The organism is Paenibacillus sp. CAU 1782, assembly GCF_054551715.1.
On sequence record NZ_JBTOLL010000018.1, the window covers coordinates 1 to 102,947 of the forward strand.

A 102,947-nucleotide genomic window follows, 5' to 3' on the forward strand; every position below is an offset into this window, starting at 1 on the left:
GAAGCATAGATTTTTTGGCAATGAGGTCTCCCATACCGCTGTAAAATATTGATTGATGTTGGAATTCATGTATATGAATTCTTTCCAATACAATGCATGTCAGGTTCTATGCAAGGCTAGTGCTGTAATGGACATTATTGTCCGTTACAGAATGTGGGAGTATGAACTGAAGCACGAGTGCAAGTGTCAGTAAGTCGAGTGCAAGTGTTAATGAGTCGAGTGCAAGTGTCAGTAAGTCGAGTGCAAGTGTTAATGAGTCGAGTGCAAGTGTCAGTGAGTCGAGTGCAAGTGTCAGTGTATCTAGCGTGGGTGTTAATGAGTCGATTGCCTTGGTGCGTGACCTTCGGCGCCTTATACGCTCTAGAATTGTGTTCGAGAAGCTAGATTAGTTATTAATGCAGTACTTATACAGCGGTAGTAAAAACGCCGTTTTCCTGCACCGGAATGGACCCCGGGCAAGGAGAACGGCGTTTTTTTGTTGTGCAAGCCGCTCAAAAGAGGGGCTTAAATTGAGTTGTCTTGCACAATGACAAGGAAATCTCCAGCGATTAAGATGGAGCATATATAAGCTGGAATAAGCCGGAGAGGTGGGATTTCCGTGACAATTGATCCGTTCGATGTCCTTATCCGCGGCGGCAATGTGGTGCTGAAGGACGGTACGGCCGTAATGGATATCGGCATAACCGGCGGCGTCATCGCCGCATTGGGCGAAATCGGAGCGCAGCCGGCACGGGAGGTTGTGGACGCAAAGGGTCTGGTCGTAATGCCGGGCATGATTGATGCGCATGTTCACCTCAACGAACCGGGATTTGGTCATTGGGAAGGATTTCAGACAGGTTCTGCTGCGCTTGCTGCCGGGGGAGTCACCACCTATCTGGATATGCCGCTCAACGGAGTTCCTCCAACGGTTACCGTAGAGGCACTTCAGTTGAAGCTGGCAGCAGCGGAGGGGAGCTCCAGTGTTGATTACGGTTTATGGGGAGGTCTCGTGCCGGGCGGGCTGGAGGCTATAGCTCCGATGCATCATGCCGGCGTTATCGGATATAAGGCTTTTATGTCGGCCGCGGGAAGTCCGGGTGAAGATGCTTTTTGCGAGGTGGATGATTTTACGCTGCTTGAAGGCATGCGGAGAATCGCCGCTACGGGAAAGGTGCTGGCTCTGCATGCGGAGAGCGAACCGATTGTGGCGATGCTGGCCGAAGAAATGAAACGAAGCGGGCGGACATCGGGAGCCGATTATGCGGCGTCGCGGCCGATTCAAGCGGAGCTGGAGGCTGTTAATCGGGCTTTGTTTTATGCCGAATTGACGGGATGCCGGTTGCATTTTGTCCACATTAGCAGCGCGGACGGCGTAGATATGATTGTAAAGGCGCGTCTTCGCGGGCTGGACGTCACCGTGGAAACCTGTCCCCACTATTTGATGTTGACCGCGGAATCTCTGGCGACAAAAGGAGCCTTGGCCAAATGCTCGCCTCCGCTGCGCAGCGAAAAGGAACGGGAGAAATTATGGGCAGCGGTGGGTAGCGGACGGGTGGACTTTATCGCCTCCGATCATTCGCCATGTCCTGCCGATATGAAGGAAAACGATAATTTTTTTGAGGCTTGGGGAGGCATTGCAGGGGCACAGAGCTCTCTGGAGCTGATGGTCGGAGAGGGACATCTCAAGCGGGGGCTGCCGCTAAACGTCATTAGCAATATGCTGTCTCTGGCTCCGGCTTCCCGCTTCGGTTTGAGTCAAAAAGGCGCTATTGTCCTCGGTTTTGATGCGGATCTTGCAATTGTGGATGTGGGAGCGCCTTATGTGCTGAGGAAAGAAGACTTGCTGCAGAGGCACAAGCATAGTCCGTATATCGGTGAAGAAATGAAATGCCGGGTTGCCGCAGTCTATGTACGGGGAAGCCGGGTATACGACAGGACAAACGGAATCGCCAAGGACCGAGTCGGGCAGTGGGTTAAACCTGGCGGCGCCGGAGCGCAAGGAGGCGGATAGAAATGATGCTTGGCGCTTTGAAGGATACGGGAACGGAAGTGCTTCTAGCTGATTTCGAGCGCCGGCTGGAGGCCATTCTGGAGACGCTTGCGTCTTGTTCTGACGGCGGGGAAGGCGTAACCCGGTTGCTGTACACTCCGGAGTGGCTTTCCGGGCAAGAGGCAGTAAAAGAACTGATGGAGCGATCCGGTCTGGATGCAAGCTTCGACGAAGTGGGCAATCTGTTCGGCAGGCTGAAGGGCTCGCAGGGGAGCGGCTCCATTGTAACGGGCTCCCATATCGATACCGTAGTTAATGGCGGCAAATACGATGGCGCATATGGCATTGCGGCTGGCATTGTTGCTCTGGCCTATTTGAAGCAGCGGTATGGCTTGCCCAAAAAGACGCTGGAGGTTGTGTCGTTATGCGAGGAAGAAGGAAGCCGGTTTCCAATGGCCTATTGGGGGTCCGGCAGCATTGTTGGTGAACGGTTCTTCAGCCAGGCAGCCGAGCTTATCGACAGCGAAGGAGTACCATTTCCTGAAGCAATGGCAGGTTGCGGATTCGGTGAAGGAAACGGAATACCCGCAAAGCGGGGGGATATTGAGGCTTTTATCGAGCTTCATATCGAGCAAGGTATCGTGTTGGAGAGCGAACAGTTGCAGCTTGGCATTGTGGATGCCATTGTTGGACAGCGCCGCCTTCATGTGGAAGTGGCGGGCGAGGCTAATCATGCCGGCACAACGCCGATGAACATGCGGCGGGATGCGCTGGAGGGGGCTGCGGCCATGATCAGCATGGTGCGGCGCGAGGCGCTGGCTTGGGGTTCCCCCCTTGTGGCGACGGCGGGACGAATAGTAGTGTCTCCCAATGTGCCTAACGTCGTGCCGGGCCATGCAGCTTTCACCGTTGATATCCGCCATGCCGATGGGATTGCCCTGGAGCGCTTCTGTGCCTGGTTCGATGAAGCTGCGCGAAAACTTGCAGGAGAGCGGGGATTGGACTATCGCAGCCGGGAATGGTTTTGCGAGGACCCCGTGCCGATGGACAAGGAGCTTGGCGCCAGGCTTTGGAAAATTTGCGGCGATTTGCATATATCGGCAAAGGGAATGACCAGCGGCGCGGGCCATGACGCCCAAATGATGGGCAGGCTTTGTCCTTCTGCGATGCTTTTTGTTCCCAGCCGGGCCGGCATCTCCCACTCTCCGCAGGAATATACCGCTCCCAGGGAGCTTGCCGTCGGAGCATTGGCATTGGCTGTATTGCTATATCAACTAGGGTACGAGGAGGAAAGGTGATGAAACCATATCGCGATTTGGCGCCGTCGCCGCGCATCATTATGACGCCGGGCCCGGTGGAGGTCGATCCAAGGGTTCTGCGGGCGATGTCCTATCCCATTTTGGGTCAATTCGACCCTGAATTTACCGGGCTTATGAATGAAACGATGGAGATGCTGCGCGGGGTGTTTCAGACCGGCAATGAGTGGGCTTATCCTGTAGACGGAACTTCCCGCTCCGGAATTGAAGCGGTGCTGGTCAGCCTTATTGAGCCGGGCGACGCCGTGCTTGTGCCGATCTATGGGCGCTTTGGGCATTTGCTGGCTGAAATCGCCAGACGCTGCGGAGCTGAAGTGACGGTAATGGAGCAGGAATGGGGAGGAGTGTTTTCGCAGGAGGAAATTATTGAGGGAATAATTCGCCACCGGCCCAAGCTGGTGGCGCTGGTGCATGGCGAGACGTCGACAGGCAGGCTGCAGCCCCTTGAAGGCATCGGCCGGGCATGCCGGGAGCATGATGCCTTGTTTGTGGTGGATGCGGTCGCAACGATTGGCGGGGTGGAGGTTGCAGTGGACAAGTGGGAGCTTGACGCTGTCATCGGAGGCACGCAGAAATGTTTGTCCATCCCTGCGGGACTGGCCCCTGTTACGTATAATGGCCGGGCGGAAGCCAAGCTTCTGAAGCGCAAGCGAATTGAACGAGGTCTGCTTATGGAGGATGTCGGGGATGCAGAAGGTTTTGTGCCGATTCGAAGTAATTATCTCGATCTTAGCCAGCTCCAGGATTATTGGAGCCCGGCCCGGCTTAATCACCATACCGAAGCAACCTCCATGTTGTATGCCCTTCGGGAAGGACTTAGGCTGACGCTGGAGGAGGGACTGGGTCCCCGTTTCGCCAGGCATGCGCTGCATGAATCCGCTCTGTCAGCGGGATTGGACGCGATGGGGCTGAAGCTGTTTGGAGATCCTTCCTGCAAAATGCCGATGGTCACTTGCGTCATCATTCCGCCGGAAGTGGACGGCGAATCGGTGCGGACTATGCTGCTGGACCATTTTGGCCTGGAAATTGCCAGCTCCTTTGGACCTCTGAAGGGGAGGATTTGGCGGATTGGCACAATGGGGTACAGCTGCAGCAAACGCAATGTGCTGCTTACGCTGGGAGCTCTGGAGGCGGCGCTGCTTCGACATGGTGTTTCGCTTCCCCCGGGAGAGGCGCTCCAAGCCGCCATGGATGTTTATGCCATAAAGGGCGGCTAGGGAGTAATTGCCGCAACCCCGTTGTTCCAGCGGTCTCACGATCTGGCTGACATGGGCGGACAAAGCGGATAGTTCGCTTGACTGGGGACAAAAAATGACGGCAGCCCTTGCTGTATTTGGAGAGGGCCTCTTTTAAGATATTGGACTATTTGCTTCAACGTTTCCTCTTGTTTTCGTCCGGTATAGGCGAAAGCAGGAGATTTTTTTGTTTTCCGTTGTTTTTACGCCGTATTGGAGGAGGGACAACTCCCCTGTCCCGCAATCTCCACTTTTATACATATCGGGCCCCTTTTTTACAACATATACATAATAGGACTACTGCAATACGGAAATGGAGGTTGGCTTGTTGGAGCCGTATATAATCAAACCATGGGACGACATGCTGGAAGAAGAAAACTCGGGCCTGAATCTGGAGCAATATGTGCCGCCCGAATTGGAAAAGCTTGCCCATGAGGTATGCAGAGCCTATGACATGAGCGTATCGTCAATGACCCTGATTACGTCAAAGCCGGATAAAGGCGGCGCGATTTGGCGCATTGACACCAACCGGGGGCCGCGAAGCCTGAAGGTGCTTCACCGGACGCCGCAACGAAGTTTGTTCAGCGTTCACGCTCAACAATATGTCTTGAGTAACGGAGGAAGGGTTCCCGGCATTATATTAACTAAGGACGGAGCGAACTCGGTCGTTGCAGGGGGCAAGTTATGGATTGTGACGGACTGGATCGAAGAGCTGACTCCGGTGGCGAAAATCGATCTGGAGGGCGCCATGACGCTTTGTCACGGACTGGGGGAGTTTCATCACTGGTCCAAGGGGTATGAGCCCCCGCCTGAGGCAGGGAATTCATCCCGCATTTTCAAATGGGAAAGCCAATACGAAAAGATTTTGACCAAAATCGGATGGTTTCGCCACATCGCCCAACTTTACCGGGACACGGCAGCGAGCGACAAGCTGCTGAACGTACTGGATATGTTCGAGGGCCAGGCCAAGGAAATGCTGGAACGGTTCAGGGCATCGGCTTACAGGAGAATGGTGGCAAAGGGAGAGGCCCACTGGGGTCTTGCCCATCAGGATTACGGCTGGTCGAACGGGCAGATGGGACCCGGCGGCATTTGGGTTATCGACTTGGATGGCGTCGCTTATGATCTCGCCATTCGCGATTTGCGTAAAATTATCACCAGTACCATGGACGATATGGGCAGCTGGGACCTGAACTGGATCAGAGGCGTAATCGGGGCCTACCACAAGGCCAATCCGTTGGATCAGGAAACCTTCGAGCTGCTGTGGATTGATATGGCATTCCCTAATGAATTTTACAAGCACGTCAAGGAAGTGGTGTTTCGTCCGGTCGAGTTTATGGATACAGAGCTTGGCGCTATTCTTGACCGTGTATTGGCGACGGAAGCCAACAAGTGGGAAGTGCTGAAGGAGCTGGAGAAGGACAAAAGCCAATATGCTGCCGGAGATTACAGCGCCGAGCAGGATGTCGCCCGCGGGCCTTACGCCTACCGGAATTATGCCAAAGGCGGCAAGGCAGTTCTTCCTCAGGAGAAGCCGGCAAAGGAAAAAGAGACGGAGAAGGTACGCAATGTCATCCGGCTGGTCGTCAATCCGGACGGTCGCGCCGTGCTTCTTCCGGGTCCAGGAGAAAACGACAGTGTACAAAAAGGCAAGCGCAAAAAACGGAAAGAGCGCAAAGAGGACAAATCGAGCAAAAAGAACAGCCGCCGCGGCGTAAGCAAACCTACGCAAGCTGAACAGAGAACAAACGAAGCGGAACGCAAGGCAAAAGACAACAAAACCCGCAAGGAAAAAAGAAACCGAGTTGAGGATAAAAAGGCAACAGGCAAAAAGGCGAAAAAAGGCGTGAATCCCGGAAAGCGTTCAAAAGAAACCGCCGCAACAATTAGCCCGGCGGCAAAGGCGGCCCCGTCCAAGCGGCAACAAGCCAAACGGGCAGCCGAGCGGAGCAAGAAAAAACGCGGCGTCTCCCGCAAAGGCCCGCTTTTGAATCAGAAAAAGGGACTTTATACGAAAGCTTTTATTCGATCCACCCTTTCGGCGGAAGTAACGGAAGCCGGGAGTCATCTGTTAGCGGAGGAGGGCGTGTTTTGAGGATTTTGATGATATGCACGGAAAAGCTCCCGGTGCCCAATATACGGGGCGGAGCCATCCAGACGTATATTGGCGGGGTTGTGGAGCTGCTTAGCGGCCAGCATAGCATAACCGTCATCGGACGGAGCGATCCCGAGCTGCCCCAGGAGGAGACAAAAGGAAACGTCAAGTATTTGCGTTTTCCTTCCGATGGCCTTCTGGACGTTTATATGGATCATATTATTCCCTATCTGGCCCAAAGCGGGGAAGCGTATGATGTCATTCATATTTTTAACCGGCCAAGGCTGGTTATGCCCGTATCATCCGTACGCCCGGACACCCGCATCGTGCTGAGCATGCATAACGACATGTTTAACCCCATGAAGCTGAGCAAGGAAGAAGGGGATGCTGTTGTTGAGCGGGTGGACACAATCATTACGATCAGCAATTATATCGGCGCTGTCATCTGCCGCGATTACCCTCAGGCGGAGTCCAAAATCAGAACGGTCTACTCCGGAGTGGACTTGGGCAAATTTGCGCCCTGGAAGCAATCGCCCTCCGCTCTCAGAGATCGGGAAGCCATCCGGTCCAAGCATCAGCTCGGCAGCAAAAAGGTTATCCTTTTTGTAGGGCGTCTGTCCCGCAACAAGGGGCCGCATGTGCTGATACGCGCCATGTCCAGTCTTCGGCATTCCGATGCCGTGTTGGTTATTGTAGGCGCTGCTTGGTACAGCGATAACCGGATTAGCGATTATATCGCTTATCTGAAGGCTCTTGCCGAAAAATCGCCTATTCCCGTTCTGACAACGGGATATGTGCAGGCAAATGAGGTTCATCAGTGGTTCTGCGCCGCCGATGTGTTCGCGTGTACGTCCATTTGGGAGGAGCCGCTTGCTCGCGTGCACTACGAGGCCATGGCTGCAGGTTTGCCTTTGGTGACTACGGCCAGGGGAGGCAATCCTGAAATCATTCGCAATAATAACGGAGTGATCATTAGCGATCCCGAGAACCCCGAGGAATATGCAGAAGCTCTGAACAGGCTGCTAAGCGATACAGGGAATTCCCGCCAGATGGGGCTTCACGGACGCAGGCTCGTGGAGGATCATTTTACCTGGAGCCATGTTGCGGGCAACATCCAGGAGGTCTGGAACGAAGCCTCCAGCAGACCGGTCTCTGCAGTCGGCAGCTCTGGCAGCAGCGATTCCGTCGTTTCGGAGAGCAGCGAGGGAGACCCACCCGAGGGAACTGACGCGACGGACTGACGTAGGGCATTTCCAATGCAGGTCTGGGACGTTGTGTATGTGAAGCGGAGCGTATACTCTACGTGGACACTTGCAATGTAGCGCGCAGTTTAATGGAGGAACCTTGCAAGGAAGGGGCCCCAACCAATGAGTTACCCTTGCATTGAAGGGAGATTGCAATAAAATAAACCTGGCCCATTCTGGTCAGGTTTTTTGCGATTTTTTTGCCGTTGGCTGGTGACGCCCATTAGGGAATGTTCGGCATACTCTCCCGCATCATGGAGCTTCTTGGGCGCTAAAAGCTGAACTTATAAAATGTAATGATATCAATCATAACAATATCACTTACAAAAATGGTAAAATCATGGTGAATATTTGGATCAAAACCGTAATAGGCGGCTTTAGTTCCCGATGTTGGCGCTCATTTTGATGTTGAGCCAGATTTTATATGATAAATAAATAGAAAAGATTTGGAGAGGCGGGAATATAGCAATTGAAAACAAAAAAGATGGGGTTGATTACGTTGCTTATGCTCGCCCTGTGCGTGGGCGCAATTGCCGGCTGCAAGCCGGAAGGGCAGCATGGGCCGATAACGGGAACCGACTATAAGGCTAACATTGATGATCTGACCGCGCCTGCGATGGGCGGGAGATTGACGGGCACTGCCGGGAATGAAGCTGCCGCCGCTGTAATAGAGCATCATTTTCAATTAATGGGATTAGAGCATTTCACGAATGGCTCCTATGCTATTCCTTATCAACATCAATACGCCGTGCCTGAAGAAGGAACGCTGGAGCTTGCAGTAAACTACCGTGACGGCAGCCGGGAGGTCCTGCTTCATGGCCAGGATTATCTGGAGCAGCGTCTGCCCTTCGACTATGAGGGGGCGGCGGCTATTACCTTCGATGAGAAGGATGCCGTGCTTGCCGAGCGGGTGCTTGTACTGGATGACGGAAGCGCCTTTACGCAAATGGACAAAACCGTTGCCAGAATGGTTCTGATCCGCGAGGACAAGCTTCGGAGGTATATTCCGGGCCAATCGGCAAAAACGCCTGTTCTGCACATATCTAATGAAATCTATCAAAAGCTGAGGGACAAGGAAGCCGATATCAGCGAAATTAGCCTGTCAGTCAAGGTTTTGCCCCGACATATAACAGCTGACAACTTGGTCGGCGTGATTAAGGGAAAAGGGGAGGGCGACCAGAGGGACGCGATCGTTTTGTCCGCTCATTTCGATTCCGTAGGTCAAATGGATTCACTTCCGTTTGCAGGGGCTGTCGACAATGCAACAGGCGTGACTGCTCTGCTTCAGTTGGCTAACCATTTAAAGGGTTACGCCCAAAAATCACCGTTAGGTCCGGATATCATCATTGCGGCGTTTAACGGGCAGGTATCGGGACGGCAGGGCAGCAAAGCTTTTGTTAATCAACTGCTGGAAAGCAAGCTCTACGACCGCATGTACACGATCAATCTGGATAGTGTGGGAGGAAAAGGCGGGGGTCCTTATTACATCATCGGAGATGACAATAGCGTGGAGTTAGCCGCCGAGCTTGAGACTTACATGAATAATCACCGTTTTCCGATCCAGCGCACGGAGCGGGGATATGACAGCGACCATCTTTCCTTTCAGGAGCGGGAATTGATCGCCGTTACGATTGGACAAGCAGATGTACCCTATTCACGCACGGTTCAGGATACGAAGGATAAGGTCAATTTCACGACGCTCAAAAAACTGGTGTCTGTATTATTCAATTTTATTATCTCGAGCGACTATATCGAACAGGCCGGCATCATGGAGGAGAAACCAGAACCTCTAAGCGATGAGGACAGATTCAAGGAGTTTGAGGCGCTTCAGAGAGCTTATAGAGATGCCATGAACAAGATGAAATTTGGTCAATACCAGGTTTTCAATGACGGTGATACAGATTTATGGCTGGTAAAAGGATACGAAAATTTTGAAAGCATCGAAGAGGCGGCGGCAGCCGTCAAGGGATTAACCATTCCGCCGCAGCTAGGGGGATCTGCTTTTACAGCGTTATCCTTATGGATAGATTTGCCTGTTCAAGATTTGATGGTGCAAGTGGAGCGCAATAAAGTGTTCAGCTATGAAGGGGAAATCACGACTGAATTATTGGGAGATTTAACTCTTTATTATGGGGGCCAAGAAAACAACGGTATAAGAATAAGGATTATCAATAACGAAATCATCAAGATCGACGAAGGTTTTGTGGATTCGTCCACTATGATTGAACAAACCGAACTAGAAAACAAAGTATACACCGTGCGGGAGTTCGCTGAATCGCTTTTCGTTGTGACCGAGGTTGCGATCGGGGACAGCACTTATTCGGTTGAGGTAACAAAAGGAAGTGTACAGGTGTCCAGGGATGAAACCGGCTTGTGGCCAACGCTGATTTATGGCTGGAATCGGGAAGATCGTGATTCCGCTCCCCAATTTGTTCATGATTTGAAGCTGGATGAGCTTTTGCCTGCGCTTGGACTGAAATAAGGGGGAATGGGTTAACGAAATCAGGAGCTGTCCGCAAAAAGAACGGGCGCCCGTAATGTCATGCTGCTCCGCCGGAGCGAAGCAGCATGTTTGCTGTGGGACCATGATTGCCGCAGACGGCGGGTGATGGAGATCGTGGCTTGGATGATTGCGAAGGCAAACTTCTAGTCTTCGTCCTCGTCATCATAATCTTCATCTTCATCATCGTAATCCTCATCGTCTTCGTCCTCATCGTCGTCGTCTTCATCATCGTCTTCGTCGTCTTCGTCGTCCTCCTCTTCCTCCTCATCCACAACAAATTGCACTTCGGCTACTTCTTCCCAATCGATGGAGCGCAGAAAGCTTTTGAGCTCCGATTTGCCGCCTTCCTCCAGGGAATGCTCCTGAGTGCTGCCGTCCTCAAATTCAATGACCAGTTCCGATACGTTCTTTGTTTTGAGCACACCTTTAACCTGCTTCAGCAATGACAATGGTCGTCCCTCCAACGTATTCATTTTTTCTTTCTTTGCTGTCGAGCTACTATATTGTATAGAAGGGGTATGATATTGGCGTGGGTGGATGAAGCGGGTTAAACGCAGATTTTCTGCTTATTTCATGTATTGACTCTCACGCAACGTGATACTTTATAGTAAAAACCAAGGGAGGCGGTAATGCGATGAAAGTGAAGGAGGTTGCGGATCTGGTCGGGATCAGCGTGCGCACGCTGCATCATTACGACGAAATCGGGCTGCTTGTGCCCGAGGGTGCGACAGAAGCCGGCTATCGCATCTATTCCGGCAAAAACTTGGACTTGCTGCAGCAGATCCTGTTTTTCCGAGAGCTTGGTTTTCCCTTGCAGACCATTAAAAACATTATTCATAGTCCCGGCTTTGATCGGCTGGCGGCGCTCCAGCAGCACCGTCTGATGCTGAGGGATAAGCGGAACCGTTTGAACCGGCTCCTTGAAACCGTGGACAAAAGCATTCAGTTTGCTAAAGGAGAGAGCGATATGACGAATAAAGAGCAGTTTTCCGGCTTTGATTTTAGTCAAAACCCTTATGAAAAAGAGGCTCGCGAGCGTTGGGGCAACGCAGCGGTAGACAGCTCGGCCGCTAAGGTGAAGGGAATGCAGCAAAGCGGCGAGATGGCGGGATTTCAGGAGGAAATGAACGAGCTTTATCGCGAATTGACACATATGAGGCATAATGACCCGGCATCTCCGGAAGCCCAGGAGGGGATCGGCAAATGGTACGCCATGCTGAACCGGGTGGGCAGCTACACGCCGGAGATGTTTAAAGGATTGGGAGAGATGTATGTAGCCGACGAACGGTTTACCAAAAACATCGACGGATTCGGCGAAGGGTTGGCCGCTTTCATGCGCGATGCCATGGCGGAGTTTGCGGACCGGCAGCTCAAATAAGCATTAAAATACCCAAACCAAAAACAGCAAGCGCCGGGAATCGGTTGTTCCCGAACTTGCTGTTTTTCTAGTTGTATATGATTTGCAGGATGGATACGTTTGTTTAAAACACCAGCAAACCCATCGCGTCTTTGGCTGCCCGCAGTGTTTTGTCGGCAGTTTCCGCAGCGCGGCGCGCGCCATCCTTGAGGATGTTGTCGAGTTCCTCCGAATGGATAATTTCGTTGTAGCGCTGCTGAATCGGCTCCAGCTTGGCGACAACGACTTCCGCCAGTTCTTTTTTGAAGGCGCCATAGCCTTGCCCCTCAAATCGTTTCTCTACCTCGGAAATGCTGAAATCGCCGAATACAGAGAAGATTTCGATCAAGTTGCTGACGGCAGGTTTGGCGTCCCAATCGTACCGTACGCTCATGTCGGAATCCGTCACCGCACGGGAGAACTTTTTGCGAATAACGCCGGGTTCATCCAGCAGCAGAACATAGCTGCTTTTGTTGGGGTTGCTTTTGCTCATTTTGCTGGAGGGATCGTCGAGCCCCATGACGCGCGCGCCTACCTCTTGAATGATTGGCTCCGGCACCGTAAAGACTTCACCGAAGCGGTTGTTGAAGCGTGTTGCAAGATCGCGGGTCAGCTCCAGATGCTGCTTCTGATCGTCTCCAACCGGAACGTGAGTCGTTTGGTAAAGCAGGATGTCGGAAGCCATCAGCGCGGGATATGTGAACAAAGCGGAGCTAACCGTGTCTTTGCCGTCGGATTTGTCCTTGAACTGAGTCATGCGGCTCAGTTCGCCGAAATGGGCCTGGGTTTCCATCATCCATCCCAGCTCGGCGTGAGCGGAGACGTGGGATTGCATAAAAATCGCATTTTTGACGGGATCGACGCCGGCCGCGATATAGAAAGCGGCAATCTGGCGGGAGCGCTCGCGCAGCTCTTTGGGATCTTGAGGTACTGTAATGGCATGCAGGTCCGGCACAAAAAAGTAGCACTCGCCTTCATTCTGCATCTGTACATACTGGCGCAGCGCCCCGATGTAACCGCCGATGTTCAAATCGCCGCTTGGTTTGATGCCTGACAACAATCGTTTAGTCATGTTTTTTTCCTCATTTCTATTGAATTGGGCAAGGAATGGCAAAGGTCAATTTCCTTATGCAACAAAAAAACGCTCCATCCCTCATTACAGGGACGAAGCGTTAACTCCGCGGTACCACCACTATTCGGCCATCCGGCCGCACTTATCCATGACGCAAACTAAGGCGTTAAGCCGTTCGCTAAACGAGGCTGCTCATCCTGAACAGGCATCGATAGAGGTTTGTTATCATGTCTCCCTAAAGATAACGGGGGGAGAATCCGTCAACGCCTACTGCCTCTAAGATTGTTCAAAAATCCACTTTCAATTACGCAACATGTCTGGCGACATGATCGGCATCGAATATGGCATTTTTTGAACACTAATTTTAATTAGAGGGTTCGGATTGAAGCTAAGAAATCCATTCACCAGGGACGCATGCGCCGGACCTTTCACCATTCGCCGGCTCGCTGGGTCACTACGTTTTCCCGGGCTACTTCTTTTCCTCATGGCCTTTGCTCTATAAAAAGCTGTAATTGAAAATTAGCATAGCGATAATCGGAGTGGAAGTCAAGTGAAGAAGATCCCTGTTATCATCTATTGACGATTCCAACTCTCTAATGGGGTGCCTTGGTACATGCAGAAGTTCGGACATGCCTAAATTGTCTTAGATTGAAGAATGAGGTGATTGAGGTGAAATGCTCATGTGGGCGGTTCATTGCGCCGCAGGTAAAAGCATTGGCGGTTATGTATGAATCGAAGGAGGAGCTGTGCGTTCATTGTCTGGCGGCGTTTCTAAACATTCCTTACCAAGAACTGGTCGACCGGTATGCCGGGATATACGAGTGCAGGCCTTGCCTTCGTGACCAAAAGCGGTCGGATATCCGGAGGAAGCTGTTGGGGGGAAGCGGGTAATTAAACCCTGGGAGCAGGAGGTGCGTGATGTGGATTTTATGTACAAATGTATCAAGTGTGAGTTCAGGTACGTGACAGAAAAGGCAAAAATCAACTTTAAAGCAGAAGGCTTGAAGGGAGAAGCCTTGCTATGTCTGCATTGTATTGGCGAACTGACGGGCAAAGTGATGAATCAACATGGTTTATTGGTCAGGGTGGAAGAACTTGGTAGCCCTAGCGAGCGATTGCAGACTTTACCCCGAACCTTAACGAATTGCAGGCCTTGCATGAAGAAAAGGAACTCGCGCTCGTGAATGAACAGCCGAACGGAGCTTTGAACAAAAATGGTGTCGCTGCACGAAAATGAGCAATGAACTTTATCGAGAGGTGACTAGGGTGAAAACAAATATGGGCCGATTGGTTGTATATGTGGGAGCGGCAGGAAGCCGGGAAAACAAGAAACTGACAGACCTTTACGAAAGGCTAATTTCGGTTGGCAATCAGCTGGCGGTATTTCAGCCGTTTGAAGAGGGGAAGAGCCTTGAGTTTGTCGAAGCCGAAGACGGCAGGAGAGTGCCGGCCATTGCCATCGATTATCTCGATGAAATTCTATTCATGGAGGAAGCACAATGCCTGCAAGCGATTCTGGTAAAGGATATCCACTTTTTTGATAAAGAGAGTAATGGTTTTAAAGTCCTTGAGGAACTTATGGGGAGAGGAACGGAGGTTTATGTGTTCGGCTTAAATAGAGAACCGGAAACCAACATGTACGGCCTTATGGGAGACATTATTGTCAATGCCGATGAAATCCATCAACTGCACACATTTTCTGTAGCTAACAGCAGAGAGGCGCGTAGTATCAAACCTTTGGCGAAGTCCTCTACTGGTGGCGGCAACCGACCCGGGAAGCTGGGTGCGTACACTTCATACTGCCGCTCTTACTTTAATATCTGGAGAAAAAGGCTGAAGCAGCTTCAGAACACGGTACAGATCACCGTAGTTAAGAGAGGGAGTGACCGCTGATGGCGGCAATCAAGGCGGCATTGTACAACAAACGGCCGCTTGCTGAAAACAAAGTTTTGGAAGTTAGGGTGGAAGATGTGGAAGCCTCCGAAGTAGTTGCAGAATTTGTCCAGCGGATATTCAGCTATAGTCAGCATATTTACAATGCCAAAGCTGACGACTCCATTCTAATCGTTGAGAACTTGGGTTACGGCGACATCTATGCAAGCGCGGAGGGCAATGCGGTAATCGGGGAAGAATCGCAGCGCATTTTATTTGGGGAGCAAAAGGCATTCAAAGGCGGAAGGTTGTTTCTGGCGTCGGCGAGCCAGCCGGTGGCAGCGATTATAGAGGTAAGATAACGGGGTAACGGATTCATTCACAATTATTCGCAAGCCCGTTAGAAGCGTTCCTCAACAACTTATATTGATAAAGAACCGATAAGCAAACGGTTAACCCGATGCCATCTGTCATTGGGAAAGACGAGAATGAAGAAGGAGGCTTTTTGGAATGGCAGCTAACAAAAATAAAAAGATGATTATTAAGGGTGCAGGCAAGTTTATGGCCAAAATCCCAAACTGCGACGAGCTTATTACCATTGGCACATTGAACAACATGCGGCTGGATATTCAATTGGATGTTCAGGATATTGAAGGCGGCGATAGCAGTGTCCCTCTGGACACACTGCTTCGCAAAAAAACGATCGACATTACGGCGGAAGCCGCAAAATTCGATCTGAATATGGTTCGCCTCGTGTTGGGCTCCAAGCTGCGCGAAGGCGTATCCGGCTCGACGTACAGTATGGTTACTGAAACAATCACCGTTCCTTCCACATCCCCGTACCAAGCCACTTTGAATCAAAAGCCAGTTATTGCCCCGGCGCCAAAAGTATATGAAGGGACAATCGGAGGCGCTGATTTGTCGGCTGATGTAACGTTTACCAACGATGTTGCCGTGTTTGATATGGCACTTGCCGGCAAAACGGTTGCCATTGTATATGGCGTATCGCTTGATGGCGTTGCGCATGATCCCGATGGTTTTGTGTGGGTTCTGGAGGAACGGCATACCGTTAAACAAAGCGGTGCGGTATTCACGGCAGATCTGGCCTACGGAGCATCTCTGAACAGTGATCCTCAAATCTCCGTCCGCACCCTCAAAGGCAACAAGCTGTTAAAGAAAACGGCAAATCCAGTTCCAACGGAAGATCAATACACCGTAAGCGGCGGAACGCTGAAATTCAACTCCGCCCTGAAGGACGTGGACGTTGTTGTCAACTACAAGCGTAACGAGGTTGTTGATATTTTGGATATTACGAACAAAGACGTGCCGCTGACCGTGCATGTTGTTCATGATGGGCAATTTGAGCAAAAAGACGGCACCATCCAAGGCTATCAGACGGAATTGTATCAATGCCGCGTCAAATCGAACTTCACGCTGGACGCGCAGCGTCAACAAGCATCTACGCATAGCGTCACATTGTCCGTCATTGATCCGGAACGCGCTGACGGCAAGCTCGGCTCGATCAAACGTTATGAAGCGGGTGTAAGCAACACCCTGGTTTGCTGATCTACACCATTACCGAGACTCCCCGATCAGGGGAGTCTTTTACATGGCGGTTGTTAAACTGTTCAGCCTGATACTTAGAATGTTCTATGAGTCGTCCACAGGGAAACCCTCGCCTTGAGGCACGGTTATTCGGAGATGACGGGGGAAAATCAAAGGGGGTATCGCGGTGAGTGATAGAGTAACATCGATTCCAAAAACGGATGGTCTTACAGAAGCGGCAGCTTATAAGTCTGCGGAACAGGTGACTGAAGGGGCGACTGAGGAAAAACCAAACCTGTTGACACAGGAGGATGCGGAAATGCGGGAAAAAGTCTTTTTTGAAGATGACGAGAAGGTGCGGCTGCGGGACGGGAAAACCTACTGTATTCCGCCGCTGGGACTTTTGGATGCCCGTAAGCTTATGAAGCAATTAAATTCGATTGACTCGGGAGTAATCATTGCCAACCTTATCCCCGATGATGAGGATGAAAATGACAGATTCGATGCATTAATGGACGTTTTGCTTATGGCGTTCAAACCCTACTACAAGCATATGACTGCCGATTATCTTGGGGAGTATATCGACCTTGAGACTGCAAAAGTAATCATCGACAGCATGATCGGGCTAAACGGGTTAAAAAAGTCCATGTAACGACTGAGCAAGAGGAAGAAGAATATGACAATAAGCCGCCAGTGGATTGGGCGAATATCTTCTTTAAGCTTTCACACTATTGCCATCTGGACAAATATGACGTGTGGAAGCTGACCCTCCCTCAGCTGGGTTACTATCTGGAGCAATGCAACGAACATATCCAATTTACGATTAAGGTTTCAACCCTGTCACTTGGCGGCCTTTTTGGAGAAAACGTGATCTCCGATGGAGTTGCTGGCAAAGAAGTTGAATCCTCTGATTCGCATGTGGATGGATACAAGGTAGCCGATGCAGACGATATGAATTTCCTGGCTCAACTATTATAACGACTCCTGTCTGCTCCGCTCGGAGGGGCGGGAGTTTATTTTATAAGGTGGTGAACATCGTGGATAACATCCGCGCTGATATCATTTCAGAGTTTAAAAGATCAGTAGAGAATATGGTGCGCCTCGGACGGGAGACGGGATCTCTTGTCAATCGCGTCAACTCCGTTCCGGGCAATGGAGAAGCCGATCCTAAGCTGAAACAGCATCTCATCAACCAAATAGACAGGATTAATTATGCACTAATTAACAAGCTTCGTGATGGGGTCGATAGTCAAATTCAATCCATCCTTCGAGACATCGAAGGTGACCGCCTTCAATCCCTTGATCGTAAATCTGACCGTCAAGGGAGGGGCAACAGTTACGCTGTACCCGAAGGAGGCAGCAATGACGTTCAATCGTCTTCTTCGGCCCAGAGGGGCGGAGTGGATCTGTCGGGTGCAATGACCAATACCTTCAGGCGCGTATTGACCGGAAGTCTGATTGATATACCCATGATGATGCAAGAAGCGATAGAAACCTTTAAGAATGTTCAAGCCGAGCAATTAAAAATGACCCAAAATCTGATAAAGAAGGATTCCTACAATAAGGATTCTGACGGCAATCCGCTAGCGGCTCCTGATATGGAGAAAGTGTCGAGTGCGATATCGGAAATCCAGTCGTTTATCGGACAGCAGGCATTATTCTACGGAACAGATTACAACGAGCTTTATCAGGTAGGCGGTATCGGCTCCGGCTTTCTGAGTGATGCGGCTGAAATAAAGAAGTTTCTCCAACTGACGGCTCAACTGCAAGCAATTGATCCCGGAAGCAGCTTACTTCCGATTGCCAAAGGCCTTGAAAGTATGCAGGGGCTGTTTGATCTGGGATTGGCAGACATCGATGAAAAGATTGTCAGACCGCTTGCAGCCGTATCGAAGCTGACCAATATCAGCATAGAGCAGTTGATCAATGCTATAAGTCAGTCAGACGTTTCAGTGACGGATTTTAAAGGTGCTCCTGAAAAAGCTATTGTGATGGCTGGAATGTCCATCCAAACAGGTAGCTCAGCAAGCGCCGCCGCTATGCACGAAGCTATAAACGCATTCGTTAAAGGTGGCGAAGCAAACGCCAATTCTGGAAAATCACAATATGATCAAATGATTCAAACATCTCTTCAAGGTCCTCTGGTAAGTTCCAATCGTGCAAAACAAAGCGTGACAATTTCTTTTGATTCGCTTCTGCAAGAATTAACTCCTTCCATTAATAAAGTGACCTACGCGCTTATGAACATGGCTGATAATGTTTCCGAAAATGCCCGTTTATTTGTATTACTGGGCGATATCTTATCTAACGCTATGATTGGCATGATGATGATGGAGGGGATCAAGTGGGGGGGCGGAAAAGCCGGGAATGATATCCGGTCAAATAGGGGCACGGTTAATCAACAGGTATCTGATAATCATAGAGTTTCTGGATATGCTGCATTGTCGGACAAGCTTGATGGGATAACTGAAAGGGAATTTAGAGGGGGTCAAAATCATCTGATGAGACGCCTGCTTAGCGGCGTACCTCTTGGCAACTATGCCCAGTCACTTTACGGCCCAATGAATGAACCCCAGAATGGCCAAGGTCAAGCCACAGAGTCGTCGCAACAGGACTCTTCTGTATTCAAAGAGTTGTCCAAAACGGTGAGTAGCATGAAAGCCGAAGTATCCCAAAAAGAAGGCACTCAAAGTGGAGCAGGCGACATTTTTAAAAGTATTGCAGAGTTAGGCAAAGGGACAAAGGGGTCTATTCAGGGAATGGCTATAGGACTGGCTATAGAGCTTGGGTTAAAGGCCCTGGAGGCTATAACGGCTCCACTGATTGCCGAAGCACAAAAAACAATAGCCTGGGAGACCAAATCCACCGAGTCTCAACGCCAATGGGCAGTAGCGGACAAGCTTGATAAGGATAACTTATCCATTGCCAATTCACTGAGAACGAATACGGAAAAAGGAGGGTTAGCTGCCGGTATAGATTACTTAAGATTGGCAACCGGATTTGTTTTGAACGGGATTAATAAAGGTCTTGACAGTGATCCGACGCATACGGATTTAATCGATCAATATGCAGCTGAAATAGGGATTTCGCAAATGTACAGGGCGAGGGGCGCGAATATACCTTCGATTAAACATCTTGGCGAGTATCTTAAAAACAACAACATCCCTTACGAGCAAGCTGTTCAGGAATGGTCAAGAGAATCGGGCCGCCATCAAGGAATTCAAGATATGCGGCAAGAGGCTTTGAGCAGGCAATACGAAGAGTCTCGGCTTGCATATGCCGATGAAGAAAGGCTGGAAAAAACAGCCCAGGAAAATTACGAGAAAAAGTATCAGGAAGGAGAAATCAAATATCCTTCGTTTAGTTCCGAGGCTGTCACGGCTCGAGTTGCGGACAAAGTGAAAGAGGTCAAGGACAACAATCAGCTTGCAACGCTTCGCGCCCTTTTGGGGGGGATGAGGACGGATTCCAGCGAGTATATTGAAATGCGTAAAAAACAAACAACATCCATTCGTCAGGTAATGGATGATGAGTTAGCCATTATCGACAGATATATTGCTAATGCAAAAGACATTATGTTGCGAGCCACACCCGGTTCACAAGAATATATTAATGCACAAAACACCGTAAAAAATCTGACTTCCAATCGAGAAGCTGTCGTAACGCAAGGAGAGGCCAGCATTCTCCGGGACGAGTTGAGCAGCCGTCAGGAAACGTACCAGAATCAGATGAAAAGAGTAAACCAGAGTTTGTCCAAAGTGGACCTCATGGCTCAAGCGAAGGAACTGGCGGCGGCCTACCGAATGGACACAGAGTCCAGAGGCTTCCTCGAAACCATGAAAAAAATTGCTCTTGGCAAAGTTGCTTCTATGAAGGCTGAACTAAACAATTTAAAGGCCATTGAAGCGATCGGAGATCTCTCCGAGGATCAGGCCCTGCAAGTTTTGCAGTTGCAGAACAGTATTGCCAGCGAGCAGGCCAAAGTGAAGGAGTACAATCTGGCAGCCATCGGAATGGGGTCCACAAGGATTCAAGAGAATAGCTCTGACAGAGAGAATGATCTCCTGGCCCTTAGACTTCGATCCGGAAATCCAGATGATTCATCGCCTATTATGCGCAATAGGAGGATTGCAAACGCCAAAGCTGAAGTATCCGAAATTGCCCAAGTAATCAAGGAGCTGCAGGCAACACTGCCTACGGCCGGGGCAGAAGAAACCACCAGAATTAATTCGGAAATTCGCAATTTGCAAAAGCAATCGCTGCAAGCCCAGTTAGGAATTTTGGATGAAATGAAAAATTCGGCCGGGACGTTCAATTTGCCTGAAGGGGTTAAAGCGATGAGCCGATACGAGTACCTGACGCAAGGAAACACGCATAATACAACCACAATAGGGACGGGCGATGTTACGGTGAATATCACGCTGCCTAATGTCACCAACGGCATGACAGCCAGTCAGCTACAGCAGGTCGGACAATCCATTGGACAGGGTTTATCGGTGGGCCGTGTAGGAGGGCTTCGCAGCCAACAAGCCATGAACCCTCACAACTACCGGAGTTAGGGATTCGGCTCCCCGCCTTATAATGAGACGGGGAGTATTTTTATAGGGAGGCAGGACGATGACACAACAAAATCCGCTTTTGTCGGAGGACTCGGTATATAAGAAAAAATTATTCTACGATAACGGTATCCGGTTCACAGAAGTTAAGGCAAGGCTGATCCGGGAGTACAAGCCGCCTACGCCTGTTCTCAAAACGCAGGTTAACCAGACATTGGCTGCATCTGCAGGGCTTGTTCAGAATGGCACTTCTCATTATATGGCTACGCTCACCCTCTTGTTTTACTCCAAAAAAGAGTATGCCGAATGGCTGCAATACATTGGCTCCCAGCACAAATATTACGATGAAAAAGGCACAATTTATACGGGTATTGTATCCGGCGAACCCGACGTCCAGACGGCGGAGATGGAAACGAAATATCTTGTCACTATTGGCATGAACCTCGTCCGAAAACAAGAATTTGAGTACCGGTATACGACGGAGTTTATTGACACGGACGCTCATTGGGCAAAAGCGCATATTGAAGATATGCAGAAAAGAGGCCTTGTCGCCACAAATTGGGAGGGCGACGGGGAGAGTGTGGCTTATTTTAGACCGGATGAGGCTGCAACCCGTGCGGAGACGATTACTTTTTTAATGAGAACCTACAGGTATGCAAACAAACTGCTGAGGGGGTACTGATTGTGAAACGATGGATTGATGTCGATCCTCTGGATTGGTATTACCGGGATACGCTTGAAGCGACGCGCCTGAAAACCGATGGGAGCGCAGACTTCGATGTCATTAACGGGATGACCTACAATGTGTTCAAGCCGGGATATGGCAGAGTGATTAAGAGATTCGTCACCGTGAGCGGGCAAAAGGAGTTTTTGGTCCCCGATTATACTTATCATAGCAGCAATCCGATGTTTGTTATGGTGAACGGGATAGAGATTTTGCCTGAAAAAGTTGAAGATGGCAAAGTGACAATGACTAACCCGTTGTCGGAAGGCATAGAGGTTGTATGCGTTTCCTATGGCATTCCAGACCGAAAGGATATCGGATGCGTGAATGCGCCCTATAACGGAACAGGAAACTACAGGCTGCCGCATGCCACTCTGAAGCACAAAACGGCCTATAAATTTAGTCTGGGCAACCCTCCGGAGACCTGCACGGTTCTTGGCGTAAAGTTAAAGCGCATGATCGTCGACGTCAAGGCGGGAGCCGATGCGGCGATTGTCATCAGGGATGCTGTTGGTTTTAAAAGAGACAAATTTGTCATTCATAACGGAGAGGTTTATCTTCCCTATCTATATAACGGATTTCCCGCTGTAATCAGTTATAACGCTATTATCGGAGGAAGAAATCGGCACACAACCGAAACCGTCATCGTTGAGTCCGGCAGCGTAACTTATAACGACCGTTTTTTTGGGGATGTTCGAATTCGCCGCGGCGATTTCTTTGGCCTGCTTAGCCGAATATGGATGAATCTTCATAACCGTTATACGGATAAACCCTTTGCCTATAAGACAACCGCAAGCCGCTATATTAAGGATAAGGCGGCGATAGAAGCGCAATGGTACAAGAATGATGTTCTTACGCTGCTCGAGGAGAAATATGGCGACGGTAACTATGTGTTTCCCCTTTACGCGGATGATTCGTTCGAGCCGGAGTCCTGTATCACGCGGGCGGAGTGCGTTGTATTCCTGAACAGATTCATTGAGTGGATTACGGAGAAATACAGATAAGGCAGGTGATCTGATATGGCTTATGTATCAAACGCAAACGATCCCTCGGGTCGGCTCCTTCAAGGAATAATGGAACGTGTGAATGCGTTGGGCAATGAGCCCAAAGTGATAGTTGAACTAGATAAAATGTCGTACGTAAGGGGCTTCCGTAAAAAATACGACGCTGTTCAGTACGTCTACGATAGTGTAGTGAGCGACCTCTTGTCTATCGATGATGTCGAGAAGCTGACGGATTATGTGGATGGAACGTATATTGCTGCGCCTACCGGTCTTCGCAATGCGGAGATGTCGATGCCGATCAGATCCAGTTCTACAATGAACGGTAAAAAGAATGATCAGCTTCATATCGAAGGCATGAGAATTACGGATTGGCATGATTCGGATCCCAGATGCTCCCGCAAGAAGCATGCCGGCATTGATCTGGACCTTGCCATGAACGACCCGGTATACGCGGTATGGGCCGGGACGGTAACCTATGCTCAGTCCAACGGAAGTTACGGGAAGGTGGTATATGTAGATCACGGAAACGGCTGGCAGACTCGTTATGCGCATCTTAACCGGATTGCAGTCAGTAAAGGAGAGCGGATCGTTGCGGGGGGGCTGCTTGGTGCCGGAGGCAATAGCGGGAGGTCGATTTCCCGAGGCGGCGGGGATGGCACGCATCTCCACTTTGAGGTCAGGTTGAATGGCAGTGATCTGAACCCGGAGCCGTTTTTGCGAGGCCGAAAAAGCATTCAGGTACCGAGTAAAACAGCTGGCGGGAGTATAGTCAGTGATGGCGGCGGGATAGCGCTTGAAGCTGCAGGCGGTTATGTTTCCTATAACATGGAAGCTACGGCTTACATCGCTGGATGCCCGGGATGCAGCGGTATTACGGCCGGAGGAACAAATGTGAAGACATGGAACGACTGGAGGATCATTGCGGTAGACCCTTCCATTATCCCCCTCAAAAGCAAGGTTGAGCTCATTGTGGACGGTGTTAGCTGGGGAGAATATTTGGCCGATGATAAGGGCGGGGACATTAAGGGCAGACGAATTGATATTCTAATGGAAAATAATAAAAAAGCGCTTGAGTTTGGCAGACGTCAGGTTGAGATACGGGTTAAGTCTTGGGGCGACGGTAAGACGCGTACAGCGGACTCTTCAGGAGACACCGCAATTGATAAGGAAATCATAACATACAAGTACAACAAAACGACGGCCAAGCAAACTTACTTTAAGGATTTTTCCTCGAAAAAAACAACGATTGACACTACGAAGTTTACGGCTCAGACGGGTGTCGAGCAATACCTTGTTATCGATGACAAGAAGCAGGTCAACGTTTTTGGATTTAACGGGACAGCAGGAGCGGGCCAAGTCAAGTCCTTGGTATTTGAGCATGACTGGTTTAAGCCGGGAAATCTGGGCTGGGCCTATTATGCCGATCTTGGGATGGACGATGTTGTTATTGTGAAGGTCAATGATTATGAACTGGCCAGAATCAGCGGCCTCGACGCAAAACATGGTATGGCGTATCCCCCCTCACTCCCTATGCCGAAAGGCCGCAACAAAGTGGAAATTACCTTTGCCAACTCCTCCAATTCTTCCGTCGGCAAGTTTGGCCTTCTATGGCTGAAGGCAAAGGAATTTGATGTTGAGACCGTTGAAACCAGGCAGCTATGGGACTTTGAAGACAATATGAGCAGCGCAAACAGATGGACTCCCTATGGGACCGTGGTTCAAAAGGATAAGGGGGACTACCAAGAAATTTCTACTGTTGGCGGAGAAGCGGGCATAGAGCGTCTGGGCAAAATTAAAAAGTTCCCTTTTACAATCAACTTCAGTTTAAAGGTCTCTGAGGGAACAAACGGCAAACTGGTCATTGGCGACGGCAAGAGGGGATTTCTGCTCAATATCAAGGATGATGAGGTCTACACATCCGGCGGCGGCAGCTATCTGATCCGCAACGTTGATGATTTTGTGGAATACACAGTTGTTTGCCATGATGAAACCGACATTGATGTATATGCAAAGGTTGGCGGGGCTTGGGTAAATACGGGTATTCGCGGAGCGAGTTTTCACTACCCTTATACAAGCCGTATTTTGTTCGCGGTGACAGCAGGGACGATTTTCTTGGATAGCGTTAACTATGCAAGCAGGGATTACGCCGTGGAGCAATTCGCCACTCATATCGCTGACAATTACAAAGAAAAGTGGTATGAGGTCGGGGAGTTTGTGTATGAGGATATGTATACCATTGATAGGGATGTGCTGAACTGGGAGGTCAGCAACCATCTAGACTCGTCATCCGCAACGGCGCGTATTACCATTGATAATTCGTCCGGCATCTATTCTCCGACTTGGGAGCGAAAGCCGGAGTTTCCCGACTCTTTCGGGGTCAATCGGTCTCCGCTGTCCTACTACGAGGAGGGCGAACTGCGCCACGTGATTAGCGAATATACGCCAATCCGGATTTATGCAGGGTACGGGGAGGAGGTTGTCCGTATTTTCACCGGAATGATAAAAGGGGAAATCACGGAAAACTCCAGCGAGGGAACGATCTCCTTCAGCTGCGTGGACAGGTTCGACATGCTCGAGGAATTTGTTTTTTACAAGCCTATGCATTATCCTCCCGCTGATTCGTATGCCGGTGACGCCGGTGCATTTTCGTGGATTAAATCCAGTATTGTGGAGGATATTGTGGTGGCTTCGGGCCTGTCAACATGGAAGGTGCATGCGGAGGATCTTGCCAATCCCGACTATGTGATCGAGGATGCCGTGTATACGGATGTTAATAAGGGGCAAAACACGTTTATGAAGTTCAACGAAGAGACTGGTGAGCTGGAAGCCGTCAGCCAAGCGAGCATTATGGAGGTAGGCGGCTGGCAGAATCCGTTTGTTGCCAATGTAACTTTCCCGCTGGGAACGCGCGCATCGGACGCCATCCAGTCTTTGATTAACGATATTCCATACAGAGTGTATTGTGACAGGTACGGCACTTTCCGAATGGAAAAAATGAATTTTTTGGATGCTCCCGACTGGTCCATGGTGGCAGGCATGAAATGGGAATTCATGGACAGCGAAAATGTGTTGGAGGTAACTTCTTCAACCGATTATTCAAGGGTCAGAAATCATTTGGTTATATCAGGGACTTCGGGTTTGGCAGAGCACTTTTTTGACAGATCGCTGATTATGGCCACGAAAGGGAATATACGGACGGCTGGCGCCCAGCTAAACTGGATTGAAGAAAAGGACGGTTCTTCGATGCGCGGCCTGAAGCAGGATATTGCCAACAAAATTTTCTTCGATTACAAGCGCCAGGCTAGAACCAAAAATGTTGTGGTAAAGGGCAATCCTTTAATTGAGCTGTTGGATTCGGTCTATGTGTTTGACGCAAAAACCTTTACGGCCAATTATTATCTTGTCAAAGGGAACAGAATCGTCGGTAACCATCAAGGTATCCTTAATTATCTGGAATTAACTTGGCAAACCCTATCGACTGCAGGGTAGGGCGTGCTGGGGAACGGAAATGGCAGGAACAGTTACGTCAATGACGCTAATTGTTTCCTGCCTTTTCTTATAATGCTGGAGAAGGCGAGGTGAATTGCATGGACAACCGAAATTTTGTCAACTCCAATGAAATATACCCCATTCTGGATTTGGTACGCAGAGAAATGCAAAAAGCGGGTTTGTACACCGGCAGCCAGGATACAGTTAGTCTGGCCAATACACCAGCAGAGGCAAATGTGATCAATGTCGAGGTCCGTAGAGAACTGGCCGGCCATGAAACGCTGGTCACCTCTTTCATCTATACCTACGACAATGGAATGTTGGAGGTTTTGACGTTAAACCGGGACGAGCAGAACCTCGTCGACGGTTTCCTGATTGAATTGACCCCTCCGCCGCGGATTAATACCGAGCTGGAGGAGGAGACGGATATCGCATCTTTTAGATCGGTAAGAGGGACTATTATCAGAGAGAATGGATTATTCAAAAATTTGGTGCTCGACTACGTTAGGACGGTGTAATGATGTCGAATGCGGCTAACTTTGCAAGCTACTTGGTGGGGGGCAGGCTGGACCCGCCCTTTATGCCCACCAAAACCGCGCCTTTTATTGAAGGGATAATGATTGAATCCTTAACGGCCGGTAAAGCTGAACACAGGTTAAACATTGAAGAAGATTGCGAGCTTTTATCTGTGGCAGTCGGGGTTTCCTTCTATGAGGCGCGCGACTATTGGAATTTGTATGTAGGTGACAAGCTTGTATGCAAAAACATCTACACGAAGGATTTGCCGGAAGGAATGTACCTGACGGCCATTATCCCGTGCAAAAAAGGGACGCAGCTTCATTTTGAGTTTTTCAACGAAGGCGGAAAACCGAAGTATGTATGGGCCAACTATCAGACTCTTAAATAGAAGGGGGTGAAACTATGGAGGATAACTCCTATCAGCCGACGCCTTGGCTGGAAACCATGCTTAACGAGGAGCATTTGCTGGAGGGGCTGGCCGGATTTTTTATCCATAATGGTTGGACGAAAGTCGCCGAGTTTACCAAGGTGGCTTATCATAACAAGCTGACAAAACCGGCCGTCAGGAGGTTCTATCTGCCGCTGGCCAATCCGGAGATCGACATACCAAAAGCGTTGAACGATGATTTCTACATCTATTTGGACGGTGAAATTGCGCCAACTTCGTATTACACGCAAGTCAGGAATGCGGATGGCACGACCACAATCACTTTTGAATCCGGCGTGTCCGGCCAAGTTGCTATCTATTATAGCGCGATTCAGGCTGACGAAACATTTGATTTTCATGTGGCCAAGCACATCATTGTAAAAAATATTTCAGGTCATATCTTCGGTATGGCGATGGCGGCCAAAGTATCGGAGAGAGTAGGGGCTACGGGATGCAAAGTCCCTTTTGCAATCTATCGGGAAGATTCCCGATACGGGACCAATATGGCCCCACAGGATAGCGGAATGTTCTCATGGGCGATTCAGAAAGCAGCGGCTGACAACTTGTACGAGCGTCATACCATTTATTTTTATCAGCTTGAGAAATGGATAGGAAATGGCATTCAACTCGTAGGTTGGGATAATACAGCCGAGTTAAAACGTCTATCGCTGGATGTGGAAGTACAGACAAGTATGTGGGAGCTGGACGAATACACCAGTGCCCTGCAATCCAGACTGACAGAAAAGTTCCCGCAAATCTTTCAATCTCCCATCGTTTCTGCGTGTACGCGCATTCCGCAGCTGGAGCATATTGAGAAGTTTGCCGGAATCGACGTGAAGTATAGCAACTGGTGGAATGACAGTAAGGTGCAGGTCAAAGGGTTTATCGACGGCAAATCGGCGATGTTGATTATCTGCGCTGATACTGCTCCCATATGGGACTCCAATGCCGTTCCTGCTATTCCTCTGTACATGGGAGACTTTGATGCCGTCTCTGCACCGGATGAAACCGTCAGAAGGGATGTCACTTTTGACTTTACGGGAAGGACTACAAAAGCTTCTACGATCATTTCAAATAAGCCAATGATTAATGAGGGATCTTTTCTTAACGTATGGCTGATGGGCGACACGGCAGGCAGCTCGCCGGAGAATCAAATTGTATTAAAAATCGCAGGCCAGGAGATTGGCAGATTCAGCACTGCATCATCCGCGAAGCCAACAGGCAGCAGAGATGACGCGCAATATATTGGTCAATTTCCCTTGACGGATATACAAGGCAAAAACTCGGTTACTATCGAAGCTGTCAGCGGCGATTCTGTTAACGGGTACGCGCCGGTTGCCGCGCGAATGTGGGTGGAAGTCCACATTCAGACGAACAAGGATACCGCTGGCGAACCCGCAGCTTTATTCGCTGGCACTGCATTCAATAGAAATGGAGCGGATCTTGTTCAAGCCTTAAAAAGATCGGCAGAGTTTGACTATGACGATGTGTCTATTCGGCAGGAGACGCTGTTCCCGATTATGAAGGATTACCCGCATTATCCGAGCAATGGAGTAGACTCTGTTATGGTTAAGCGGAATAAATACGGCTCGAGGTATCAGGCGCATTATTTGTCCTGGAATACCCCGCCCAATGCCATGCCGCCGGACAGGGAGGATTCTGGAGGGCGCAAGCATCCCCGGGCTTGGAAAAATTTCTTGAACAAGCAGCATAACTATCAATTTAATCCATCGCGATACAGCGGCAAGGCTCATTCCTCCCGAGCACTGGTGATCCATCCTGAAGACGGCACCTTCGGTACGCTCCGCAACGTTATTTTGACCTCCCCTTTAACTATAATGAATGGCGACGAGCTAAAAGCAGTCAAAAACTACTGCGATGCTGAAAACAAGTATGAAGTTTATTCCTACTATTTGGTGGAAGGGATATCTCCGCTTACGAAGAGGCCGTCTACGGCATATCGTCCGGCAGCAATCGCCATTCTAAAAGCTGGTTACACGCTCCCGGCAATTCCGCCGGCTCCTCCCGAGCCGCCGCCGCTGGTTGTGTACATTAATCCGGCAGGTTCTGTAATCGAGGAGGATAACACCATCTTATTCACCTCAACGTACAGCCGGCATTCACCCATCACTAATTACAAGTGGGAGGTTGAAAACAGTGTCAATAAGGGCAGCTACGATGTAGACAAAGCCGCTTATACGTTCAAAAACACGGGGACGTATAGGGTGAAGTTTACGGTTTGGAATGAGTTGGGACAGACAGGAACCTCCACTGCCATCGTCACGGTTACAGCCAAGCCCGTACCTCCGCCGCCGCCTCCACCGCCACCGCCACCCAATACGCTGCAATGCGGCTTGGCCAATAATTCAGGGGGCGGCGCCCGTACCGAAAAAGATCATGAAATGGGGAATAAGGCGGGGAATGTTGTGATTACCTACGATATGTACGGCGTTGCTGATCAGATGGATGTTTATTATCAGGGACAGCTTCTGGCGAGTACAAACGGAGAGGTTCAGAACAAGGGCTCTCTAAGGTTTCATTATAGCCCCGTCGGCGGCGTGACCCAGATTAAAGTAATTATGTCTTCCAGCGCGGGAGCCGGAACGTCGTGGCAATACTTGGTTAACTGTCCCGTCTAGGGCGGGGAAGCCCGAAAATAATCCTAAAAGGGGTGCACGAAAAAATGGCATTTATCGATACGACACCCGCTTCATTCAGCCCGAAGGTGAATGAAGCGGATCTGCAAGGAAGATTAGGTCAATTGCTGGCAACGCAGAATTGGACTGTAGCCGCCAATGTCAAAAAAGTTGTTTATGACGCCAGGTGGACTAAGCCAAGCGCGGTAAACGTAAATACATCGGTTGTCCGCAACACAGTGGCAGAGCACTTTATTTACAAAAATGCAGAAGGCAAAATGTTCGGCGTTGCCATCGTGGGCACATGGGAAATGACAATTGGCGCGATGCGGGCTATCAATAAAGATCCTAAAGTCATTACTGCCCAGGAATTTGCGGATTGGGCGACCAACGAGTTCAGAAGCTATCGCGCGCCGCACACTCTCTATATGTACATGATTGAGCAGACCTCCGGCTTGGTGGAAAATAACCCCGATATCGTGCTCATGTGGGAAGGCAGCGAAGCGGATGCTCAGCTTAGGGCGGCTTTGGATATTGAGGTTGAAAAGGCCGAGTGGAAAACCGACGCGCAACCTACTGGCGTATATACCGTTACACTAGCCCATCTAGATCGCATGCAGTCTCCAATCATGACGGCAGGACTGCGGACAAGGCTGCTGGATAACTACTATTCGTCAGGTTTGTCCGCTCCGGCTCAGTTTACCAACTGGTGGTATGACTCGGAGTTGTCTATCAAAGGGCATATGACTCCAACTAACCTGTTCCTCATCATTCAGGCAGATAATGTGCCGGCGCCCGAAGGCAATCTGGTTCCCTCGATTCCTCTTTATTTTGGTAAAATTGATCCCATTGAGGAAGGCGATGAAGCCTATGCGATGTTTGTTGGCTCTGTTCCGCCGGGGACATCTCTTTCATCTATCGAAAACTACGATTTCGATAATACAACCAGGCTTCCAAGCATCCTTCCATTATTGAAGAGTTATCCTAAATATCCCGCAAATGGATTAGATAGCGTCATGATGAGCCGTTCCAAGCTCGGCTCCCGTTACCAGGCGTATTACTTGTCGTGGAATGCCCCTGCCAATGCCATTCCGCCAGAGCGCAGCAAAAACGGAAAGGACTATCCGAGAGCTTGGAACGGGGCTGAAAATCCCTTGTACAAATATTCCTTCAACCCTTCCCGATACAGCCAAAAGGTGCACACCTCCAAGGTTTATTTAATCCATCCGGAGGAGGGCGTGCGTGGATCGCTTAAGGATACCATTGCGCTTTCCGCGTTGTCGTTCAACGCCAATAAACTGCGGGTTCGCAAGGAGCTATGTCCGAATGAATATGATGTATTTCGTTATTTCTTGGTTGAGGGTATTTCGCCATTCACCAAAAAGCCAGGCACTCAATACCGGCCGGCGGGAATCGGATTGTACGTAAATACTGTGGATGAGGAAGGTATTGAAATTACGCCGTAAAACCGTGCCGCCTGCGGGGTGGCGGTTAATCTAAACATGAGGTGATTTGTAAATGTGGTTTGATAAAGACTCCAATATTCAAGAGCTGCCGCTGGAACTTGAAAAATTGTTCAACCAGAATGGCTGGAATACATTCATTAAATACCGTTCCGTATTCAAAAACACAAAATTTGCGGATGTCCGTCTTTTCCGTTCAACGGGTAGCGACGGACAGGTTAGAAACTTTGGCATGGTTTATGGATACGGCACCAAAGCCAGCGCAAATCTGGGCGAAGCCGATTTCATTTCCCAGAACTCCGTCCTTGGCCAGCTTGTAGCGGTCGAAGGGTCCAATACGCGCTTGCAGTTCAAGGTGTTTCCTGTCAAAGCGGACAGCGTTATTTTGTATAAAAACGGCACAATCGTGCCTGAATCGGACTATACAATCGATGAGTATAAAGGCCAAATTCTCATGGGGGCGCCGATTGGGCCTGCCGATAAATGCACGGCATCTTATGAGCCTTCCCAAATCGCCCCGCGCCCTCCCAAAAGAATGTATTTCTTTACGTTTGATGATGTAAGGGGCGAGAAAATTGTACAGGGTATGAGCGGTGCGGTATACATTGGAGATCCGGACTCCATTATGCCGGATGGCGACGGAACGAGGAAAACGTTCCCGATTCCAACCACTGCTACCATTAAGGAAGGCACATTAAGCTTGTATATCAACAAGGTGCAGGCAGCGGAAGGCACCTACACGGTGGACTATTCGACGAATACCGTAACAGTTACTGGGAACGCTCCACTGGCCGGCTCGGAATTAAACGTTTCGTATATTAAAGTGCTGAACGCGACAGGCGCGGGGACGCTGGATTATGGCGATATTTCTGTGAAATCCTTTGATCCCGATGATGGCACGGCGTTGTTGAATGCAGCATATACATCGCTTTATTATCTGTATCCTTCCCTGCCAACGGCCATTTCCTTTACTCCGCTTGATGATTTTTCCCGCGGTTGGCAGCGAGATTCCACCATGTATTTTTGGGGGAACATTACAAAAGATCGGATTGTGCTTTTCCTGCGTCCGGACCCAACGCCGGGCCCGGAGAATACCTACTACGCGCCGCTCTATATCGGTCGACTGACGACGCTGGGCAAAGAGCCGCGTAAAAACAATCTCATCATGTCGGGTTGCCGGGTAAAGGATGAGATTAAGTGGAAAGCCGATATGAAGCTTGGGGCTACCTATGTCGATTACGGCAACAATACCTCAAACGGCAATAGCTCGGTGCAGCTTCAGCAATCCATTGGCGGCACCTATTACCAAAGCCATTACCTTGCGTTTATTTCGCATGACAAGCAGGTTGACGCTGGCGAAGCCAGATTTAACCCTTCCGTATACAGTGGCAAGTACCATATTTCACCGATGTACATTGTGCATCCCAATGACGGCTTTGTAGGGAAGCTGGATGAGTGTTATGCCGTACATCCCAAAAATATTTCCCAGCTCGACGAGCTGGAGGTGGTCGAGACCTCCGAGTACGAGGATCTGGGCAAAGGCGACGGAGTAAAAGACATTTTCCATCTATCCCACCGGCCTTCCATCATGGATGACGGTACCCCATTTAGTCTGAGGGTAATGGTAAGCTGCATTCAGATGGAGTATGGCGCTGACTATACCATCGACCTTGAAACAAAAGCCATAACGTTTGCAGCTGGAAAAATTCCAGCGGAGGGCGATGAAGTTATCGCCACCTATGACTACAAACAGCTCTATCGTTATACGCTGGCCGACACGCCTGTCAGCCCGCTGACATTAGCTAATATGTCACCTTTTGCGCCAATCGGACTGGGCATCCTCAAAGAAACGTTGCTCAAAAATCAGTAAAAACGGGGCGAATTTAATACGATAGGGGGGAGGCGGTGACATGCTGAACGGTAATAAATCTTACCTGCTCAGTATCACCGCCCTTTTTTCTAAAAAGGGTTATGGACTGATGCTTGATTTGAACCATTTGGTTGACATAAATAATCAGTATCTGCTGACTGCTCCGGTTAACGGAACGTACAAGGCGTTTATCGAAAAAAACTCCAAAAGCGCAAGGAAAACCCCCGGTAGTGCGACTGGAGCTTTCGGCAAAAGCATTGCCGCCAGCTTTGCGCTGGAGCCTGAGGGCATCGGCCTAGAAACCGTTAAGGCGACCGTTGTTAGCTACCTTAACGATGTTCATGGTTTTTTGTCCGCAGACTACAGCACGCAGCGTTCCCCGATCGCGGATCAAGGCGTTCCTGTAACCATGCATTTAAAGGATCATTTGGTGGCCGAAAGGGATGCAAAAACCGATGGCTGGCTGAGGAAGAGGCTTGATGCTGAAGCCGAAAGCTATGTGAATGCCCGCGATAGGCATCTCCATGCTGCTTCGGGCGGTTTTGAACGGGCGAGAGCCAAAATCAAAGAAATAGATGAAGAAGCCTTTTCCGCCGGGAGATTAGTCACCGATGTTTTGGATATGCCGCGGGTTGATCGTTATGCCGATGCCGATAAGGTCATTGCCGAGTCATGGGAGCCTGCTGGCGAGATATTGGCAGATGATCGTCAGAAACTAGCGTATGGTCCAGGGGCCGTGAGGAGTGCGGTCAATAAAAGCAAGGATTACGAAGACGGGGCCAGGATTGATAAATGGATTGATGGAAAAAGGGATGATTTTTTTCAAGGCGGGGTAGAAATCATTAAGCACTGTCATTCCAAACGGCTAAATGAAATAGCAGACGGGGCCGCAGCTGATTTCATGAGCAAAGGCAGCAAGAGGGAACAGGCAATGGGTGCAAAGGCGCAAGGCCTTGCTGGAGGCGAGTTTACTGCTCCACCGAGCGAGGCTATTTTTGAATGGCTGCATCCCGCCGGTGAAAAAGAGATTGAAGCCAGCCCGGCACAACAGTTTTCAGACACCCATCCTAATACCGCCGGACTTGCTGGAATATCCCGATACACGAGTTCGGAAACCGGAAGCGGAGATAAATCCCAATATTCGTACCTTACGGGAGCAGACAGCCGTTCCGGCGCGGACGGGCGCATGAACGGGGATGAGTTTGCCCAGAACATCAAGCATTTGGTAGCTGGAGATTCGGAAGTGACCAAGGTGGCAAGGTTATTGGAAATTATGTATGGCTCCGAGGTATTTCAGCATATCGAGGCAGGTATTGAAGATATTGTTCACAGCGCGACTCAAGGAGGCTTGTCCCAGGCGGCGGTCACTATGATACGTGATTCTGTGCTGGATCAAATAGGAGAGTCTGCAGGCGGAAACAAAACAGAGGCAGATAGGTTCAATACGGAAACGGCGGAATCGGGGGGCGGCGTTCAATCGGTACGGCACACCCTTCAGCAAAGTCAGTTTGGTGCTAGAAACGAAGCGATTGGGCATGTGGCGGAGCATGGCTATTCGCAATCCCCTTTTGCCGGAATTATGGAAACTCCTGCATTCGGAAACATGTCGGGATCGGGAAAAGAACTGTTTGTTCATGATATGGGCAAGGCAATTGCTGATGCAAATAGCAAATTGGCGAAACGCCATAGGCCTGAGCTTGCAGAAAGCAAGGCGGACTGGATTGGAACGATGGAGAACCCCGGATTTGGCGATTATCAGGACAGATTTGGGAATTATGTTGTACAGCAGACAGAAGTAGCGCAGTATAGGGACTATTTTACGTATCAAAATGAAAATGACATGGCCAAGGCGGGATATATGATGGAGTTTGATGCAGCTAGGCAGGAATTCGAAATGGCATTGGATAGAGACCGGGAGCTAGAGTCAGCAGTCTCCGGAGATACACGGGCTTCCAAGTCATCAAGCTACGAAGCAAGCAGAGAGTTTATTCCATCGGCTAATGGTTCGACGTTCTCCTGGGACGCCATCCTTCATGAAACGGAAAGAAGCGAAGGAGCCTTCCCTGAAGACGAAAGCTTCCTGCACAGACATCATACTGCTAATTGGGCTGAATCGGGCGAAGCTGTTCTCCACCATATGGATAAAAGTCAAGGCGATAGCGTACTCAACGCAGTTAAACACGGGGAAGGCAGCACCCATTTTGGCGATGCAATAATGCCTGCAGCCCTGGAGGAATTGGACAATGGACAGAGTGAAACGCTTCATGACGCGGTTACCCAACATGTCGAAAATTCGGAGAGTGTGGTATCGACGGGCGGAGGAGAGGCGGCATCAACCATTGCAGCTGAAAGCCTGATGCTGACTAGCGGCGCGGATGACGATGGCCTATCATCTGCTGCCCGCCAGAGAAAGAAACTGGAGACGGACATTCAAGAGGTTACCTCCTCCGGCAGGAACCATGCTGTGATGGAGACAGATATACAAGACACCGGTCATACTGCTTATCGTAGACGAAGTGTGCATGAGACGGTGATGTCTCATTCAAGTCAATCTAAACGTATCAAAGAAACGATTGAAACCACAATCGGGGAGGGGCAAGGAGGCAGTCGCCACAAAGTCATCGAGACCGATATTGCGGGTGCGGAAGAAGGCGTGCTGAAGTCGCATCCCGAGAGTAAAAAGTCTCGTCTCTGGCTGATTATGGGCAAGATCGCTTCGTGGAACATCTGGAACTGGAAGAAGACGAGGTAGGTGAGCTAATTGGGTTTATACAAAAATTCAAGCGGGCTTTTGTTTGAAGACGGGTTTGATAGCGGGAGTATTCATGCGCGTTATGTTCTCTCTCCGGCGAATACGGGAGATTTGGATGCGGGCAAGGGGCAATTTGTCCTTCAGCATACCGAAGATGACAATCTGATGTTGTTCGATATACCGGATAACGAATTCAGTCTGCTCTTTGAAGTAACAGCAGATTATGTACCGACCGAATATGGGGATGAAGGCGGGATCGTTGTTTGGAAGGATGGAGAATCGCGTATTGAGTTTCTGGAAAGCATGGACACCGCAACCCGGGAGTACAGCAAATGGCGGGCGCTCCGCAAAGGCAACCGATGGACATTTTTTGCCGATCGCGGCAACGGATGGGAGCTGTTCGATACAGCTTCCATGGTGGCCAGCAAGCTGGGGGTAGCCTTGAAGGGCAAAGCAATAAATGGCTATGATCCAATGCGCATCGATAAAATGGTCCTGTGCAGAAGCGACAAACTTTCTGTTGGCAACCTGCCGGAAGGATACACGGTTTATTTGTGCGATCCTGGCGGACATGCAATTGCTTCCTCGACCGTAGAAAAAAACTGGACTGGAGTAGAACTGAATGTCCCCGAAATGCCTTATCACGGCATTTTAAGAGTTTATGACGGTGATGGAAACTTGGTTTCCAGCTTGGGTGCCTTTGATTTATATGGCGGGGACTCCTATCTGTACGGTACGGAATTGAAAGTTCAATGGAAGGGCAAGGAGCTTAATGTTACAGGAGATACCCACCTCGGAACAATGTACGATAACCAAATCATGATTCAAATGGAATTAATAAATCCCTCCGCAGATAAACCGGCTCGTCAAATCAGGATGGGGATCCTTCAACATCTTGACGAGTTTGGATATGAATGGGTTGATTTATGTCATGATGACGGACTTGATGCTCCTTTGGATCATGTTTCTCCTCTACTTGAATTTCAGGAAGTGCCTCCGCTGGGCAGTGTGAAGTTTTGGATGAAGGTAGAACGGAAGTTTGATCATTTTGGCATTAAACCAATCAGCTTCATATTGGACATCAATCATGTGTAGGGAGGCGGGATCGTGGCAGGAACAAAAATGACGCTAAGGACATACGGGGCAAATCATAAGGCAATTTATTGGGACGATGTTGAAATCATAGTCGACCGGCAATACCTGGACAGTGGCAATGGTTTGCTTATTGACCTTGATCCGTACACTTATGTCCCGGATATCGGCCAACTAGAGGTTCATTTCAATGGACAGCATTTGCTGTCGGGCGGCGGCTACGAAGAAATTGACGAGCGGTCGATTTTACTTGATCTGGGCAGATATCCCGGCAACTACAGCGACCCGGCGCTGGCCGGGCAGGAGGTTCGGCTGAATGCGGGCGATGAAATTCACATTCGGATTTGGAGACTCCAATACATTGAACAGCAGCCCCCTGGCGGATCAAACGGGCTGGATCTTGAATTGTTGAAGCGGCTTGAAGTGGAAATAATCAAGGCTCGAAAATATGGGGATAGTGACGCGCCGCATATTGACCTTGATGCCAGACTTGACTATATCGAACAGCGTGCAGAAAGCAAAACAATGGTGTTTGTTCTGGGCAAGGTCAAGCAAGGCAAGGTGAAAATGGGTTTGCGCTTTCCCTATCAAGGGATCGTGACAGCCGTTCATGCCGACTGCGAGACGCCAGGCGCAACGGAAACGGTAATAGCGATTGAAAAATGCTCCCATCAGGATTTTACATCCGTTCCGGTCTGGACAAACATGTTGGCTGACAGCCTCGTTATTGAAGGAGGGCAGAGGTCCAGCGATACAAGCCAGGCTCCATCTGTTATTTCTGTCGCGAACGTCCAAAAAAATGATCACTACCGATTGAGTATTGAGTCGGCGGGTGATGGAATCGAAGGACTCACCGTTCAATTAGTAGTGAAAGTACTATAATTACGCGTCTTTGTGAGCGGAAACAACCACATTCCTATAATGAGACAGATACCAGAATTGAAAGGAGAAGTGACAGCAATGGCAGGAACAAGAGGCATAGCGAGATTTCGTGGAGAGCAGTTTAACAGCAAAATCATGCGAAACCAACATTTTGACGAAGCCAACAAAATTAGCGAAAACTACATCGATATCGACTTTGCAGCTCACCGTGAAATCCTGGAGAATACAAAAATCGACGTATTTGTTCAGGTAAATGATAAAGAGGTGTCGGGGCTCGACCAGTTGGATGTTACGGCTGATGTTGGAGCCAGACCAGTAGCTGCGGCGATTGATACAGAAGGGGTTGTACTGACCGAGAAGGTTCAAATCCGCCTGACGGGGACGGATTCGCCAATTGGCGATAGCGATTCTGATGTGGTCTATGGACGATTGGAAGAGAACGCGGGAGCTTACTTGCTGAAATTTTACAGCCTGGAGGGCGGAGGGGAGCAGCCGTATACATTCCCGGCAGACGCAAAAGGCATTGATTACCGTTTTGTCGTTCGTACAAGCCTCTCCGTTATTCCGGTTGATGCAATCATTAATGGCGGCGCGGGATTCGTGGAGGGTGCAACGGATGCCAAGGCCTACATGAATCTTATTCAGCTAATGAAAGATTTGTATGGGGCGGCAGGAAAGCTGGACAATGACGGCAACGCAAATCTGGGCGTTTCCGTTCTGCAGCAAATCGCCAACGAAGCACAAAATCGCGCTGAAGCGGACACAGCTATTCGTAATGATTTCGCCAGTACAGCTATAGGCAAAGGGGCAGAACTTGTCGGCGTTATCACCGATCCGGCTTATGCTGGCCTTACCGTACAGGCAGTTCTGTTAGAGCTTGCCGCACGGCTGGAATCTGCTGAAAGCTCGCTGACTATTCTGGAGAAAGAATCAACCCGCGAGGTTTATGAAGCTATCGGCGGTGAAACGGGATATACATTAACCAAAGGAGCGGCACGCCAAAACACGATGTATGTTTACATCAACGGACAGCTCCAGACCCCGGCGATCCATTATGAAAATATTCAGGATAGCGGCGGAAACTATACGGGCATTAATTTTGCGCCGGATACGTTGCAGGTGGCACAAGGAATTCCCGACGTGTTGGATATCAGCTACAAAAAAGTGTTGTAAAGCAGTTCATGGACAGACCTCGATAGGGGTCTGTCTTATTTTTACGCCTGTTCGTTAAGGTATGTGCAGCACTGCTTATATTGGAAGCAACATTGGATATAGGAGGGGATTATATGGCATCGCCATTAGTGCAATGGTACGACATAACAAATGCTACTCAAAAAACGGATTGGCAAATTGGCGTGGTTGACGCCGGCAGCGTCTCCAAGGAACACACGTTTCTTATCTGGAACAACAGGGGGATTAATAGTGATGTTTCTGATATGACTAACTGCACGATTACGACGAAAGACGTTCTTGGCAGCAATACGGGCGAGGTTGTGGTCAATAAGTGGATTGAAGCCCGCGTGGACTCTCTGAATGAAACCGTTTATACGCCAATTGGCGGAACAACGACCAAGCTGGTTCAAGCAGGCGGAGCGGCTGGCGCAGCCCGTATTAAAGGAACGGCGAATAATGGCTCTTTAACAGCTGTTGTGAACTATGCAAAAATATCGCTTCAGGCCAACGTGCCGGCAACCGCAACGGCAGGCAACTTTACATTTCTTACTCGTATTGCCTATCAATTTACGTAACCAGCCATGCCCCACTGTATAGTGGGGCATTTTCACCAATACAATGGGGGGATGTTAGTTGTTTGGAAATCAGGATGTTGTTTCTCCGGTTAGCCAGCCATTCATTTGGGCGGCCGAATATTTAAACGGCAGCTGCTTGCCGGAATTCGATTACAAGACATTAGAGGAAAACGATTACTACAGGATCGATCGCAAAAACCTGCTTAGGTTTGGGCTGGTGGGTAATGGCTCATCGATGTACTTCGAGGTTTACGGCGGCATTTTCAAAATTCTTGGACAGATGCTTGAAGTGTCTTACGTGACAAATGAAAAGTCATACCAGCTTACCGGAAGGGCGATGTTGTACAACGATATTATCACCTACAAGGATGCTGAGTTTCTTTTTAATCCAAGAGTTCAAGGTTCGGGGCAATCGGCGGTCACTCAATTCAATTTTGGCTATAAAACACAGTTTGCGATCGACGGGGTGGATTTCCGCTTTAAAGCCATTTGCCAAATTCCCCTGAATCGTATGGCACGGCTCGATCTGACGGTTACAGCCAGTAGGGATTTGAACGGTCGTCTGGAGATTAAACGTAACGGAAGAAGCGTGGATACCATTGAAGCGCCTCTTAAGAAAAATACAAGCGGGAATATTGCCTGGGAGCTGAGATAAGGAGGTGCAGACATGCGGGAAGCTATTCACCAGCGTACGGCGGCTTCCAAAACCTTCAGTCTGGGCGGCGGACAGTTTCGGACCGAATATTTTTCGTATCCTGTCCATTATTTATGTCCAGACGGGAAGCGCTGGGAGGAGATAGATACAAACATCGTACAGAGCAACGATTGGGAGTTTACTAATGGCGTAACAGCGAATCCGTTCAATACGTACTTTGGTGATAGAACCTCGGAAAACACCCATCTATACGGCGTAGCATTCAAAAATGGGGGAGAGGAGCGATGGATCAACTTCAAGCTGAAGGGGGCGCAGCCGGCATATTCAGAGACATCCGGCAGCTCCTGCCGGTTTGTGGAGTGTTTTGACGGTGTAGACGTTGCTTATGACGTTTTCTCCGATTCCGTAAAAGAGACAATCTGGCTTAAAAAAGAGACACAGCTAAAGGAGTTTGTTTTTACGGTCAAAGTAGGAGGGATGCGGCTTGCCGTAGATTCGGGCGGCTTTTCCATTCAATCGGCAGACGGATGTTATCTATGGAGAATTGATAAGCCGTATATGGAAGATTCGGCAGGTTCCGTAAGCCATGGAGTAGAGTACAGGATTGGGCATGACGGGAGCTATCCTACGTTAGCCGTTGTAGTGACGGATGAAGCCTTTTTGCGGAATGCCGTGTATCCGGTAGGCATAGATCCTTCCATAACTATCGAGGATGGTGAGGGGTTCCGGTATTACCAGAATAGCTCTACACAAGGAGCGGGAATGATGGGGGCGAGCGCAGAGGCGTATCGGCTTAGCTCGTCCATCTATTATTCGGCTTTTGATCAGCTTAAGGCGGATCTGGCAAAGGGCGTTACTTTAGTGAATGCTTATCTCGATTTGTATTGTACCAGTACGACTCCTCCTAACGACGTCCGCTTCGGGAATGGGGGAGCCGTTTTTTATACAATTGCGCAACCTTGGGCGAACGGAACTGCTCCATCCGAATCAAATGGAAGATGGGTGACACAAATTACTACTCCGGGCGCAACGGGGAAATGGCATAGAATTAACCTTTTGAAATTTATCGACACCGGCTTTCATGGTCTGAGGATGGTGGCAGGCGATAACTATACCCGAGCCATATTTGCTTCCCCTGCCCATGCCAATGCAGCTCTAAGACCCAAACTAGTTCTGCAATATTTGTTGAGTCCCGTGTTAGGGTTTCACGACGGTACCGGAATCGGGACCCACTACTACTCGGACGGATATGATAATATCTTCAAGCTCCTGGACTTCGGGACGCTGGTAGCCGGCCAGATATCGCCGCCTGTAAAGGTACACATTAAAAATTTAGCTGGGTTTGAAGTCACCAATCTTAGGATTCTTGTTTCACCGGCGGATTTTCCTGAAAAAACGGCCATCGAGATCAGCCAATTCAATAGTCCATTTATTCCGGAAGATACGATAAGATTTAACGGCGTTTTTGCGGACGGAGATGAAGCGCCATTTTATGTCCGGATTGTCACAAAGGAAGATACCATGCTTGGCGGCGATTTTTATATTTACGCTAAAGCCGATCCGTACTGAGAAGGAGGTGCAGCATGGCTAATATCGGAGATATTTTGACAGAACCGGAGAGGGGATGGACAAGGTTTGATGCAGACGATAACACGTCCAGAAGAGGAGCGGGGTGGCAAACCACCAGCTCCCGCTTGTTCACTGGCGGTTCCGTATACTTTACAACAGTCATTGGAAGCTATTTGGTTTTTCAATTTCGAGGCAGCCGCTTCAGGCTGATCTCCGAATTCCATTCGCAGTATGACTCAAATGTGGAGCTTATGGTCAATGGCGGGCCAGCCGAATACTTCTCGATTAATGATAATAAAACCTATCAGCCCTTTAGTCTGGCTTATGAAAAAACGGAGCTTGAGGATACCGTGCATACTGTAACGATTAAGATGACGAGCGGAACGTTTATGCACGTCGATGCCATTGACCTTGGAGTCGAAGGCGAGATGCTTCCCGTTCCGGTGCTTATCGGAGATATTCTCAGCGAGCCGCAGCGCGGATGGCTACGGGTGGACAGCGAAAATCCCTACTATGCCTATCTTGGCACGGGTTGGACGGTTGGCACTAATGCCGCGTACTACGGAGGTTCCCGTTATCAATCTGCCAACAATACGCTTGATTGCGCTTTAAGGTTTGTATTCAAGGGCAGCAAGCTGAGGCTTATTTCATCTTATTCTCCCGGCTTTTCCAGCCAGCTTGAAATGTCCATTGATGGTCATACGGAGCCATTTAGTCTTTCCTATGCTAACGCCAATAGGGTCATGGCTTACGAAAAAACAGGATTGGCAGATACGGAGCACACGGTAGAGATAAGAAAACTGGCCAATGGAGGATCCAATCCGGACTTTACGTTTGATGCCGTCGATATCGATGAAGACGGCTATATCAAGTGTATTCAGGGCTCCCAGCTCATTGTTCCGGAGAATGGATGGCGCAGGTTTGACGATATGGATCCAGGACTGACCTATTCCGGACCGTGGACAACTTCGGCTGTTGATGCCTCCAACAGGTATGGGGGTGCCTTTAGATACAGCACAAATCCTGACGCCGCGCTTAACTTTACATTTTATGGATCACAACTTCGCGTTATAGCCTACAGGGAACTTGCCGCATCAAACGATGTCGTCATCACGATTGATGATCAAGAATACCGGTACAGCAACTGGGGGAGCGTCTCCGCATTCAACAACGCCTTTGAAATCATGGGACTTGAACTGGGCGAACATGTTGTAACCATAAGCACCGCTATTTCGGGAAAGCAGATTAACGTAGATGCCATCGATATCGATGAACCAGGTTATCTGGTTTCGCCGGTCAACTATCCTGCGACTGGCGGCGAATTGCGCTACTCGATTGCCGAAATGAAGATAGGCGACTTTATTCCTTGCGGCTATCGGACTGCCACTCCCAATACAGCCGGTATGTTTTATCGGCTAGGATCGCAGGACAAGGAAGCAGAACTGCCTCTCGAGCCAGCAACGGTCCCTTACGGTTTTTTCTACTTTATTAAGGTGGATGAGGGAGTTTTGATTGCTGACCGTCCTATTCAGCATGGAGTGTCATGGCTGGTGCTTAACAACTCCCTCTATACTCATGGAACCAAGCTGACGGCGGCGGATAATCCAATTATGACTTCCAATATCCATCCATATGGAGTGGCTTCAGCAAGCTCGACATATAGCAAGGACTATGAACCGTATATGGCATTTGACGGTAAGGATGCTGCTTACGGCTGGCTGACAAAAACAGGCGAAAAATCAGGTTGGCTGGAATATGAATTTCCGCTTCCTGTCATCATTCAGAAGTATTCGCTTAAAGCGCCAACTACAACTACGACCATCATGCCGAGTCAGTGGACGTTAGAGGCGTGGGATGGAGCCAAGTGGATTGTGCTGGATGCCAGGGCCAAGCAAGGCTGGCTTTCCTATGAAGAGTGCGACTATGTGTTTGGCAACATCACTCCGTACAAAAGATACCGCCTTTATATAGAAGCGAATGACGGCCATGCAAACTTTTCAGGCATTGGAGAACTGCGACTGTATAAAGAGCCAGCCAGAACAAGGATCAGAATGTTGAGTGGAGGCATTGCATTTGCGGACAGCCAAGGAAATTCATCAAGCTCTAACAGGGGAGTTGGCATTTATCCTGTTCATAATGAGTGGGACCTGTACCTTGGCAAAGGAGCCTTTTCCAAGCCAGAGTATTCTGACGGGGAGACAGTATGGCGATTTTCCGGCGTAGATGCAGAGTGGACGCAAGACACGGTTCGTTCAGGGGTTAGCTCTCTTGGCACCGGTTTTGATACTTCCGGAAACGGTCGCACAATTAGGGGGAAGGGCGCGTACGACAATGTTTACTGGAGTGTAGCGGGGACCTACACGACACAAGGAAAAATCGGGTTTAGACCCATCGTGGAATATGACTTTGATTAGGCTCAATACAATGAGAGCAGGTGTCTGAATGCTTTACGAACTGACATTAAGGGACGGTACGGGAGGCACAACGGGCCAAACCGTATACACCGCAAGAAACGGAATCGTTGTCACAAGCAGTGCTGGAGTCTACGCAAACGCAAACTACTACTATATGGGCTACCTGTTTGATGGAGTGGACGATAACTCGTGGGCAACTAATTACTGGCTGACGGCAGGCGGGAGCAGCGTAACGCTTGACTTCGATTTTAACAGCATTCTGCCGAAATTAAATCATATTCATAAAATGATCCTTTACCCGCGTACAAGGGATGACACCATATCCGATTACCGTATTATGGGCTCTGACAACAAAGCGCTTTGGACTGAATTAGTACCGCGGGTAATCAATACCTACGCAGATACCCCGTATGGTACCGCAAGGGAACATGAGTTAAACCGGAAATTCCGCTATATCCGAGTGGAACTCTATCAAAAAGGCAACTGGGGCGTAACGATGAATGGTATCCGGATCATTGCGGATGTGACGGATGATTATACCGACACTTCTCTTGGTCAAGCCTATTCCAAGCCCGATAATGGCTGGAGACGCATTGAAGATACGTCACCTGCCATTAACTACAAGGTCAAAAACCAGGAGGGAAGCATTCACTACAATGCGGAAGAAATCAGCTTCTCTTTTGTAGGAGAAAGGCTCAGGCTGGTGTATCAGTACAATTGGGGAAATAACGGCGATATTGTTTATATTGACGGTACACCTTACCAGACGACAAAAATAAATGCCGGATCGCCATCCCTCGCGTTTAATATCACAGGCCTAGCCTACGGGGAGCATGACGTTGTTATCAAAACGTATGCAGGCAATGAAAAGTATTCAAGGTTCGATGCGCTCGAACTGGATGCCCGGGGATTTCTGCCTGCTGCGCTAGGCGTGCAAATGCTGGCGCCTGAACCGGGATGGCAAAGGGTGAACGATGACAGGCTCTCTTTTCCAAATGGATATATTGTATACAATACGACTTCGATTGTATCAAACATGTATGGCGGTCAATCCAGCGTATTGACTCCCGCTCATGGACATAACAAAATAGTGGTTAAGTTTTTCGGTACCAGATTGCGTATTCTTGCTTGCACGTATCCCGGTCGTAATGATCGTATAAGAATTAGAATCGACAATGGCAAAGAAGATTTTTTTAGAAGCGACTACTCAACGGCCAACATCGGTCAGGTGGTCGTGTATGAGAAATGGTCATTGGAAAAAGGGGTTCACCAAGCGGTTATTGATTTTGGAGATCCGGCCCCCGCAAGCGGAGGGCAGTTTTTTATAGATGCCATCGACATTGATGACGATGGATACATCTTGAACGAGGTTGGGCAATCCGTGCCTGTACCAGAGCCGGGATGGAAGCGTTACAGGAATGATCATCCGTCTTTTTCCTACCTTCATTTCTCCAATGGATGGGGGGTTAATGCCAATGCATACGGGGGTGTCATCTCCTATGATACGGCAACGCCAAACGCCAAAATTTCCTTTAAATTCAAAGGAACGAAGCTTCGAATCCTATCCGCTTGCAACACGTCTGCCACCAGGGGCAATAACATTATCACTGTGGACGGAGTCCCCCATACCTACACCGAGATTGGACAATTACGTTATACCGTCCTCCAGTTTGAGATTACAGGCCTGGAGGATAAGGAGCACACTGTTGAAATAACCAAGGCAGAGAATAAATATTTGAGCCTGGAAGCCGTTGATATCGACGAGAACGGCCGGCTGATGCACGTTAGGGAGGTTTTGAGTCAATCCGGGATGAGGGTAGGCGACAGAATCCGTTGCCACTACGAATGTACGTATCCGAATACGGTGGGTACGTTCTCTGATATGGGCGAAGAGACAAGCGAGTTTCTTCCCAAGGCCGGAACAGCTCTATTGCCCAATGGGGATTTTTATTTAATCGCCGTTGAAGAGGACCGTTTGGGGCGAGTCAAGTTAATCGCCGACCGTAATATTCAAGGGGGCATTACATGGAGAGCGCTGAATGATGCCGGCTTGGTAACAGGAAAAATGCTGGAAGGTGTGCCGGGAAAAACATTAGTACCGACGGTTACGCCTATGACGTCCAGTGAAGGCAGCGGGGTTACGCTTACTCGCAGCGGGGTCCTTCAGAGTCAGTACGAAGCATGGAAGATGTTTAATGGCGATGATTCCACCAGTGAGAGCAATAGGTGGATAGCTCCCCACCCGGCGCCCTGCTGGATGATTCTTTCCTATAACCGACCCAGGATTATTAAAGCCTATTCGGTATTATCGCGCATATACAACGAAGCGGCGCCTACAGCATGGGAAATACAAGGAAGCCACAACGGCACCGAATGGCAAGTGCTTGACTCCCAAACCAATGTAACCGGACTGACGGAGATGAGGATGTTCGAACTATCCAATCATACGCCGTTTTTATTTTACCGGTGGCTTATTACGGCTAACAATGGTTATACGGGGTGGTATTTTTCCAGTGTTGATGCAATGCAGCTATATGAGGAAGCAACTTCAAACGTAACAGCTTTTGTTCGTCTGCCCACAGGCGGAGTAGGGGTTGCTGATAAGGACAACGACTGGGAGAATTACGTCGTCAGGTCAGACTTGGATGGCACTTCCAATCCCGGCGACAACAAAGTGTGGAATTGGAGCAATTGGTGGTCGCAAACTCTTAATACGCATAGTGCGATAGGAAACCGGACTGTGCGAGGTTACACGGGGGCAACAGGTTTAGGTGCTATATCAACAACAGATTTAGCTGCCGTAAATACAGGTTTCCGCCCTGTTTTTCTAGTGGCAGCCAGTGAAAAGGGAAATAACGCCCTCCTATGTGAGCTATTCGTAAGACCGCGGAGAGATCTTGCATCCAGACTGCACGTTTACCGCAATGATACGTTAGACACGTATTATAAATCTAACTATACAGACGTTACATTACCAGTGACTGCATCCAATTGGATGGGTTATGCATTAGAGGTTTCAAGTATTTATGCGGCTGACCACCCTCCATGGCATATGTTGAATAACGCCACTACCGGTGCCGGGTGGGCGCTCAAATCAGGAGATAGGACAGGCTGGTTTATCTTTGACTATGGCCAACCGCTTTGTGTTGCAGGCTACGGGATCGGCGCAAGAGTGACTTACCAGGCGCAAACCCCGCGCGACTGGACATTTTATGGAAGCAATGACAAGCGGAATTGGACATTGCTGGATACGGCCTCAAACCTGGCAGTATGGGGAAGCGGCGAATTACGGAAGTTTGAATTGCACGGCGACGCCAACGGACAGACCTTCAGATTTTTCAAGATGGACTTTGGGAATTCATTGACGGGGACCCAACTTGCCATTCAGGAATTCGAGTTATATGAAGGGTACAGGGATTCCGTGGAGCAGCGGAAAAGCTTTATTGACGTTCCATTTATAGATGATGTATTCTCCGCTATTACCGTAAAACCTCACGGCAGAATGAAAGCGCGAGTGGCAGTCGCGCCGGTTTATGTCGAACATCTTCCATCGGGTATCCAGGTGAAGTGGACATCGGATTTGGCGAGTCATATGGCCGTACCTGTCTATGGCAGAATGCTGGGCACGTTTTCGGTTATGCCGCCGCCTATTGTTGAAGTAAACCTGACTCCCGTCAAGGATGCTTTTGTCCGATCTAACGTTCCGCGTTTAAACTACGGAGAAGAGCAAGAGATAATCGTTGGCCGTATGATGGACGGCGAGGACTTTAATGCTCTAATCCAGTTTGATATCGCTACAATTCCTGCGGGACAGCGATTGAAAAGCGCAAAGCTTCAATTGTATGCCGAACAGACAAGCATGGCAGGAACGCCGATAGGACTCTATGAAGTGGAGACAGACTGGGCGGAAGTAGGCGTTACTTGGGCAAGTATGCCTGCTTATGGTGTAAAGTTTGCCGAACTTGGCGTCGACAAAGCCAAGGCGTACGTAGAGGTTGACGTGTTAGATAAGGTTCAGGGGTGGTACAACGGTGCGTCAGTCAACAACGGCATCTTGTTAAAGCCGGAGCAGCAAACCTCCGATGTTTATGCCCGTTTTGGCACTCGCGAACGAGGTGCTGGCTTCAGGCCAAAGCTGATTGTGCAATACGATGATCCCAAGGTAGCCAGTGCGGGTTACTCCGACTTAATGGGAGCCATGGTCTCCCGGCAAAACAAGTCGAGGGATATTAGAACAGCCATTACAATCAAAAGCACATGGGACAAAAAAGATCTTCAGGGCAACCTTCGCGTGTTGAACCCAATGATGCTGGAGTCGTATGTGACTGTACGTCGTGAAAATATGCATTCCTATATGACGATTAAACGCAGGGATGAGCACAGACTTCCCTCGGACATAACTATAAGGTCAAGGCGTGAGAATGTTTTGACTTCCGCAATCTCCGTATCCAGGGATTTTATGGGCGGCGGCCTTACGATACGGCGGAATGGGGATTATATACTAACTTCTGCCATAACAATACGTCGTTCGGAAGTATCGGACGTGCATTCAGACATCGGCGTCAGCAGATTGAATTGCGTGGGGACTATCATTATCGTATCCAGCTCTGTTATTCCGTCATTCATCACTGTTGTTGGGGAAGAGCGGAGTGATATGCCGAGCACCATTGTCGCAAGGCAAACAGACAGCAAAGATGTAACCGGAATGATAGATGTATGGGCTGGCAGTCTGCTAGAGAGCAGCATTACGATCAAATCCGGCTATATTGCTTCAAGCCTCGTTGTGCCATTTAAAGGCGACAGAGATTTGCGGACTTCGATAAGGGTCAGCGAGAGGTTTGCCGGAGACTTGACTTCGATGCTGGAGGTCATTCAAGGCTCAGGCCTCCCTTGTTTCATTACTGTGGAAATCTATGAGGATGGAACGTATGCGTTTATTATGTGACGGCGGCCCCTGCTATTCGGCAGGGGTTATTTTTTAGCCCAACATGCTTATATTGTTGTTGTATAGGGTGCAGCAAATAGTCATAGGAAGTGATAAAAATGGACACGGGAGCAATCACGGCGATTATTGGCGGAGTTGTTTCTGTTATCACGGGCGTAATCGGATACGCAAGCGGTAAGAGCAACAACAAAATGACAGATAGGGAACTTCTGTCCAAGGACGAGCAGACATTCAGGGCCGGTTTGTTGGAACGGCTTGCTGCCTATGAAGATAAGATTGATAAGCTTAGCAACGAGGTTGTCACTCTGCGTAACGAGAACCTGGAGCTGATTAACGAAAATCGGTTATTAAATGATAAGGTGGAGCAGCTGGTATCTCAATTAACAACGGCTTAATAGGTAACGTACTGCTAAAAAGCCGGGCATGGCCGAGCCGGAATAACAAAAAGGGGCGTCCGTAATTGGAGGCTCCTTTTTGCATGTTGGGTATTCCCTTATGATTACACCAAATAGCCGCTGATGTATTCATTTAATTGGTGCAGCCAATTGTCAATGTCCTTCTTGGCCAACGCGCTGCTGAAACGCCCCAGCTCCTTGTTGCCAAAGAGCACGACTACAGTCGGGATAAACTTGATATCGGGATGCTGGGATGGATTGTAGGCAATCTTGGACACAATGATGTTGGCTCTTTCTTGTTCGATCTTTTCAAGGGTTTTCGCGAACCGCCGGCAATGACCGCAAGAGTCGCCGAAGTAGAATTTAAGAGATAAGGGATGCATAGATTTATGCCCCTTTTTGAGTCGCTTTTTGGCGAATGTAGTACAAAATCCTGGTTGTATAATTCTTAGGATCATAACCGCATATTTCAAGAAGCTCTGTAATATCGTCGATACAAAGGAGTTTGTTCCGCTCTCTGGTTTCCTGGGCGATAATAGATATCTCCTGTTCGTATTTGGAAGCTGTCGCGTCTCTCTCGCCCCGCAAGCTGGCTTGCTGATTTTCGATTTTTGCCCGAATTTTATGGAATGTCCTGTTTATTGTCATTGGGTAAACATTAAGGCGTTCAGCAATTTGTGAGTTAGTGTAGTTGTCATCTTCCAGGACCAGGCGCATGACCATTTTTTCAAAGTCAGTAAAAATCGGGTCGTTCAGCAATTGCTGGACGTAAATGCGATTGGTGACCTCCTCCTCAATATTGCGCCGTTCCTTATCAGCTATCTCGAAGCTTTCCAATGCATCATAATGTTCAAGTTCGTCGCTGAACATAGCGATCTCCCGATAACGTTCAACGGATACATTGAGCAGCCCGGCCATCTCCCGCTCCGCCGGCCGATACCCCAGCGTATCTTCAATCTCGGCCATTCTCTTGATCAATTCGACGGCGCCGCGGCTAAGACGCACGGACTGGGAGTCGCTATAGAGCAGATGGTTGATCTCCCATAGAATGGGGCGGACGACATACGTAGTGAATTTTATGCCTCTATCAAAATTGAAGTCTTTTATTGCGGTCAAGATTCCGATGCATGCATGTTGGTAGAGCTCTTCCTCGGAAACGCGAAACTTTGCGGTAAGCTCCTCAATGCCCCCTTTAAAGTGCATAATAATGGAGAAAATAAAGTCGCGGTTTGCTTTTAGGAAGTCGCCCATAAGCTGGTTATCCATCTTGCAGGCTTTTAGGAGTTCAATGTTGTGCATGTCCCTTGTTCCGTTTTGTCGCAGCTTTAAATAATTTGCGCTTAACATTGCTTACTCCACCTCAAACTTTCCGCGATTTCGGATCAAATTCAGAAAGTCTGCCGTTTCATCCGTAGAGATAGCAAAATGAAATTCTTCCGTGCCTTTCTCGCTTGGATTTTTGAGGCCTTCAGCGGTAAGCATCAGCAACAGCTTTTCGCAAAGAGCAATCTTGCTCTGAAGCGGTTCGACAGCAGAATCGCGCCATGCGTTAACCGCATCAATCCGGGCTTGCAATCGGCTAACCTCTGCATCCGCGGCATGGTGAATTTCTGAAATGTTCTTTCGAGTTTCGATCAAATCGCAAATATAGCGGGTGGTATTGTCCTTGTTTGACATCATGCCAGCCCATTCCGTAGTATTAAAAATATTCATATAACCCAACTCCTCTTGGCTCTTGCTGAAATTTGGTTGCCCATACTCTAGTGGTCGCTCCATCCCCGTTAGCAGGTGCAAACAAAAAAAAGGCCTTGTTTCCAAGGCCACAGCTTTTTGTGTGGAGTCAGGCATTTTTATTGATGGTCTTAAGAACAGTGCTGACTTTTTGAAAATAGGTGGAACGATACGTACCTCGCGAAACGTTTCCTTCACCCTGATTGTAAGCAATGATTCCTAGTTCCTCGCCAAAGCGGTCTTGATTGTAGGCCAAATAGCTGACGCCTATTTCGATATTGACAGACGGCTCCCTTCGATCGCCTTTAATGCCTGTGGCTTTCTGTGCGGAAGGGCGAATCTGCATTAGCCCAACATCATTGTTTTTGCCAACGGAATCAGGGGAGAAGTAACTCTCAACCTGAATCATTGCGAGGACTGTATAAGGGTCGACGTCATAGGTCTCGCAATGCTTGACGATAAGAGAGGCGTACAGTGCGGCGTTTTTTTCGGCAACTCCCTTGCTTAACATGTGGTCAATAAGGTCCTGCTCGACCTTGCCAATCTTGTTTTGGTCCGATTGGTTATCGTCAGCAGGTACTGAGCTTTCTATAGGGGCTGGCGTTTCGGCAACGAATGCTGCCTTAGGGGAGGGCAAGGTGGGGTGTATTGCCTTGACGTTTGTGCTCTCGATAACCGCAAGCGGCTTCTGCTGTTGGGTTATGTCTTGAAATACAATAGATAGGGCTGCTGCTGCCGCTATCATTATTAATTTCTTCATGTGAGCACGCATCAGAGTTCATTCCCTTCACAGTCGAGAAGCTCAATCAGCTTTTCGTAGGCCGGGAGATTAATAATGGATATCTCGAGCCAATGCTGGAGATTGTCAAATTGCTTGTCAGCTAGCCGTTTTTTGCTTATAGAGCTTAGGAAAAGGGATTTATTGGAGGAAATAAATCGCAATTCCTTAGTGTTCAGCCGGGGGTTGTCCACGAGGGTAAGGGCCGAGGCGGTTCGGGGGTCTACATGAATGTTCTCAGCAAGCATCTCTATCACTCTCCTTCGTTATCAGTAGTGGGAGTGACAAGGCAAAAAGTTGCAAAAAAAGAGGCCCGAAGGCCTTGTGTGAGAAGTGGAATACTATTAAATGAATGGTCAGAGCCTTTTTTACTCACTGCCAGGGGTCGGCTTTTGCGTAAATGTTAAAATCCCCGCCTGCCATTGTATCTTCCCGGGTTACAATTCTTACATAGAATAATGCCGATTCTCCATCTGGAAATGTGCCATTAAAGGTGAGAGAGGACTCGGGAATAAATGGGCTGTTGAAATGGCTGAGCTCGATAGATATTTTGTCGGGAAATTGCAAAGGATCTACGTACACTCTAAGGTTGCTGACCTCATAACCCGCCAAATTCTGGACGTACACTTGCCGGGGAGACGAAAGCTGACCAGCAGTAAGAGTGCCGAAGTCGAGCAGCTTAAATACATCGTTGTATCCATCAGAGTAGTAAGTACCGCCTTGCCCGGTTCCGTTATGGAACCCTATAACTGGTTTCTTGAGGTATTTGAGCGTTAATTTTGGTCTAATGCTAGTATTGGCATGCCTTGTGCTTGCAAATGTGGCGGTGGCATACCAGCTGTTATTCGTACCTGCGAACGAAAGGGCCAATCCATTATTTTTTGGTTTAACATCTGCATGAAAGAAGTAATTGGTAATGTCATACTTCCACCAGCTATTGACGGTTGCGCCCGAAGGATTGCCCTTCAACAGGTTAACCCCGAAATTAGGCGCGTTTGAAGTGGTTATCGTAGATCTATTCCAGGGTGAAAGGATGTGAAATGCCCTATGGGAATCAGCAAGAATCGAAGTGTTGTTTAGAGACATTCCGGTGCAATAAAGCTCCAGGGCCGCTTCATTTACCACAGTATGTTCAAAATTCGTTTTGAACTGGATAAGGGTCTTGTCCAGGTTGTTTCTGCTCATCCCTCTGATGACCAAATTGGGTGAGTTCCCGTAGTTGGTGCTGGAGTTTCCGCCTGAGCCGGATGTGATGTAGGAATCTTGTATAATTGCAGAGTCGCCCTGCAGTTCCACTGTAGGGTCAATCATTACGGGATATGCGGCTTTCCGCAGAAAATCCTCGTCGGTCACAAACAACGTCAGCTCATCAAATGGCGCCCCGTAAACCAAATCATAATGCACGCCGTAGCTGACTACACCGTCTGAATCGATTAGGTACGGCTTTCCCATGTCCCAAATCACATGACCGTCAAGATCGTAAATTACGATAGAGTCGCCTTCTTTTTGTAATGAAACATTTCCGGTTTTTATGGTGAAACGGAACTTTCTTTTATCATTTTTTTGGTGGAGGATTATGTTCTCCTTCAGCATTCCTTCCAAAACAATATATTCAACGTCCACGTCCGTGTAACAATTCTTGAACGTGCATGAGGAGCCTTCACATTTCATATCGGAGGGAGTGGAGTCTTTCAGTTTAAAGGTGATCCACTGCTCCTTCTCTCCATCTGTTCTTTCTATGCTGACCAGGTGCTTGTTATCTGAAGTGTTGTCGCCAAAATACACCTTGAATGTATTGGATAGAACTCCTTTGGAAAATTCCCACCGGTTAAAGTCTTCAACATCTGTTTTTATTTCTTCCCATCTTCCCGGTTTCGCAAGATAATGCAATGGATAGGAGGATATTTCGGCGAAAAAAGCTCCTTGTCCGGTATAATAATGCTTTTCGAACATTTTCCTCAGGTTTTTAACCTCCCTCAAGCACATCCCCCTCCTGGTAAACGGGATCGGTTGTTTCATTGGTCCCAATCTCTGTGTAAACATAGTCGCCAAAATCCTTAATATGAATTTCTATTTTGGGAAAGGAGCTGTTGGCCTGTTCTTTGTTAAGGAGCTCTTCAATGGCTTCCAACTGGAAACACTGATTTTTGCTTATTGGCGGCTTAATGCTCTCATTTCCCTCGTCTACTCTTAGCCACCAGCGGCGGATTGTTTCGATTGTAAGGGTTTGGTTGATAAAGTTCCCGCAGTGGTTGCACCAAAGAACCAAAGCTTTGTCGCATTCCATTTCTTCAGGCACGAATGATGACTTTTGCCCGCAATGCGGACACTTATTCATAAATCCAATCATTCATTTTCTCCTTTCTCCTTCAAAATAGTTGAAGTAATCCTGCTTCTCGCTTAAGGGCTCGTATTGAATGCCATTGTCGGCAGGGTAAGGCTCGGTATGAATCACGTTTAGCTCTTGAATTTCCTTAGGTATACCTCCGGGAAATGCCATACAGGTCATTCTTCCGCGTTCGTTTCGATTGAAATGTTTACAAAATACGCATGGTACGGTAATGTCCATTTTTCCTACCCCTCACATTCGAAACCTCCGTATTGCTGATACCATTCCCATATCTTGGCGTCGATAGGAATACCCGTGATTTTTGCCGTAAAGGCTTCTGGCATCAACTCAATGGGAAACCACTTTGTTGCATAGTTGCTCAAGTTATTGGCGATATATGCCGCTTCGGCATTTGATAGAATCGTTTTTGCTCCATAGTTGTCGGGGTCGAGGCTTGAATACTGGTAAAATGTCTTTGCCCCTACATTATGGTAGTGCAGCCAGTGACCCAGTTCATGGATGATGGTCCTCAGCTTATGCGGAGACGATTTCTGGCCTGCATCATATTCGGCTTGCGTGATCAGCTCAGCGTTACTAAAATCGTATCGGTTGCTAATCACGACCTCGCCTGTGCCTGGGTTAAAGTACCCGTTAGCTCCTTTGGCGTTCTGGATAGAGATAGTTAGCTTATGTTTCTGGATCATTTCTGCGAACTCTCCGCATGTATTCAGGAGCAAGGCCAAAGCCTCCGTAACATAATTGGCCGCTGAAATCTTCCCGGCAAAGTTTGCGCGAATACCCAATGCTGATGCCCATTTTACGGCTTCGGCAACAGAAGAGAACGGTTCCCATGCAACAGGCAGCTGTAATGCTCCGCCTGGGGGCAAACCTGGCGGCTGCTCGGTTTCTGGAAGTTCAGGCGGCGGATCCGGATAGACGCCCAGGTTAGTCTCTCCCGTCAGAATCAAGTCGAGGCCGGGGTCAGTCAGGAAGTGAAACAACAGCTCAACCGTTTTTCCAGTACCATTAGATGTGTGATATTCAAACAGGAATTCGTGACCTGGCTTTACGGGGTGAGCAACTTGGAAGTATAGGCCCTCCTCGTAACTTTTACAGAAAATCATTTTGGCAATTGTTCTCCCGCCAACAGACAGATTCCAATAATCTGTAGCGTCTTGACTGCTGCTCCGAATGGAGATCGCATAAAATTCCAAGTCGTCGGACATTGTAAAGGTGTCGGTAATGATGCGATTTCCGTTAGCTTTGGCAGGTATGTCAATCGCCCTGCCGACAAAGTGCGGTTCCGTCTTCGTCGGAAAGTAAGGAGGATCAATCCGCCCGCCTACAGCGTACCTTCCCATCATTTAGACCACCGCCCGAAGCCGCTTTTGGGCGTAAAAAATCAGATTTATCTTATGGGGATCAATCATAGTGTCCTCCTAATATGAGATCATCTTGTTCGTGTTTTAGAGCTCTAACCTTGGCATATTTGTTTCAGCTTGCTCATGGCTCGAGATGCATGTGATTTATCCAATCCGAGATGATTTGAAATTTCGGTCGGCTTCATAGCGATTCCCTCTTCAGTAAAGAGCATAAAATTTAGAATTTTACGTTGCTGCGGAGTAAATTCGTCAATATGGTTGAGATAGTCGATCCGTACATCGGATAGGCCGTAACCTGCTTCCTCGGTTGCGTAAGAGAAGTAATCGATAGTTGAGCCCCGATCTTCATCAGCTCCATCGCAATAATTGACCAGAGTGCTTCGCTTTGTAATCATGCGATTGTTTTTACGATAGTAGTCGTAGACGGTTCGCTGGACTACGGTATGAGAAAATGAAAATACATCTTTTTTGACCTTGTTTTGATTGATAGCCGTGAGGATGCGCAAAACGGCCTCGGATTTGACTTCTTCACGGTCTTCATAGCGAACGCCTCTTAGAACATAGTTGAAGATAGGCGCAAGAGTTTCGATAGAGAAGTTGGATACAGCTGCTACGTTATTATTCATTATCAGTTCCTCCAGTGGGATTATTTGTGAAATAAAAACAGGGGTGGCTTGTGCTATCAGTGGTCGTTTTAGAGTTTTGAAAAGGTGTGGAAGACTTTTGGGAAACTTGAGAGGCTGCTTGCCTCTTCTGTGGCGAGAGGGCGGCGTGGAAACAAAAAAAGAGACCTGCTAGGCTCGCCTAACAGGTCTCTTGGGTTTGCTAGACCCCGGTATTACAGGGGGCTAGCGCTATTTTGTTGGAGGCTGTTACTAATGTCGGCTTAATATTCTGAAAATTCTGTCAATAATAGTGCGGATAAAAAAAACCTGCTAGATTACACTTGAAACATGTAATCTGGCAGGTTCTCAAGAAAATAGTATATTGATAAAAAGCCTCCGTGCGAATTAAGCTCAGTAAACGTCATTGGGCCTGGGTGTAGCGTCCGATCCAGCCAACCGTGATGCCAGTTGACGGAGAAACAAATGCCGCAGCAATAAGCGTTCCGAAAAGTAGCCACCCTAACGTTCATTTCCCCAATGGATTGAACAGATAGTTTAAAAAATGGCTAAAACAAACGCTTACTCATAAAAATCAAGACATGTATTCCACCCCTTTTTCTCAAATTCTAGCCCAGGTTTAACCTGTGTTCGTAATAAAGTGAATAAAAAAAAGAACATATGTTCTTATTGATTATTGCTATCTTAGCATTTGAAATCCCAGATTGCAAGGGAAATAAGAAAAAGCTGTAAATAGTCTGGGGTTAATGGAAGCTGGTTCTAAGCCCAGCTCAATTGCGCAATACTTCATACTTAGCAAACAATTGTGATTTATACTGATTTTGCAATGCGGCCAACCAAGGGACGGGGGAGTTGAATCCGGAAAAACCCCAACAGTTTTTACTGAAATTGACTGGTGTAAAAGCCTCCATTATATGCTACGATACGTGTTGCGCAGATAGAGAAAGCAAGATTTTGACACAGGATGAAGGTGACAGGAGTGCAAGAGCAAACGGCCCCTGGAAAGGGCCAAAGTAAGGACCTAAAGCTGTTTTATTTGACATGGCCGATTTTTCTTGAAATATCGCTGTTCATGATGATGGGCATAGCGGATACGTTTATGTTAAGCGCGATTTCCGACAATGCCGTGTCGGGGGTTGGCGCCTCCAATCAGTATCTGCACATCGTGCTGCTGCTGCTTGAGGTGATCGGCAACGGGGCATCCATCGTGGTGGCCCAATACATCGGCTCGCGGAAGTTTTTTGAAGCGGCCAAAATATCCGCGCTGGCGGTGACGCTGAACCTGCTGGTTGGTATCGTGCTGAGCATCGGGTTTGTAATGTTTAACGGATACCTGCTGCAATCGCTGAACCTGCAGGGTGAAGTGCTGGAGTTTGCGAAGAGTTACCTTCGGATCGTAGGCGGCGCGATTTTCCTTCAGGCGATTATCAATTCGCTTGCGGCGATTATCCGCGTGCACGGATTTACTAAAGAAGCGATGTATGTATCGCTTGGCATGAACGTTGTTCATATTATAGGTAACTACGCTCTGATTTTCGGCAACTTTGGCATGCCGGTCTTGGGCGTGGAGGGGGCTGCGATTTCAACCGTGGTCAGCCGACTGCTCGCCGTTTTTGTCTTCTTCTGGATGCTGTATCGGATTATGGAGGTTAAAATTGCCGTACGCTATTATTTCACCTTGTCCAAGGAGTATATCGGCAAAATTCTGAAAATCGGCATTCCCTCTGCTCTCGAGCAGGTGATGTACCAATGCTGCCAGCTGGTGTTCGTGTTCTATACGACCTATTTGGGCGAAGCGGCGCTGGCGGCTAAGCAATACGCGTCCAATATTTCCATGTTCATTTATTTGTTTGCATTTGCCGTTGGCATGGGTACCGCGATTATGGTTGGCCGTCTCGTAGGGGCGGGACGGGCGAATGATGCCTATACGAGAGTGTGGATGAGCGTTCGTTCCGCAAGCATTGCCACATTGGTTGTTGTGGTGGCGGTTATGCTGTTCCGTCATCAGCTGGTCGGCTTCTTCACGGACGATGCCGAAGTGCTGAGGCTGGGCGCGCAAGTGCTGCTGTACAGTTTGATCCTGGAGACGGGACGTACCATCAATATTGTTATCGTTAATTCGCTGCGAGCTTCCGGCGATGCCAAATATCCGCTGTTCGTCGGCATGTTTACGATGGTGGGCATGAGCTTGCCTCTGGGTTACCTGTTTGTGTTCCATATGGGCATGGGCTTGCCGGGCATTTGGCTTGCCATTGCCGCGGATGAATGGATCCGCGCCATTATCTTTTATTTCCGCTGGCGCAGTCGGGCTTGGGAGCGGCATTCCTTGGTCCGCCCAACGGATGCTCCATCCGCATCTGGACATGCGTAGCAAATACAATTGTCTATAATATAGAGGAAAGATGCCTCCAACGCCGCGAGCAGGGCGGAATTGGGGGCTCTTTTTTTGCACAGAAAACAGTTTGCCGCTCAGGGGTTGACAGGTGGATTGAATTCTGATATCTTTAATTTAAGATATTTGATTTTAAAAAAAGGAGGCGATGGGATGAAAAGCAATGAGTTACCGGTTCAAGAACAGAGCAGCCGCGTTGCAGCATCCGATCCGGCGCTTGGCCTGTACATCGCTTTATCCAGAGCGAGCCAATGGGTGAATGCTCATGCAGACCGCGATATTCGGACGCATGGACTCAATCGCACCGAGTTTGGGGTGCTGGAGCTCCTGCACCACAGGGGGCCGCAGCCTCTGCAGCAAATTGGCGAAAAGGTGCTCATGAGCAGCGGGAACATCACGTATGTGGTGGATAAGCTGGAGAAGAAGGGCTTATGCCGCAGGCGGGCCTCGGAACGCGATCGCCGGTTGATCTACGCGGAAGTGACGGAGAAGGGCAGCGCATTTATAGAGCAAGTCTTTCCCGAGCATACTAAAATCATTCAAGCGGCTGTAGCGGGCCTTAGCGAGGAAGAAAAAGCGATCGCAAGCCAGTTGCTCAAGAAATTGGGGAAGACAGCCCAGCAGTCCTTCAAGTAGCCGGAAGACGGCCTTGACGACTGCTTTTACAGACCATATATCTTAAATTAAAGATACTTTAAAAACAAAGAGGAGAGATAATAATGAAAACTATTCAAACAGCAGGTATCCACCACATTACGGCATTTGTTAGAGATCCACAGGTGACAAGCGATTTTTATGCAGGTATTCTGGGACTTCGAATGGTGAAAAAAACGGTCAACTTTGATGCGCCGGAGGTTTACCATCTGTATTTTGGGGATGAAGCGGGAAGCCCGGGAACAATCATCACTTTCTTCCCTTGGAAAGATTCGCGGAAGGGCCGGGTCGGAGGCGGCCAAGTGGGTATCACCACTTACGTGGTGCCGCAAGGGTCGTACGAGTTCTGGCGGAACCGGTTGTCCGCTTATGGCGTGGAGGTACAGGAAACCGAACGTTTCGGTGAGCAGTATCTGCAATTTGCGGACCCTGACGGTTTAAGAGGGGAAATTGTTGCCCGGGAAGAGGGCGCGGCAAGCACCTGGTCTTTCGGAGGCGTGCCTGCCGATAAAGCCATCAAAGGCTTTGGAGGCGCGGTATTGTTCAGCACGGCGCCATCCCATACAGCAAAGCTGCTGGAAAACGTGATGGGCATGGAGCGGATCGGCGAAGATGTTGGTTTTGTCCGGTTCAAAGCATTCGGCGATATCGGCAACGTAATTGATGTGAACGCAGAAGCGATGCCGCATGGCTCCGGCGGGCACGGAACGGTGCACCATATCGCATGGCGGGCCAAAGACGATGTCGAGCACGCAGCTTGGCGACAATGGGTGGAGGAAAACGGCCAAAGCCCAACTCCGATCGTAGACAGACAATATTTCAATGCGCTGTACTTCCGCGAGCAAGGCGGCATCCTGTTCGAAATCGCAACGGATCCTCCAGGCTTTGCAAGAGACGAAGAGCCGGAGCATCTGGGGGAAAAACTGATGCTGCCGGAATGGTACGAAGGACACCGGACAGCTATTGAGTCCATGCTGACTCCTTTTGAAGTCCGTGAAATTGAGGAGGTTAACTAATGAAGCATCTATTTGAACAAGGCTCTGATCCCAATGCTCCCGTTCTGCTGCTCCTGCACGGAACAGGGGGGACCGAAAGAGATTTGCTGCCGCTGGGGAGACTTCTGTCTCCCGGCTCTTCCTTGCTAAGCCCAAGGGGAAGCGTGCTGGAGAACGGAATGCCCCGGTTTTTCCGCAGGCTGGCGGAAGGAGTATTCGATATTCCGGACTTGCTGGAAAGAACGGAAGAGCTTCATGCCTTTCTGGATCAGGCGGCCGCCCAATACGGCTTTGCGAGAGACAATATCGTTGCGGTGGGTTACTCCAACGGAGCAAATATAGCGGGAAGCCTGTTGTTTCAATACCAGGGAAGCCTGAAGGGGGCTGTCCTCCATCACCCTATGGTGCCGCTTCGGGGGACGAAGCTGCCTGATTTGAGCGGTGTTCCGGTGTTTATTGGAGCTGGCGAAAATGATCCGATCTGCTCCCTGGCAGAGAGCAACGAGCTAAACGAACTCCTGTCCGGGGCCGGTGCGGAAGTGGAGCTCCATTGGGAGCGGTTTGGTCACAGCTTGACGGAAAGCGAAGCAAAAGCAGCAGCTAACTGGTTCAAAAACCACTTTGGGGAGGCAAACGCATGATCCATATCGATCCCGCGGCAGGTTCGGTTCAGGATAACTACAAGCTGCTGATTGGCAGCATTCTTCCCCGGCCGATCGCGCTTGTCACAACTTTATCGGAGGATGGGGTGCTGAATGCGGCGCCCTTCAGCTTTTTCAACATCGTATCGGCAAATCCGCCCATGATCGCGGTGTCCGTGCAGCGCAAGGACGGCGGGCCGAAGGATACGGCGAGACATGCCATGCATCGCGGGCAATTCGTGGTCCACATAGCGGATGAAAGCTATATTGAAGCCGTCAATAAAACGGCGGCGCCCGTTCCTCCAGAGGTAAGCGAGGTGGAATTGGCGGGTTTAATGCCCGTTGCCAGCTCAACCATTGAAGTGCCTGGCGTGCAGGAGGCCCGTATCCGTATGGAATGCGTGCTGGAGAGGTCGCTTCCGCTTGGAGGGCAAGGCGGCGAGCCGGCATGCGATCTGCTGATTGGCCGCGTCACGGCCTTTCATGTCGCCGAAGAGCTTTACCACGAGGGACGCATAGACGCGGCCAAGCTGCAGCCCGTCGGACGTATGGCAGGCAATGATTACGCCCGGTTAGGCGACACTTTTACGCTGATTCGTCCCGGAACCTAACGCCATTCATAGACCGCCTCCGAATGCCATATGCTGTGTGGAAGAGTCATTATAACCCGGAGGGCGGGGTACGGCTATGGAATTGGATTGTGCAATCGTGGGAGGCGGACCGGCTGGTTTGAGCGCGGCGCTGGTTCTTGGCAGAGCGGGCAGGCGGGTCGCGGTGCTGGATGAAGGCAAGCCGCGCAATGCGGTCGTGCGGCAGACCCATGGCTTTCTTACAAGAGACGGAGCGTCTCCGCGGGAGATGAGACAGCTGGCGTGGAATGAGCTGGCCCGTTACGATAGCGTCATTTTGTCGGGTGAAAAGGTGTCCCGGATCAGGCGGCTGGGGCGAGGGTTTGAGCTGGTTTCGGGAGACGGCTCTACCCGTTATGCGCGCAAGCTGCTGCTTGCGACCGGACTGTCGGAAACGCTGCCGTCCATTCCTGGCATAAAAAGCTTCTATGGCAGCAGCTTGTTTAGCTGCCCTTATTGCGATGGCTGGGAGCTGCGGGGGCAACCTCTTGTCGTTATTGCTGAAGGACGAGGCGGCTTTGGCCTGGCCAGGCTGGTTCTGCAGTGGAGCCGTAATGTGACTCTGTGCACCAACGGCATGTCGAATGCAGTAACGAGCGATGAAGCTAATTTGCTCCGGCGTCACGGGGTGGAAGTGATACAAGAACCCATAGTTGAATTGATCGGCGAGGAAGAACGATTATCCGCCCTTCGTTTTGCGAATGGCAGAAGACTTCACTGCACGGGCGGGTTTGTGTCTCCATATTGGCGGCAGAGCTCGCCTTTTGGCGTTGCGCTGGGCTGTGCGATGAACGAGCGCGGCGGATTGGAGTCGGATGGGCAGGGCCGATGCAGTGTTTTCGGGATTTACGCCGCCGGAGATTTGACGGTCATGTCGCCGGCGCAAGCCATTATTGCCGCTGGAGAGGGCAGCAAAGCCGCGATAGCTATTAATTCGGACTTGATCAACGAGGATATTCTGTAAGTGAAAACAGTGGTGTGAATCCGGGGGAGCGGCATGGCTAAAATGCCGGCTGTAAAGATAGCTAGGACGCCAGGTTAATCTGGCTGCCCGCCATCGCTAAAGTCATAAGGAGAACGCCCGCCACGATCGGCAAAAGCAGAATGCCCGTCAGCCACTTTTTGCGGTGCTTGGTCCATTCAGCTTGTTTTAAGAGCAGATCGGTTCCCCAATAGAGCAGGGCCGTTAATGAACCCGCTATGGCAAGCGGCACAAGCTGAAAGAACAAGCCGAAGACAGCGCCCATCAGCATATGCAAGGCAGCGGACAACAACAGTTGAACCCATCGGCTCAAAGTCAGCCTTGCAAGCACAAAGTCCAGTGTCAACGAAACCAATGTCCCGTACACGAACACTACGGGAATGGCATAAAGGCTAATGAGAGGCAGCCATGACAGCAGTTCCTGAACAACGTAAACCGAACTTCCCGGCGAAATGGCGAACAGATACCAAAAATACAGAATGACGGCACCACAAGCTAGGTAGGAACTTAATACCTTCCTGAGAACCATTGCACCACTCCTCATGGATTGGGGTTTGGAAAAAAGCCGCCTGTTATCCGCTAATTGACGGAAACAGGGCGGCTTGCGGCCAAGAGCCGTAACAGTCCGCTACTCCTCGCGATAATCCTGGACAATAACTTCCAGATACCCCGTTTCAGGATGCATGATAAAGCCATGAACGGGTATCGCTTTTGGAAACAGCGGATGTTTCCGAATCATTTTGACGCTGTGCATAACGCCTTCCTCAGGCGCGCTGAAACCGCGCAAAAACTTCTCCATACGGATGCCCGAGTTTTCCAGCGTTTCGATAGCCAGCGGATCAATGCCGTGTTCGCTGAACTTGCTGATCATGCCTTTGGCGTCAAGATTGGTCATCCCGCAGCCGTGGTGGCCGATTACAAGCACTTCTTTGGCGCCCAGTTCGTAGACGGCAACCAGAATACTGCGCATGGCGCTCCCGAACGGCTGGGTCAGAATGGCGCCGGCATTTTTAATAAATTTGGCATCACCATTGCGAAGGTTCAGCGCTTTTGGCAGCAGTTCCATCAGCCGCGTATCCATGCAAGTTAAAATTGCAATTTTTTTCTCCGGGAATTTGTTGGTGATATACGCTTCGTATTGCTTTTCTTCAACAAATTGTTTGTTGAAATCCAGAATTTGGGGTACGATTGACAAAAGACTTCCTCCTTCATACAAATGCTTAAGCCGGGTGTCTGCAATGGCTTGCTTTTTATTATTCATACAATTCTCCGATTCGTCAAATGAAAATGGTGGTGAAAACCCGTCCGCCTATGAAAAATGTCATTACAAGCAACCATTTTTCTTTAATTAAATGCCCAATGGGTATATTGAGAATGGTGCACCTTCTTGGAATAATGTACTTCTGAGTAGTTTCCCCAAAAAAAGACATCCCACCGGATTGTTCCCGAAGGATGTCTTTTTTAATACGCTTTTTTCGGATCAGCGCAAAGTTAGTTGCGCAGCAATGAAAGATCAAATGCCGGGACGAGCTTATGCTCTGCCGCGCGGCCCAATAAGGACTCGATTGCGCCAAAGCCTTCATCGCCCAGATTTCGGCTAAAGGCATTGACGTAGAGATCGATGTGCGATTTGGCGACCTGCGGAGATAGCTCTTGGGCATGCTCCATAACATAGTCGCGGGAGGCCTCAGGATGGCTCCAGGCGTAATCGAGCGACTCTCCGATCCATTTGCTAAGTGACGCTGCATCGACATCTCGGCGTGCAATAATAGCCCCAAGCGGAATCGGCAAGCCTGTATCCACTTCCCACCAGCTACCCATGTCGGCCAGCAGATGAAGGCCATATTCCTGATACGTAAAGCGGGCTTCGTGGATGACCAGCCCCGCATCAACAATGCCGTCGCGCACGGCGGGCATAATTTCGTGGAAAGGCATCACGACTATGTTGCCGACACCACCCGGCACCTGCTGCTCCGCCCAGAGGCGGAAAAGCAGATAGGCAGTGGAGCGTTCGCTTGGCACGGCAACCGTTTTGCCTGCAAGTCTGGCTCCGCCGCGTCCTCCCGCCATTTCTTCGCGCGCCAGAACTAGCGGCCCGCAGCCACGTCCAAGCGCTCCTCCGCAAGGAATGAGACGATAATTGTCCAATACCCACGGCAGGGCAGCGTAAGATATCTTCATCACTTCCGGTCCTTGCAGCTCTGCAGCCCAGTTATTGGTGATGTCGATATCCGCATAGGTAACCTCAAGCTTAGGAGCATCTGCGATCAAGCCATGCGCCCAAGCGTGGAAAATAAACGTGTCGTTGGGACACGGCGAATAAGCGATGTGAATCATGAAGCAACTCTCCTTTCAGATCAACAATTAAAGCGGCCTGTCTAAGTCCGGCCAGCCCGGAGCGCCGGAGCAATAGCGGCAGCGGCGTTCTCCAGCGCTTGCAGCGCCTCTCCAATACGCCAAGCGCCGCGGTCGCGCGGTCCAATGGCATTGGAGATCGCGCGAAGCTCAAGCGCGGGCGTACCTCGACGCTGTGCCGCCAGGGCAGCGCCAAACCCCTCCATAGCTTCCGCGGCGGCCGCCGGAAACCGATGCAGAAGCCGGCCTGCCGTCTCCGCCGTTCCCGTGGCGGTAGTGACGGTCAGGATAGGAGCGGGCCGTACCGGCAGCCCTGCCTCCTTCAGCGCAGACAAAAGCCGGGTATGCCACTCTGCATCGACGGGAACCATGGAGGAACCAAAGCCCAACTCGTCGATGCTCAGGAATCCTTCCGGCGACTCGGCGCCCAGATCGGCGGCAATGATGGCGTCTGCCAGCACAAGGGAGCCGATAGGCGCAACCTGCGGAAATCCGCCGGCAATCCCTGCGCTGATGACAAGCTCGTAACGTCCGCCTGCCAATGCCTCCGCTGTTGCGGCTGCTGCCGAGGCGGGACCTGCTCCGGCTGCGATCACAACCGCCGCTTCTTCCGAGCCAGCTCGCGACAAACCGCGAAGCACGGCGCTTTTCTCGGCTTCCACTGCCGTAACGATCAGCACGGGGGCATTTCCTTCTACCGACTGCTCAACAAAAGTCATTGGACTAGCTCCTTTTAGAGGTGGGTGCATGGTTGGTGCATTTGGATCAAGATTCATTTTGAACGGGAAGGATGATCTCCACGCAGGTGCCTTCTCCTGGCCCGCTGCTAAAACGCATGATGCCCCGGTGATTAGCGATAATTTGCTGGCTCACCATGATGCCGAGGCCGTTGCCGCCTTCTTTGGTGGAGAAAAAAGGCTCTCCCAGCCGCGCCAGGTTTTCCTCCGCAATGCCGGAGCCTTGATCCATAAAGGTGATGGCGGCTTCGTCGTTGCCAAGCGGCTTGATTTCGATGCGCAGTTCGCCTCCGCCTTGCATGGCTTCAATTCCGTTTTTGATCACATTGACGAATACCTGCTTCAATTGGTTGCCGACCCCAAAGAGCCCAATTGGCTCCTCGGGAAGCTTCAGCGACATGCATACATTGTTTTTGCGGGCTTCGGAATCAAGTAGCAGCATAATATCCTTGATCAAATCCCCAGGCAGCACATATTCGTACCGATTGGCCTGGGGTTTGGCCAGAACGAGGAATTCGCTGACGATCATATTGATCCGGTCCAGCTCCTCCAGCATCAGATTCAAATTTTCATCCGACAAATGCCCTGTCGTTTTTTGGAGCTGCACAAACCCGACCAGCGTCGTAAGCGGATTTCGGATTTCATGAGCGACTCCTGCAGCCAGTTGACCAACAACGGACAGTTTTTCCGAGCGGCGAAGCATCTCCTCCGCCTGCTTGCGGGAGGTGATATTCCGGGATATGGTGGCGACAGCGACGATTTGCTCCTGCTCGTCCCGTATCGCGGACACGGTCATGCTGACATCAATCAGTCGTCCGTCCTTGGTGAAGCGGACCGTTTCGCAATCGCTTGCGGAGCCGCCTTGAAGCACTTCATCCATTAATTTCTGATAATCCTGCAGCTTGTCGCCGGGTATATTGGGCAGCGGCTTGTCCAGCACTTCTTCTTCAGACCATCCAAACATCGTCACAAAAGCTTTGTTTACCTGCATGATATGACCATCCCGATCAACAACATGGATGGCATCCGAGGTATGGCCGACAAAAGACTCCAGGTATTGCTTGGTATTGCGAAGCTCCGCAGCCGCATCCTTCAAACGAGTCGTATATTGATGCAGGTTGCTCCCCATCACGTTCACTCTTTCCGCGAGGGTGCCTAACTCGTCTTTGTTGCGAATGATGATGGTTTCGCGGAAGCTGCCGTTGGCGATTGCCGTAACCTTGTCCATGATTTGTCTGAGCGACCGCAGCATGTAGCCCGCGATAAAATAACTTGCCGCCATCGTCAAAAGCACCAACGCTATGGAAATCAGACCATAGGTGAGCAGCTCCCGCTTAAGCGGCTGTCCCACTATTTCCTCGCTGAAAGCGACGCCGATGACGTAAGGTTTGTCGGACGGTATTGGAATAAAGCTGCGCCGCACGTCGCTGCCTTCGTACTGGAACTTGGCGGTTTGAACCGCCCCGCTTTCCAGCACATTTTGTATATAGACGGAATCCTCCGCTGTATTGCTGTAGGTATAGGTGCCAAAAGGAACGTCCCTGACATCCAGATTGTAGACGGGAATGCCTTTTTTCATTTTAATAATACGCTTTTTCCCGAAAAACTCGGGACTGAATCCCGAAATTTCCAATATGCCGGGATGCAGCGATAATATTTTTTCGATAACGGCATTGGTGCCGTTGACGAGATCGTATTGCAGATTGTTGGTATCCATGATGGTATTGATCATGTAATTGGTGGTACCGTCGTAATAATAACCCCACTTATTGATCTGATCCGGGTTGGATGCGGCAAAATTGATCGGGCCGGACCAGTAATGCTTCATGCTGACTCCGTAATCCACCCGTACCTGCTGCAGATTAAACAGCTGATGGAAGGCCAAATCCCAATAATCCCAGGATTCCGACTTCAAGCCGCGTTCGTCGGGATTGGTGGACATAACGGCTATGTTTTTGCCATCGATTCTCTGCCAGAGCGTAATATCGTTTAACTCCAGATCATTCTTCAAAGCAACCAACTGTTCGTCCGTCACATCGGCGATATCCGGACTCAGGCGATTTTTGGCGACAATAGCGGCCAGCCTCAATTCTCTGGCGAGCGCGTTTTCCATCGTTTCCCGGCTATTCTCGAAATTTTCGATGGTAACCGCCAATTGCTTGGCGATTGTATGCAGTTGCTGCTCCATCCCCTCCGCTTGCGTGTGCTTGGCGCTTATATAAATAAACATCATATTCAGCATCAAAATAAAGGCAACGATCAAGGAGATGGAAGCGGACAGCTTTGCCTTAATCGACATGCAGATTCCTCCCAATGTCTTGTTGTCGTGTATTACAATTAGACAAGAGGGGACCAAAATCCTGTTTATTTCCGTTGAAACTCTTCTTCTTCCATATATTGCACAACCTCATTGTAGCTTTCGAAGGCCATATCCAAATTTAATCCGGCGTAAATACACCATAAATCCTCTTCCTTGCGGACCGTCAACACGGCTCCGGCGGAACTAATCCAATCTTCCTCCCGTGAAGGGGCTTTGCGCTCCTTGACGGCAAAAGGCGCTGCCGGAGGTTCGGACATCGCTTCAATCGCGCGGGCAACCAGCTCCCGCAGTTCTTCCTCCGAATAATCCCGAATGTTTACAAGCCCTTTCGAATCGACCTTCACATCATCCAGAAGCCCGGCATACACAAAGCCGTTCCCGCCGGGATGCAGATGGTAAACCACCGTTTTTTTGTCGTGGGCGCTGCCCTCGTAATGAAAATTTACCCTGCCAAGCGAAACATCCTTCCGCTCAAGCTCGGGGAAGGATGAAATCACATTGATCTTTTGTTCAAAAGTTAACATGTGGTGAGCAGGCCTCCAATAATGGGGTTAGTCCGTCTTTTTTCGGAGAAACAGCACGGCGGCCCCCGCCAAAATAAACAGGATGGCGATATAGGGCTGACTGGCAAGCATGTCTCCGACTAATCTGCCCAGCGAAAAGACGGCGAAAAACAACAGGGAAAGCACGGTTAAAATGTTGATGGGAATGAGCAGCCACTTATTGCGGTTGCCGAACCAATAAAATTCCAGCAGGCCAACAGCGGGAGCCAGGACAAATCCGGGCCACATATAAGCCCAGTTGTTGAAAAGCATCGCTATCTGGCAGACAAAACCGACCGTCAGAAGCAGGCCGCCTGGTATCAGCAGTCCGGCGCCGTTCCGGCCTGTCATGCCAAAGTACAGCCAGTGGAAGAACAAACCTAGCGGGATTACGAACAGAGATGGCCAGAACAGGGCAAAAATTTTGCCTGGTCCAAAGCTTTCTCCTTGATTCAGGAGCAGGATGACGCCTAGCAGCAGGAGCAGCACTCCGCCAATTGTTTTGATCTTCATCTTGAACACTCTCTTTCTCCATTAAATTATAGCCTTACTTCAAGGGAAAACCAAGCATGCCTCTAAGGCGCGTATGCAAAATTTGGAGCGAGCCGATTTTGCATGCACGTCCTAGCTCGCATGAGGTTGGCAGCGGGGGGGAAGATTGTCCCGGCCTTCGTAGAGCAAGTGGAGCGCGATGGTGCGGTCCGAGTCGCTGGCGAAGAATTCGCCGCAAGGATCGGCATTGTCTTCCGGATTGTCGGCGCGAAACGCTACAATGCATACATCGCCCGGCGCAAGCTCCAGGTAATGCTGGCCGTCCACGCTTTGCTCGATGTCTTTTCCGTTCAGCGATACGACGTTCATCGAATGGCCTGCCAGCTGCAGGGGCAGCTCGGAGTCGCTCCGGTTCACAATTGTAGTTTTGACAAGCTCCCCTTCGCGCACAATCAGCAATGGATTATGGGAGAGCACCTTTCCGTTCACCGTATCATAAAAGGATGGCACGCCGTTGAAAAAAGCCAGCCGGTTGTCCAGCACAACCTTATATTCCCGATCAAAGGATTCGCCTTGCGTGTTTCCGCCATCGGATGAGAGGAAGCGGGATGAACCCGAGGCGCTCCCGGATGCCGCTAAATCCGGCAAAATGCTGCTTCCGCTGTCCGCCAGGCTGTTCTCCATGGCCAGCAGGACGGGAACGCTAATGACAACAAATGCCGCGCTAATCATTCCGGTAATGCGCAGCCGTCGTTTCCAGGGAAAATATCGGGTTGCATCGGATGATAAACAAGCCTTGCGGGATTGGCCGTTCTGCCCCAGCAACACCATCATGGACAGCAATAGCAGTGCCGCCAATGGCAATAAGACGGACAGCCAGCGGAACGGAGCTGGAGGGAACACAACAAAGTAGCAAGACGCCGTCGCAAACAAAGCGGCTATTTGGGAGGCAGCGACCAATGCAGGCTCCGTGGCATGGCGTCTCCGGGGCAAATCAAGAGCATGTTGTCCTTGTCCCGCCGTACGCTGGATGAGCATGCGCAGCCTTGGCTGCACCTTCGCCAGGATTAGCACGACTGCGCCTGCGGCAAGCGGCGCTCTGAGCAGCAAGCGGTCGCCCCAGATGGCGGGCTGGGCGACCATGATGATGGCAAGCTCCGCGGCAATAGCGGCGATCGCCGGAACAACTGCGGCTGCAGCAAGTCTGTGCAAGCGCACCGCCTTACGGTGGAGATGCTGCTCCGACGGACTGAAGATCAGCTTTGACGCCCCGCTGGCAAGCGCCAGAACGGCAAACAGCAGACAAGCCAGCATGGATTGCTCAAGCAGGTTAAGTACAATGTACATCTTTGTTAATCACCCCGAACATAATGGCTTTTTTGAAATTCAGGTCCTCGATAACTGGACTTCAGTCGATCTTCTCGGCGCTGATAACCGGGCTTTTTGTACTTACATTAATAGTAGCTTTTGCAATTGCCGGCTGAAACAGACGCGGGACTTAATCTTGTACTGGACTTGAGTCGGGGTTGCCGGGCACAGTGCTTCGGAATAGGACGGCATACGTAAAAACTTCCTATAATACGACATTTTACACCCCTTGCGGCGTAAACTGAAAGCGCTACAATTAATGTAGAGACAAGGGAGGTGACAAAAATGAGTGAAGAGCATGAAGTGGTAGAAGCTCTGGAGGAAAGCGCTGAATTGCTTGCGGAAGAATCGGCGGAGGAATCAGCCGAGGAAGCGGCAGAGGAGCCGGAAGCAGCTGTAGAGGCGGAGGAAGTCGTCGAAGCTGAAGGTATTTCCCTCGATGCGGAGGCGGAACTGGAAGAGGAAGCGGCGGAAGCTGCCGCAGCCGATGAAGGAGACGACGAAGCGGAGGCCGAGGAAGCAAGCGACGCCGACGGCGATGACGAGGCGGATGATGAAGCTGAGGACGCAGCCGACTAGCGGCGCAGTTCTTCAGACACTTCTCGAAGCATTCGTTATGTGCCAGATGCGCTTATGTAATCAAGGCATTATTCTGCTTTTTACGGCAGCTTAGATTGGAAAGCACTTCATCTTTGAAGTTTCATAAATAGATGACAGAGTCGTTTTGCGATTCGCTCTAACCGGTGAATGCAGAACGGCTTTTTTCGTTATGCAATGGGTCGAAACCATTTTCAAAAAAAGGAGTTGACAATCAGATATCTTTAGATTAAGATAAACTCATGAACTAAACAAAAGTAAGCGAATAAATATTATAAAGTAAATAATAAAACATCGGAGGTTTTTAAAATGACAAAAGCAAAATGGGTAGTTGACGCATCGCACAGCGCAGTGGAGTTTTCTGTAAGACATATGATGATCGCCAAAGTTAAAGGCGCGTTCCATGAATTCGAAGCTGATATTCAAGCTGATATTCAAGATCTGACAACGGCGGATATTGCTTTCAAAATCAATTTGAGCAGCGTGGACACTCGTAACGGCGACCGCGACGGCCACTTGAAAAGCGCCGATTTCTTCGATGTTGAAAATCATCCGACACTGGATTTCAAAGCAACATCCATCACCAAATCAGGTGAAGGCGAATATGAATTAACCGGAGATGTGTCGCTGCATGGCGTAACGCGTTCCGAAACGTTTGAAGTAACTTTCGAAGGCTCCGGCAAAGATCCTTGGGGCAATACAAAAGCAGGCTTCAGCGCAACAGGCGCGATCAAACGCAGCGATTACGGCTTGACTTACAACGCTGCATTGGAAACCGGCGGCGTGCTGATCGGCGATGAAGTGAAAATTTCCCTCGAAATCGAGGCTTTGCAACAAGCTTAAGCGGTTCAGGAGAACTTTTCTCCCCCTAATCCAATCAAACCCAAACAACATGAACGGCTGTCCGAATTCCCGGGCGGCCGTTTACGCATGGGCAAAGCTTTGACAAATGCCGTCCCAGACTTGATAATCAGATTGTCGCAGAAGATGATCTCAACGATAAAGGAGAATGCTGAATGCAAACGTTGCTGCTGCTGGGAAGCGCCTGCATGGCGATTGCCGTTATATTGGGAGCTTTCGGAGGACACGCGCTGAAGCGCAAGCTGGCCCCTGACAAGCTGGATGTTTACCTGATCGGGATTCAATATCATATTGCCCATGCGCTTGGGCTTCTGCTGCTTGGCGCCTTGTCGCCGGCATTGGTTAACGGGGATTTGATCCAGCTTGCGGGCTGGCTGCTGTTTGCCGGAATCGTATTGTTCAGCGGAAGTTTGTACGCTTTAGCGCTCACAGGCGTGAAACGCCTCGGCATCATTACGCCGCTTGGCGGTTTGTCTTTTATCGCGGGTTGGGTTGTTGTTGTGATCGCGGTTCTGTAAGCTGAGCAAAAAAATGATTCCATCCAATATTTAAACCAACATGTGTTGCTTAGATATGCTACACTAATGATGCAAGGCTGCCGGCTTACGCTTCATCCGGAAAGCCGGAGTGAATCGTGGAGGAGCTGAGCAGATTGGAGCAAGCCAAAAAAGATCCGCGCGTTTTGCGCACCAGACAATTAATTCAGGACGCCTTTTTGTCACTCATTCACCATAAGGACATTCAGGAAATAACGGTCCGGGATATTACCGAAAAAGCAACCATTAACCGGGCGACCTTCTACGCCCACTTTGCGGATAAATACGAACTGCTTGATGAAACATTATCCAGCATGCTCAAAGAAACGCTGATGCAAAAGCTGCAATGCCATGAGCTGTTTAGCGAAGACACCATGGTTAAAATCATCGTGATTATGTGCGAATTCCAAACCTACTTCAACAGCCAATGTCCCAAGACGAATCAGGCGTCCCTTCCTTATGCGGAAGAGCGCATCAAGGAAGAGCTGCAAAAGTTTTTGCTTGCCCTGATTCAGAAAAGCCCTGCGTATGAAGATATGAACGGGGACCCGGAGCTGGCTTATACGGTATCCGTCATGATGAGCTGGAGCATTTACGGCGTTTCCGCCGCTTGGAACAAGGGCGGGCGCAGCGTCTCGACGCAGGAAATGGCCTGCCGGGCCCAACGTGCGATGCTCCGAGTGCTTCAGGAATTTACGAATATCGATTCATCCCGCTTGACTTCCATTGCTACCTAAAATGGGAGGCTTCATGCGCGAGGGCGTGACTTTTCCATTCAAGTGTTTTATTGTAGCGATATAACCTAACGTTTAGCCGAAAGGAGGGAATTGCTTTGATCGAGTTGATGCTTCACGATTGGTTGCCCTATTTGTTGTCCATCAGTTTGCTATGTACGTTAACCTGCATCGGGACCGTACATCTTTCGGCCTTTGTGGCCGCGCAAAAAGAATACAGGCAGTCTGGCGTAATCGAAACGGTTATGATGCCGATTGTGGCGACGGTAAGCGGAACATCCAGTACCCGTCTGGTCCGAAGAGTCAAGCGCAAGGATGCGCCGGATGATGATGACAATGATTGCGGGATCTCGTTGGCAGAGAGAAATAACAACCAACGAGGAGGCTTATTATGCCCGATAAAAAACAATTCCCGCGCCGATCGGCCCGGAGTCGAATCTATGCCTTTGCCCTGCTTGGCCTTGGTCTGCTGACCTTAACCGGTTGCGGCAGCGCAACTGGAACAATTAACGAATCAACGCCAGGAACGTTTAATCATTACGTTATTTACCCGCTGTCTCAAGCCATTCAATGGCTGGCTTCGCAGTTTCATGACAACTACGGCTTTGCCATTATGGCCATCACGATCATCATCAGGGTTGTTTTGTTCCCGCTCATGCTGCGCCAATACCGTTCGCAGCGCGATATGAAGCAGAAGATGGCGATCCTTCAGCCAGAGCTCAAAGTGCTGGAAGAGAAGTACAAAGGCAAAACAAAGCCGGAAGATGCAAAAGAAAAGCAGCAGGAAATGATGGCGCTATACAGCAAACATAAAGTAAACCCGCTGGCGATTGGTTGTTTGCCTATGCTCATCCAGCTTCCTATCCTGACAGGTCTCTATTCCGCAATCCGGTTAACTCCGGATATTGCTTCACATTCCTTTTTGTGGTTTAAGCTGGGCGAGACGGATATGCTGCTGCCTATTATTGCGGCGGTGATATATTTTATCCAGTTCAAGGTTTCCCAAATCGGAAACGATTCGCCGCAGAACAAGCAGCTTGCTTTTATGGGCTATTTGTCTCCGATCATGATGGGGGCGTTCGCCCTGTTTGCCCCGGCGGCGATTTCGCTGTATTGGGTGACAGGCGGCTTGTTTATGATCGCCCAGGCCTTTTTGCTCTCAAAGATTTATCCCATGGCCAAAAAAGAAATAGTGCCGGAAGGCAGCAAGGCAACGGGGTAACCGCACACTTCCCGGTTCACGACGACCGGTTTATATTATTGGACTCCAAAGGGCTCCATATTCAAGGGGGATGGATATGATTAAGGTACTTCCGGCCGCAGAGCGGCATGAAAGCGATCTGGGCTGGCTGCAAAGCCGCCCGGTCTATTCCTTTGGGGGTTATCAGGACCCTTCGCGAGGCGGCTTTGGCGTGCTTCGCGTTTGCAATGACGATCGGCTTGCGCCGGGCAAAGGCTTTGGCGCGCACCCCCACAGCGATATGGAGATTGTGTCGATTGTGCTGGAGGGCGAAATCCGCCATGAGGACAGCTTGGGCAATGCCGTAACGACGACATTTGGCGAGGTTCAGGTCATGTCGGCGGGCAGCGGCGTTATTCATACCGAGTTTAATGCTTCCAGCGATACCGAACTGCGCTTGCTTCAGCTATGGTTTATGCCTGCCGAACGCGGCAAAGCGCCCGGCTATAAAGCCGGCGCCTTTTCCGTCGAAGGGTTACGCAATCGGCTGCTGCCCGTGGTGAGCAGCGAAGCGGGGCCCGGCGTTGTGCCAATCGACCAGGATATGACGATCTTTTTATCCCGTCTGGATGCCGGAAAGGATCTGGTCCATAAAACCTCGTCGGGACGCAAGTTGTTTCTCTATGTTATAGAGGGCAGCTTGAACGCTGAGGATGTTACGCTGGTAGCGGACGACACGGCAGAAATACAGCTTGAAGCCGCGCTCCGTCTATCTGCTGACGGCGAAACGTTTTTTATGTTGATCGATATGCCTTAGGGAGGAGGATTCTCGTGAAGGAAACGCTGCTTGTGAAGCATGCCGTAAGTGGAAGAACGTTTTTTGATACGCGCCTTAATGCGATTCCATACCAGGTAGAACCTCGCAACGAAGGCTGGTTGTTCAGCATTGAGACGAAGCGCGACGAAAACGTGGAAGGGTTGCTGGAATGCCGGGAAGAGCTCAATGTGTTTATTTTCCGGGAACCGGATAACGAGCCGATTCTGAAAACATGGTATTACATTAAGGATGGTCCCGTTGTTTATGATGAACAGGCCGGCTTGCTGCTGATCTCGGCGCAATCCTGCATTCCATATTATCCTCATGAATATTCGCAATAACAAAACCAAAAGCAATAACAACAAGAGCAACAGCATCAACAACAACTACAGCAAGAGCAAGTGATCAACGACAAGATCAACAAAACCAAAAGCAATAACACTATCAACAAGAACAACAAAATCAACTACAGCAAGAGCAAGTGATCAACGACAAGATCAACAAAATCCAAAAGCAATAACACTATCAACAAGAACAACAACATCAACTACAGCAAGAGCAAGTGATCAACGACAAGATCAACAAAACCAAAAGCAATAACACTATCAACAAGAACAACAACATCAACTACAGCAAGAGCAAGTGATCAACGACAAGATCAACAAAATCCAAAAGCAATAACACTATCAATAAGAACAACAACATCAACAACAAGATCAACATCTATGAAATTAACGAGAACCTTAATCATTAAGTTAAAGCCAAAAGCCAACGATAAAATGCTTTAGAACCAACTCGCAGTGAGGTTCTAAAGCGTTTTTTGTGGCCGAAGATTCAGATATGCTGGCGGGACGTAATTGTAATGGACAAAAATGGCCGTTAGAGCACGTTTTGGACACTCGTACAGCTTTTAATGGTCATATCTGTCCATTACAGCTCAATTTGAGCGGAAAAAGTTCATTTTGAGGTTCTTATGGACAAAAATGTCCGTTACAAATTTTTTTTTGCATAAAAACGAAGCTAACGGACAAATATGACCGTAAAACCCGTACCGCTTACGCTACGCTTGCCCCAGGCCTAGGCTCGCGCAACGCCGCTGGCGCAGGTGGCCGCCCCCAGCTCGCGCAACGCCGCAGGCGCAGGTGGCCGCCCCCAGCTCGCGCAACGCCGCAGGCGCAGGTGGCCGCCCCCAGCTCGTGCTACGCCGCAGGCGCAGGTGCCCGCCCCCGGCTCGCGCAACGCCGCAGGCGCAGGTGGCCGCCCCCGGCTCGCGCAACGCCGCAGGCGCAGGTGGCCGCCCCCGGCTCGCGCAACGCCGCAGGCGCAGGTGGCCACCCCCAGCTCGCGCAACGCCGCAGGCGCAGGTGGCCGCCCCCGGCTCGCGCAACGCCGCAGGCGCAGGTGCCCGCCTCCGGCTCGCGCAACGCCGCAGGCGCAGGTGGCCGCCCCCGGCTCGCGCAACGCCGCAGGCGCAGGTGCCCGCCCCCGGCTCGCGCAACGCCGCAGGCGCAGGTGGCCGCCCCAAGCTCGGGTTACGCCGCAGGCGCAGGTGCCCGCCCCAAGCTCGGGTTACGCCGCAGGCACAGGTGCCCGCCCCCGGCTCGCGCTACAAGCCGCAAGCCCGTGCAGCAAATTTCTGAAAGGTTGCCCAGCTTTAAAAAACCACGCGAGGGTTCTTGTAGAATCGCGTTTGTGTTATTGCGCAGCTCGCGAGCGTACTCCGGTCAGACCCGGGTTGGCAAATGCGCTGCGCGGTAATAGGTGGGAGCGGCGCCGGTCAATTTTTTGAACATTTTGGAGAAAAGAAGCGGGTCGCCATATCCGACGGAGCGGGCGATTTCGGATACCGTCAACTCCGAATCCAGCAGCAGCTCGCAGGCTCTGTCCATCCGGTATTGCAGCAAATATTGCTGCGGCGATACCCTCATGCTTTCCTTGAAAATATTGGACAGATAGACGCGGTCGATCCCGATCATTCCCGCCAGTCCGGAGATGCTGATCCGTTCGGCGTAATTGATATGGATAAAATCAAGCGCCTTGCGGATATATCCCTCCTTAGCCTGGTAGCCGGCGGGGAGCTGCTTGGTCACCATCATCATCTCCAGCCAGTCGGCAAGGAACTGGTACAAGGTGCTGTGAAGCCGCAGTTCTCCCCTGTTGTCGCAAGCCGCAGCACCATCCCATTTATCCAGATAGAGCTGAAACCAGCTTCCCGACGAAAAGCTGAAAATAGGGCTTGAAGGCGATAACCCTGCATCCTCCAGCAGCTGTCCGGCCTGATCTCCGTCAAATGCGATCCAGGAATAAACCCAGGGGTCCCGCTCGTCCGCTTTCATGTAGCAGATGGTTCCCGCAAACACGATGTAACCCTGCCCTTTTTCCAGGTAAAATGTGTTTCCGTTAAACTGGTATACTCCCCGGCCTTCATGCACAAACATAATCTTGTATTGCTCTTTAAGTCCGGGTCCCCAGAAATAGCCGGGTTCGCAATTCATGATGCCGTGATAGCAATAACGGATGTTCATTGGCGGGAGCTCTCCTTTTGCAAATTACATAATGACATGTTTACCTTACAATGACTCATTCAAAAGCCTAGGTTCTATGAGCTATAATAGCTATGAATGTTGAAAAATTGATTATATCATACCATGCTTGTGAAGGAGTGGGACAATTGGTTTATATCGCAGAGGAAAATCGTTACGGCAGCATGCCATACAGGCGCTGCGGCAAAAGCGGGCTAAAGCTGCCTGCCATTTCTCTTGGTTTATGGCAAAATTTCGGAGCCAACAAGCCGCTGCAGGATTCGCGCGATATGCTGCTCCGCGCCTTTGATCTCGGCATTACCCATTTTGACCTGGCAAACAACTACGGTCCACCTGCGGGTTCAGCGGAAGAGACATTTGGCAGCGTTTATCGAAGCGACTTGTCTCCGTACCGGGACGAGCTTCTGATCTCCACCAAAGCTGGTTACTATATGTGGCCGGGTCCTTACGGCGAATGGGGTTCCCGCAAAAATCTGCTGTCCAGTCTGGATCGCAGTCTGCAGCGGATGGGAATTGATTACGTCGATATTTTCTACCATCACCGTCCGGATCCCGATACGCCGCTTGAGGAAACGATGGGCGCGCTGGATCACGCCGTTCGTTCAGGCAAAGCGCTTTATGTTGGCTTGTCCAATTACGGTCCCGAGGATACCCTTCGCGCCTATGATATCTTGAAGTCGCTTGGAACGCCTATGCTCATTCATCAGCCAAGCTACTCCATGATCAACCGCTGGATCGAAAACGGGCTGCAGGATGTGCTGCAGGAGCAAGGCGTAGGCTCCATCGCGTTTTGCCCACTTGGCAGGGGACAGCTGACGGGCAAATATATCGACAAAATCGAAGCGGAATCAAAGTCCGGTGAATCCGCTATGAAGCCGGAGGCAATCGAGCCTGCCCGCGTTGCGGCTTTCAGGAAGCTGGAGGACATTGCGAAGCGCCGCGGCCAATCGCTGGCTCAATTGGCGCTAGCCTGGACGCTGAGAGAAGGCGGGGTTACTTCCGCTCTGATCGGCGCAAGCCGCGTGAGTCAGATTGAAGAGAACGTAAAATGTCTGGAGCAAGGCCCGCTAAGCGAAGAAGAGCTGCGCGAGATCGACAGCGTATCATCCGGAATCAAGGATATTCCTTGGTAAACCGCTAAGCTGGGTATCAACAATAGGAGGCCAAAAGGGCGATCAGCCCTTGGCCTCCTTTTTCTAATTGGCCAAAAAAGAATTGCAGGAGCAACCCGCCTCCCTTATCATAAGGAATATGAGCCAAATGACCTACATACATAACTCCAAGCCGGCGTATATATAACTTGTCCGGGAGATGAACGAGGATGTCGATGTTCCTCTATGATGCAATGATGTTCCTGCATATTTTGGCGGCCGTTATGGGACTTGGCGCTGCATTTGTTTTTCCCGTGTTGTCCAGAACGGCAAAAACGGCAGAACAAGCCAGGCATACGATTGTTCTTTTTGAAAAATTAGCTCTGCTGCCCATCGCGGGAAGCATCGGAATGCTGATAACCGGGATTTCCTTGGTGCTGCTGGAGCCCGCCTTGTCGGCGACGGGATGGTTTATTGCATCGCTTGTTCTATATTTTGCGGCACAAATTCTTGTGATCGGCGTTTTGCCCAAGTCGATGAAGCGCCAGTCCGTTGCCCTGGAGGCCCATGAAGGGGAAGGCATTCCGGTGGAATACCGCCGGATTAGCAGACAAACCGCCAGGGTGGAGATGGTGACGCATTTGCTTGCCGTATTGCTGCTGGTCGTGCTCATTTTCCGGCCGTTTTAACGCGGAATAAACCATCGTTTGGACCACCATTGAGCACGCTCAAACATCGTTTGCCTTATCTGGATGAACATGGTATAGTAGTCGTTAATTCAATGGGAGAAGCGTAATGCCAATAAGCGTATAAGGAGGATGGCCATGTATAATCGTAAAAAACCGCAGGAAGAAATTCCTCAGGAAAACACGAAAATATGGACATGCGAGACGGAAGGCTGCAATAGCTGGATGCGCGATAATTTCTCTTTTCAGGAAGTGCCAACCTGCGTGATGTGCAATGCGCCAATGACAAGCGGGGAGAAGCTGCTCCCGGCGCTTGTGAACACAACGGCGGAGTTGAAAGCATAAGGCATGTCTTTTTTTGTTCCCGGGAAGGGCGTGGCCCTGCCCCGGGAAAGAATGAGTATAGTGAATTGTTGGGATTGACTTTTTTCGGCCGCCAGTGGTAAAGTGGCTAGGTGGGACGGCGTTATTATTGAAAAGGGGGATTGCATCGTATGGATAATGCAGTGGGCATGGTCAAGGTAGACAGCGCGTTTAATGGCAATACTTACATGCACGCAATCAATCCCTGCGTTTGCAAACCTTGATACATACGGGGAAACCGATATCGGGGCGCAGGGTTACGTTGTCGTAATCTTGCGCCCTTTCTGTGTCTTCGGGGAGGTTAAATAGGCTTAAACGCCTGTTTGTCTTCTGTGTGACAGTAGAGCGTGACGCTTGCGGCGGCATGCTCTTTTCTGTTTTTCGGCAGCGATATGCAATGGAGGGTGTGAGTAGAGAATGTTCAGTGTATTAAAAAAATTAAGCTGGTTTTTCAAAATGAATTGGAAAAGGTATACGCTTGCGATTACGCTGCTGGTACTGACGGGTTTTATTGATGTTATTCCGCCATATTTAACGGGTTATCTTGTTGACGGCATTAGCCAAGGCACATTGGGAAATGCTGACTTCAATCGGACCATGTATCTTTGGATTGTCCTTACGGTCGTAGGTTATGGCATAACGTATGTATGGCATTACAAGCTGTTCGGCGGCGCCTTTGTGCTGGAGCGGCTCCTGCGCTCCAATCTGATGGGGCATTTCCTCCGAATGAAGCCAACCTTCTACGAGCGCAACCGGACCGGGGATTTGATGGCCCGATCCACCAATGATTTGGGCGCGGTTGCGACAACCGCCGGCTTTGGAATATTGACGCTGGTGGACTCCACGTTGTTTATGATTACGATTCTGATTGTAATGGCGGGCACGATCAGCCTGAAGCTGACGCTTGCTTCCTTGCTGCCTCTTCCCTTGATGGCAATCGCCATGTCTTTTTACGGCAAACGAATCCATGAGCGTTTTACAAAAGCGCAAGACGCTTTTGGCGAGTTGAACGACGGAGTGCTGGAGTCCGTATCTGGCGTCCGCGTTATCCGGGCTTTTGTGCAGGAGCATGCCAGCCAGGCTAGATTTGATGCCAAAACGGATGAGGTGCTCACCAAAAACATCGCCGTTGCCAAAATCGAAGCGCTTTTTGAACCAACCATGAAAATTCTGGTGGGAACCAGTTATTTGATCGGCCTTTGCTACGGCGGTTATCTGGTTTTTCATAATGAAATTACGCTAGGCGAACTGGTATCCTTTAATATTTTTCTCGGTATGCTCATATGGCCGATGTTCGCAATCGGCGAACTGGTCAACATTATGCAGAGGGGCAGCGCCTCGCTGGATCGGGTCAATGAAACATTGGCCTACAAGCCGGATGTTCAGGACGATCCTAATCCGGTAAAGGTTGAAGAGCCCGACGTGCTTCATTTTAACAAAGCGGAATTCCGTTACCCGAGCTCGCAGTCCAATAATCTGGAGCAGGTTTCTCTGAAGCTGCTGCAAGGCCAGACGTTAGGCATTGTTGGGCGCACGGGCAGCGGCAAAACAACCCTGCTGAAGCAATTCCTTAGAGAATACCCTGTTGGTCAAGGCGAAATTACGGTATCCGGCACTCCTATTCAGCGTCTGGAAATGAATGACCTGCTGGGCTGGATCGGGTATGTGCCGCAACAGCCAATTCTGTTCTCCAGAACGATACGTCAGAACATTTTGTTCGGGGCGGCTGAAGCTTCGGAGCAGGATCTGCAGCGGGCGCTGGAGCGGGCTTCCTTTGCGAAGGACATTGCCTTTTTGCCTGACGGGCTGGATACAATGGTTGGCGAAAAAGGCGTTGCGCTGTCCGGCGGACAGAAGCAGCGGGTCAGCATTGCCAGAGCGCTGATTGCCAACCCGGAAATTTTGATGCTGGATGATGCCTTGTCGGCCGTTGACGCCAAGACGGAGGCCGAAATTATCGACGGCATCCGGACCGAGCGCGCCGGAAAAACGACATTGATTACTACGCACAGGCTTTCCGCCGTGCAGCATGCCGACTGGATTATTGTGCTGGAGGATGGGCGCATCGTTCAGGAGGGCACGCATGAAAGCCTGGTTGCATCCGGGGGCTGGTATCGCGAGCAATATGACCGCCAGCAGCTGGAAGCGGCTATTGAAAACGAATAAAGAGGGGGCGTGAGAACAATGGGGACGACAGGAAAACGATTGTTTCAATACGCCATGCTGTATAAAAAGCAAATTTTGCTGGCGATGCTGCTGCTCGTGCTGGCGGTTGGAGCGGAGCTGACAGGTCCGCTGATCGCCAAACGAATGATCGACCAGAATATTTTGGGGATTGAGAAGGCATGGTACGAGGTGAAGGGCGAGCAGCCTTTTGCCGTCAGCTACAACGATAAATGGTACAAACGAGAGGACCGGTTCTCCGAGGGCGAAAGCGTTGAGAAATCCAGCGAGGTTCGTGTTCTTCAAGCTGGCCGAAGCTACTACTTTCTGGATGGCTCGTTGAACTTCGCAGGCGGCAAGCGGGAAGTGTCAGGCGGACAAATGACGGTTTCCAACAGTCAGACGGGAGAGACGGCGACGTATGAGGTAAAGGAACTGTCGAACAGCCAACTGTACGCGTTCTATCGGCCCGAGCTTCCAGGCTTGCTGAAGCTGGCCGCCATGTATTTTGGCCTGCTGATTCTGGTGGCCATCTTTGCATACGGTCAACGGCTGCTGCTACAGACATCCGCCAACCGAATTGTGCGCAAAATGCGCGGCGACGTGTTTGCCCAAACGCAGCGTTTGCCCGTGCAATATTACGATAATTTGGCGGCGGGTCAGGTGGTTTCCCGCATTACCAACGATACGGAAGCGATCCGCGAGCTGTATGTCGGGGTTTTGGCGAACTTTTTTACGGGAACGATCTATATGGCCGGTATCTTCGGCGCATTGTTCCTGCTGGACTATCGTCTGGCGTTGATCAGCTTGCCGCTTGTTCCGATTCTGATCGTCTGGATCAAAATTTACCGGAAATTTGCCGCAAAATACAACCGGATCATTCGTGCCAAGCTGAGCGAAATCAATGCGATGATCAACGAATCGATTCAGGGGATGCCGATCATTCAGGCTTTCCGGCGGCAGAAGGAAACGAAAAAAGAGTTTGACGAGCTTAATGACTACTATTTCAAATATCAAAACAAGCTGCTCAATTTGAACTCCATTACGTCCCATAACCTGGTCAACGTTGTCCGCAACGTGTTGTTCCTGATTGTCATCTGGATGTTTTGGGGCGGTTCGCTGGGTTCCATTATTACGGTAGGCGTGCTTTATGCGTATATCGATTATATGAACCGGATGTTTGCTCCCATTGTGGGCATTGTGAACCAATTATCCAATCTGGAAACAGCGCGTGTATCTGCGGAGCGGGTCTTCAAGCTGATGGATGAAGAAGGCGTGGAGGTGGCCAAAGGCCGCATGGACCGTTATAAAGGCGATGTGCAATTCGACGGCATTACCTTTGCCTACAAAGGGGATGAATACGTCCTGAAAAATGTATCCTTCCACGCGCGCCAAGGCGAAACGGTTGCCCTTGTTGGTCATACGGGCTCCGGTAAAAGCTCGATTCTTAATCTGTTGTTCCGCTTTTATGATACAAATAAAGGGCGCATAACGGTGGATGGCACCGATGTAAGGGATATTCCGAAGCAGATGCTGCGGCAGCATATGGGAATTGTGCTTCAGGACCCTTTCCTGTTTACGGGTACGATTGCATCCAATGTCAGCCTGGACGATCCCTCCATCAGCAGAGAAAGGGTAGAAAAAGCCCTGCGGGATGTGGGCGCCTACGACATGTTTAATGCGCTGCCCGGCGGCATCGACGCTCCGGTCATCGAAAAAGGAAGCACATTGTCCGCTGGCCAGCGCCAGTTGATCTCGTTTGCGCGTGCGCTGGCTTTTGATCCGGCAATCCTGATTCTGGACGAAGCGACAGCCAGCATCGATACCGAAACGGAGTCGATTATCCAAGCGGCGCTTGATGTATTGAAAAAAGGCCGGACAACATTTGTGATCGCGCACAGATTGTCCACGATTCGTCAAGCGGATCAGATTCTGGTATTGGATCGGGGCGTTATTGTGGAGCGAGGCGACCATGAGGAACTGATGGAGCATCGCGGCAAGTATTACGCGATGTATCAGCTGCAGCAAGGAGCTCCTCAGCCGGCGTAATTCTAAAAAAGCTTATCATTTGAACAACCCGAAAAAAGCCGCCACGGGGGCCGGGGTATTGTCGATTAATCATGACAATAGCCTGGCCTCGATGTGGCGGCTTTTTTGCTTTATTCATTACGTTGGGAGCGAAGCATATCCTCAAACTGCTCCGCAGGAAGCGGGCGGCTAAACAGATAGCCCTGAAGCTCGTCGCAGCGGAGTTCCCTGCAGTAACGGGATTCATCCGGCGTTTCGACGCCTTCCGCAACGACCTTCATGTTCATGCTATGTACCAGCTCGATAATCGCTTTGACGATAGACGACTTTTTCTCATCCTGGGAGATGCCTTGAATGAAGGAACGATCCAGCTTGACGTCGGAAATGGGAAGCAGCTGAAGCTTATTCAAGGACGAATACCCTGTGCCGAAATCATCGATGGATATTTGAATGCCAAGAGAACGAAGGAACAGAATCGTTTCGATTACTTGGTCAATATCTCGCATAAACACGCCTTCTGTAATCTCAAGGCTGATATATTGCGGATCAATCCCCGTTTCTTTCAGTCCTGCTACGATCATCTCTTTTAAGTTCCCCTGATAAAAGTGGCGGGCCGAAATATTGACGGAAACCGGGATTTTCTTAAGTCCGGCATCCTGCCAGGCTTTATTCTGGCGGCAAGCTTCATGGAACACCCAACGATCGATCTCCATAATAAAACCGGATTTCTCCGCAAGCGGGATAAACTTGTCGGGAGGAATCATGCCAAGCTCGGGATGGCGCCAGCGGATCAACGCCTCAATCCCGCATAGCTCTCCCGATTCCGCTCCCATCTTGGGTTGATAATGCAAGGAAAACTGCCCATCGCGCAGCGCTTTATACAAACCGTTTTCCAGCTGCATTTTTTCTTCCAAATCCGTAACCAGTTGAGGTTCGTAGAAGCGGAAAAGCCCGTCGCCCTCTTCTTTTGCATGGTACATGGCGATATCGGCATTCCGGATAATGCCTTCCACATCATGGCTGTCCTGTGGATAAACGCTGATCCCCACGCTTGCGGTCAAATAAATCGGCATGCTGCCCTCCAGCGTAAACGGTTCGGCCAGGATGTCGCAGATGGATTGCGCACGTTCCTTCAATTGATCCTCATTCATGGACGTGCTGACAAATACGAATTCGTCGCTGCCTAGCCGGTATAGCTCGCACGTCTCGGTCGCCAAAAGCCGGAGCCTGGAAGCCGCCAGCCGCAGCAGCTCATCCCCTTTTGAATGTCCCAGCGTATCGTTCACCTGTTTAAACCGGTTAATATCTGTAGCCAGAATAGCGATTGGCTGCCGAATGCCCTGATCTTCCTGCGAAGCGATCAGCTGCTGCATATGACGCGTCAGCTTCAGGCGGTTCGGCAGTCCCGTCAACATGTCGTAAAAGGCTAGCTGATGCAGCTGTTCCTCCGACTTCTTGAGCTGTTCAGCTTGAGATTGCAATTGTTCATTGCTGCGTTGCGCCACATTGAACAAATGGAGAAGGCTGCTTGCCATATGCCTGAAGTTGGACATCAAGGAATGGATTTCGATGATGTTGCTTTGCGGCATATTCCATTCGGTATGCTGTCTCAGCTTGACGGTCATATTGGTCGAGGAGACGGCAAGATGCTGCAGGCTCCGCACAAAATATCGGTTGACGAGCAAGGAGATGCCGGCTGCCAACAAGCCAAATCCGATCAAATAAAGAAAGTTGACGTAATATTTGTTGAAGAGATAATTGACGTAATTGCTGACGGGAACTTCAACTACAAAACTTCCCGACTCGTCGGGGAGCGCGGTGGTATATCTGAATTTTTCGGGTTGCATGGCATGCAGATAGAATGAACTATCATCGCCGGCAGGAGTAATCAGGGACAATGAGCCGAACAAAAATCTGCAGGCCCTGTAGCCGGAATCGTGGAGAGATGTGCCGATTAAGTAATCATCATTGGATGCAATAATAAAATCGTTGTAATCAAGCACGCTAATTGTATAAAAATCGAAGGAAAACCGCTCGATAACCTCTTGGAGCTGCTCGGTTTCGGTTTTGCTGACAGGTAAAGTCATTGTATTTTGCCCATTGCTCCACTCTCTGACGACCGTTGCGATAGCCTGCTTGGAAATTTCATTGGCATACAAGCTGACTTCACGAAAGGAGCTCATATTATTAATCGTCATATTGAGCAAAAAGGAACCCAGCACGATGCCCAGCGTCAGATGCAGCAGCACGCGGCTGATGGAGACGGGGGGTCGCGAGATAAAGCCTAATCTGAACCATTTGCGCAGAGGGAGGTATTGCTGGATGATTTCGGCGAACAACGCGTTGAATAAGCCGTTTATTGCCACGATAAACACTAGAAGTTTGGCGTCTACGCTGCTCCCGGCGAAGGAATGGGATGCGGCCACATAAGTCAGCGGCATGCCCAGAAGCAGCCAAAAAATAACGGAGGAGCCAAATAACTTGGCTTTGTAGCGCCGAAGCAGCAACCCCACAACGGCAATCTCCAGAATGCCTATAAAATGAGTAAAGGGATGCTGCAGAAACAACACGCCGATGGAGAGGGCGATGGCGGCGACCGCAAGGCCACGCCAAAAGCCGAACAGGCTTAAAGCCAAATAGGCAAATAAGCTGACGAGGGAAAAGGAGATGCCAAATATAAAATGATATTCATGCCATTCGGCTAATATTGCGAGCGTGACGCAAGCCGTAAATGCGCCTGCAATAGTCCATTTATTACTCCGATGCTGAAGCGGGTTGCTCACAATTGATCCTCCCTGTGCGTTAACAAAAGATGTAAGGAATGGCGAATCGATCTTTTTTCCTATTATTCGACAAGAATCTACGAAAATCCTCCTTCTTTTTTTGTGGATATACGATATTGCCATAGGGCTTTTTATCTGATATAGTTCTACTATCGAACAGTTTCAGAATAGAATAAAAGCCGGAGGATACGGAAATGGATGTCAAGCAGGACGTTTTGCTGGAATGGCTCCAGCGGTATGAAATGGCTAATTTTGTGGTTGAGCGGAAAATGGGAAGTATGTTAAGGGAGCTGATGCCGGAGGAGCTGACGGTGGATCAGTTCAAAATGCTTCGATATTTGCGCCATACGGGCAGCTGTACGTCAACAGAATTGGCCGAAATCTTTTGCGTGGCGAAAAGCTCCATTACCGCCATTGTTTCCAAGCTGTCGGATAAAGGCCTTATTGAGCGTTTGCCGGAACGTTCCGATAGGCGGGTCATTAATTTGGAGCTTACGGAAGAGGGGGCTCGCATTTGCCAGCTCATGGAGGAGCAGGTTCAGCGGGTGCTGCTGGAAATTATTAATAACTTTGCTTTGGAAGAAGCGACTGTTTTTATTGAGACCTACGAAAAACTCGCTAATGAATTAACGAAAAACGTGGAGTAAGGGTAGTCGGCAAGCCATAAGAGCTAAAGAGATATGAAGAGGAGAGGGACATTGTATGAAGTTGATATTAAAGCTTAGATGGCTGGTCATCATTTTATGGATTGCGGCGGCAGCGGGTTTGATGCTGACGGCCCCGGCCATGGCGGACCTGGTCAGGGAAAAAGGGCAAATCACGGTGCCGGAGGGTTATTCCTCATCGGTTGCCGATGATTTGGCCAAGGAAATCGGGGACGGAGAATCCGGCTCCAAAGGGTTAACGACAGTAGCCGTCTTCCATAAGGATGGAGGACTGAATGAAACGGATTTGCAAGAAATCCGTGATGGACTCACGCGTTTGAAAGATGGAGGAAAATCGCTGGGCATCGCTTCCGTAATGACGCATTTTGATGTGCCGGATCTGGAGAAGCAGATGGTGGCGGAGAGCGGGAACACCGTGTTGGCGTTGCTCTATGTTGATCTCGGAGACCGCGAAGCGGCCGAAGTGCGAGACGGCCTCTACGAAGAGCTCTCCTCCGTTTCGGCGGATCATTACCTGACGGGCGGCTGGCTGATTGGCGAAGACGTCATCCAAAGCGCCCAAGAAGGTCTTCATAAAACGGAATACATTACCGTTATTTTTATTCTTGTTATCCTGTTTGTTGTTTTTCGCTCCGCCGCTGCGCCTTTTGTGCCTCTTTTGGCGGTGGGCTTTAGTTATCTGGTATCGCAATCTATCGTATCGTTTTTGGTGGAGTATGCGGACTTCCCGCTATCGAACTTTACCCAAATCTTTATGGTGGCCGTTTTGTTCGGGATCGGCACCGATTATTGCATCCTGCTGATTAGCCGCTACAAGGAAGAGCTGGCGCATCGGGGCGACAAGACCGAAGCGATTGTTCACACCTACCGTACGGCAGGGCGGACAGTACTGTTTTCCGGGCTTGCGGTATTGGTTGGTTTTGCATCTATCGGTTTTTCCACGTTTGTTCTCTATCGCTCGGCTGTAGCGGTAGCCGTCGGCATAGTCATTATGCTGCTGGCGATTTTCACTCTGGTTCCGGCCATGCTGTCCCTGCTTGGAAACGCCATGTTCTGGCCTTCGAAGGGCAAGCTTGAGCATAAGCAAAGCAAGCTGTGGGGCGCGGTCGGCAGCTTTTCGCTTAAACGGCCATTGTGGGCGCTTGTCTTGTTGGCGATTATCATTGTGCCTTTCCTGACGGCTTACAAAGGAAGCATTTCCTTTAACTCGCTGGATGAAATCGGAGATCGTTACGACTCCGTTAAAGGCTTTAACCTGATTTCGGATGAATTTGGACCGGGGCAATCGCTGCCTACAAACGTTATTGTTAAATTGCCGGTACCTATGGACACTTCGGAGGGTCTTGCCGCTGTAGAAAACATCAGCCGCGAACTGGCCAAAGTAGAAGGCGTGCAGTCGGTTCGCAGCGCAACGCGCCCAACCGGCGAGGTGCTGGACGATTTCCTGGTATCGGATCAGGTCACAACGCTGGATGACGGCTTGGGCCAAGGCGGAGATGGACTTAATAAAATCAAGGACGGTTTGTCCGAGGCCAGCGCATCGCTTGCCGACAACGCTCCTAAGTTGGAGGAAGCCGTGCAGGGCGGGGAGAAGCTGACCGCCGGAACCAATGAGCTAAAAACCGGCATTCAAAAGCTGTCGGCCGGCTTAAAAGCCATTCAGCAAGGTCTGAATGACGGATCAGTTGGGGCGAAGGAGCTTACGGCCGGGCTGGAGCAGGCAAAAGCAAGCGCGGAACAGCTGGCAGCAGCCAGCAACGAACTGCTAAGCGGCTATAAAGAGCTCGAGGGCGGAATTTCCGGCTTGTCCGGAGGTTATGCCGCTATCGCAGCGGAGCAATCCAAGCTGGCGGAAGGACTATCCGGCATTACGGCAACATTTACGGGATTGCAGGAAAGCCATCCCGAGTTGAAGGAAGATCCCGCTTACCAGCAAGCGCTGGCGATGCTGGGCGGTCTGCAGCAGGGAGCGGCAACGCTGGGAGGCGAGCTGGAGAAGCTGAATGCAGGTTTGTCCGGAGTTTCGACGGGACTCAGTCAAGCCAATGTCGGACTGGAACAGGCATCCGGAGGCACCGCGGCGCTTGCTGGCGGTTTGGACGAATTGGCTAAAGGCATCGCGAAGCTGCAAACCGGTATTCAGCAGGCTGCTGACGGCCAAGGGCAAATCGTAGGCCAGCTGCCGGCAGTAGAAAGTGGTTTGAACGAGCTTGCAAACGGTCAGGAACAGCTGACGAACGGTTTTGCAAATCTGGGGGATCAGTTGGGTCAATTGACCAGCGGCTTGGACGACAGCGTTGATGGCTTGACTCAAGTCAGCAGCGGTCTTGATTCAGCAGGACAATATTTGCAGGGCTTATCCGCAGCGCCGTCCAAAGAAATGAGCGGCTGGTATATCCCGCAGGAAGCAATAGATAATGAAGATTTCCAGAAAGCATTGGATGTCTATATGTCCGCTGATCGCCAGACGGCACAATTTGATGTTGTTTTTGCAAGTAATCCTTACGCTCAGGAAACAATGAAGGAAATGGATGCGGTTGAAGCGGCAGTTGCCCGCGCGCTACAGGGAACATCGTATAGCGGCGGAGAAACCGCAATTGGCGGGGTCACCAGCATGAACCATGATCTCGATACCATCTCGCAAGGCGACTACTCGCGCACGGTGGTACTGATGTTAATCGGCATCACGATCATTCTGATCGTTTTGTTCCGTTCCTTGATTATCCCGGCTTACATCGTATTGTCTCTGGTCATCACATTCTACACCTCGGTAGCGATGACAGAAGTGGTGTTTGTCCGTATCCTGGGGCTATCCGGCATTAGCTGGGCCGTTCCGTTCTTCGGCTTCGTCATGCTGGTGGCGCTTGGCGTTGACTACAGTATCTTCTTGATGGACCGTTTCAAGGAGTATAGTCATCTGAGCCCAAAACAGGCTATACTTGAAGCAATGAAGAGCATGGGCGGGGTTATTATGTCCGCAGCCGTCATCCTGGGAGGAACCTTTGCAGCGATGCTGCCTTCCGGTGTTATGTCGCTGCTCCAAATTGCCACGCTTGTCCTATGCGGCCTGTTCCTGTACGCATTGGTTATTCTGCCGTTGTTTGTCCCGGTTATGGTACGTACCTTCGGGGAAGCAAACTGGTGGCCGTTTATGAAACGAAATGAGGATCAACGCGGAATAGGCATGTAAAATAAAAGGCCCGGCCATCATGATGACTAGATGGCCGGGCTTTGTATGGATAATAGAGATGGATGCTCCATAAGAAAGGTGTTGCGTTGCATGAAGTCGTTATTAGTTGTGTTTACGGGCGGTACAATCGGCAGCAAAGCCGAAGGCAAATCCATTAACGTGGAAGGAGCGGGATCTTATTATTTGCTGCAAGCATACGGCGAATCGGAAGGCGCAAGGAACGATATTTCACTGGAAACTCTGCAGCCGCTTAATCTGCTCAGCGAAAACATAACGCCGGGCGATTGGCTGACCCTGGCCGCCGCGATTAAGGCAACGGACTTGTCGCCATATAACGGCGTTATTATAACCCACGGCTCCGATACCTTTGCCTATACTACGGCGATGTTCAGTTACCTTTTCTCGGACGCGGGCATTCCGATCGTGTTTACGGCTGGCAATTATCCCATTGGGGATGAGCGCAGCAACGGTCTGCGCAACTTGGCGGGGGCTATCGATTTTATCGTTGAAGCCGACCTCCCCGGCGTTTTTGCCATATACGAAAATGACCAAAGTGAAATTCAAGTTTTTCTGGGGACTCGCATTGGGCAAAATGAATCCTTTACGGATCAATTCAGAGCGCCCTATAATCTCGTTTACGGAGAAATCAAGGATCGCAAATTCCAATGGGCGAAGCATTGGCGCAACCCTGCTCCGGAGCTTTTGCGGAGCCGTCAGGAAACTGTGGCAGGGGAACAAAGGGATGATGGCGGGACCTCTTCCCGGAGTTTTGGCGACCTGATCGTCAATAGCGAGCGTCTAAAGCTCGAAGACGCCGTTTTGTACATAAAGCCTTATCCGGGCTTGCGCTACGATTTGTATCAGTGGAGCGGCGAGAAGGACAAGCCAGCTGCCATTGTGCATGACTTGCATCATTCCGGCACCGCCTGCGCCCTGGAGGAGGGGCCGTATTCGCTGCCCGCCTTTATTCGTAGATGCAAGAAGCAGCATATTGATGTATACTTATGCCCAATTAAGGATGCCGGCGATACGCTTTACGCCTCCTCGCACAAGCTGACGGAAGCGGGAGGCATTTGGGTCGAAAATATGACTATAGAGTCGACATTGACCAAAATAATGCTGGCATATGGACTGATGGAGGACCGCGAGGCGGCAAAAGCGCTGGTTCTGAACGACATTTTGTTTTACGAAAAGCTGCCGCTGCAGGAATGTTAAGTCACTTTAGAAAAAGAGGAGGACATTTATTATGACAGAACATGCGATATCTGTAGGAAAGCAGGTTCCTAATTTTACGCTGCTGGCTTCAAACGGAGCCAATGTATCGCTTGAGGATTTTCGCGGCAAAAAACTGGTCATTTATTTCTACCCCAAAGACATGACTCCCGGATGCACCGCCGAATCTTGCGATTTCCGCGATTATACGGGCGAATTTAAGCAGCATAATGCAGAGGTGGTAGGCATCAGCCCCGATGATTTGGCCTCCCACGAGCAATTTGTGGAAGCACATCGTTTGCCCTTCCTGTTGCTGTCTGATCCCGATCATGCCGTAAGCGAGCTGTTTGATGTATGGAAGGAGCTAAGCTGGGGAGGCAACACGTTTATGGGCGTAGAGCGCACAACCTTTCTGATTGGCGAGGACGGCGTTTTGCTTCAAGATTGGCATCAGGTGAAGGTTGAAGGGCATGTCCAGGAAGTATTGAACGCGGTTAAACGCTTTACGTAAGCATTAGACTTGCTCTGATGTCTTTGCTTTTACTAGCAGGCAGTAAAGCGGATATCGTAATGCAGATAGGACAAGCAGATAAACAAAAAGTAAAACTGATATCATAAACAGAGATCGCAACACAGAGATCGCAACGCAGAGATCGTAACACAGAGATCGTAACACAGAGATCGTAACGCAGAGATCGCCATACCCAAAACAAATCCCGTGCCGGTTCAGCACGGGATTTGTTTTGGGCGATAAAGAACGGATAGGCGAAGAAGCTTTATAAGGCCCCACCCTTGCAGGTTAACAACATTCTAATGGACAAAAATGACCCTTAGAGTGCGTTTTAGCCCTCTAAACAACTTCTAACGGTCAAATATGTCCATTACAGCAAAAATTTGAGCTGTATATGTTCATTTTTAGGTTTTAATGGACAGAAATGACCGTTACAAATCAGATATTGCGTAAAAAGCAGCGCTAACGGACAGATTTGACCGTTAGATGAAATCCGGAAGGTGAATGATGAAAAACTATCCCAGGCTGATTCAGGCAGATGCCAAGCGCGACCACTCGCCTTTTTTCGATATAACCGTCCACTTCAGGACTTCATGAAATCGCACATCATATCCTCATTAAGACCTTGGCAGACGCAGATGTTATTCAGCCGGCTGCTTCCAGCTCGGCAAGGAGTTGACGAAGCTGTCGGACAGCCTCAGCAGTTCAAGCGCACGTTCATATTCGTCCTCCGTTGCTTCCTGCTCGCTGTTGCCGTCGCCTGCCAGCGGCAGATGTTTGCCGTCGTCAAAGCCGCTGCCTGAGAGGAACAGCTCCTGACTGCTTAAAAAGGAGCCGGAAGGCAAATAATAACGCTGCGGCAGCAAATTGTAGGACTGATTCAGCAAATCCTGGCCAAAGTGCATTTGTCCGTCCAGCGGAAGTCCGAGCAAGTTGGCTACCGTAGGCAATACATCGACCTGGCCGCCCAATTGATCATAAACGGCAGGTTCAGCTCCGCTGCCCGGGTTAATGATGACAAACGGGATGTTGATCATATCGGTATAGGTGTATTCTCTGCCGTAAATTTCCGCCATCAGCGATTTTTCATTGCGGTCCAGAGAATAAATCGGCAAGCCGAGGTGGTCGCCGTACAGTACGATCAAGCTATTGTCCCAGATACCGCGATCCTTCAGGTCCTGAATGAATTCTCCAAGCGCATGGTCCGCATAATTTTGCGATACGATGTAGTCGCCTACAAGCGTATTGTCGAAACGCTCCGGCAGCTCGATGAGACGCTTCTCATCCGGAATGGAGTAAGGATGATGGGCGGTCATGGAGATGACCTGAGAATAAAACGGTTTGCCGTTATTGTTCATGCGATCCAGCTCAGCGGCCGTTTTTTTGTACAGCATCTCGTCGGATGCGCCAAAAAATACGGTGTCCTCTGTTCCGAAAAATTCTGCGTCGTAGTAACGATCAAATCCGACCGCTTTGTAAAGCTCGCCGCGATTCCAGAACTCCACCACATTGGTATGGAAAGTGGAGGTGTCATAGCCGTGGGACTTCAGCAGCTTGGGCAAGCTCGGCAGTTCCTTGTCGGCGTACATTTGGGTCGCTGCGCCGCGGGGCGGAATATACAACGATGTATTGACGACAAACTCCGCATCGGATGTGTTGCCTTGGCCTACCTGCTGGTAGAAATGTTTGAAGTAGCTGTTTTCCTTGACCAGCTTGTTTAGATTAGGCATGATTTCCTGGCCGTCGATGGACAAATTCACCAGAAAGTTCTGCATGGATTCCATTTGCAGGATAATGAGATTTTTCCCCTTGGCGGTTCCGAAGAGAACGGGATCGCTCGGCTCCTGAACGCCTTTCAGCCCGGCAATGCCTTTTTGGCTGATTTCCTCGGGCGCTACATAATCGATATCTTTATTGGAAAGAATCGTGTAGGCCTCATAATTCAAAATGCCCATTTGCTCCGCTTTGACAATTTCATTCATGCTGGCGCGGTTCGGCAAAATATTAAACAGGCAGATGATAAGCGAAACCGACAGCACGGACAGCACCAGCCGTTTGTTTTCGCTTTTGGCAAATGCTTGTTTCCATTCGGCCGCTTTTTTGCGGCGCATCATCAACACCATCATAATAACGACGTCCGTGTAGATAAACAGGAAATAAGGATCCATCAGTGAAAATACGCTATTTTTGACCGCGGTAACCTGATTGACCTGCGCCAAGGCGAAATAGGTGACAATTACGCCGTAATACTTGTAATACATGATGACTGCAAATAGAATAGAAGTCATGGCGAGGTTGGCGATCAGGTAATACAGCATCTTGCGTTTAGTAGCGAAAAACTCAATCAGGCAATACACGATCAGCACGAACGGAACTTCCTTCAGCAAGGTTGTCCAGGAGGCGCCGCCTTCAAAAATAACCATCCATGCCAGATAGCTTTTGAGAAGCATAACAATAGAGAAAAACCAAATCGGACGAGTGCTAAACCATGTTTTTATTGTTGCGATAGACACGACTGACCCTGCCTTTCAACGCAGAAACAGGCCTTCTCAGGGAGTAAGCCGCTCTGCTTGTTATAATCATTTGTAAAGTGCTTCTATATCTATTTCAAATGTCTTATCATTATGCTCCTTTTTACAGGTAATTGTCAAAAGGCAAAAGGGCCCTAAAAGGGCAGGAGGATCTGAAATGAGGAAAATAAAGCCATTAATCTCCATGGTATTCATTATCGCTTTGTTAATCGGGGTTTATTATTTGGCGGACTCGTCAGCTTGGTTTAAACAAACGGGTTCAGAAGGCCAAGTCGGGGAAAATTCAGGAGAACAAAACGGCGGCGAAGTCAGTCAACCTCCAGCAGCAAGCCCATCTCCGACTCCTTCGGCTACGGACAACGCTGTATCGCCAAGCCCAAGCGACAATGCGCAGGAGGAGGAGAGCAGCCAGCCTTCTGCCAGCCCAAAACCAACTCCGGCGGATAATGGCGGCTCGCAAGGTGGCTCCAATACCGGGGGCAATAAGCCGGAAGATATACCTGTTGTAGCGGAGCCCGCCAGCCTTACGGTGCTGGTCAATCCCGTCAACAAGCTGCCGGAGGATTATTCGCCCGACGATCTGGTCTATCCCGATGTCCGGTTTACCTTCTCCGAAAAGCTGGAGAAGCGTATGTTAAGGAAGGAAGCGGCGGAAGCGCTTGAAGTGATGTTTGCGGCAGCGGAGCAGGACAAAATCTATTTGGCCGGGGTTTCGGCTTACCGGTCGCATGAAACGCAGACAAAACTGTTTGAACGGTATGTCAAACGCGACGGCTATGAGAAAGCCCGGACCTACAGCGCTCTTCCCGGTACGAGCGAGCATGAAACAGGCCTGGCGATCGACGTCTCCGGCAGCGATGGAAAATGCGCCGCAGCGGATTGTTTCGGCGATACGAAGGAAGCGAAGTGGCTGGCTGAACATGCCGCCGACCATGGCTTTGTGATCCGCTATCCGGAAGGCAAGCAGGACATAACGGGTTACCAATACGAGCCGTGGCATTTGCGATATGTCGGCAAGGAACTGGCAGGCAAGCTTTACGTCGACAGTTTGACGCTGGAGGAATATTTTAATGCGACTCCGGTGAATGAAAACCAAAATGGGGGTTAACTAAAAAGAATGGGCGTGCTCCAGAATTTATCATGGGTCATCATTGTGCTTAATATCTTTTTGGCGACGGCGGTCATTTTTCTGGAGCGGCGCAACGCCTCGGCAACCTGGGCTTGGCTGATGGTGCTTTATTTTATCCCCGTGCTTGGCTTCATTATGTACCTGATCCTGGGGCAAAAGGTGCGGAAGCGGCAGCTCAGCAAGCTGCTGGGGGATAACGAGCGCGTAATTAAACACGCGCTGGAAACCCAGCGGGAGGAGCTTAAGGCGAACCGGCTAGTGCCGCAGGACAGCGAGCTTGCGGAATACCAGGACATGATCTATTTGAATTTGACGACGGGACTGGCGCTTTACACCAATAACAATATATTGGATATCTATACCGACGGCAGCCAAAAATTCGATGCTCTCATTGCCGATATCGAGGCGGCGGAGCATCATATTCATCTGGTCTATTACATTGTAAGGGACGATGAATTGGGACGGCGGCTCATGCGTGCGTTGACGGCCAAAGCGGCTGCCGGCGTCGAGGTGAGGTTTCTTTATGACCATATCGGAAGCTCCCGCCTGCCGGGACGGTTCTTTAAGGAGCTGCGGGCGGCCGGAGGCAAGGAGGCGGCGTTTTTCCCGTCGCGCATCCCTTATCTGAATTTGAAGATCAACTACCGCAATCACCGCAAGCTGGCAATCATCGACGGCAAAACGGGGTATATCGGCGGCTTTAATATCGGTGACGAATATTTGGGGCTGAACAAACATTTTGGACAATGGCGGGATACCCATCTCAAGGTTCAGGGCAGCGCGGTGCTGCAGATGCAGGCGCAGTTTTTGCTGGACTGGAATCTTGCCGCTTCCGGCAAGATCGAGCTGAGCGAAATCTATTTTCCGGACCCTCGCGGCGTTCCCGGCCATATAGGCATGCAGCTCGTCGCAAGCGGCCCCGATACGGAGTATCAGGAAATTAAAAACGCCTACATCAAAATGATTTACGGAGCCCGTAGCAGCGTGTGCCTGCAGACGCCTTATTTTGTGCCGGACGACAGTTTGCTCTCCGCATTGAAGGTGGCGGCGCTGTCGGGTGTCGAGGTTAGCATCATGCTGCCAAGCAAGCCGGATCATTTTTTTGTGTATTGGGCGACGCAGTCTTACCTGGGAGAGCTGCTGGCCAGCGGCATCAAGGTTTATTTGTATGAAAAAGGATTCCTTCATGCCAAAACGCTTGTGGTCGACAGCAAAGTCGCTTCCGTCGGTACGGCGAATCTGGATATCCGCAGCTTTAAGCTGAATTTTGAAATGAATGCTTTTATCTATGATTCCGCGACGTCGCTAAAGCTGATGGAAATTTTCCGGCGCGACATTGAAGACTCGCGTCTGCTCACCCGCGAAGCATATGACGGAAGGCCGTTATTCAATCGTTTTCGGGAGTCCATCTCCCGCCTGCTTAGTCCTATATTGTAGAGAGAGGCGCGATCCGGCTTCAAATGACGGATTGCGCTGATCCTAAATGAACATGCAAAAGGGATTCCGCTTATCCACCATGATAACCGGAATCCCTTATTTTTCTGGCAAACGACTATTCAATTTATTTAAACGCTCCATTCCTCATCTTCTTTGTGATCCTTGATCCATCCTTCCGATAAGTATCTTCACTGCCGACACCGTCATTCCGCCGGAACCCCGCATGCCCGATAGCCCTGATCAGGACTCCTTTCCTTGTGTAGTGGGGCATGCATCGCTAACGTGCTTCAATGGACTATCCCCTCTCTTATTGGATAGCTTCATTATACATCAATATTTTAATATTGTAAATATTCAGATAATTTTGGGGGCGAGCTATCAAATTCCTCTGAGGGGATGCTCAGGCCTTCAGGGAAACAAGGAAACAAACCGGAAATCACTGTGTTGACGTTCTCTTTGTTTAAATTTATACTTAGTCTAAAGTCATTGCATAAGGGAAGAAGGCGAAAGCCAATGAACAAAATCAATTTGACAGTACAGCGCAAAGCTGTGTACGACATTGTGACGGAGAGCAGCGATCATCCTTCGGCGGCCGATATTATCGAGCGGCTGAGAGAGCGGGGGTTTCACTTTGCCTATGGCACGGTGTACAATTCGCTGCGCTATTTGAGCGATGCGGGATTAATCAGGGAGCTCAAGCTGGGGGAGGCGGTCAGCCGCTACGATTCCACCACCGATGAGCATTACCATATTGTATGCACAAAATGCGGCGCTGTTGACGAGGTTTTCCTGGAGCTTCCCAAGGAGTGGATTGCTGCGGTAGCCGCCCAGACGGGATATAGCGTCAGTCATGCCGGGGTCGTATTGGAAGGAGTGTGCGGCGAATGCGCGAAGAAGGCACAGTAACGGACTTTACGGAAGGGGTTCTATGTACGCTGACCAAGCGGGTTATGCTGATTAGCCCCCTGCCAGAACGGGTGCGGTCGCTGCTGGTTACGTTGTCGGGTCAGTGCTTTGATGTATTTTCGCTGCATGAGTTCAAAAAAGAAATGTTGGGCGCGCTTCAGCCGGAGCTTCTGGTTTATGACGCGCTTCCTCTTCCGCTGCCTTCGGTGGGACATACGCTGGAGGGCGGCAGCGAGCTGCTTGATTTTGCCGTCCAGGCCGGCATTCCGGTACTGGTTTTGCTGGATGAACCTTCTTATCAGGAGAGGAACAGCAGCGCGCCGCCCGGCGTTGAACTGCTGGCCTGGCCTTCTGATGCCCAGGAGGCTCTGAGGCTCATTAACGGCATGCTGGAGGGAAGGACAACGGCGGGAGCGTCCTCCGAGGGTGTTTATACCTTTAAGGACATTGTGCTGGATTCCCGTAAAATGACTGTGCTGCGCGGAGGAACGCGAATTGACCTGACCAAAACGGAGTACGATCTGCTGCTGACCTTCCTGTCGTCGGACGGTTCCGTGTTTTCCCGCGAAACGCTGCTGGATACCGTATGGGGCGTTCAATATTACGGAGGCAGCAATCTCGTGGACGTCCACATCAAAAGCTTGCGCAAAAAGCTGCGCGACAGCGCCGTGAATCCCCAATATATCGTGACCGTTCGCGGGGCGGGATATCGTTTGGCCGAGTAATAGATTTGTGAAAAGTCGGTCACGAATTGAGGTTAATCCGTGGTATGATCGTCTATGATGTTAATTCTGTAGACAAAGGAGGGTTGCTGCATTATAACGTTGCAAGAGGTTAGCAAACGATACGGCTCCCCCAAACATACCATACAAGCCGTCTACCCCTTGTCGCTGGCAATCAGGCAAGGGGATATTCATGGCATTATTGGCGCCAGCGGCGCGGGTAAGTCGACGCTGCTGCGCCTCATGAATCGGCTGGAGGATCCGGACGAAGGAGAGGTGCTGCTGGATGGCGTCGATCTGATGACAATGAAGGAGCGGGAGTTAAGGGAGACGCGCAGAAGCATCGGCATGATTTTTCAACACTTTCACTTGTTAAGCAACAAAACGGTTGCGGCCAACATCGAGACGCCGCTTCAGCTAGCGGGAGCGGACAAGCGGGAACGGCGAAGCCGCGTCCAGGAATGTCTGAACATGGTGGGTCTGCTGGATAAAGAAAATCAATACCCGGCACAGCTCAGCGGCGGGCAAAAACAGCGAGTAGCCATCGCAAGAGCGCTGGCGAACCGGCCAAAGGTGCTGCTGTGCGATGAACCAACCTCAGCGCTGGACCCGCATACGACGGCGGAAGTGCTGGAAGTGCTGCGAGAAATTAACGAGAAGTACGGGCTGACGATTGTGGTTGTTACGCATGAATTGGGCGTTGTGGAGGCGATTTGCCATCGGGTCTCGATGATGGAAGGCGGGCGGCTGCTTCGCACGGTTGATGTTAATCCTGAAGGTCTGGCCCAGGCAGCGAAACTGTTCAACCGAACTTCTGCCGGCAACGAAGGAGATGAACCGCTTGCTTGAAGACATCCAATCCGGGTATGCCGACATGATTCAGGCGATCGAGAAATACCACACTCAGATGTGGGATGCCATTGGGGAAACTTTTGTCATGGTAGGCATTTCGACTCTGGCCGCTCTTTTGCTGGGATTGCCGCTGGGGACGTTGCTTTATTTAAGCCGCAGGGGGCAGAGGTATCAGAATGTCTGGCTTTTTGGCGTGTTTAATGGGCTTGTGAATGTCATTCGATCATTCCCGTTCCTGTTGTTTGTTGTGTTTATGATCCCGGTGACCCGCTGGATCGTGGGTACGTCTCTGGGAACGCTGGCCGCGTCTGTGCCGCTTGCTTTTATGGCGACCGTGTATTACTCCAGACTAGTGGAGCAGGCTTTGCTGGACATTCCAAGGGGCATTATTGAATCGGCTGTCTCCATGGGGGCAACCAAGCTTCAACTGATCGTTAAGTTCCTGTACGTAGAAGCCCGGTCGGGGCTTGTGGTGGCGATGACCACCTCGATCATCAGCTTTATTTCCTACTCCACGGTTATGGGAATTGTGGGAGGCGGCGGGATCGGGGATTTTGCGATCCGTTACGGTTACCAACGATACGAAACGGCCATTATGATCGTTACGATTGTGATTATGATTATTTTGGTGCAAGCCATTCAGTTTACGGGGAACTGGATATCCCGAAGAATTGATAAGAGATAAATAAGAGATAACATCGGAAACAACGCTGGAAACGGCAAAAATAAAACGATAATCGATAGGGATAATGGAGGCAATCTACGCAATGAAAACATCGATAGAAACAACCATGAGTGCAACGATGAAGAAAGCAATGAAGGCTGCTGTTTTGCTGCTTGCTATTTTGCTTATAGCGACTGGCTGCAGCCAAGGAAACAACAAGCAGGAAGATGCGCAATCGGGAACATCGACAGAAACGCCTAAACAGGAAGAGACTCATATCAAGGTTGCTTCGCTTATTCCTCCGATGACGGAGGTTCTGGAACTGGTCAAGCCAAAGCTGGAGGAAGAGGGAATCCACATGGAAATTGTTGTTCTCTCCGACAATACGCAGCCGAATACAGCGTTGAAAAATAAAGAGGTTGACGCCAACTTCTTCCAACATACGCCTTACATGAAAAGCTTTAACGAAAATAACGATGCAACACTGGCGCCTGTGCGGGAAATCTACCATGCCATTTACGGAGCATACTCCAAACGTTATGCCAGCATTGAAGAGCTGCCGGACGGAGCGAGCATCGGAATTGCCAATGATCCGGCGAATACGGGACGTACGCTGGCTTTGCTGGAGAAGGCCGGCTTGATTAAGCTTACGGATGGCGTAGGATACAACGGCACGATGGAGGATATCGTGGATAATCCCCGCGGGTTCAAGTTCCAGGAGGTCGATTTGCTGATGCTGGCACGCGTTATTGACGATCTGGATCTGGTCGCCATGTACCCTGCTTATGCGAAACCGCTGAATTTGACTCCGAAGGATGCTCTCATCGTAGAGGGCGAGGAATCTCCTTTTGCCATAACTTTGGTGGCGCGCGAAGACAATAAGGACTCTGCTGCGATCCAAAGACTGGCTGAGCTGATGACAAGCGAAGAGGTGAAGACCTTTTTTGAAGAGAATTATGGCGATAGTGTAATGCCTGCCTTTAAATAAGGGTGAAAAAGCGGCTCCGCCTTAGCGGGCCGCTTTTTTCTTGGAGCCTGGAAAGCGTGCGCTGCCTGAACGTTGTTAACGGGCTAGCGACTTCGCTGCATTGTCCATGGCTTCTACAACCCGGTCGCACCAGCTATCGAATTCGGGGTCTTCCGTCTGGAGAGCCGGGTTGGCCAGAATATGCCGGACGGTTTCCTTGATCCCTTGGTCCAGGCGCGTTGTCGCGACAAAGTCGGGGACCAGCCGCTTCAGCTTGCTATTGTCAAAAACGACGGAGTTTGCTTTATCGCCAAGCAGTCCTCCCCGGAAGTCATAAGGGCCTGCTGCGGCGAGAAAGTGGGAGGAGACGTGCACCGCATTAAGCTTGACGCCAAGCGCATCGGCAATAATCTCGTAGATTTGATTCCAGGTTACGGTTTCGTCCGACGTAATATGGACAGTTTCGCCGATGGCATGGATATTGCCCATCAGTCCGATGAAGCCTTTGGCGAAATCTTGATTATGCGTCATGGTCCACAAGGAAGTGCCGTCTCCGTGAATAATAACAGGGTTGCCCTCCAGCATCCGTTTGGCTACCTGCCATGATCCTTTGTCGCCGTGTACGCCTAGCGGGATGGACCTCTCGTCATACGTGTGGCTTGGGCGGACAATCGTAATCGGGAAACCGTCTTCGCGGTAACGATCGATCAAATATTGCTCACAGGCAATTTTGTTGCGGGAATATTCCCAATACGGATTAGACAGGGGTGTGCCTTCCGTTATGCGATAGTCGGATAGAGGCGTTTGGTATGCGGAAGCGGAGCTGATGAACAGAAATTGCTTGGTTCGTCCTTCGAAAAGGCGGAAATCACGTTCCAGCTGTGCCGGGTGAAAGGCAATAAAATCGGCTACAACATCAAAGTAATGCCCTTCAAGCAGCGACGCAATATGTTCCTCGTCGTTGATATCTCCCTGAATGACGTGAACGCCTTGAGGCAGAGTCGCATTTCGGCTCCCTCTGTTGAGAAGATATAGCTCGCAGCCTTGCTCGGCGAGTTGTCTTGTGATTGCGGAACTGATAATTCCTGTTCCTCCGATAAAAAGCGCTTTCATACATGCACCTCCGCATAGTTAATCCTTTTTTATTGTGGCTCAATTCAGAAATCAGCGCTTGACTGCTCCCCAATAGACTGAGAGGCCTACGGCCCCGCCCGCCTGGCCTGCACTCCGATAGGCTGCGCGCTTACGGACATCGGTGGCCGTTAGAAGTCTCTTTTCAAGTGAAATCAACTTCTAAAGGACATTCGCGACCGTTAAAGCACTAGCCATGCGTAAAACCTAACATCGAAAATTGTGATCCTAAAAACACGGTAAATGGTATCTTTATCCTGTTCAAACAAAAAAAATTCTCCTAATGTGGAAGTGTGGCCATACGTTATCCA

Annotated in this window: 85 protein-coding genes; 62 read left to right on the forward strand and 23 right to left on the reverse strand. The window is 50.1% G+C overall.

Annotated elements, in window-relative coordinates:
- Positions 1-604: 604 nt before the first annotated feature.
- The 6 genes from ACX93W_RS23010 (at position 605) to ACX93W_RS23035 (ending at position 10,341) form a co-directional block, all read left to right on the forward strand.
- The gene (locus tag ACX93W_RS23010; protein WP_459394802.1) at positions 605-1,990 is read left to right on the forward strand and encodes an allantoinase; all 1,386 of its coding nucleotides are present in this window, start codon (positions 605-607) and stop codon (positions 1,988-1,990) included.
- A gap of 2 nt (positions 1,991-1,992) precedes the next feature.
- Positions 1,993-3,267 carry a M20 family metallo-hydrolase gene (locus tag ACX93W_RS23015; protein WP_459394724.1) on the forward strand — a complete coding sequence of 425 codons (1,275 nt, stop codon included), beginning with the start codon at positions 1,993-1,995 and terminating at the stop codon, positions 3,265-3,267.
- Positions 3,267-4,502: a pyridoxal-phosphate-dependent aminotransferase family protein gene (locus ACX93W_RS23020; RefSeq protein WP_459394725.1), complete on the forward strand. Its 1,236-nt coding sequence runs from the start codon at positions 3,267-3,269 to the stop codon at positions 4,500-4,502. Before ACX93W_RS23015 ends, ACX93W_RS23020 begins: the two co-directional genes overlap by 1 nt.
- Positions 4,503-4,848: 346 nt before the next feature.
- On the forward strand, positions 4,849-6,615 hold the full coding sequence (locus ACX93W_RS23025) for a CotS family spore coat protein (protein ID WP_459394726.1): 1,767 nt from the start codon (positions 4,849-4,851) through the stop codon (positions 6,613-6,615).
- The gene (locus tag ACX93W_RS23030; RefSeq protein WP_459394727.1) at positions 6,612-7,856 is read left to right on the forward strand and encodes a glycosyltransferase family 4 protein; all 1,245 of its coding nucleotides are present in this window, start codon (positions 6,612-6,614) and stop codon (positions 7,854-7,856) included. The genes ACX93W_RS23025 and ACX93W_RS23030 overlap by 4 nt, the downstream gene beginning before the upstream one ends.
- A 472-nt stretch (positions 7,857-8,328) precedes the next feature.
- A complete protein-coding gene (locus tag ACX93W_RS23035; protein ID WP_459394728.1) occupies positions 8,329-10,341 on the forward strand; it encodes a M28 family metallopeptidase in 2,013 nt (670 codons plus the stop codon).
- Positions 10,342-10,505: 164 nt separating this feature from the next.
- Here the strand turns inward: ACX93W_RS23035 and ACX93W_RS23040 are convergent, their stop codons facing one another.
- On the reverse strand, positions 10,506-10,811 hold the full coding sequence (locus ACX93W_RS23040; RefSeq protein ID WP_459394729.1) for a hypothetical protein: 306 nt from the start codon (positions 10,809-10,811) through the stop codon (positions 10,506-10,508).
- A gap of 185 nt (positions 10,812-10,996) precedes the next feature.
- On the opposite strand from ACX93W_RS23040, the gene ACX93W_RS23045 reads away from it, so the two are divergent.
- Positions 10,997-11,740 carry a MerR family transcriptional regulator gene (locus ACX93W_RS23045; protein WP_459394730.1) on the forward strand — a complete coding sequence of 248 codons (744 nt, stop codon included), beginning with the start codon at positions 10,997-10,999 and terminating at the stop codon, positions 11,738-11,740.
- A gap of 103 nt (positions 11,741-11,843) precedes the next feature.
- On the opposite strand, the gene trpS is transcribed toward ACX93W_RS23045, so the two are convergent.
- Positions 11,844-12,830 (reverse strand): tryptophan--tRNA ligase, encoded by a 987-nt coding sequence (gene trpS / locus ACX93W_RS23050; RefSeq protein WP_459394731.1) that lies wholly within the window; start codon positions 12,828-12,830, stop codon positions 11,844-11,846.
- 669 nt (positions 12,831-13,499) lie between these two features.
- On the opposite strand from trpS, the gene ACX93W_RS23055 reads away from it, so the two are divergent.
- The 25 genes from ACX93W_RS23055 to ACX93W_RS23175 all read left to right on the forward strand — a co-directional run bounded on the left by ACX93W_RS23055 (position 13,500) and on the right by ACX93W_RS23175 (position 49,387).
- Positions 13,500-13,721, forward strand: a complete 222-nt coding sequence (locus ACX93W_RS23055; protein WP_459394732.1) for a hypothetical protein — start codon at positions 13,500-13,502, stop codon at positions 13,719-13,721.
- A gap of 375 nt (positions 13,722-14,096) precedes the next feature.
- Entirely contained in the window at positions 14,097-14,723 is a 627-nt protein-coding gene (locus tag ACX93W_RS23060; protein WP_459394733.1) for a hypothetical protein, read from the forward strand.
- Entirely contained in the window at positions 14,723-15,064 is a 342-nt protein-coding gene (locus ACX93W_RS23065) for a hypothetical protein (RefSeq protein WP_459394734.1), read from the forward strand. Before ACX93W_RS23060 ends, ACX93W_RS23065 begins: the two co-directional genes overlap by 1 nt.
- 148 nt (positions 15,065-15,212) lie before the next feature.
- On the forward strand, positions 15,213-16,268 hold the full coding sequence (locus ACX93W_RS23070) for a hypothetical protein (RefSeq protein ID WP_459394735.1): 1,056 nt from the start codon (positions 15,213-15,215) through the stop codon (positions 16,266-16,268).
- Between the two features lie 166 nt (positions 16,269-16,434).
- Positions 16,435-16,899: a DNA polymerase III subunit gamma/tau gene (locus ACX93W_RS23075; protein ID WP_459394736.1), complete on the forward strand. Its 465-nt coding sequence runs from the start codon at positions 16,435-16,437 to the stop codon at positions 16,897-16,899.
- A 101-nt stretch (positions 16,900-17,000) separates the two neighbouring features.
- The gene (locus ACX93W_RS23080; protein ID WP_459394737.1) at positions 17,001-17,225 is read left to right on the forward strand and encodes a hypothetical protein; all 225 of its coding nucleotides are present in this window, start codon (positions 17,001-17,003) and stop codon (positions 17,223-17,225) included.
- Positions 17,226-17,284: 59 nt separating this feature from the next.
- The gene (locus ACX93W_RS23085; RefSeq protein WP_459394738.1) at positions 17,285-20,806 is read left to right on the forward strand and encodes a hypothetical protein; all 3,522 of its coding nucleotides are present in this window, start codon (positions 17,285-17,287) and stop codon (positions 20,804-20,806) included.
- 58 nt (positions 20,807-20,864) lie between these two features.
- A complete protein-coding gene (locus ACX93W_RS23090; protein ID WP_459394739.1) occupies positions 20,865-21,485 on the forward strand; it encodes an S-layer homology domain-containing protein in 621 nt (206 codons plus the stop codon).
- 2 nt (positions 21,486-21,487) lie between these two features.
- Positions 21,488-22,531, forward strand: coding sequence for a hypothetical protein (locus tag ACX93W_RS23095; RefSeq protein ID WP_459394740.1), 1,044 nt, complete (start codon positions 21,488-21,490; stop codon positions 22,529-22,531).
- A gap of 15 nt (positions 22,532-22,546) precedes the next feature.
- Positions 22,547-26,020 carry a peptidoglycan DD-metalloendopeptidase family protein gene (locus ACX93W_RS23100; protein ID WP_459394741.1) on the forward strand — a complete coding sequence of 1,158 codons (3,474 nt, stop codon included), beginning with the start codon at positions 22,547-22,549 and terminating at the stop codon, positions 26,018-26,020.
- 98 nt (positions 26,021-26,118) lie between these two features.
- Positions 26,119-26,538: a hypothetical protein gene (locus ACX93W_RS23105; protein ID WP_459394742.1), complete on the forward strand. Its 420-nt coding sequence runs from the start codon at positions 26,119-26,121 to the stop codon at positions 26,536-26,538.
- Between the two features lie 2 nt (positions 26,539-26,540).
- Complete coding sequence (locus ACX93W_RS23110) at positions 26,541-26,927, forward strand: Low copy number virion structural protein (RefSeq protein WP_459394803.1); 387 nt, start codon at positions 26,541-26,543, stop codon at positions 26,925-26,927.
- A 14-nt stretch (positions 26,928-26,941) separates the two neighbouring features.
- Complete coding sequence (locus ACX93W_RS23115; protein ID WP_459394743.1) at positions 26,942-29,605, forward strand: PKD domain-containing protein; 2,664 nt, start codon at positions 26,942-26,944, stop codon at positions 29,603-29,605.
- Between the two features lie 44 nt (positions 29,606-29,649).
- Complete coding sequence (locus tag ACX93W_RS23120) at positions 29,650-31,068, forward strand: hypothetical protein (protein WP_459394744.1); 1,419 nt, start codon at positions 29,650-29,652, stop codon at positions 31,066-31,068.
- Positions 31,069-31,120: 52 nt separating this feature from the next.
- The gene (locus ACX93W_RS23125; RefSeq protein WP_459394745.1) at positions 31,121-32,935 is read left to right on the forward strand and encodes a hypothetical protein; all 1,815 of its coding nucleotides are present in this window, start codon (positions 31,121-31,123) and stop codon (positions 32,933-32,935) included.
- 40 nt (positions 32,936-32,975) lie between these two features.
- The gene (locus ACX93W_RS23130) at positions 32,976-35,687 is read left to right on the forward strand and encodes a hypothetical protein (protein WP_459394746.1); all 2,712 of its coding nucleotides are present in this window, start codon (positions 32,976-32,978) and stop codon (positions 35,685-35,687) included.
- Between the two features lie 9 nt (positions 35,688-35,696).
- The gene (locus ACX93W_RS23135) at positions 35,697-36,782 is read left to right on the forward strand and encodes a cell adhesion protein (RefSeq protein ID WP_459394747.1); all 1,086 of its coding nucleotides are present in this window, start codon (positions 35,697-35,699) and stop codon (positions 36,780-36,782) included.
- A 12-nt stretch (positions 36,783-36,794) separates the two neighbouring features.
- On the forward strand, positions 36,795-37,661 hold the full coding sequence (locus ACX93W_RS23140; protein ID WP_459394748.1) for a hypothetical protein: 867 nt from the start codon (positions 36,795-36,797) through the stop codon (positions 37,659-37,661).
- Between the two features lie 78 nt (positions 37,662-37,739).
- Entirely contained in the window at positions 37,740-38,834 is a 1,095-nt protein-coding gene (locus ACX93W_RS23145) for a hypothetical protein (RefSeq protein WP_459394749.1), read from the forward strand.
- Between the two features lie 113 nt (positions 38,835-38,947).
- Entirely contained in the window at positions 38,948-39,409 is a 462-nt protein-coding gene (locus tag ACX93W_RS23150; RefSeq protein ID WP_459394750.1) for a hypothetical protein, read from the forward strand.
- A gap of 58 nt (positions 39,410-39,467) precedes the next feature.
- On the forward strand, positions 39,468-40,064 hold the full coding sequence (locus tag ACX93W_RS23155) for a hypothetical protein (protein WP_459394751.1): 597 nt from the start codon (positions 39,468-39,470) through the stop codon (positions 40,062-40,064).
- 12 nt (positions 40,065-40,076) lie between these two features.
- A complete protein-coding gene (locus ACX93W_RS23160) occupies positions 40,077-41,633 on the forward strand; it encodes a hypothetical protein (protein ID WP_459394752.1) in 1,557 nt (518 codons plus the stop codon).
- Positions 41,634-41,647: 14 nt separating this feature from the next.
- Positions 41,648-44,047 carry a hypothetical protein gene (locus ACX93W_RS23165; RefSeq protein ID WP_459394753.1) on the forward strand — a complete coding sequence of 800 codons (2,400 nt, stop codon included), beginning with the start codon at positions 41,648-41,650 and terminating at the stop codon, positions 44,045-44,047.
- Between the two features lie 28 nt (positions 44,048-44,075).
- Complete coding sequence (locus tag ACX93W_RS23170; RefSeq protein ID WP_459394754.1) at positions 44,076-48,992, forward strand: DNRLRE domain-containing protein; 4,917 nt, start codon at positions 44,076-44,078, stop codon at positions 48,990-48,992.
- Between the two features lie 98 nt (positions 48,993-49,090).
- The gene (locus ACX93W_RS23175; RefSeq protein WP_459394755.1) at positions 49,091-49,387 is read left to right on the forward strand and encodes a hypothetical protein; all 297 of its coding nucleotides are present in this window, start codon (positions 49,091-49,093) and stop codon (positions 49,385-49,387) included.
- 104 nt (positions 49,388-49,491) lie between these two features.
- Here ACX93W_RS23175 and ACX93W_RS23180 read toward each other — a convergent pair whose 3' ends face one another.
- The 9 genes from ACX93W_RS23180 to ACX93W_RS23220 form a co-directional block, all read right to left on the reverse strand.
- Positions 49,492-49,845 carry a thioredoxin family protein gene (locus ACX93W_RS23180; RefSeq protein WP_459394804.1) on the reverse strand — a complete coding sequence of 118 codons (354 nt, stop codon included), beginning with the start codon at positions 49,843-49,845 and terminating at the stop codon, positions 49,492-49,494.
- On the reverse strand, positions 49,775-50,734 hold the full coding sequence (locus ACX93W_RS23185; protein ID WP_459394756.1) for a sigma-70 family RNA polymerase sigma factor: 960 nt from the start codon (positions 50,732-50,734) through the stop codon (positions 49,775-49,777). Before ACX93W_RS23185 ends, ACX93W_RS23180 begins: the two co-directional genes overlap by 71 nt.
- A 3-nt stretch (positions 50,735-50,737) precedes the next feature.
- A complete protein-coding gene (locus tag ACX93W_RS23190) occupies positions 50,738-51,100 on the reverse strand; it encodes a hypothetical protein (protein WP_459394757.1) in 363 nt (120 codons plus the stop codon).
- A 127-nt stretch (positions 51,101-51,227) separates the two neighbouring features.
- The gene (locus ACX93W_RS23195; protein WP_459394758.1) at positions 51,228-51,878 is read right to left on the reverse strand and encodes a transglycosylase SLT domain-containing protein; all 651 of its coding nucleotides are present in this window, start codon (positions 51,876-51,878) and stop codon (positions 51,228-51,230) included.
- 390 nt (positions 51,879-52,268) lie between these two features.
- Positions 52,269-53,876, reverse strand: coding sequence for a CBM96 family carbohydrate-binding protein (locus tag ACX93W_RS23200; RefSeq protein WP_459394759.1), 1,608 nt, complete (start codon positions 53,874-53,876; stop codon positions 52,269-52,271).
- A complete protein-coding gene (locus ACX93W_RS23205) occupies positions 53,863-54,246 on the reverse strand; it encodes a hypothetical protein (protein WP_459394760.1) in 384 nt (127 codons plus the stop codon). Before ACX93W_RS23205 ends, ACX93W_RS23200 begins: the two co-directional genes overlap by 14 nt.
- Positions 54,247-54,396 carry a hypothetical protein gene (locus ACX93W_RS23210; protein WP_245697243.1) on the reverse strand — a complete coding sequence of 50 codons (150 nt, stop codon included), beginning with the start codon at positions 54,394-54,396 and terminating at the stop codon, positions 54,247-54,249.
- A 74-nt stretch (positions 54,397-54,470) separates the two neighbouring features.
- Positions 54,471-55,589 (reverse strand): hypothetical protein, encoded by a 1,119-nt coding sequence (locus ACX93W_RS23215; RefSeq protein ID WP_459394761.1) that lies wholly within the window; start codon positions 55,587-55,589, stop codon positions 54,471-54,473.
- A 110-nt stretch (positions 55,590-55,699) separates the two neighbouring features.
- The gene (locus ACX93W_RS23220) at positions 55,700-56,233 is read right to left on the reverse strand and encodes an RNA polymerase sigma factor (protein WP_459394762.1); all 534 of its coding nucleotides are present in this window, start codon (positions 56,231-56,233) and stop codon (positions 55,700-55,702) included.
- Between the two features lie 961 nt (positions 56,234-57,194).
- Between ACX93W_RS23220 and ACX93W_RS23225 the strand changes: the two genes are divergently transcribed.
- The 6 genes from ACX93W_RS23225 (at position 57,195) to ACX93W_RS23250 (ending at position 62,505) form a co-directional block, all read left to right on the forward strand.
- Positions 57,195-58,601, forward strand: a complete 1,407-nt coding sequence (locus tag ACX93W_RS23225) for an MATE family efflux transporter (protein WP_459394763.1) — start codon at positions 57,195-57,197, stop codon at positions 58,599-58,601.
- A gap of 174 nt (positions 58,602-58,775) precedes the next feature.
- On the forward strand, positions 58,776-59,258 hold the full coding sequence (locus ACX93W_RS23230; RefSeq protein ID WP_459394764.1) for a MarR family winged helix-turn-helix transcriptional regulator: 483 nt from the start codon (positions 58,776-58,778) through the stop codon (positions 59,256-59,258).
- Positions 59,259-59,341: 83 nt separating this feature from the next.
- Positions 59,342-60,292: a ring-cleaving dioxygenase gene (locus ACX93W_RS23235; protein ID WP_459394765.1), complete on the forward strand. Its 951-nt coding sequence runs from the start codon at positions 59,342-59,344 to the stop codon at positions 60,290-60,292.
- Positions 60,292-60,912, forward strand: a complete 621-nt coding sequence (locus ACX93W_RS23240; protein ID WP_459394766.1) for an alpha/beta hydrolase — start codon at positions 60,292-60,294, stop codon at positions 60,910-60,912. The genes ACX93W_RS23235 and ACX93W_RS23240 overlap by 1 nt, the downstream gene beginning before the upstream one ends.
- Positions 60,909-61,523, forward strand: coding sequence for a flavin reductase family protein (locus ACX93W_RS23245; RefSeq protein WP_459394767.1), 615 nt, complete (start codon positions 60,909-60,911; stop codon positions 61,521-61,523). Before ACX93W_RS23240 ends, ACX93W_RS23245 begins: the two co-directional genes overlap by 4 nt.
- A 76-nt stretch (positions 61,524-61,599) precedes the next feature.
- Entirely contained in the window at positions 61,600-62,505 is a 906-nt protein-coding gene (locus ACX93W_RS23250; protein ID WP_459394768.1) for an NAD(P)/FAD-dependent oxidoreductase, read from the forward strand.
- Positions 62,506-62,566: 61 nt separating this feature from the next.
- Here ACX93W_RS23250 and ACX93W_RS23255 read toward each other — a convergent pair whose 3' ends face one another.
- The 8 genes from ACX93W_RS23255 to ACX93W_RS23290 all read right to left on the reverse strand — a co-directional run bounded on the left by ACX93W_RS23255 (position 62,567) and on the right by ACX93W_RS23290 (position 70,316).
- On the reverse strand, positions 62,567-63,052 hold the full coding sequence (locus ACX93W_RS23255) for a hypothetical protein (protein WP_459394769.1): 486 nt from the start codon (positions 63,050-63,052) through the stop codon (positions 62,567-62,569).
- Positions 63,053-63,151: 99 nt separating this feature from the next.
- Complete coding sequence (locus ACX93W_RS23260; RefSeq protein ID WP_459394770.1) at positions 63,152-63,718, reverse strand: beta-class carbonic anhydrase; 567 nt, start codon at positions 63,716-63,718, stop codon at positions 63,152-63,154.
- Positions 63,719-64,014: 296 nt separating this feature from the next.
- The gene (locus ACX93W_RS23265; protein WP_459394805.1) at positions 64,015-64,857 is read right to left on the reverse strand and encodes a 1,4-dihydroxy-6-naphthoate synthase; all 843 of its coding nucleotides are present in this window, start codon (positions 64,855-64,857) and stop codon (positions 64,015-64,017) included.
- A 44-nt stretch (positions 64,858-64,901) separates the two neighbouring features.
- Positions 64,902-65,597 carry a futalosine hydrolase gene (locus tag ACX93W_RS23270; RefSeq protein WP_459394771.1) on the reverse strand — a complete coding sequence of 232 codons (696 nt, stop codon included), beginning with the start codon at positions 65,595-65,597 and terminating at the stop codon, positions 64,902-64,904.
- 46 nt (positions 65,598-65,643) lie between these two features.
- Positions 65,644-67,914 (reverse strand): PAS domain S-box protein, encoded by a 2,271-nt coding sequence (locus ACX93W_RS23275; protein ID WP_459394772.1) that lies wholly within the window; start codon positions 67,912-67,914, stop codon positions 65,644-65,646.
- A gap of 65 nt (positions 67,915-67,979) precedes the next feature.
- On the reverse strand, positions 67,980-68,459 hold the full coding sequence (locus ACX93W_RS23280; RefSeq protein WP_459394773.1) for a hypothetical protein: 480 nt from the start codon (positions 68,457-68,459) through the stop codon (positions 67,980-67,982).
- A 27-nt stretch (positions 68,460-68,486) separates the two neighbouring features.
- Positions 68,487-68,990 (reverse strand): hypothetical protein, encoded by a 504-nt coding sequence (locus ACX93W_RS23285; RefSeq protein WP_459394774.1) that lies wholly within the window; start codon positions 68,988-68,990, stop codon positions 68,487-68,489.
- Between the two features lie 111 nt (positions 68,991-69,101).
- Complete coding sequence (locus ACX93W_RS23290; protein ID WP_459394775.1) at positions 69,102-70,316, reverse strand: cupredoxin domain-containing protein; 1,215 nt, start codon at positions 70,314-70,316, stop codon at positions 69,102-69,104.
- A 306-nt stretch (positions 70,317-70,622) separates the two neighbouring features.
- Here ACX93W_RS23290 and ACX93W_RS23295 point away from each other — a divergent pair, with 306 nt between their 5' ends.
- The 8 genes from ACX93W_RS23295 to ACX93W_RS23330 all read left to right on the forward strand — a co-directional run bounded on the left by ACX93W_RS23295 (position 70,623) and on the right by ACX93W_RS23330 (position 75,403).
- The gene (locus tag ACX93W_RS23295) at positions 70,623-70,916 is read left to right on the forward strand and encodes a hypothetical protein (RefSeq protein ID WP_459394776.1); all 294 of its coding nucleotides are present in this window, start codon (positions 70,623-70,625) and stop codon (positions 70,914-70,916) included.
- Between the two features lie 327 nt (positions 70,917-71,243).
- Positions 71,244-71,777 carry a YceI family protein gene (locus tag ACX93W_RS23300; protein WP_459394777.1) on the forward strand — a complete coding sequence of 178 codons (534 nt, stop codon included), beginning with the start codon at positions 71,244-71,246 and terminating at the stop codon, positions 71,775-71,777.
- Positions 71,778-71,950: 173 nt separating this feature from the next.
- Positions 71,951-72,313 (forward strand): DUF423 domain-containing protein, encoded by a 363-nt coding sequence (locus ACX93W_RS23305; RefSeq protein WP_459394778.1) that lies wholly within the window; start codon positions 71,951-71,953, stop codon positions 72,311-72,313.
- 116 nt (positions 72,314-72,429) lie between these two features.
- Entirely contained in the window at positions 72,430-73,068 is a 639-nt protein-coding gene (locus tag ACX93W_RS23310) for a TetR/AcrR family transcriptional regulator (protein WP_459394779.1), read from the forward strand.
- Positions 73,069-73,163: 95 nt separating this feature from the next.
- Positions 73,164-73,538 (forward strand): hypothetical protein, encoded by a 375-nt coding sequence (locus ACX93W_RS23315; protein WP_459394780.1) that lies wholly within the window; start codon positions 73,164-73,166, stop codon positions 73,536-73,538.
- Positions 73,457-74,287: a membrane protein insertase YidC gene (yidC, locus tag ACX93W_RS23320; protein WP_459394781.1), complete on the forward strand. Its 831-nt coding sequence runs from the start codon at positions 73,457-73,459 to the stop codon at positions 74,285-74,287. The genes ACX93W_RS23315 and yidC overlap by 82 nt, the downstream gene beginning before the upstream one ends.
- A 76-nt stretch (positions 74,288-74,363) precedes the next feature.
- Positions 74,364-75,062 (forward strand): pirin family protein, encoded by a 699-nt coding sequence (locus ACX93W_RS23325; protein WP_459394782.1) that lies wholly within the window; start codon positions 74,364-74,366, stop codon positions 75,060-75,062.
- A 14-nt stretch (positions 75,063-75,076) separates the two neighbouring features.
- Complete coding sequence (locus tag ACX93W_RS23330) at positions 75,077-75,403, forward strand: hypothetical protein (RefSeq protein ID WP_459394783.1); 327 nt, start codon at positions 75,077-75,079, stop codon at positions 75,401-75,403.
- Positions 75,404-76,786: 1,383 nt separating this feature from the next.
- Here ACX93W_RS23330 and ACX93W_RS23335 read toward each other — a convergent pair.
- Entirely contained in the window at positions 76,787-77,587 is an 801-nt protein-coding gene (locus ACX93W_RS23335; RefSeq protein ID WP_459394784.1) for an AraC family transcriptional regulator, read from the reverse strand.
- A gap of 146 nt (positions 77,588-77,733) precedes the next feature.
- On the opposite strand from ACX93W_RS23335, the gene ACX93W_RS23340 reads away from it, so the two are divergent.
- The 5 genes from ACX93W_RS23340 (at position 77,734) to ACX93W_RS23360 (ending at position 83,957) form a co-directional block, all read left to right on the forward strand.
- Positions 77,734-78,738, forward strand: coding sequence for an aldo/keto reductase (locus ACX93W_RS23340; protein ID WP_459394785.1), 1,005 nt, complete (start codon positions 77,734-77,736; stop codon positions 78,736-78,738).
- A gap of 188 nt (positions 78,739-78,926) precedes the next feature.
- A complete protein-coding gene (locus ACX93W_RS23345) occupies positions 78,927-79,385 on the forward strand; it encodes a DUF2269 family protein (protein WP_459394786.1) in 459 nt (152 codons plus the stop codon).
- A gap of 135 nt (positions 79,386-79,520) precedes the next feature.
- Positions 79,521-79,727 carry a cold-shock protein gene (locus ACX93W_RS23350; RefSeq protein ID WP_459394787.1) on the forward strand — a complete coding sequence of 69 codons (207 nt, stop codon included), beginning with the start codon at positions 79,521-79,523 and terminating at the stop codon, positions 79,725-79,727.
- 435 nt (positions 79,728-80,162) lie between these two features.
- Positions 80,163-81,911, forward strand: coding sequence for an ABC transporter ATP-binding protein (locus ACX93W_RS23355; protein WP_459394788.1), 1,749 nt, complete (start codon positions 80,163-80,165; stop codon positions 81,909-81,911).
- Between the two features lie 18 nt (positions 81,912-81,929).
- Positions 81,930-83,957 carry an ABC transporter ATP-binding protein gene (locus tag ACX93W_RS23360; RefSeq protein WP_459394789.1) on the forward strand — a complete coding sequence of 676 codons (2,028 nt, stop codon included), beginning with the start codon at positions 81,930-81,932 and terminating at the stop codon, positions 83,955-83,957.
- Positions 83,958-84,067: 110 nt separating this feature from the next.
- Here ACX93W_RS23360 and ACX93W_RS23365 read toward each other — a convergent pair whose 3' ends face one another.
- Positions 84,068-86,719, reverse strand: coding sequence for an EAL domain-containing protein (locus tag ACX93W_RS23365; protein WP_459394790.1), 2,652 nt, complete (start codon positions 86,717-86,719; stop codon positions 84,068-84,070).
- 194 nt (positions 86,720-86,913) lie between these two features.
- Here ACX93W_RS23365 and ACX93W_RS23370 point away from each other — a divergent pair, with 194 nt between their 5' ends.
- The 4 genes from ACX93W_RS23370 to bcp all read left to right on the forward strand — a co-directional run bounded on the left by ACX93W_RS23370 (position 86,914) and on the right by bcp (position 92,297).
- On the forward strand, positions 86,914-87,366 hold the full coding sequence (locus tag ACX93W_RS23370; RefSeq protein ID WP_459394791.1) for a MarR family transcriptional regulator: 453 nt from the start codon (positions 86,914-86,916) through the stop codon (positions 87,364-87,366).
- A 55-nt stretch (positions 87,367-87,421) separates the two neighbouring features.
- Positions 87,422-90,574 carry an MMPL family transporter gene (locus ACX93W_RS23375; protein ID WP_459394792.1) on the forward strand — a complete coding sequence of 1,051 codons (3,153 nt, stop codon included), beginning with the start codon at positions 87,422-87,424 and terminating at the stop codon, positions 90,572-90,574.
- Between the two features lie 90 nt (positions 90,575-90,664).
- Positions 90,665-91,789, forward strand: a complete 1,125-nt coding sequence (locus ACX93W_RS23380; protein WP_459394793.1) for an asparaginase — start codon at positions 90,665-90,667, stop codon at positions 91,787-91,789.
- 31 nt (positions 91,790-91,820) lie between these two features.
- The gene (gene bcp, locus ACX93W_RS23385) at positions 91,821-92,297 is read left to right on the forward strand and encodes a thioredoxin-dependent thiol peroxidase (RefSeq protein WP_459394794.1); all 477 of its coding nucleotides are present in this window, start codon (positions 91,821-91,823) and stop codon (positions 92,295-92,297) included.
- A gap of 641 nt (positions 92,298-92,938) precedes the next feature.
- Here the strand turns inward: bcp and ACX93W_RS23390 are convergent.
- Positions 92,939-94,810: an LTA synthase family protein gene (locus ACX93W_RS23390; protein WP_459394795.1), complete on the reverse strand. Its 1,872-nt coding sequence runs from the start codon at positions 94,808-94,810 to the stop codon at positions 92,939-92,941.
- A 175-nt stretch (positions 94,811-94,985) separates the two neighbouring features.
- On the opposite strand from ACX93W_RS23390, the gene ACX93W_RS23395 reads away from it, so the two are divergent.
- The 7 genes from ACX93W_RS23395 (at position 94,986) to ACX93W_RS23425 (ending at position 101,526) form a co-directional block, all read left to right on the forward strand.
- The gene (locus ACX93W_RS23395; protein ID WP_459394796.1) at positions 94,986-95,936 is read left to right on the forward strand and encodes a M15 family metallopeptidase; all 951 of its coding nucleotides are present in this window, start codon (positions 94,986-94,988) and stop codon (positions 95,934-95,936) included.
- Positions 95,937-95,945: 9 nt separating this feature from the next.
- Positions 95,946-97,394 (forward strand): cardiolipin synthase, encoded by a 1,449-nt coding sequence (gene cls, locus ACX93W_RS23400; RefSeq protein ID WP_459394797.1) that lies wholly within the window; start codon positions 95,946-95,948, stop codon positions 97,392-97,394.
- A gap of 513 nt (positions 97,395-97,907) precedes the next feature.
- Positions 97,908-98,300: a Fur family transcriptional regulator gene (locus ACX93W_RS23405; RefSeq protein WP_459394798.1), complete on the forward strand. Its 393-nt coding sequence runs from the start codon at positions 97,908-97,910 to the stop codon at positions 98,298-98,300.
- A complete protein-coding gene (locus tag ACX93W_RS23410; protein ID WP_459394799.1) occupies positions 98,279-99,025 on the forward strand; it encodes a winged helix-turn-helix transcriptional regulator in 747 nt (248 codons plus the stop codon). Before ACX93W_RS23405 ends, ACX93W_RS23410 begins: the two co-directional genes overlap by 22 nt.
- 90 nt (positions 99,026-99,115) lie before the next feature.
- Positions 99,116-99,871 carry a methionine ABC transporter ATP-binding protein gene (locus tag ACX93W_RS23415; protein WP_459394806.1) on the forward strand — a complete coding sequence of 252 codons (756 nt, stop codon included), beginning with the start codon at positions 99,116-99,118 and terminating at the stop codon, positions 99,869-99,871.
- A 25-nt stretch (positions 99,872-99,896) separates the two neighbouring features.
- A complete protein-coding gene (locus tag ACX93W_RS23420; protein ID WP_459394807.1) occupies positions 99,897-100,559 on the forward strand; it encodes a methionine ABC transporter permease in 663 nt (220 codons plus the stop codon).
- Positions 100,560-100,641: 82 nt separating this feature from the next.
- Positions 100,642-101,526, forward strand: coding sequence for a MetQ/NlpA family ABC transporter substrate-binding protein (locus ACX93W_RS23425; protein ID WP_459394800.1), 885 nt, complete (start codon positions 100,642-100,644; stop codon positions 101,524-101,526).
- Between the two features lie 75 nt (positions 101,527-101,601).
- Here ACX93W_RS23425 and ACX93W_RS23430 read toward each other — a convergent pair whose 3' ends face one another.
- The gene (locus ACX93W_RS23430) at positions 101,602-102,618 is read right to left on the reverse strand and encodes an SDR family oxidoreductase (protein ID WP_459394801.1); all 1,017 of its coding nucleotides are present in this window, start codon (positions 102,616-102,618) and stop codon (positions 101,602-101,604) included.
- Positions 102,619-102,947: the final 329 nt, after the last annotated feature.

What these genes read in the sequence shown, in the direction of transcription:
- ACX93W_RS23205 (WP_459394760.1), bottom strand. Translation starts at nt 54,246, where the DNA reads ATGATTGGATTTATGAATAAGTGTCCGCATTGCGGGCAAAAGTCATCA.
- ACX93W_RS23375 (WP_459394792.1), top strand. Translation starts at nt 87,422, where the DNA reads ATGAAGTTGATATTAAAGCTTAGATGGCTGGTCATCATTTTATGGATT.
- ACX93W_RS23250 (WP_459394768.1), top strand. Translation starts at nt 61,600, where the DNA reads ATGGAATTGGATTGTGCAATCGTGGGAGGCGGACCGGCTGGTTTGAGC.
- ACX93W_RS23150 (WP_459394750.1), top strand. Translation starts at nt 38,948, where the DNA reads ATGGCATCGCCATTAGTGCAATGGTACGACATAACAAATGCTACTCAA.
- ACX93W_RS23195 (WP_459394758.1), bottom strand. Translation starts at nt 51,878, where the DNA reads ATGAAGAAATTAATAATGATAGCGGCAGCAGCAGCCCTATCTATTGTA.
- ACX93W_RS23190 (WP_459394757.1), bottom strand. Translation starts at nt 51,100, where the DNA reads ATGAATATTTTTAATACTACGGAATGGGCTGGCATGATGTCAAACAAG.
- ACX93W_RS23360 (WP_459394789.1), top strand. Translation starts at nt 81,930, where the DNA reads ATGGGGACGACAGGAAAACGATTGTTTCAATACGCCATGCTGTATAAA.
- ACX93W_RS23345 (WP_459394786.1), top strand. Translation starts at nt 78,927, where the DNA reads ATGTCGATGTTCCTCTATGATGCAATGATGTTCCTGCATATTTTGGCG.
- ACX93W_RS23275 (WP_459394772.1), bottom strand. Translation starts at nt 67,914, where the DNA reads ATGTCGATTAAGGCAAAGCTGTCCGCTTCCATCTCCTTGATCGTTGCC.
- ACX93W_RS23175 (WP_459394755.1), top strand. Translation starts at nt 49,091, where the DNA reads ATGGACACGGGAGCAATCACGGCGATTATTGGCGGAGTTGTTTCTGTT.
- ACX93W_RS23225 (WP_459394763.1), top strand. Translation starts at nt 57,195, where the DNA reads ATGAAGGTGACAGGAGTGCAAGAGCAAACGGCCCCTGGAAAGGGCCAA.
- ACX93W_RS23230 (WP_459394764.1), top strand. Translation starts at nt 58,776, where the DNA reads ATGAAAAGCAATGAGTTACCGGTTCAAGAACAGAGCAGCCGCGTTGCA.
- ACX93W_RS23045 (WP_459394730.1), top strand. Translation starts at nt 10,997, where the DNA reads ATGAAAGTGAAGGAGGTTGCGGATCTGGTCGGGATCAGCGTGCGCACG.
- ACX93W_RS23100 (WP_459394741.1), top strand. Translation starts at nt 22,547, where the DNA reads ATGGCTTATGTATCAAACGCAAACGATCCCTCGGGTCGGCTCCTTCAA.
- ACX93W_RS23105 (WP_459394742.1), top strand. Translation starts at nt 26,119, where the DNA reads ATGGACAACCGAAATTTTGTCAACTCCAATGAAATATACCCCATTCTG.
- ACX93W_RS23300 (WP_459394777.1), top strand. Translation starts at nt 71,244, where the DNA reads ATGACAAAAGCAAAATGGGTAGTTGACGCATCGCACAGCGCAGTGGAG.
- ACX93W_RS23295 (WP_459394776.1), top strand. Translation starts at nt 70,623, where the DNA reads ATGAGTGAAGAGCATGAAGTGGTAGAAGCTCTGGAGGAAAGCGCTGAA.
- ACX93W_RS23410 (WP_459394799.1), top strand. Translation starts at nt 98,279, where the DNA reads ATGCGCGAAGAAGGCACAGTAACGGACTTTACGGAAGGGGTTCTATGT.
- ACX93W_RS23215 (WP_459394761.1), bottom strand. Translation starts at nt 55,589, where the DNA reads ATGATGGGAAGGTACGCTGTAGGCGGGCGGATTGATCCTCCTTACTTT.
- ACX93W_RS23160 (WP_459394752.1), top strand. Translation starts at nt 40,077, where the DNA reads ATGCGGGAAGCTATTCACCAGCGTACGGCGGCTTCCAAAACCTTCAGT.
- ACX93W_RS23130 (WP_459394746.1), top strand. Translation starts at nt 32,976, where the DNA reads ATGCTGAACGGTAATAAATCTTACCTGCTCAGTATCACCGCCCTTTTT.
- ACX93W_RS23355 (WP_459394788.1), top strand. Translation starts at nt 80,163, where the DNA reads ATGTTCAGTGTATTAAAAAAATTAAGCTGGTTTTTCAAAATGAATTGG.
- ACX93W_RS23170 (WP_459394754.1), top strand. Translation starts at nt 44,076, where the DNA reads ATGCTTTACGAACTGACATTAAGGGACGGTACGGGAGGCACAACGGGC.
- bcp (WP_459394794.1), top strand. Translation starts at nt 91,821, where the DNA reads ATGACAGAACATGCGATATCTGTAGGAAAGCAGGTTCCTAATTTTACG.
- ACX93W_RS23220 (WP_459394762.1), bottom strand. Translation starts at nt 56,233, where the DNA reads ATGAATAATAACGTAGCAGCTGTATCCAACTTCTCTATCGAAACTCTT.
- ACX93W_RS23425 (WP_459394800.1), top strand. Translation starts at nt 100,642, where the DNA reads ATGAAAACATCGATAGAAACAACCATGAGTGCAACGATGAAGAAAGCA.
- ACX93W_RS23245 (WP_459394767.1), top strand. Translation starts at nt 60,909, where the DNA reads ATGATCCATATCGATCCCGCGGCAGGTTCGGTTCAGGATAACTACAAG.
- ACX93W_RS23110 (WP_459394803.1), top strand. Translation starts at nt 26,541, where the DNA reads ATGTCGAATGCGGCTAACTTTGCAAGCTACTTGGTGGGGGGCAGGCTG.
- ACX93W_RS23185 (WP_459394756.1), bottom strand. Translation starts at nt 50,734, where the DNA reads ATGTTAAGCGCAAATTATTTAAAGCTGCGACAAAACGGAACAAGGGAC.
- ACX93W_RS23180 (WP_459394804.1), bottom strand. Translation starts at nt 49,845, where the DNA reads ATGATCCTAAGAATTATACAACCAGGATTTTGTACTACATTCGCCAAA.
- ACX93W_RS23290 (WP_459394775.1), bottom strand. Translation starts at nt 70,316, where the DNA reads ATGTACATTGTACTTAACCTGCTTGAGCAATCCATGCTGGCTTGTCTG.
- ACX93W_RS23145 (WP_459394749.1), top strand. Translation starts at nt 37,740, where the DNA reads ATGGCAGGAACAAGAGGCATAGCGAGATTTCGTGGAGAGCAGTTTAAC.
- ACX93W_RS23305 (WP_459394778.1), top strand. Translation starts at nt 71,951, where the DNA reads ATGCAAACGTTGCTGCTGCTGGGAAGCGCCTGCATGGCGATTGCCGTT.
- cls (WP_459394797.1), top strand. Translation starts at nt 95,946, where the DNA reads ATGGGCGTGCTCCAGAATTTATCATGGGTCATCATTGTGCTTAATATC.
- ACX93W_RS23335 (WP_459394784.1), bottom strand. Translation starts at nt 77,587, where the DNA reads ATGAACATCCGTTATTGCTATCACGGCATCATGAATTGCGAACCCGGC.
- ACX93W_RS23380 (WP_459394793.1), top strand. Translation starts at nt 90,665, where the DNA reads ATGAAGTCGTTATTAGTTGTGTTTACGGGCGGTACAATCGGCAGCAAA.
- ACX93W_RS23395 (WP_459394796.1), top strand. Translation starts at nt 94,986, where the DNA reads ATGAGGAAAATAAAGCCATTAATCTCCATGGTATTCATTATCGCTTTG.
- ACX93W_RS23270 (WP_459394771.1), bottom strand. Translation starts at nt 65,597, where the DNA reads ATGACTTTTGTTGAGCAGTCGGTAGAAGGAAATGCCCCCGTGCTGATC.
- ACX93W_RS23020 (WP_459394725.1), top strand. Translation starts at nt 3,267, where the DNA reads ATGAAACCATATCGCGATTTGGCGCCGTCGCCGCGCATCATTATGACG.
- ACX93W_RS23015 (WP_459394724.1), top strand. Translation starts at nt 1,993, where the DNA reads ATGATGCTTGGCGCTTTGAAGGATACGGGAACGGAAGTGCTTCTAGCT.
- yidC (WP_459394781.1), top strand. Translation starts at nt 73,457, where the DNA reads ATGCCCGATAAAAAACAATTCCCGCGCCGATCGGCCCGGAGTCGAATC.
- trpS (WP_459394731.1), bottom strand. Translation starts at nt 12,830, where the DNA reads ATGACTAAACGATTGTTGTCAGGCATCAAACCAAGCGGCGATTTGAAC.
- ACX93W_RS23280 (WP_459394773.1), bottom strand. Translation starts at nt 68,459, where the DNA reads ATGTTAACTTTTGAACAAAAGATCAATGTGATTTCATCCTTCCCCGAG.
- ACX93W_RS23285 (WP_459394774.1), bottom strand. Translation starts at nt 68,990, where the DNA reads ATGAAGATCAAAACAATTGGCGGAGTGCTGCTCCTGCTGCTAGGCGTC.
- ACX93W_RS23125 (WP_459394745.1), top strand. Translation starts at nt 31,121, where the DNA reads ATGTGGTTTGATAAAGACTCCAATATTCAAGAGCTGCCGCTGGAACTT.
- ACX93W_RS23235 (WP_459394765.1), top strand. Translation starts at nt 59,342, where the DNA reads ATGAAAACTATTCAAACAGCAGGTATCCACCACATTACGGCATTTGTT.
- ACX93W_RS23165 (WP_459394753.1), top strand. Translation starts at nt 41,648, where the DNA reads ATGGCTAATATCGGAGATATTTTGACAGAACCGGAGAGGGGATGGACA.
- ACX93W_RS23090 (WP_459394739.1), top strand. Translation starts at nt 20,865, where the DNA reads ATGACACAACAAAATCCGCTTTTGTCGGAGGACTCGGTATATAAGAAA.
- ACX93W_RS23350 (WP_459394787.1), top strand. Translation starts at nt 79,521, where the DNA reads ATGTATAATCGTAAAAAACCGCAGGAAGAAATTCCTCAGGAAAACACG.
- ACX93W_RS23240 (WP_459394766.1), top strand. Translation starts at nt 60,292, where the DNA reads ATGAAGCATCTATTTGAACAAGGCTCTGATCCCAATGCTCCCGTTCTG.
- ACX93W_RS23115 (WP_459394743.1), top strand. Translation starts at nt 26,942, where the DNA reads ATGGAGGATAACTCCTATCAGCCGACGCCTTGGCTGGAAACCATGCTT.
- ACX93W_RS23405 (WP_459394798.1), top strand. Translation starts at nt 97,908, where the DNA reads ATGAACAAAATCAATTTGACAGTACAGCGCAAAGCTGTGTACGACATT.
- ACX93W_RS23065 (WP_459394734.1), top strand. Translation starts at nt 14,723, where the DNA reads ATGGCGGCAATCAAGGCGGCATTGTACAACAAACGGCCGCTTGCTGAA.
- ACX93W_RS23210 (WP_245697243.1), bottom strand. Translation starts at nt 54,396, where the DNA reads ATGGCATTTCCCGGAGGTATACCTAAGGAAATTCAAGAGCTAAACGTG.
- ACX93W_RS23420 (WP_459394807.1), top strand. Translation starts at nt 99,897, where the DNA reads ATGATTCAGGCGATCGAGAAATACCACACTCAGATGTGGGATGCCATT.
- ACX93W_RS23120 (WP_459394744.1), top strand. Translation starts at nt 29,650, where the DNA reads ATGGCATTTATCGATACGACACCCGCTTCATTCAGCCCGAAGGTGAAT.
- ACX93W_RS23070 (WP_459394735.1), top strand. Translation starts at nt 15,213, where the DNA reads ATGGCAGCTAACAAAAATAAAAAGATGATTATTAAGGGTGCAGGCAAG.
- ACX93W_RS23255 (WP_459394769.1), bottom strand. Translation starts at nt 63,052, where the DNA reads ATGGTTCTCAGGAAGGTATTAAGTTCCTACCTAGCTTGTGGTGCCGTC.
- ACX93W_RS23370 (WP_459394791.1), top strand. Translation starts at nt 86,914, where the DNA reads ATGGATGTCAAGCAGGACGTTTTGCTGGAATGGCTCCAGCGGTATGAA.
- ACX93W_RS23430 (WP_459394801.1), bottom strand. Translation starts at nt 102,618, where the DNA reads ATGAAAGCGCTTTTTATCGGAGGAACAGGAATTATCAGTTCCGCAATC.
- ACX93W_RS23325 (WP_459394782.1), top strand. Translation starts at nt 74,364, where the DNA reads ATGATTAAGGTACTTCCGGCCGCAGAGCGGCATGAAAGCGATCTGGGC.